Raw genomic sequence first — 110,244 nt, 5'->3', positions numbered from 1 at the left:
ATCCTTTGCGCCCTGCTCCGAGCGGCGGCGACAAGGGGACGGAGAGGTGGCCGAGTGGTCGAAGGCGCACGCCTGGAAAGTGTGTATACGGGAGACCGTATCGCGGGTTCGAATCCCGCTCTCTCCGCCATCGCAACCCATTGTTTTTGCTGACGAATTTTCCGCCCAAACCCCGGCCGTACCCAGCCGTGTACCCAAGGCGGAACCCATGTACCTGTCCCGGCGCCCATCCGGTTGGCGCTTCCAGCTTCGCGTTCCCACGATCCACATTGAATCCTTCGGCCGCTCGCCCTTCCGGGTTTCCCTCGGACGCCTGACGGCAACGGAAGCGAAACGACGCGCTGTTACCCTCGCTGCCCATTGTCATGCCCGACTCGGGGAACCGCACTTGGACCGCGCCACACTTCAACACAGTCTTGCCGCTCTCGCCGCGGAACTGGACACGCTGGATCGCCAAGGACGCTGGCTTGGCCTGAAGGCGGCGTCGGCGCGGTCGGCCGCGAGCGAGGATGAAGGATACAGCGACCCCGACTCCCGCGCATCGACGGCGGCGCACCGATCCGCCGCCATCGACCTCGACCGCCGCCGGGAAACGCTGGCGTCGATCCGCACGCGGCTTGGTGCGGTCGGAACCGCCTTGGCGCAGGACGATGCCGCGTGGAAGGCGGAGCGACGGACCTATGACGCGATAATGGGTCAGGCGTTGACGGTCGGGCGACAGTTCGAGGAGGCAGCACCCGCCGCTGTTCCCGAGGCCCCGCCAGCCGTGCCGAACGTTCCGGCGCCGGAACCCCTTCCTTTCCTGAGCGCATGCGTAGACGACTATCTCGCCGACCTGTTGAAGGACGGCAAGCGTGCCGACTACGCGAACGGCTTGGCGGCGAAGTGCCGCGAGTTCGCGGCGCTCGTTGGGGACCGTCCTATCACAGAATACGTGCCGCGCGACCTCAAGACATTCGCGAAGCACCTCGCCGATCTGCCGACCAACTGGACGAAACTCCGCGAGTTCCGGGACTCGACGTCACCCGAGATCGTCGCGAAGGTCGCCGCGCTGCGCGAGGCCGGGAAGCCTGTCCCGACTTGCCAGTCTGAAACGACGATCGCAACCTACGTCGCGGCCGTCACGGGCGCGTTCCGGTGGATCGCCGTAGAACACAACATCCGCACGCCCTTCGCGGACCTTCGCGTGAGCGCTCCCGGCCATGCACCCAAGGCCATCGTTCGCGAGCCGTTCAGCGTCGAGGCGTTGAACCACTGGTTCGCCTGCGCGGCGAAGGAGGCACGGCCGGACGACTACTGGCTCCCGTTGCTTGGAACCCTCACCGGCGCCCGCATCGGCGAACTCGCCTACCTTCAGGGCGGCGACATCGTGGAGATGCGTCCGGGCCTGTGGGTGGCGGACCTCACGCGCTACCTGACCGTCAACGGCAAGCGTGTGGAACGTCAAGTGAAGAACGAGGGATCGCGACGCTACTTCGCGCTCCATCAGGAACTGATCGACGTCGGGTTCATCGCCTACGCGAAGGGCCTTCGCCCATCGGAATGGGTCTTCCCGCATCTGCACCACGAAGTGCAGGACCCCGCCGACGCGGCGTCGAAACGGCACGGCAGGCACCTTCGCGCCTACGGCCTTCATTCCCGGCTTTCGGCCGTCTTCCATTCGTCTCGTCACACAGCCAAAGACATCCTGCGCATCGCGAAGGTGGATTCCCGGACCTCGAGTCTTCAGACTGGCCACGCCTTCAAGAGCGTGGAGGAAACCTACGGCTCGAAGCGACTGCGCGTCGACGAGGTGGAGGTGTTGGCTGCCCTGACGTTGCCCGAGGGGTTGGACCTTGCCCCTTACCGGAAGTCCCGCGGTCCGGTTCAGCGTCGGGTCCTGAAACGTCGGGTGGTTCCGGCCTGATCCTTTTCGCGGGCGGGGAGCGGTGGCGCAGCCGCCGCGAGCCGAACGAATCGTGGTCGCCCCGAGGGGCGGCGAGAACCCCTCCTTGGGGAGGGGTGGAGCCGGACATTATGTCCGGGTGGGGCTGAGACGGCTTATCCAGAAAGGATCTGCTTAAGGCAGAAGCGCAACCAAAAACGATCGAAGGAGCCTTCGAAGTCCTTACGCAGACGTATCCTTGCAGGCCTGACATTCAGCCGTTACGAGAACAGGCGCATCTCCCTGCTGAGCGAATATCGATATGGCGACCCTCATCGACTTTAGTACCGTTTCACACAAAGTCGAAGAATGGCTCAATCCCGACCTGGGAATTGCATCACCCAGCAAAGCATTCATGCCACTAATGGTAGCGTCAATCTTAGACGTAACCGAAGAGGAGGCGTACGACGCGATTACTGATGGAGGACAAGATCGAGGCGTAGATGCGTTGTTCGTCGACGAAAGAGACGGGAAGAACATCATACATATCTTCCAGTTCAAGTACGCGGGTGATTTTCAGAAATCCAAGTCGAACTTTCCTTCTTCCGAGATCGACAAGGTATTATCGTTTTTGGCCGACTTACTCGATCACGATGAAGACATGCGGAATAACTGCAACCCAGTGCTATGGGAAAAGGTAAAAGAAGCATGGCAGAGTCTCGATAAGAAAAATCCATCCGTTGAAATTCATTTCTGCTCGAATACGCTTACTATGGTTGGAGATGAAAAGCGCCGCCTAAGGAAGTCTTTAGAGAAGTACAACGGCGTGCGCGAGCGACACCACGGCTTAGACGAAATAATTGAACTCTTCATATCTCATCAAAAGCCAGTTATCGATCGCGATATACGTATAGTCGACAAGGACTACTACGAACGTACAGACGGCAATGTCCGCGCCCTAATCTGCACTCTCGACGCTTCAGAACTGGTGAAACTCATTGCTCGCCCCGATGACAAGGACGCAGTTTACACGCCGATATTTGACGAGAATGTAAGGATTTACCTCTCTAGCCGGAATACAATCAACAAAGAAATCATTTCGACTGCTCTTTCCGATGAGCGGCATCTGTTCTGGTATCTAAACAACGGCCTGACAATTACATGCTCTTCATTCTCATATGCGAAGGGAAGTCGTGGTCCTACGGTTTCGCTGAAGGGTATGCAGATAGTCAATGGCGGGCAAACATCGAATGCGTTGTTTGAAGCGTATCGAGAAGATCCTGACAAGGTTTCTGACGTTCTTTTGCTCGCGAGAATCATCGAGGCAAAGGAACAGTCTGTTGGGAACAAAGTTTCAGAGACAACCAATAGCCAAACACCCATCAAGAGCAGGGATTTGAGGGCGAACTCGATTGTTCAAAGAAAAATAGAGCAAGCGCTTTTGGCAAAAGGATATTTTTACGAGAGGAAAACAAAGCAGTTCTCCGAAAAGCCTAAAGAAAAGAGAATTGACGCGCAAAGTGCTGGGCAAGCCTATCTTGCGTATGCGCTCGATATGCCGGAAGTGGCAAAGAAAGATAGAGGCCGGGTGTTCGGGGATCTTTTCGACACCGTCTTTTCTGATGATCTTTTGCCGGAAAATCTTCTAGTTCCGCTCCGCGTCCTAGAGCGCATCAATGAAGTAAAAAAGGCCACGCAGAAGCGCCTTCGGGATGAAGAGGCAGTCCAGCAAGATGAATTGTTTATAATCGATGGAGCTTATCATGTGTTGTTCGCGGTACGAAGGATATGTGTGAGAGATGGAATAAATGAGTTCTCCGACAATGCTCTCAACAAGATTGATGAAGCTATAGACGTGGTGAGGAAATGCGTTGAGAGTAATCGGAATGACACATTTTCGTATAATAGGTTCTTCAAAGACACCGGAACAAGAACCAAGATAGAAGCGTCGATAACTGCTTGATAGACGCAAGCTTGGTTGCTTTTGCATCGATCTGAAGCGCAAAGAGATTTTTTGCATCAGAAACCTGATGCAAACGAGTAGCCGATTAAATTCAGAGGCCTTCGATGTCGTCACTTAAGTAGCTCTCGAAAGCCCCACCTCTTCGCGGTTGCTACGGCCGCATCTGTCATTTCGCTTGAACTTTGCATCGACCTGCGGGACGCTTGACCATTGGAGGGTTCGGAGGAGCGTGGTGCGAAAGCTCCCCCGTACCATTGCTGGGAGTCCTCGAATGGTGAACGGCTCTTTCGTCGCCGACAGGCGCGATAGGTGAACTCCGGGCTTGGGCATACGACCCAAGCCGCCTCACAGTCCTCCGCACCCTCCGACGCAAAATTTGTTGACGCTTCCCGCCTCGGGATGGCGGCCCGGCTCCGAGCCGTCCGCGAGGCTGTGGACGTGCGCGGCCCGCTTCCGGGTTCGGCCGCCGCGCCGCCTCTCGACCGCCGCTCGCGCGAGCCGGTCGACGGCACGGCCACGGCGACCGTTGCGGCCGTGTTCGGCACCCAGCCCGTTCCCGCCACCGCCACGACCGGCCCGGCCACGGCCCTACGTTCGGACGCCTCCGCCCGGCCCGGCGGGCCGGGCCTCGTCAGTAGAGGTGGACCGTTTCTCTCCGAGGTCTCCCAACCCGCGAGGGAGACGCCGGAAGCGCCCCGCGAGGTCGAGGACCGCCCCCACCTTCTCGCCACGACGCGCGGGCGCTACGACCTGCGCCACGGGATCGCGGGCGCCCTGCGTCCCGCCGATCGGCGCGGACCCGCCGTCTGCGGTTGCGGCACCGCGTCGGCGGACGTGGAGGACGTCCATATTCACCTGACGGACGAGGGCCGCGCCTACGTGTCGGGGGTCTACCGCTGCGACTCCGCCCTGCTCTGCCCGACCTGCGCGACGCGCCGGGCGATGGAGATTCAGGGCGGACTGGAAGAGGCCGTGCGGGCCTGCATCGGGAAAGGCGGCATGGTGTGGTTCGTCACGCCGACCGCCAAGCGCACCCGCAACCAGGCCCTCGCCGCCATGAAGGAAGGCGTGCAGGCCGCGTGGCGGGAGGCGCGCATGGGCGCCGGGTGGAAGGGTCCCGCCGCCCGCGCCGGACTCCTCGGCGTCTCCAACGTCCTCGAAGCTCCGTGGTCGCCGTCGACGGGCTGGGGCGTCCATCTCCATGCGCTGGTGTTCTTCGACCACCAGGACGAGGCGCGGGCCGAACGCGCGGTGCGCCTTCTTCTCGCGCGCTACCTTCGTCGCCTCCGGACACGGGGCCTCAAGGCCAGTTCCGGCGCCCAGCAGGCCGAGCGATGCCACGACGCCGAGAAGGCTGCGGCCTACTGCGGCAAGCTCGCCTCCGAACTCGCGCACGGTTGGGTGAAGGAAGGCCGCAAGGAAAAGTCCACGAGCGTCCACCCCTTCGCCCTCGCCGCGCGCGCGACGATGCGGGAGAACGACGGCGCGCCGCTCGTCGTTCCGGGCTTGGAGCGCGTGACCGCGAAGGAGTGCCTTGCCCTCTGGCGCGAATACGCGGCTTGCATGAAGGGCCTGCGGCTCGGCGTCGTGTCCCCCGGCCTGAAGGCGAAGCTCGGGATCGTGTCGGCGTCCGCCGACGACGAGGCGGGCGGCGTCGCGCAGACGCTGGAGGAGCAGCGTGTCGGTTCGCTTCCGTTTACGACATGGAACTCGCTCCTCCGCCGCGGGCTGGCCGGGACCTTCCTCGGGCGCGTCGAACTGGAGGTCGATCCTCTGGACGGCACAGGCTTCGAAGCGGTGGAGCTTTGGGCCTACGGAGCCACCGACGACGGGCGGGCCGCCGATCACGCCCTTTGGGCAGACGACGGCGCGCTCGACGCCCACGTCGCCGACATGATCGCGCAGCGCCCCACGCTGGAGGAATGGGTCGCGCTGGAGACGTCGGACCCGGATATCGGGCGTTCCGGTCGCCCGACGCCTGCCGTCCCCGCCGTCGCAACGGTCGGCGACGAGGACCGGGCCGCCGAAGCCGACGGGCGTCGCGAAGCCGCCGTGCTGCGCGCCGCCGACCACGCCAGTCGGATGGCGGGAGCGCTCGGAACCGCGCGCGCCGTCGCGCAGGCGGCCGCCACGTCCGGCCTGCCCGCCACCGAGATCGGCACCGCCATCGCCCGCCTTGCCGGCTCCCCGGTCCTCGCCGCGTTGGCTCCTCACGCCGCCCGGTTCGAGGTCGACTCCCTCGCTGCCTGACGTCCCGGCGAAAGAACGTCGAAGACCGGCTACTCGTCAGCTTCCGCGCTGTCTTCGGAGCCGTCCTCGTCAGGCGTCGGGAACACGTCATCGAACTCGGTCGGGGAGGACGCACCGCCAAGCGCCCAACGAAGGCGCGGGATCAGCGTCCCAGTCACCTCCTCGAACAACTTTCCCTTCGACCATGACGACGCCGCCCCGACATGTCCGAGCGAGTGATGGAGAAGCCGCCAAGGCTCGCTCGGCCAGTCGCGTCCCTGCATGTAAGGTACGCCGAGCCTGTCATCGGCCTTATTGGCGAAGCTGGCACCCGTCATTCGCGCGAGTTCGACATGAAGCCAGAGGGACCTGAGCCCGATGGCCTTGTCGACGTCCGGCTTCGTCCCCCGGAAGCCGGATGCGCCGGGCGGAACGAGATCGTCCAGCACGTCGAGAAGTTCGGTCGCACGCTCCGTCCATTCGCGCTGCCAGTGCGTCAAGCGCTCGGCGAGAAGCGCCTTGAAACCCTTGGGACCGCCGCGGTCGGCGGGCGAGACCCGCTCCACCTCGTCGGCAGGTTCGGCATGAAGGCGGACGATCCGTGTGACGTCGGCGCCGAGGACCTTCTCTCCCGCCTCGGCGCGGCCGAGCACTTCCTCGATGGCGGGTTCGGGCGCGGCGGCGAGCTTGTAGAGCGACGACGGCTTCAGGCCGAGGGCGACGATCTGCTCGCGCCGTTCGTTGAACCTCTCGTACACACCGATGTAATTGCTGGCAGTTCGCGTCGTGATCCCGGTCACCTCCTTGCGGAACCACTCCTCGTAGCGCTTGGGAAGCCGGGCCTTCGCATCCGCGAAAGCCTCGCCGAGTTCGAAGACCTCCTCGACCCCCTTGCGGGCGATGCTGCGCACCTGCTCGGCGTATCCTTGGAGCGCCTGCCTGTCGGCAAGGGACACGCTCCCGTAGTCGAAAGGCTTCGGCCTCGATCGGCGGGCCTTCCTGTTGCTGTCGTTCCTGAAAGGGTTGTCCTTCATCGATTGATCCTCGGGGTGAACCGAAGACGTCCCGGCGGTTTCCAACCGGGACGGCTTCGGGGCCGCGGAAGAACCACGGGCCACCTTAAGGACGGCCTGCCGAATTTCCTCGACTTGTCGGAATTGGTGATCTTCGACCGTCACGCCCCACGGCTCAGGTTGGACGCCACCCACCGTTGCCGTCGAGATCGTCCCCCGGGACGAGTTCCAGCCGGGGCTGGTCGGGGTCACGCCCCCCATCCCCGGCAAGCAGGGCCACGCCGCGGGCCTTCCATCGCGGCGCCAGTTGCACGAGCTTGACCAGCCGTTCCTGTCCGAGGGTCCGATCCTGCGCGAGGACGGGACGAAGCCCCGACAAGCGATACGCAGAGACCTCCCTTTCCAGGCTCGGCCACAGGCCACGGTCGTCGATATCCCGAAGGTAGACCGCCAACGGAAGCGTCGCCGCGTCGAGGGTTCGCCAGTGCGACGCCGCCACCGGCCCGTGGCGGCCGCCGCGGTTGCGGATCACGAAGGCGAGCGAATGGGCGAGACGGGTCTCGTCGGGCGATAGCGCGGGAAGATAGCTCGGACGCCTCGGCGTCGACGAGCCGTCCATCCGCGGTACAACATGGGGACTGTCCGCAACCGAGATCACAGCGCTTTCCGTCGCCCCGTGCGTGCGGACGTTCGCAGGAAAGGTGCTCGCTTCGTCCCGAGACCATTGCCGTCGAACGAGCGCGGCGAGGACGATGAGCAGCGCGATTCCCCCCTGCGCCAGCCGCGCCGCGATCAAGCCGAGAAGCAAGATCGTCAATCCGCCGACGCCGTCGCCCCCACGCCTTCGACGACGCAGCCGACGAAGGCGAACCGCAACGCAGGAGCCAAGGTGGCGCCGCTTCCGTGCCGCCCGCTCGTCGGCCGTCCGGCTCCTTCCACAATCACGACGCATGGCCGTCCGCCTCCGTCACGTCGAAGCGAGTCCCCGCGAGCGCCGCCCTGTCGCGATCCCGACTCACGTATTGGCGGAGCCAGCGACGGAAGGCCGCAACCATCGGGTCCGCCTTCCCGCTTTCGGCCAGCGACCACATCGCGGCCCCCACCACGTACCTGCGTTCGGCCGCCAGCCGGCGGTTCTGCGTATCAACCGCCCTGCGCAGGCGGGCGACCTTCGCGCGCGCCTCCCGTTCCCGGAGGCGGGCAATCGCCAGTCTCTTCGAGTTGTCTTCGGCCATCATCGTTCCTCCCGTGTTGTGGCGTCCAGAACGATGATGGCCGGCGCTTTGCGCCAGCGCCAACGCCGGCGATGATCGACGACACGGACGGGCGGCAGCGGAACAGAGGCTCGCCTATACGTTGCTCCGCAACGTGGCTCGTCAGGTGTGCGGCGGACGGTCCCGATCCGCCGGCGAGGAGGCGACGTGGCGGACTTCTTTCGCGTTCAGCTTGGCATTGTGGCGCGGTCGGCCGGACATTCGGCCGCGAAGCGCTCGGCCTACCAGTCCTGCGGCCGGATCGTCGATCACCTCGGGCAGGTGTTTGACTTCGGCCGTAAGGCGCAGGAGCACGCATTGCCGACGCTGGTGCTGGCGCCCGACGACGCGCCGACGTGGTGCGCAGATCCCGACGAACTCTGGCGACGCGCCGCGGCGGCCGAGAAGCGGGTCGACGCGCAGGAGGCACGGATCGTGGACTTCTCGCTGCCCCGCCAGGTTCCCCGGCACCTGTGGGAAGCAGCCGCCCGCTTCGTCTACGAGCCGTTCCGCGAGCGGGGGATGGTGGTGCAGGTGGACATTCACGACACCCCCGCGAGCGATGGCGGGCGGAACGTCAACATCCACGGCCTCGCGACCCTGCGTCGCCTCAGCGGCGATGGCTTCGCCCGGAAGAAGGAGCGCGCCTGGAACGAGGAGTTCCGGGAGCGCGACGGCCGCGCCGTCCGTGAACTGGTCGCCGAGCGCCTGACGGACTTCTGCCGCCGGCACGACCTGACCTATGCCGCCGACGCGCGGCCGAACCGCGACCGCGGACTTTCGGCCCCAGAGCCCACACTGCCGCGGTGGAATTGGAGCTTCGCTCGACGGACGGGAACGCCGACCGCCGCCGTGGCGGGCCTTCATCAGCATCGTCGCCGACGCCTCGCATGGGCCGATGCGGTGCGCGAACTCGCGCAGGCCGTCAGCGCGTCGAAGGCGCTGCTCCTTGCCGAACCGACCTTCGCGCCAGCGGGCGGAGACGGGACGAGCCTCGCCATCCTCGCAAGTATCAGGGTGGCAGCACGCCGAACCATCGATGACCCATCGTCGCCGGACGACGCGAACGGGCAACCCGTTCCGGCGCCCGCCTATCGTCCACACCGCCACCGGCGCGAATGAACTCGGCCAATCGGAAAAATTTTCCGATTGGCGCTCGTCGCCCGAATGTCACGACTTGATGGTTGCCCTCGCTATGAACGGCTGTTGCGAGGGCCTGTATTGTTGACAAGAGCCGTCCGACACCGTACCTGAATCCGCACCCACAAGCATACCCCCACGGTGTGAAAATCCGATGGCGGATCAATGGGTTGCCGGAAGCGACAGGAAGCCATCCCGCTCTCTCCGCCATTATTCTTACTTAACAATCTGATTTCACTGAATTTTTAGCTCCAGACTTTAAGCTTTACCCACTTCTTTCCTCACTTGATCGGTGCGCTGTATGCGTTTGTCCGTTATCGTCTCCTGACGTTCGGACCGTTCTCCGCCAATCTTGCGTGCCCTCCCCCCTCGGGTAGCGTGAAGCCATGTCGGATCACCCGCCTCCCCTTCGCGTCGTCTCGAGCAACCTTGACCAAAGCGCTCCGCTGGACGTGTCGCCGACTGAAACTGCCTCAAGCACCTCCATTCGAAATCAACTTCGAGTAGCTGCAAGTTTAATAAACTTCATCTGCCGTTAATTAAGCTCATGAAAGAGCCGCGAAAATCGCAAGAAGCTCACTGGGCTCGCCTTCGTTTTAAGACCTTTCCGCCTAGCTGCGGGCTCCCGGTCAATCGGAGCCACCATGCTCAACCGCCGCCATTTCCTAACCATTGCAGGCGCAACGGCTACCTTCTGTGCGCTGAAGCCGCCTTTGGCTTTTGCCGCTGATCCCATCCTGACCCTGCATGGATCTCAGACAGGCGGGGACGTCGCAAGCAGCCTCGCTGAGATGGATGCTTTCCCTCAGACATCTTTCGCAACGACGACCCCTTGGCATCAAGGCGTCGTGAAATTTTCGGGTGTGAGCCTGAAGGACTATCTCGCGGCGCTCAAAGTCGACCCGAAACAGATCCGCCTCGTCGCGCTCAACGACTATTCGGTTGATGCTGAGGTCGCCGGTCTTTTGGAGGGCGACGCCCTACTCGCCACCCGACAGAACGATCAGCCGATGCCCGTCAGCGATAAGGGACCGGTCTTCCTGGTGTTTCCTTTCGACAGCCGCGCCGAGCTCCAACACCAGACCTATTACAGCCGCTCTGTGTGGCAGCTGACCGAGATCGACATCCTCGCATGATGACGCGCACGAGCAGCGAGCTTCCCAGGGGATCGAAAATCGTCCGCGTCGGGCTGATCGGACTGACGAGCATTCTCGCGGTCCTGGCGGTTGCCTGCTCGCTGCTCGCGTCACGCTATCAACAGGAGATGATCCAGGCGTCACGCTACAATCAGGCGTTCGATTTTTCGCAGGCGGTCGTTGAGATCCTTCGCTTGCAGACGTCGATCGCCGACAGCTCCACGATCGGCGACGCGAAGCAGGTCGACCTGCGCAGCAACATCCTGCGCAATCGCATCGGGGTTATCGGCACGAATGCCTTCCTCGACGAACGCGATCGTGTCGAGCTGATCGCGAAGCTGCATGCCGTTCTGGATCGGATCGCGCCTCTCCTCGCGCGGCTACCTGATCCCGATGCCATCGCGAGCTCCATAGGCCAGCTCGAACCGTTCATCACGCCACTGTCGCGCATCGCCTCGCGCGCCCATGCGGAGAGCGGCGATAAGGTCATGCAGAACCAGAACGACCTGGGGCGCGTCCTTGATGGCATCCGCATTGCCACGATCGCCCTTCTCGTCGTCGGAGCGACCCTCGTCGTCGCCATGTTGCGCCAGAATAAGCTGCTCGACAGGATCGTCCGCACCGATCCGCTGACGGGTCTCGCCAACCGACTTGCTTTCAATTCCGCCCTTCGATCATCCCATGCCGAGCATCGTGCCGTCGTTCTCGTCGATGTCGATTATTTCAAGTCGATCAACGACACGCTGGGGCATGATGCCGGTGATCGATTGCTCTACACCCTGGCGCGACGCCTGCGCGACACGGCGCGGGAGGCGACGGCCGTAGCGCGGATCGGCGGCGACGAATTTGCCGTTCTGTTCCATGGCCCCCGGGCGGCAACGCAGAGCGTGGCCTTCGCGGAAGGCGTTCTCGCCAATATGCGCGAGGCGATCGTCATCGACGGGAGCGAGATCGTCATCAGCGTGACGCAGGGCGTCTGCATCGACGGAAGCGACGATTACCAATCTTCACTCAAGGACGCCGACATCGCGCTCTATGCCGCGAAAGTCGCGGGGCGCGGTCGTTATTGCGTGTTCGAACCTGCGATGAAACAGGACTTTCTCCGCCGTCAGAAGCTGTTAGAAGACATGCAGCGGGCGGCAATGAAGGACGAACTCTTCCTCGTATACCAGCCCATCGTCGATCTGAACGACAGCCAGCCGCGCGGCTTCGAGGCGCTGCTGCGCTGGCAGCACCGGGAACTCGGCCTTATCTCGCCGGGAGAGTTCATTCCGATCGCCGAGGATAGCGGCCTGATCCAGGACCTCGGTCGCTGGGTCATCAAAGAAGCCTGCCGCGAGGCGGCTCGCTGGCCGAACGCGATGTTCGTCGCGGTCAACGTGTCGGCTCGTCAGCTCACGGATGCGGGGCTGGTCGATCACATCGCTCGGTGCCTTGCGGAAAACGATATTGCCAGAGGGCGACTGGAGATCGAGATCACCGAGAGCTCGCTGATCGAGAACGACGAGGCGGTTCCTGATATCCTGCGCCGGTTACAGGCTCTCGGTTGCCGGATCTCCCTGGACGACTTCGGCACCGGCTATGCCTCCCTCAGCTATCTGCGGCGCTTCCGCTTCGACAAGCTGAAGATCGATCAGTCTTTCGTTCGGGGAAACCCATCGGATGGCGAAAGCACGGCCATCGTCTCGATGATCTGCGGCCTTGCCGATCGGCTTGGGCTGACCATCGTCGCGGAAGGCATCGAGACGAAGGAACAGCACGAGCTCGTCCGGAATGCGGGAAGCCACCTTGGCCAAGGCTTCCTGTTCAGCCGGCCCCTGAGTTCGTCAGCCGTCTTGGATCTGCTGGATGCACATACGACGCCGCCGATACAAGAGGCGGCCTGATCCCAGACGCTACCATCTGCACCGTGAAGCAGGCCGTCCCTACCCGAACCCACCACGCCGTTTCGCCTCGCCGATTGCCTCTGATGCAGATCCGCACCCCACTCGTCCCAAGACCGACTATCCTCATGCAGACGGCCTAGGCATCACAGTGGGCAGGCAGGACGCCGGCTCGGTTCGATGCCACTCGCAGCCTTCAGGCTCCCGGGTTGGCGGGGCTGGCATTCGCCTTAACTAACGCAGCGGAACACCACTCGACGCAGCATTGATCCGACCGTTATGCATTGTCCGCCGAGTGACAACAGGTCACTTGCTGATCAGTGAGTGCATAGGTTTTCAAATGAAGCGGGTTCTACTGGCTGTCGCGATAGCTATGTCTTTGTCGGCATGCGTCACTGGCGGGGGCACTCCGGCCAATGGTGGCGCGGCTTTGTCGGCATCTCAGGCCGCATTCATCGGCGACTGGAGCGGCAATCTCCCAGGCGGCAAGCCGGTTCGTATCGTCGTGGGGGAGGACGGCGGCGTGAGCTACTACTACCAGAACCAAGTGCAGAAGCTCAGCAACGTGAAGCTGACAAGCTCGCGTCTCTCGATGACGGTCGGGACCAACGGCAGCACCGCCAGCATGACGCAGGACGGGACCTATACGTTCATATGGGGGCCGACCGGGGAGACTACGCGCGCTACGCTTCGTAAGAGCTGATTGCGCGGCAATCTGAATTCTCTTGGTGGCGGCGATTTCACAATCGGCGCCACCTTCATGGCGCCCCTCCGAGACATCTGCGTTACAAAAATCGCCGCCTGTCGCTGATGACGGAATAAAGGCGCGAGACATCCAGTTCAGCCATGGAGCGGTTCTCGGAGCAGAGTTCGTCATGGGTGGTCGACGGATGCGAGGCAAACAGGGAGTGGGACGGCAGGAAATATTCATGCTGTTCATGGCCATCATGGAGACGGCCGAGAGAGATCCGAAGGCGTTGCCGCCGCTCGACATCTGCCAGCTTCTGAAAGCTCAAGCCTCTGTGGCTGCTACTTCCAACTCGAAGCGACGGTCGTTCGAAGAGGACGCGGCCGAGAAACCGGCTGCCCCTCCACGGCGTGCGAAAAGTGGCGGCTGAGGAGGTTAGCCGCCACCTCACGGCGCCGCCTCCGCTTGTTCGGCATCGTCGTTGGTGCCGATCGCCATCGTCCGCGTCCAGCCGAGTGAAGGCTCGTCGTCGCCATCAGCTCCAGCATCAGGGTCTCCGTCGAGGCTATCGAGGAGGCTCACCGGCCGCTCGATCTTTTTGATCAGCGTGCGGACGGCGGCGCCGTGCTGAGCCTGGAAAGCCGGACACAGAGCCATGTTCGGGAAGCGCAGGACAATGCTTATCCTCGCCCTCCTGCCTGCCACTGCATGGTGTGATGCGCGAGCCTGCGATCAAAAGCCAAGGCAGCGATCTGATGGAAGGGCTGACGGTCGGAAGGCGCAAGCGGCCCGAGTTCGCTCAGCACCTCGGCGATGGCTTCGACGGCCTCGACCTCAAAGCGCTCGCGCACGTCAGGCGCCGATACATCTCGCTCGGGCGAAGTTTCGCCCAGGCAAGCAGGCTGTCATTCGCCCGCGGCCATTCAGCATTCAGAACGCGGTATCTGCGCATCGCGGTTTCAGCGCTGGCAGCCGATATTTGCGGCGGAAGGAGCGCAGGAAGTAAGCGCCACGATCCTCACCCGGACGCCATTTCGCTTGTCGCATCCATTGGCTCAGTGCATATTTGTGTGCATATGATCGCGTATGGATCGCCGCGAAGCCTTGGCTCGACTTCAGGCGGATGGTTGGTTCGAGGTGAGCCGTGTCGGCAGTCACCTGCAAGTGAAGCACCCGGTCGCGTCACTCTTCCACATTCGAAGCGCGACGTTCCGATCAGGACGCCCCGCAGCATCGAGAAGCAATCCGGCGTCAAACTGAGATAGTCCGATGGCCAGCTATATCGCACTGATCCACAAGGATGCCGTCAGCGATTACGGAGTGTCGTTTCCAGATTTGCCGGGATGCGTGACGGCCGGAAGGGATTTGGACGAGGCGCGCGCCATGGCGGCCGAAGCATTGGCGCTGCATTTGGCGGGAATGGCTGCAGATGGCGAGGCCATCCCCGAGCCGTCATCGCTGGAAGCTGTCATGGCCGATGCGGAAAACCGGGACGGTGTTGCCATCCTCGTGGAAGCGCCGGCAAAGGCGCGCAAGATCGTACGGGTCAACATCACGCTGCCGGAGGACGAGCTTGAGCGGATCGATGCCTACGCTGAACAGGCCGGTATGACGCGATCCGGCTTCCTTGCGCTATCTGCAAAGCGAGCGATGCAAGACGCGGCGTGAAGTCCGCTCACTTAGATCGGACGACATAGCCGCTTTGTAGCCAGGCGGCACAATGGATGGCGCGATGCCTGCCCAGCCAGTCCTACGAGCGTGCCCCGATCCGAGGCCTGACGCTGTCGATCGCCTTGCGGATGATCCGCTTCTTCGCCCGGGCATCGACGCCGGGATGAACGGAGCCCTGCAATATCGCCTCTCCGACAGCCGCTTTCTCATCCGCCGTGAGATCTCGGCCGCGCATCGCCGCCGCTCGCTTCTCCCAACTGCTCGTCGTGTCGTCTTGGGCCATCAACTGCCTCCCGTGGAGATATCCGCGTGCAGGAACCTACGCTCCTGAGCGGGTAGGCAAGGGGCGCAGACATAGGCATTACGTCGGCGGCTATGAGCGAGGCGGCCGGCCGCAACGAAGGGCAACCGGGAACTCGCCTGGTGTCATACATTACGGTCAGATGAACAATTATCCACCGATAGCTCATGGTTGGCAGTCGCTCCAGCCCGCTTGGGCAAGAATGGCCTATCCCCGATAGCCATCAGAAAACTTAGTGTTCGCCAATCGGCAGACGGCAACACAATTCTGTAGGAACGACGGCACTTCGCGCTGCTTCCTGTGGCCAACGGAGAAGCTTCCCATGAAATCCCAAATCTTGGGCGCTGTCGTCATTACGGCAGCGATGATGTCGGTCGGCGCAGCTCAGATGGCATCGGTCACGGACAACGAGTTCATCCAGAAGGCGTCTGCTGGAAACACATTCGAGATCGAAGAGGGAAAACTGGCGCTGGAGCGCGCTTCCGATGCGAATGTGAAGAAATTCGCGCATCAGATGATTGCCGATCACGAAGACGCTCTGAAGAAGCTGCAGCAGGCCACCGCCAACTCGAAGACCAAGGCCGAGACGAAGCTGGACGAGGCGCATCAAGCGAAGCTCGACAACTTGAAGACATTCCAGGGCGCGGACTTCGACAAGGTCTACAAGGCCGATCAGATCGCGTCGCATAACGAGACCGTCAGCCTTCTGTCCGACTACGATCAGAACGGCCATGACGACGCGCTTGGCGACTGGGTCGACGCCGTTCTCCCGAAGGTCAAGCAGCACAAGGCCATGATCGAGGCGATGTAGGCGTGCCGCCTTTCCCGCCCTTCGATCGAGCAGCCCCATTCAAGGACATCGTCATGACGCGTGCATTCCTCCGTCTCTCCGTCGCCTCCCTATTGCTCGTCTCCGGCTCTGCCCTGGCTCAGGAAACCCAGCAGAACAACGCGAAGGAGACCGTTACCGATAAGGTGCAGAACGCCGTTCGCTCTGTGACCGGCAATCCATTGGCGGAGGCCGACGCCGACATGAAGCATGTTGTCGACGCGCAAGTCGCCATGGACCCGAAACCTCTGCCCGACCTTCAGGCGGCGGAGGCTCGTCAGCAACCGACAGCCGCCGATGGCGCGATGCAGGTCTTGCGCGAGCAGGGTAAGAGCACGCTACCCGATCCGGCCGTCATGTCGAAGAACATCCTCGTGGACGGAGCCAAGGAAAAGATTGTCGCCACCGTCTTCAAGCCGGCCAAAGCATCCGGCAACCTCCCGGTCATCGTCTATTTCCACGGTGGTGGGTTCGTCATCGCGAACAATGCGACCTATGCCGCCAGTAGCGAGATGCTGGCGAAGGAAGTGAATGCCGTCGTCGTCTCCGTCGAGTACAGCAAGGCGCCGGAGCATAAGTTTCCGGCAGCGCACGATGATGCCGTGGCGGCGTATAAGTGGGTCGCGCAGCATGCGAACGAGATCGGCGGCGATCCTCAGAAGATCGCGCTTGTTGGCGAGAGCGCTGGCGGCAACCTCGCAACCAATGTCGCGATCGCAGCCCGCGACCAGAACCTGACGAAGCCGGTCTATCAGGTCATCGTCTATCCGATGGCTGGCACCGATCTCGACACGCAATCCTATAAGATGGCGGACAGCGCCAAGGTCGCACCGCTCAACAAGCCGATGATGGCCTGGTTCTATCAGAACCTGACCAACTCGCCGGCCGATATGCAGGACCCGCGCCTCGACATCGTCGGCAAGGCCGATCTCAAGGGATTGTCTCCGACAACGGTGATCACAGCTCAGATCGATCCTCTGCAGTCAGAGGGTTTGGCACTGACCGACAAGTTGAAACAGGCTGGCGTTCAGGTTGATGCACAAAACTATGATGGCGTTACCCACGAGTTCTTCGGCATGGGCAAGGTTGTCGCAAAAGCGAAGCAGGCCGAAGACGTTGCGATCAAGAACCTGAAGGCGGCGTTCGGGACGAACTAAGCTACATTCCTTTCGAGAACTAATGGCTGCATCCTGGATCAGCTTGGGGTGCAGCCCCGATCAACAGTCGAGAATGCCGAAAATGCGTCCTGGTGCCATGCTCATTCCCATCGCGAAATAGCTTCAATCCATTCGCAGCTGCACCGTCTCCCCTTCCTCACTCATCGCCAAATAAGTCGCCCATGTCTCCATGAGCTGCCGGCGCTTCTCCAGCGCATCGCCGCGCCGATATGCACGCTCGACGGCATCGCCCACGTGATGGGCGAGCGCCTGTTCGGCTACTTCACGCGGAAAACTCGTCTCCTCTCCTGCCCAATCTCGGAACGCTGAGCGGAAGCCGTGAACCGTCACGTTCTGCTTCATCCGCCGAAGCAGCATGTCCATCGCCATAACCGACCGCGGCTTCTCTGCTGCTTTGCCGGAAGCGGCCTTATCACGGTGCATGCTTGGAAAGACGAGGTTGCCAGTCCGCACCTCATGCAGCTCGCGCAGGATCTCAACAGCCCGGTTGCATAGCGGAACGCGATGTTCCTTCGCAGCCTTCATGCGCGTCGATCGTAGGGCATCGCCGCGTGATGGCCGCGCGCAAGCTTCTGGCGAGCCGGCAGGACGTTCTTGAGATGGCCGCGCCAGAGCGCCGGGTTCTATGCCCGTGCGCCAGCCTTTGGCCTTGGCGAAGTCGAGGACATTTTCGATGCGGCCGCGCAGGCGCGACGCCGTTTCCGCCTTCTTGGCCCAGATTGGATTGAGCACCTTCAGCACATCGTTCGCATCAATCGACGAGACGCGCTTTTCGCGGATCGGATTTGCATAACCTCCAGCGTCTTCTTCCACTGCGCCCGGTGCTTCTCGTTCCGCCAGGATGATGACATGGAGGCCACCGCCGTCCGAATGCCGTCCGGTCTTGAGGGGATTGGACTTGATGCCGGTGTCGGTGAGCTTACCGGTTCCGCGCGCCATCCATCCCCACTTTCTCCCCAGTTTGAAGTGGGGATGATAGCGCATCATGGCGGACGATCAGACACGAACAGAGAAAGAACTCGCCCGCGCCACCGGCCTTCCAGAGACGCCCAGAAATGGGGAAGGGCGTCAGTTGGGCGGACGCTCTCTCCGCCATTGCCCAGGCCTGACTCCATCGTTTTGCTGATTCTTCGGGTTTCGAGCCCAAGGCCTTCTTTGCGACGCCCCATCTATCTTCGCCCTCCGGCAGCCGCCGACGCCTTACGGTTCCTCCACCGATCCCGAACGGCACTTCAGCGCGGGTCGCGGTCTTCTTCCAAGGCAGCAGAAAAGGCGAAGGCCGAGCGGCGTTCATCATCCGTGGCGAGGCCAGGGAACGCCCGAGGCAGCCTGTCGTTCTTTGTAGCCGCCGACGAGCGGCGAAGAGAGAGACGCTTCCATGTTGTGGACGATTGCCATCATCCTGTTCGTGCTTTGGATACTCGGCGGGTTCGTGTTCCACGTCGCCGGCGGGCTGATCCACCTCCTCCTCGTGATCGCGGTGATCGTCGTGATCTTCCAGATCATCTCGGGCCGGCGCCGGATCTGACCGCCGCCCGATCGCGGTCTCTTCTTTCGAGAGCCAGTAATCTCTCCGGATTCTTGTCGCGCCGCAGCTGCACGCTCGGAGAGCGTTCCGAATCTCCTGCCGCAGCTAGAGGGGACTGGTGCCTCACGAGCAGATTTCGCTGGCGCTGACCGACGTCCTCGCCAGCGAACAGGAAGCCTATGCCCGGCGGACGGGCAGGCCCCTACTCCTCGACGGGACGATGGCGCACATCGTCGTCACGGGGGACTGGTGCATTGCAAGCCGGCCGGGCGCGGGCTCGAACTCGGCCCGCGCTTCCGTCCGGTGGAAGACACGCTTCGCGACAAAGTGGCGTGGTTCCGCGCCAATGGGATCATTCCAGGATAGGGACGGAACGGCGCGGCCGCGTCCGGTCGTCCGTCGCCGCCTCGCGAGGCCCTGCCGGGTCGTCGCCGGGCCGGACGGCGTTCCGGCGGCGGGCGGATCGGTCTTTCGCCGCTTCCGCGCGGCAGCGGTCGGAACAATAGGCGACCTCGTCCCAGGTCTTCGCCCAGGCCTTGCGCCAGACCATGGGCCGGCCGCATTGGCGGCAGGGCTTCTCGGGCAGATCCGACTTGCGGCGCATCTTCATGGCGCGGAGCTATCGCCCCGTGGCGCGGCGGCAAGGCGTCCGGCGGAAGGCGCAAGCGCCGTTCCACCACGCGAAGGCGGGCGGGTGCTCCCGCCGCCCGCCGGCCCTGGCCGAGGATCCGCGCGGGGATGCGCCGTTCAGACGCAGGAGCCTATGGGAACGCAGTGATAGGTCTGGTTGTCCGAGGCATCGGTTTCCATCCAGCTGTCATAGAGGATTTCGTCATGGCAGTGCTGGCCGGCATAGGTGAAGCCGGGCGCCCGCGCCGCCGGCCGTTCGCCGCCCTCCGCCCGCCGCGAGCCGCCTGCCCGCCGCAACAGCGGCAGATGGTCGGCCCGCACCCGGATGAAGGCTTCCGAGATGAGCGTCGCGCCATCCTCCAGATGGAAATCCTGGAGCGGCTCGCCGCTTCGATTGCTCCGCCCCGTCGCCTCGCGGCTGCGGATGGCATCCTGCGGCACCCAGACGATCGGCCCGTCCGGCGTCTCGCAGCGGCAGGGTTCCGTCACGCAGACGCACCAGTTCGGCAAAAGCGGAACATAGCGCTTCGACCGCAGCGGATGGTCCTCCGTCATATCGAGTTCCGTCGCCGTGACGATCCTGGTGCCGACGGCTTCGGACTGCCGCATCGCCGCCTCGCGATAGCTTGTCATGCTCTGGCTCCTCCTTGGATTAAGAGAAAAAGCGGATGGCATCGACCGCGCGCGAAGAGGATCGGCGAGAGATTCGAAAGAGGCTGGCGTGTCGCTTCGTCGCTGCGGAAGAACGGCATGCTAACGCAAGGTCAACCGGCCTGACAACATGCGGAACCGGCAGTCCCGGTCATGGCTCCGGAACGATGCGGCCTCGAACGCTCCCGCCGCGCCTCCGGGAGAGGCCGTCCACGACTTCGTCGCCCGATCCGTGGAGCGACGACGCAAAAGGCCCGCCGATCGGTCGGCGGGCCTTTTCAGGTTTCGATGCGGCCGGATGCGCCGCAACGAGGCGTGGAACGGTCAGCGGCAGACGCGCGTGGTGCGGACCACCCGCTCGCCGTCGACGAAGCGGATTACCTTCCGCGTCATGCAGCCGCGATCGCGGCGGTCGTCCAGATAGCGCCGCTCGGTCACGCGGTCGGGACGGCGATGCCGCCAGTCGCGATCGTACCGGTCGTCGTGCCAGCGGCGCTCGACATGACGCGGGCCGTCATAGCGGTCGTTGGAAATGATGAGGGTTTCGGCCTGGGCGGCGGGCGCGCCGGCCAGGACGGGAGCGGCCAGCAGCGCGGCCAAGGCGATGATCATCTTACGCATGGTGCCTCACTCGGACTTGATTTGCCCGTGAACACCCGAACCCGGCCGCGAGTTCCAATTCATCCTGTCGGCGCAAGACGTTAATCGGTTCGGCATGCGACAGCCGCCGGGCCCGTATCCGTGCCGGGCGCTCTCGTGCAAGGCCCAGGGGCGGTCGCTTCGTCGCAGCTGTCGCGCCGTCCTTTGCCGCTATAGTCGCGGCATTCAGGACCGCCGCAGCGAGGAAGCCGATGTTTCTCGAACGGGAATGGGAGCCGCCGGGAGGGCCGCCGGACCGCAAGCCGACGATCTCGGCGCGCGAGGAGCGCATGCTCCTGCGCCTCGTCGTCCTCGGTGTCATCCTGTCGCTGATCGCGCCGATCGGCGGCGCGTCGCTGGTCCAAGCGATCGTCGCGCTGTTCTGAGCCGGAAGGCGCCGAACGCCCGCGAATGCGGCGGACAGGATGAGGGAGTCCGACAGGCGGAAAGGCGCCGTGGCCGGACGGATCGGCGGCATCGATCGAACATGTCGATCGGCAGGGTTCGTCCTTTCCCGGACGCTCAGGGCCTCCTGCCCAGCGCGGGAAGACGAACCAACGGTTGCATGAAGAATGCTGCCGCTTTATACTGGCACTCAACCGTGAAGGGAGTGCAGCCGTGAACAACCGGATGAGCAACGCGATCCGCCTTGTCTCGTCTCCTGCCACGGTTCCTCATGTCCGCCTTTGTCACGCTCGATTCCGTTTCCGCCCGGACGCCTGACCGCCATCCGCTCTTCCACGGCCTAACCGTCTCGCTCGGAGCCGAACGCGTCGGCCTCGTCGGCCGCAACGGCGCCGGCAAGTCGACGCTCCTCCGCATCGTCGCCGGCCTTGCGGAGCCCTCGTCCGGCACGGTTCGCCGAGCCGGATCGGTCGGCGTTTTCCAGCAGGACATGCCGAGTGACTGGAGCGTGGTCGAAGCGCTCGGCGTCGCGAGCCGGATGGATGCGCTCGGCCGCATTCTCGCCGGACGCGGCACTGCGGACGATCTCGACGCTGCGGACTGGACCCTGGAGGCCCGTCTCGGCGCCGCCCTCGCGCAGGCGGGCCTGTCCGACCTGCCGCTGGACCGCCCCCTCGGGACCCTGTCGGGCGGCGAGCGGACGCGCATCGGCATCGCTCGCCTCCTCATCGAGGCCCCGGACATCGGGCTTCTGGACGAGCCGACGAACAATCTCGACGCCTCCGGCCGCGCCGCGATCCGAAGCCTGGTGCGGGTTTGGCGCGGGGGCCTTCTCGTCGCCAGCCATGACCGCGAGCTTCTGGACGACATGGACCGCATCCTCGAACTGACGACGATCGGAGCGCGCAGCTTCGGCGGCGGCTGGTCGGCCTTCGCCGCCAGTCGCGACGAGGACCGGCTCCGTGCCAGAGCCGAGCTCGAACGCGCCGATGCGGGCGTCCGCGCCGCGCGCCAGGCCGCACAGGCGCAGCGCGAGGCCAAGGAGCGACGTGACAAGGCGGGCCGCGCCTTCGCGGCCAGGGGGTCCGAGCCGAAGCTCCTTCTGAACGCGCGAGCCGAGCGCGCGGAGAATACCGGCGGGCGAACACAGGCGATCGGCGACCGGCGGATGGGCGCCGCCCTATCGGAGGCGGATGAGGCTCGGTCCCGGGTGGAGATCTTGACGCCGCTGACGATCACGCTGCCGTCGAGCGGCCTGCCCTCGAACGCCAGGGTTCTCGCCATGGAGGGCGTCGTGGCCGAGCTCGGAGGCCGGCGCCTGGGTCCGTGGACGCTGCATATCGACGGGCCGGAACGCATCGCGCTGAAGGGAGCGAACGGCGCCGGCAAGACGACGCTCCTGCGCCTTGCCACCGGCCTCTCGGCGCCCGTCGCCGGCACGGTGCGCCGCGCGGAAGGGCGCATCGCCATGCTCGACCAGCATGTCGCCTTGCTGGATCCCGAAGGCACCGTTCTCCATAACATCCGTCGCCTGAACCCGGACGCGGGCGACGAGGAAGCCTACGGCATCTGCGCCCGGTTCGCCTTCCGCAACCGGGATGCGACGCGGATCGTCGGCACCCTGTCCGGCGGGGAGCGTCTGCGCGCAGGCCTTGCCGCGACCCTTTCAGGCCCCATACCACCCTGGCTCGTCATTCTGGACGAGCCGACCAACCATCTCGACATCGAGTCCGTCGAACTCCTGGAGGAATCCTTACGAAGCTTCGACGGCGCGCTTCTCGTCGTGAGCCACGATTCCTCCTTCCTGGAACGGGTGAAGTTCGACCGGGAATTCGAAGTCTGATCCTGTTGGACAGAGGGCCGGCTCTTGCCCAGTTCCAACCCCTGAAAGCGGACGGGCAGGAAACGCCTTGCTTCGCCATCGCCGGACGCCGCCGGCTGGCGCTCAACATCGCCGACCGACACTCCCGCTTCGAGAAGACGACGCCGCGTCTTCGGGAAAAGCGACCCGCGCGGCATCCTGAAGGCCGCGACGACGTTTCGGCTGTCTTCGAAGAAGGAGACGACGATGTCGAATATCGGATCGATTCGCGAGCATATGGAAGTCATCGGCGCCGACGGCGCCCATGTCGGGACCGTCGACCGGGTGGAGGGCGACCGCATCAAGCTGACGAAGAAGGACAGCGGCGAAGGCGCGCATCAGGGGCACCATCATTACATCGCCACCGCGCTCGTCGCCGAGATCGAGGGCGACAGGGTGCGCCTCTCGGCCAATGGCGACGTCGCCGTGACCTTCGAGGAGGAGGCCGACCGCAAGCCGGTCTGAGATCCGCCGGCGGGGCGGGCGGCGACGCCTATCGGCGCCCCGCTCGTCCGCCCCCTCGCCCCCGCCCCGCGCGGAAATCTCACCGCATTGTCATGCCCTCGCTGCGCCGCGAGGCGTTATGTGCGGGGCAGCATCAACGACCACGAGACGTCATGAGCCACTCATCGACGGGATTGCGCGTCGGCTTCGCGCTGTCCACCCTCGCGCTTCTCGGCGCCTGCGCCAGCACGGGACCGGCCTCCCGCGTCGCTTCGGCCAAGACCGCGCTGCTCGGCTTCAGCGAGCAGGACGTGCGCATGTGCGCCGGCTTCCCGCAGGAACAATTGACCGAAAACGGCGTCACCACCTGGAGCTACCGGGCGACGAATTCGGAAAGCGGGCTCAGCCTGTCCGCGCCGCTCTGGATCGCCAACACCAATCTGAAGGTCGGCGGCGGCGGCTATTGCCGGGCGCAGTTCCAGTTCGAGGGCGGCCATCTCACCGGGCTCGCCTATGCCGGCGACAGCGATAGCGCTCAAGGGCGCGACGCCCTTTGCGCGCCGATCGTCAACGGCTGCCTCGCCTATGCCCGGGACCGCGCCCGGCCTTGACGGCGCGGTGCCAGGCCGACTCGGCGGCCGTCTAACAATACCGGGCGGAACGGATGTCCGCCCCGGCCTTTCGTTTCTCACGGGATGCGAAGGACGGCGGGAATGACCAGCAGCCATTGGGATCGGCCGGAGAGGATCGCGGCCCTCGCGCAAGGGCTCGGCTGGTTCAGCCTGGCCCTCGGCGCCCTCGAGATCCTGGCGCCGGAAAGGCTCGACCGGGCGCTCGGCATCGGCCATCACGAGACGGCGACGCGCGCCTACGGGTTGCGCGAGGTGGCGGCCGGGCTCGGCATTCTCCTGTCGCGCGATCCGACGCCCTGGATCTGGAGCCGCGTCGCCGGCGACGCGCTCGATCTCGCCAGCCTCGCGCCGGCGCTCCGACCGGCCAATCCGCAGCGGCCCTATGCGATCGGCGCCTTCGCCAATGTCGCCGCCATCGCGGCGCTCGACCTCGTCTGCGCCCTCGCCCTGTCGCGGCGCCGCTGAGGGAGGGAACGGGTCCATGGTCCAGCAGATCCCCCTTCCCGCCGAGGCCAGCGCGATCGACCCGGTGCTCGACGCCGCCCGCGCCGACCATACCCACGAGATCGCGCCCGATCTCGCCTATCGGCGGCTCGGCCTCGTCAATGTCGTCTTCGTCGGGCGGCCGGGCGCCGGCGACCGGAACTGGGTCCTCATCGATGCCGGCCTGCCGGGAACGAAGGGCCTGATCCAGGATGCGGCGCGGGAGCGCTTCGGCGCCGAGGCGCGGCCGTCGGCGATCGTCCTGACCCATGGCCATTTCGACCATGTCGGCGTCTTGGAGGATCTGGCGGCGGAATGGGACGCGCCGGTCTACGCGCATCCGCTCGAACATCCCTATCTCGACGGCCGCGCCGCCTATCCGCCGGGCGATCCGAGCGTCGGCGGCGGGCTGATGGCGGCGATGGCGCGCTTCTTTCCGCGTGGGCCGGTGAATGTCGGCGCGCGCCTGCGCGCCCTCGCCGAGGACGGGCCCCTTCCCGTCCTGCCGGGCTGGCGCTGGCTGCACACGCCCGGCCACAGCGTCGGTCACGTCTCCTTCTGGCGCGAATCCGACCGCTCGCTCATCGTCGGCGACGCCTTCGTCACGACCGCTCAGGAAGCAGCCTATGCGGTGGCCGTCCAGCGGCCGGAAATGCACGGGCCGCCGATGTACTACACGGTGGAATGGGACAAGGCGAAACGCTCCGTCGAGGCGCTGGCGGCGCTCGAGCCGGAGCGCGTCGTCACCGGCCACGGCCAGGCGATGGCGGGCCCGGCGATGCGCGACGCCCTCCATCGGCTGGCGCGCGAATTCGACACCGTCGCCGTGCCGCGAACCGGCCGCTATCGCGACGCGCCGGCGCGGGCGGAGGACCGCTCCGCCTATCGGGCGCCCTGAACGCCATGACCGATCCCCATCATCGAGAGAGAGCGATGTCGTCTTCGGCTTCCAAACGGGTCGTCATCACCGGCGCCTCGTCGGGCATCGGCGCGGCGACGGCCGAGGCCTTCGCCCGGCGCGGGGCGCGGCTGGTGCTCGCCGCGCGCAACGGCACGGCCCTCGACGAGGTCGCCGGGCGCTGCCGGGGGCTCGGCGCCGAGGTGCTGACCGTGCCGACCGACGTCACCGATGCCGAGGCGGTGCAGCACCTCGCCGACCGCGCGGCCGAATGGCTCGGCGCGATCGATCTCTGGTTCAGCAATGTCGGCGTCGGCGTCGTCGGCAAGTTCCACGAGGTGCCGCTGCGGGCGCACCGCCAGGTTGTCGAGGCCAATCTCCTCGGCCATCTCCACGACGCCTACGCCGTCCTGCCGATCTTCCTGCGCCAGAAGCGCGGCATCTTCGTCAATATGATCTCGATCGGCGGCTTCGTGGCGACGCCCTGGGCCGCCGCCTATGCCGCCAGCAAGTTCGGCCTGCGCGGCCTGTCGCAGGCGCTGCGCGGCGAACTCTCGGCCTATCCGGACATCCATGTCTGCGACATCTATCCGACCTTCGTGGACACACCGGCGATCCGCCATGCCGGCAACTATGCGGGCGGCGAGACCTCCGTGCCGCCGGGCGTCCTCGATCCGCGCACCGTGGCGCGCGCCGTCGTCCGTCTCGCCGACGCGCCGAGGCCCTCGACCGGCATCGGCGCGCCGACGCTCCTCATGAAGCTCGGGCAGGTCGTCGCCCCCGATCTCGGGGCGAGCGCGATGAACGGCTTCCTCGGCCGCTATTTCGGCCGGGCGACGCCGGCGCCCGCGACGGACGGCAACCTGTTCGCGCCGCCGGCCACGGATGGCCGGATCGACGGCGGCTTCCGGCGCCCCGGCGAGCGCCGGACCTTCGGCGCCTTGGCCGTCCTCGGCGGTCTGGCCGGCGTCGCCTTGCTGGCGGCGCGACTGGCACGGCGCCCCGGCGCGCGCGACCACCGATAGACCCCGCCCCGCCGCTGGTAGCCGGCTCGCCTGCCGTAGCGGCAGGCCTTCGACCGGCCGAGAAAGGTGGCGGAGTATGATCCTAGAAGCTGGCGCCTCATCTCCCGCCGCGTTTTTCGGTCATCCCGGGACAACACAGGGCCTTGGCTCTGCTTCGCCATGGGTTTATCAAGAACAGTCGAACGCGACGCATCGCTCCGACCCGATCGATGAGGCCAGGATCCAATGCGGTTCGCGCTCCGGTTGGGAATATACGCCTAATCTCCCGCCGAAATTGTATCGCCCTGACGACGCGGCCGCTTCGGAATGATTCAGACCGGACGGCGGGAGACCTGACCGAAGCATGCCGTCCCGACTGCCCGCTTCACCCGACCAGCCGGAGACCGAGACCGGTCCCTCGCGCCGGCTTCTCACGGGAATTCTCTCCTCGGTCCGCGACTATGTCTATGCCTTCGATCACGACCACCGCTTCGTCTACGTGAACAAGGCGATGACGGACTTCTTCGGCCTCGCCGAAACCGCGATGCTCGGCCGGACCTTTCTCGAGCTCGGCTATCCGCCGGACCTCGCCGCGCGGCTCGACCGGCATATCGACCATATCTTCGCGACCGGCGAGAAGGTCGAGGACGAGATGGTCTTCCGCGACCGGGCGGGCCTCGACGGGCGCTACGATTTCGTCTGGACACCGATCGAGGACCGCGAGGGCGCGATCGAATACGTGGTCGGCGTCTCGCGCGAGGTGACGGAGCGGCGCGGCCTGGAGGAGCGGCTGCGCGAGAGCGAGGCCCGGCTCGCCGCGCTCGTCGAAAGCCTGCCGGTCGGTGTCGGCGTCGTCGATCTCGAAGGCCGGCTCCTCGTCGCCAATGCCGAGATGCGGCGCTTCATGCCGACCGGCCTCATCCCCTCGCGCGATCCGGAACGGCGCTGGCGCTGGCGCGGCCTCGATCCGGCCGGGCAGCCCATCGATCTCGAGCAGTTTCCGGGCATGCGGGCCCAGCGCGGCGAACGGGCCGTGCCCGGCGTCGAGATGATCTATATCGACGATCAGGGCCGCGAGGTCTGGACCAGCGTCGCGGCGGTGCCGATCACCGACACGGCCGGCCAGCTCACCGGCCAGGCCGTGGTGATCGGCGACATCGACCGCCTGAAGCGCAGCGAGGAGCGGCTGCACAGCGCCGTCGAGGTCGGACATGTCGGGCTCTGGGACTGGGATCTCGTCGCGGACACGGTCTATTGGTCGGAGGAGCATTTCCGCCTGCTCGGCTATCCGGCCGGCGAGGTGGAATCCAGCTACGCGACCTGGATGGCCCATATCCATCCCGAGGATCGCGCGGCGGTCGAGACGGCCATCGAGGCCGCGCGCCGGGACCGGCAGGAATATGTGCACGAATACCGGATCATCGCTTCGGACGGCACGCTGCACTGGTGCCTCGGGCGCGGCCGCTTCTTCTACGACACCAATGGCCGGGCGATCCGCATGCTCGGCGCCATCGTCGACGTCACCGAGAAGCGGGAACTCCTCGAACGCCAGACCGTGCTCGTCGCCGAACTCCAGCACCGCACCCGCAACCTTCTCGCCCTGGTCGGCGCCATCGCGCGCCAGACCCATGCCGTCACCGGGCCGAGCGAGCGGTTCCACGAGGCCCTCGCCGACCGGCTGAAGGCGCTGTCGCGCGTCCAGGGCCTTCTGTCGCGCGTCGGCGACGAGCGCATCACCATCCGCCATGTGGTCGAGCGGGAACTGGAAGCCCTCGGCGCCATCGCCGACCCGCGCGTCGAGTTCGGCGGGCCGAACGTGGTGCTGCGCCGCTCCGCCGTGCAGACCATCGCGCTCGCCCTGCACGAGCTCGGCACCAATGCCGTCAAATATGGCGGGCTCGGCTGCGCCACCGGCCATCTCGCCATCCGCTGGCACCTGCGCCGCGAGGGCGGGGAGCGGCGGCTGGTGGTGGAATGGCGCGAGCGCGGCCTCGCCGAGATGCCGGTGCCCCGCACGGCGCGCGAGGGCCACGGCTTCGGCCGCCAGCTCATCGAAAAGGCGCTGCCCTATCAGCTGAAGGCGCGCACGCATTACGAACTCGGCGAAACCGGGGTCCATTGCGTCATCGACCTGCCATTGCCGAAGGAAGGGGCGGTGCCGACGGGCGGCTGACGCGCCCGACCTTTCCCAACGGTTCCAATATCTTAGCCGCAAAACCACTCCGGATTCCCAGGCCGGCCGGCGCGCTCTTGCCGAAGGGGGCGAAGTCGCCATCTCGGCGCTTCGAGGGAAGAGGACGGCGGATATGGCGGAGAATGGCCCCGCGCCGGGCAAGACGGCGCTCATCATCATCGACATGCTCAGCAGGCTCGGCTTCGACGAGGGCGAGGCGATGCGGCCGGCGGCCGAGGCGGCGGCCCGGCGGATCGCCGCCTTGCGCCAGCGCGCCGACGCCGCGGGCGTGCCGACCGTCTATGTCAACGACAATAACGGCCATTGGCATTCGGAGCGCTCGCAACTCGTCGCCGCCTGCCTGGAGCCGGAGAGCCGCGGCGCCGGGATGGCGCGCCTCCTCGAGCCGCGCAACCACGACTATTTCGTCATCAAGCCGAAATTCTCCGGCTTCTACGCCACCAACCTGCCGGTCGTCCTGCCGCAGATGGGCGTCAACCGGCTGATCCTGACCGGCATCGCGGCCGATATCTGCGTTCTCTTCACGGCGGCGGACGCGCATATGCGCGACTACGGCCTCTGGGTGCCGGGCGATGCGGTGGCGAGCCATGACGAGCAGCGCAAGGACTGGGCGCTGGAGATCATGGCGCACAGCATGGATGCCGACACGCGCCCGACCGACGAGCTGACGCTCGCCGACTGGATCGCGCAAGGCGAGGAGGTCGGACGGTCTTCCGCCGAATGGGTCGTGTCCGGGCGCTGAGACGGAGCGCGATCAGGCAGGCGCCTCGGCCGCGCGGAGCGCCCGGCCGATGATGTCGGGAATGGCCGGATCGCCCATCTGCGCGACGTTGAAGCGCATCATGTCGGCCGCCGTCTGCGTGACGCTGAAGACATTGCCGGGGGCGAGCACCAGCTTTTCCCGCATCGCCTGCCGCGCCACGGCGGCGCCGTCGCGCCCGTCCGGCAGGCGGCACCAAAGATAGAAGCCGCCGCGCGGCTCCGTCACGGCGCGGATGCCGAGCCCGCCGAGCAGCGCCGCGACGTCGCGTCGGCGCCGGGCAAGACGCCCGCGCAGCGCGTCCAGATGCTTGCGATAGCTGCCGTCGCTCAGCGTGCCGAGGACGATGCCGGCTGCCAGCGGACTCGGGCCGCCGAAATTCGTCGCGACCTGCAGGTCGATCAGCCCTTCGATCCAGTCGGGCCGCGCCGCGATATAGCCGCAGCGGATCGAGGCGGACAGCGTCTTCGAGAAGCTGCCGATCCGGACGACGCGGGACAGGCCGTCGAGCACCGCGAGCCTCGGCGAGGGTTCCGGTTCGAAATCGGCGAAGATGTCGTCCTCGACGATCTTCACGTCATGGGCGGCGGCCGCCGTCAGCACGCGATGGGCGACCCTCGCCGAGAGCGAGGCGCCGGTCGGATTGTGCAGCGCCGAATTGGTGACATAGAGGCGCGGGCGATGGGCGGCGAGCGCCTCGGCGAAGCGGGCGACATCCGGCCCTTCCGCCGTGTAGGGCACGCCGACGACCTGGACGCGGTGGGCGCGCAAGAGGGCCTGGAAGTTGAAGTAGCAGGGATCGTCGATCACCACGGTGTCGCCCGGCCGCAGGAGGAAGCGGCAGACGAGATCGATCGCCTGCGTGCCGGAAGCGGCGAGAAGGATCTGGTCGGGGCTCGCCTCCAGCCCTTCCGCCGCGAACTGGCGGGCGAGAAGGCGGCGGAGAGCCGGCGCGCCCCGCGTCGCGCCGTAATCGGCGAGCAGCGCGTCGTCCGTCCGCAGCAGCGCCCGCGTCGCCCGGCGGATCGCGGCGCCGGGCATCCAGTCGGCCGGCAGCCAGCCGCAGCCCGGCCGCAGCATGTCGGGCGTGGCGTCGAGCGACTGGCGCGACACCCAGAAGGGATCGACCGCCCGCTCGACCGGCGGCTGGGCCGCCGCCAGCGCCAAAGGCAGGGCTCCGGCGACATAGAAGCCGGACCCCGGCCGGGCGCGGATCAGCCCCTCCGCCGCCAGGCGATCATAGGCTTCCACCACCGTCGAGGGCGAAACGCCCATGGCGGCGGCGAAGGCGCGGATCGAGGGCAGCCTCTCGCCCGGAGCCAGCGCGCGGGACGCGATCCGGCGCCGGATCGCGTCCATGACCGCCCCGGTGCGCGAGGCCGGGCGGTTTTCATCCTCGCCTTCCATCAAGCGTATGGCTCCCCTGGCCCATACAGTTCGGGCCGATCGTATGGCACCGTTTCTGTCGCGACCAGGGCGAAACGCGCTATCGCCGGGACGCGACGCGCGAGGAGGAACGATCATGGACCGGACGACGGCAGGCTGGGGCAGCGGATTGCTCGGCGTCGTCATCTTCAGCGGCTCGCTGCCGGCGACGCGCGTCGCGGTCGGCGCCTTCTCGCCGCTGTTCCTCACCTCGGCGCGGGCGGTGATCGCGGCCCTTCTCGGCGCGGGTCTCCTTCTCGCTCTCCGGCAGCAGCGCCCGGCGCGCGGCGACCTTCCCTCGCTCGCCATCGTGGCACTCGGCGTCGTGCTCGGCTTTCCGCTCCTGACGGCGCTCGCGCTGCGCCACGTCACCTCGGCTCATTCGATCGTCTTCATCGGTCTTCTGCCGCTCGCGACCGCGATCTTCGGCGTGCTGCGCGGCGGCGAGCGGCCGAAGCCCGCATTCTGGCTGTTCTCGGGCTTCGGCAGCCTGTCGGTCGCCGCCTTCGCGCTCGGCAATGGCGGCGCCGTCTCAGCGGTCGGCGACCTCCTGATGGTGGCGGCCGTCCTGCTCTGCGGCCTCGGCTATGCCGAAGGCGCCGCCCTGTCGCGCCGGCTCGGCGGCTGGCAGGTGATCTCCTGGGCGCTCGTCCTCGCCCTCCCCGTCATGGCGATCCTCGCCCTCGCGACGCGGCCGGCGAGCCTTGCCGGGATCGACGCGCCGGCCCTGGCCGGGCTCGCCTATGTCTCGGTCTTCTCGATGCTGATCGGGTTCGTCTTCTGGTATCGCGGCCTGGCGCTCGGCGGCATCGCCGGCGTCGGCCAGCTCCAGCTGCTTCAGCCCTTCTTCGGCCTGGCGCTCGCCGGCCTCCTTCTCGGCGAGCCCGTCGCCTGGACGATGATCGTCGCGACCGGCCTCGTCGTCGCCTGCGTCGCCGGCGCGAGACGCTTCGCCCGCTGACGGCGCGTCGCGCGTTGAATCGATGCAGATCGACCCTTCGATTAAGCATCGAATTTTAACGCTTAACCTCTTCGAGAGGAACGCCGCTCGCGACGTAGCGTTAATGCATCGATGCAGAGTAGATTCATCTCGTCAGCTTAAGAGGGGGATGACGATATGCTTCTGCTCTGCTCCGTCTGCGATGAGATCTCCGTGGCCGAGACCGATCCGGCTGGCCTCGGCATCAAGTTCCGCTGCGAGACTTGCGGCGAATTCAGCATCTCCGACATCAGCGCGCTCGCCATCCACCGCTTCAAGCCGGAAATGCGCCGCAACTTCCTGCGCATCGCCAGCCATCGCGCCGGCCCGGACGGCGTGCCGCATATTTCCCATATCGACTAAGCAAAGACGCCCGGAGGGTTTCCGGCGGATCGCTCCGGGATACCGGAGACGGATCGGCCGGCTCGCCACGCGGACCTTGATACGGGCTCCGGCCCGTTCACCCCATGCCCGGCGTCATTCGCCCGGCGGTAAGGCGGCGGGCACCGCCGCGACCGGCGGCGGAGCCTTCGAGGCCCGATGCGCGGGCGCGGCGCTCGCGACGACGGCCTCGCCGCGCGCCTCGGTCGCCACGTCGTCGAGGCGCACGAAGGCGAAGCCGGCGCGTTTCAGGGCGAGAAGCCCGGCCGCGATCCCCTCGCCCGAGGCCCGGTGCGGCTGGTTGATATGGGCGATCACGACATCGCCGTCGTGCGCCGCCGCGAGGCGCTTCTCCACGGTCGCCGCCGGGAGGGAGGCGCCCTTGTCGGCGTTCAGCGAATAGCCGGCGATGCGATAGCCCCGCTTCTCGATCGCCGCCACGGCGTCGCGGCTGTAGCGCGCCGTCGCGCCGCGAAACCAGTGCGGCTCCCGGCCCGTGGTGGCGCGAATGGCGGCCGCGCCGCCCTCGACCTCGGCCATGACGGCCGGCAGCGTGCCGGCGGTCGGCAGGCCGTAGACGTCCGGCGCATCCGTCACGGCCGGAATATGGCGCGCGCCATGATTCTCGATCTGGAACAGATCGGGATGGGCTTCGAGAATGGCCAGCGCCTCGGCATTGCGGGCGAGCCAGCGGCCGGTGACGAAGATCGTCGCCGGCATCCGCTCGGCCACCAGCGTGTCGAGAATGCGCCGGTCGGTGGCGCCGGAACAGGCGTCGAAGGTGAGCGCGACGACGCGCTCGCCTTCATGCGGACCGAGGCGAAGCCCCGGCTCCACATCCCCGGCGCGGGCCGCCGTGCCGGCGAGCACGAGGATGGCCGCCGCGATGGCGGCCCGGAAGGCGCTTGGCTGCAAGGCAGGCATCCCCTGTTGTTCCGTCCCGTCTCGCGGCGCGAGCCTCGGCGACGCCGGCATCAAGGGCGAAACGGGCATCCAAGCCTCACCCCTTACCCAGCGGCATGGCTCCAAGGCGCTCCATACGGCGAAATTGCGGCGGAGCTTACTTCGTATAGGTGATGATGTCGCTGGTGCGCGGCCGGGTGTATCGACTCTTTTGCAGCGCATAGGTGCCGAAGAGGCGCGAGAACACCGTTGTCAGCGTATAGGTCGTCTTGACCGTGACGATTTGGACACCGCTGGTCCGAAGCTTGGCGGGAATCGTCACCGGCACGTCCGCGCCGCCGGCAAGTGCCGCGCCGGCGCTGGCGGCCGACCAGGCGACCTTGCCGCCATTGGCCGGCACGTCCGAGATGGCGACGAGGACCTTCAGGTCGCCGACCGGATAGGGCGCGAGCATGGCCTTGGCGCCGCTGAAGATCGCATCGAGATCGTCGCCGGAAAGGTTGCTTTCCTGCGCGACGAGATCGGCGACGACGGCGGTGATCTCGTCCACCTTGGTCGCGGCGCCGAGGCCCTGCTGCAACTCGGCCGCGCCGGCGAAGAGAAGCAGCAGGAACGGGGCGATGAGCGCGAACTCGACCGCCGCGATGCCCTGGCGGTCGGCGAGGAAGCGGCGCTCGGCACGAAGGCTCATTGGAACGGCTCGTTGCGGAAGAGGGCGGTCGCCCCGAGAAGCGTGCGCCCGTCCGCCAGCTTGTTGCCGCCGATATTGAGGAAGGTCGCGAATTTGGGCAGCGGCAGGAAGGCCTGGACGATCACATAGTCCTGCGCGCCGCCGGCGATGAAGGTCTTATTGGTGTCGAGCGTGCCGGCGGAGGTCACCGGATTGTATGAATCCACCGCGTCGAGGCCCGAGATCGTCCGCACGTTCAGATAGAGATTGCCGGAGCAGTCGAGCATGTCGAGCAGGCCCGCGCAGATCTTGGCCTTGACCGTGTCATAGGTCAGGCCGCCGGACTGCGCCTGGCCGGTGCGGATCTGCCGGCCGACGATATTGACGCTCGCGTCGAGGGTGGTGCCGGCGAAATGGATGACGGCGATCTCCAGCATCGCGAAGACGAAGAGCATGAAGGGCAGGACGACGAAGGCGAATTCCACCGCGCCGGCCCCGCCGGAATCGCGCCAGAAGCGCCGGAGAAGCGGCTCGTCGCGCCTCATTGCGTCAGCCTCACCTGCGACATGTAGCGTTGCAGCAGCGAGACGAGGCCGGCCTTGATCGCGTCGCCGGAATCGGCGCTGATGAACAGACTGGTGGAGGAGGCGCAGTCCTGCAGCGCGTTCGGCAGATAGTCGGCGCGGCTGATGGAGGGTTTGGTGCCCGAGCGGTAGACGCCGCCGAAGAGCGAGGTCCAGGAGCTGCTCGCCATGGTCTTGCCGAGCGTGTTGGTATAGCGCGTGTCGTTGATCGGCAGATATCGGGTGTAGAGCACGCCGACCGCCGCCCCGTCCTTGCTGATGGTCTTGCACCAAGCGGGGTTCAGCGGCACGACCAGATTGGTGGTCGAGGGAAAGTTGATGTCCGAGCGCACGCCGTCGGTGAGCAGGAGGACGAGCTTGCGCGAATTGTCGAGGCTCGATCCGTCGCCCGCCTTGCCGACGAAGCTCGCCATCTTCGGCAGGGACTGGTCGAAATAGGAGAAGTTCTCCGCCGTCGCCTCCGTCAGCGCAGCGGCGGCCGTCGCCGTGTTCGTCGTCGGCTTCACCGCCTCGACCGCCGTCGCGCCGATGCGGTAGATGCCGACGCGGGTGTATTTCCCCTGCGGGTCCGACTGCTTGATCGAATCGAGCACCGATCGCGCGGCGTCGAGCGCGACGTCGGTGCGCAGCTGGATGCCGTTCCCCCGGGCATATTCGTAATTGTTCTTGTAGCCGCCCTTGGCCTTCAGCTTGTCGGCATTGTCGCCCACCGTATGGCAGGCAAAGGCGCAGCCGATGGCGTTGGTCATCTGCGTCTGCCCGGCGCTGGTGGCGGCCAGCATCATCGAGGCGGAATTGTCGAGCACGATATAGACGTCGAGATAGCTGCTCCTCGGCCCCGTCACCGAACTGGTGGCGGCGATCGGCATGGTCTTCACCGAAGCGAGCTGCATCAGGCTGGTCGGGACGCTGCCGCGCACGGTCGCCTTGATCGTGTCGTTGGTGAGGTCGATGCCGATATCGTCGATCGTATAGGCGGACTGGTCGGTCTGCGCGGCGAACCAGTCGGTCACAATCTTCTGGAGGGCCGGCTTGTCGGAGGTCGAGATGTCGCGCACGGCGGCGAGCACCGCCGCGTCGAGATCGGCCTGCATGCGCTGCTGCGCCTTATAGCTGCGCGCGAAGTCGAGCCCCATGCCCGTGGTGACCAGGAGCGCGGTTGTGACGAGGACGAAGGGCACGGCCACCGAGCCTCGGACGTCGCGGCAGAATCGGCGCAGGCGAGAAGACGGCATCGGCGCTCCGGGACCCATGCGAAGCGCCTGTCCCGCTCGCGTGGGCCGACCGCTTCCATGGTCGACTCACTAAGCGGGGCGAGTAAACATTCTCCTGTTTGAAAGCTGAAAACCCGCCAGCTCCAACATCCCTTCCGTTATACAGCCAGCTTATCATGCAACCTACGTTGCAAAATGATACGATCGGAATTCAATACGGTGACAAGAGGTCGCAATACTTCAGGTTGACCCCCGCTAAATTCGGTCGCGCGACCAGAATTCGCCGCAGGCGGCGGGCATGGCGGGCGCCGCTCTCCAGCGGCACCCATTCCCCAAGGATGTCAGGCGGCGTTCAGCCGCCGTTCGGTCGCCACGCCATGCATCACGCCGCGGATCTCGCCGAGGCCGCGCAGCCGGCCGATCAGCGAATAGCCGGGATTGATCCGCTCCTTCACGAGATCGTCGGCCATGAGATGGCCGTGGTCCGGCCGTAGCGGGATCTGCCAGTCGGCCCGCCCTTCCGCCTGCCGTCGCGCCTGCTCGTCGAGCAGCGCGATGATCACCGCCGGCAGATCGCTGGAGCCGCCGAGATGGTCGGCCTCGTGGAAGGAGCCGTCCGGCTCGCGCGTCACGTTGCGCAGATGGGCGAAATGGATGCGGGGCCCGAACTCGCGCACCATGGCCGGCAGGTCGTTCTCTTCCCGCGTCCCGTAGGAGCCGGTGCAGAAGGTGAGGCCGTTGGCCGGGCTGTCGGCGGCGGCGAGCAGGCGCCGGGCGTCCGCGGCGGTCGAGACGATGCGCGGCAGGCCGAAGAGCGGAAAGGCCGGATCGTCGGGATGGATGCAGAGGCGCAGGCCGAGTTCCTCCGCCACCGGCACGATCTCGCGCAGGAAATACGCCAGATGGCCGTGGAGATCGTCCGGCGTCATGCCCTCGTAGTCGGCGAGGGCGCGCAGCAGCAGCGCCCGGTCGTATTGCCGCTCGCTCGCCGGCAGGCCGGCGATGAGATTGCGCTCGATGCGCGCCGCCCGCTCCTCCGACATCTCGGCCATCCGCGCCTCGGCCGCCGCGATCTTCTCGGGCGCGTAGTCGCCCTCGGCGCCCGGACGCTTCAGGATGAAGAGGTCGTAGGCGGCGAAATCCACCGCGTCGAAGCGCAGCGCCAAGGCGCCGTTCGGCATCGGATGCTTCAATTCGGTGCGCGTCCAGTCGAGGACGGGCATGAAGTTGTAGCAGATCGTCTCGACCCCGACCTTGGCGACGGCGCGCAGCGAGTCCTTGTACCAGCCGATATAGCGGTCGCGCTCCGGGCTGGCGATCTTGATGGAATTGTGGACCGGGATGCTCTCGACGACGGCCCATTCGAGGCCCCCCGCCTCGATCAGTCCCTTGTGCCGGCGCAGATCCTCCTCCGGCCAGGGCGAGCCGTCATAGACGGAATGGAGCGCGGTGACGATGCCGGTGGCGCCGGCCTGCGCGATATGGGCGAGCGGCACCGGGTCGTTCGGCCCGTACCAGCGGAAGCATTCCTTCATCATCGACACCATCGCGGCTCCTCCCCCTCATGGCCAATTGTCGGACCAGAAACGATCTCTGCCGAAATCCGCCACGCGATTCAAGCGTGATTGCCGGCGACCTCTCCCGTTCCGAGAGGCTTTCCGCGCTCGAAACGCCGTGCCAATGTCGCGCGATGGATGTCCTGGTCCAACCATGGGCGAGCAGGAGCGGGCATGGTCACCAGCGAGGCAGGTCGAACGGAGGCGGAGGCGGGGGCGGCGGTCGCCCATGGTTCGGCGGTCGACCGGCTGGTCGCCGAGATCCGCGAACTCGTCGCCCGCCGTGCGCTCGGCATCGGCGACGCGCTGCCGCGCGAGCGCGAGCTCGGCGAGATGTTCGGCGCCTCGCGCAACACGGTGCGCGAGGCCTTGACGGTGCTGCGCGCCTACGGGCTCATCGAGACGCGGCCGAAGGTCGGCGCCGTCGTGGCGGACGGCCATGGCGAGGCGCTGCGCCGCCTCTTCTCCTTCCATAGCGGCCTGTCGCCGGACAGTTTCCGGGATGTCCAGGGCTTCCGGCGCATCGTGGAGACCGGCATCGGCGACATGCTGGTGCTGTCGGCCGGGCCGGCGGATTGCGACCGGCTCGACGCGGTGAACGATCGCATCCTCACGGCCGCGACGGTGGCCGAGCGGGCGGCGGCCGACTACGCCTTTCACGAGGCCCTGGTGGATCTGGCGGGCAACCGCACGATGCTCGCCACCTACCGCCTGCTGCGCCCAGTGATCGAGGAGATCATGCGGCTCGGCAAGGCGGCCCGTCCGGTCCAGGCGAACACGCACGAGGCGCATGGGCGGATCGTCGCCGCCCTGCGGGCACGCGACCGCATCGCCTTCGCCTATCGGATGAGCCGCCATCTCGAATATGGGTTGCAATTCCTCCTGAACGACGAGGAGGGTCGCCGGCCTGGGCCCGCCCTCCGGCCGGAAGCGCCATGAAAGCATCGGCCGGACATCGCTTCGCTTCGCTGGACGTCACGCCCCGATCCGCGCAACTATAGAACCATGCATCGAAGCATTTCCTATTATTCCTATCCCGCGAGGCCGATGAAGGGCTAATCATCGCTCGGCTATAGTTGCCAGACGAAAATAATCGACCGGAACGTTCGGTCCGCCGCTGCGATTTCAACCTCGTCTGAAGGAGGGAGACGAACATGGCAAGCGGCAACTCCAATCCCGGCAACTTCGCCAACGACCGCGAGAAGGCCTCGGAAGCCGGACGCAAGGGCGGCCACGCTTCCGGCGGCAATTTCGCCAACGACCCGGAGCGGGCGGCGGAAGCCGGCCACAAGGGCGGGCAGGCCTCGGGCGGCAATTTCGCCAATGACCGCGAGCGGGCGGCGGAAGCCGGACGCAAGGGCGGTCAGGCCTCCGGCGGCAATTTCGCCAACGATCGCGAAAAGGCCTCGGAAGCCGGACGCAAGGGTGGCGAGCAGTCTCACGGCCATCGCTGACGGCACGACCGGGACGGACGGCGCGGGAACCGCGTCGCCCGCCCCGCCCCTTTATCGGAATGGTCCCTCCCCAGACGCCCTTGCCCCGCTCCCTCCCGTCGCTTTCCGCCTTCGATTCCGCCGCCTTCGCCGCAAGCGTCGCCCTGCCGACGCTGGCCCAAGGCATCATCCTGCGCCGGCCGGCCATGGTGGCGGCGGCCGAGCGCTTCGGGCTCGACGCGGGCGCGGTGCGACAGATGCAGCGCCTGCGCCGCCGTTACGGCGAAAACCCGCTTCTCATCCGCAATCCGATCCGCCCGCAGGTCCTCCTCCTGTCGCCACGGGACGTCCGCCGCGTCCTGGCGGAAACCCCGGCGCCCTTCTCGCCCGCCAGCTGCGAGAAACGCGCCGCGCTGTCGCATTTCGAGCCGCATGTCTCGCTGGTCACGCAGGGCGAGGAACGCCGGCTCGGCCGGGCGCTCAGCGACAGCACGCTCGAAAGCGGCTGCCCGGTCCATAGTCTGCGCCCGGCCTTCCACACGGCCGTCGAGGTCGAGATCGGCCGCCTGCTCCATCAGGCCCGCGCGCTCGGCGCCCTCGCCTGGCCCCTGTTCTTCGGCGCCTGGATGCGGATCGTACGGCGCACGGTTCTCGGCGCTTCGGCCGTCGCCGATACCGAACTGACGGACCTGCTCGATCGCTTGCGCGCCCGCGCCAACTGGGCCTTCGCCGCGCCCAGCGACCGGCGGCGGCGCGACGCCTTCCACCGCCGTCTGGAGGCCTATCTGCGCCGGGCCGAGCCGCACAGTCTGGCCGCGCTCGCCGCGCGCTTTCCCGAGGCGGCGCTCGCCCATCCCTCGCATCAGATGGCGCAATGGCTCTTCGCCTTCGATCCGGCCGGCATGACGGCGTTCCGGGCGCTGGCGCTTCTCGCCGCCCATCCGGCGGCGCTGGAGCGGGGGCGGGCCGAAGCCATGCGCCCCGGCGATCTCGCCTTCCTGCGGGCCGCGATTCTGGAGACGGTCCGGCTCTATCCGACGACGCCGGCGATCCTGCGCCAGACGAGCGCGGCGACCGAATGGCCGAACGGCGAATTGCCGGCGGGCGCCGGCCTTCTGATCTTCACGCCCTTCTTCCAGCGCGACGACGAGCGCCTCGCCGATGCCCATCGCTTCGTGCCGGAGCGATGGCTGGGACTGGAGCCCGATCAGGCGATCCCGCTGGTGCCCTTCAGCGCCGGCCCCGCCGCCTGCCCGGCGCGCCATCTCGTGCCGCTCGTCGCGGCCGAGGCCGTCGCCGCCATCCTGCGGCGCGGCCCGATCGAACTCCAGGGCGGCCGGCTCGATCACCGCCGCGCCCTGCCCGGCACGCTGGATCACTTCACGCTCGTCTTCGACCTGCCGCTCTGAAGGCGGGTCCTGCTTCCGGCCAGCGAAGGGCAGGATGCCCGAGCCGCCTGGAATGAACGATCGGCGTTGCCGACGCGCCACAGGCGGCACATCGTGGCGAAACCACGGAAACATGAGGCTTTTCCGAAGGCTAAAACATGACTACAAAAATCATGTTAGACTCTCGCCCTGTGAAAATCCGCCGATGTCCGCCCAGTTCCGCCGCCTCGCATCCTCGTCCGCCCTGCCGGTCGCTCTTTTCCTCGGCCTTGGACTGGCGCCGAAAACGGCCTTCGCCCAGCAGGCGATCGAGCTCGACACGGTGACGATCGACGCCGCCGCCGGCGAGGCCGGCACCGCGAACGGCCAGGGCGACGGAACGGGCGCCGGCGAGGCGAACGAGCAGCAGGGCTTCGTCGCGAGGCGCAGCGCCGGCGCGACCAAGACCAACACGCCGCTGATCGAGACGCCGCAGGCGGTCTCGGTGGTGACCAGCGACCAGATCGAGGAACAGGACGCGCGCACCCTCCGCGCGGCGACGCGCTACACGGCCGGCGTCACCCCGGAAATCACCGGCGGCTCCGACACGCGCTGCGGCGGCTTCAACATTCGCGGCTTCGATTCCACCGCGAACTCGACCTTCATCGACGGGCTGCGCCTGCCGTCCACCTCGGTCATCAACTTCCTCTGCCTCGATCCCTATGGCGCGGAGCGGGTGGAGATCCTCAAAGGTCCCTCCTCCGTGCTCTACGGCCAGAACGGGCCGGGCGGCCTCATCAACTACGTGCAGAAGAAGCCGACCGACGCGCCGCTGCGCGAGGTCGAGGTGAGCGGCGGCAGCTTCGGCATGATCGAGGGCCGCTTCGATCTGGCCGGGCCATTCCGCAAGGACAGTCCCTGGAGCTTCCGCCTGACGGGCACGGCGCGCACCGGGGAGAATCAGGTCGACCATGTCGACGACGACCGCCTGTTCATCGCGCCGGCGCTCCGCTGGGAGCCGGATGCCGACACCTCGCTGACCGTGCTCGGCAATTATCAGCGCGACCGCGCCGGCTGGGGCCTCCAGTTCATGCCGGCCTCCGGCACGGTCTACGACAATAACGGCCGCAGGATTCCGCGCAGCCGCTTCCTGGGCGAGCCGGATTTCGACTATTACGACACCGACATGGGCTCGGCCGGCTGGGAATTCTCCACCCGCCTCACCGACGTCTTCACGCTCCGCCAGAACGCCCGCTATGCCGGCGTGCGGCATGACGAGGCGAGCGTCTATGGCGGCGGCTATCTCGACGAGGCGGCCGGCATCCTCGGCCGCAGCGGCGGCACCGGCATCGCCGATCTCGACACCTTCTCCGTCGACAACCAGGTGCAGGCGGAATTCGCGACCGGCATCCTGCAGCACACGCTCCTCGGCGGCGTCGACTATCGCTATACCGGCTATACCGACCGGATCGACATCTACAGCGCCTCGCCGCTGAACGTCTTCGATCCGGTCTACGGCAATCCGGTCGACTTCCTCTACAGCTATACCGACCGGCGGGTGGACCAGAACCAGACCGGCTTCTACCTGCAGGACCAGATCAAGATCGACAAGCTGTCGATCCTCCTCAGCGGCCGCGAGGACTTCGCCTCGACCGAGGCGAGGGAGCGCCTGACCGGCGGCGAGGCCTCGAAGGACTACGACGCCTTCACCGGCCGCGTCGGCCTCATCTACAATTTCGACAGCGGCTTCGCCCCCTATCTCACCTATTCGGAATCCTTCCTGCCGCCGCTCGACACGAGCGCGACGGGCGAGCTCTTCGCGCCGGAGACCGGGCGCCTCTACGAGGGCGGCATCAAGTACCAGCCGCCGGGCTGGAACGCCTCCGTCACGGCCTCCGTCTTCGAGATCGTGCGCAACAACGCCATCCGCTACGACGCGGTGGGCGGCACCTTCCAGCCGCGCCAGACCGGCCAGATCACCTCGCGCGGCTTCGAGCTGGAGGGCGCCGCGAGCCTGACCGACAGTCTCGACCTGCGCCTCGCCTATACCTATCTCGACGCCGAGATCACCCGGGACCCCGATGGCGGCTTCGAGGGCACGGTGCCGACGACCATTCCGCGCAACTCTGTCTCGGCCTGGGCGAATTACACGATCCACAACGAGACGATCTTCGACGGCCTCGGGGCGGGCCTCGGCCTGCGCTATGTCGGCGAGAGCTATGGCGACGACGCCAACAGCTTCAAGGTGCCCGGCGCCACCGTGGTCGACGCCGCGCTGAGCTACAAGAAGGACAATTGGGAGCTTTCGGTGAACGCCTCCAATCTCTTCGACAAGGATTACGTCGCGTCCTGCGGCAACAAGGATTTCTACTGCTTCTACGGCGAGGGCCGACGCATCACCGGCAAGGCCGCGATCCGCTGGTAGGCGACGGCGGAGAGTGGGACGGGCGCGCTTTCCAGGCCCGTCTCCCGCAATGCGGCAATTTGCCCATCCCCTTGAAATCGGCCGCCGATCCGCTCCGTATATCCGCGATCGCCATGACCGGGGATGAGCGAGGCCGCATGTTTCTCCAGGATGATGAATTGATCCGCAGCCGGGCGCACCAGCTCTGGCTGCACGAGGGACAGCCGGAAGGCCGCGCCCTGGAGCATTGGCTGACGGCCCAGCGCGAGCATGCGGCGAACGAAGTCGCCGCGCCCTGGTACGACCGGGCCTTCGCTGGCCCGGAGATCGACTGGATGCGCCGCGTGCTCTGGAAGCCGCAGCCCTTCGTCGCGACGCACTGACGAGAGCCGGAGGGCCACGGCGCCGGCCGCGGCCCCTGGCGGGACTCAGAAGGTCGCCGTGTCGGGATCGGGGCCGATCCGCCCGTCGGCCCGGTCGAGGCCTTCGATCGCCTTCAGATCCGCCGCATCGAGCGTGAAGTCGAAGACGCCGAAATTCTCGACGATCCGGCTCGGCGTCACCGATTTCGGGATGACGATCAGCCCCTTGTCGAGATGCCAGCGGATGATCACCTGCGCCGGCGTCTTGCCGTGCCGGGCGGCGATCGCGCCGATCGCCGGGTCTTCCAGGAGCTGGCCCTGGCCGAGCGGGCTCCAGGACTGGGTCTTGATGCCGCGCGCGTCATGCGCCTCGCGCAGCGCCTTCTGCTGGAAGCGCGGATGCAGCTCGATCTGGTTAAGCACGGGCGTCACGCCGGTCTCGCCGATCAGCCGGTCGAGATGCTCGGCGGTGAAGTTGGAGACGCCGATCGAGCGGGCGCGACCTTCCTCGTGCAGGCGGAGAAACGCCTTCCAGGTGTCGAGATAGGCGCCGCGCGCCGGCGACGGCCAGTGGATCAGATAGAGATCGACATAATCGGTGCCGAGCCGGGCGAGACTCTCGTCGAAGGCCTTCAGCGTCGAATCGAAGCCCTGGCGCTCGTTCCACAGCTTGGTGGTGAGGAACACCTCTTCGCGCGGCACGCCGCCGGCCTTCAGGCCTTTGCCGACGCCTTCCTCGTTCTCGTAGATCGCGGCCGTGTCGATATGGCGGTAGCCGGCGCGCAACGCCTCGCCGACCGCCGTGACCGCCACGTCGTCGGGCGTGCGCCAGACGCCGAGGCCGACCTGCGGGATGGCGCGGCCGTCGTTGAAGGTGACTTTCGGTTGTTCGCTCATCGCGGCACTCCTTGAAGGAAGAATGATCGAGGGGCCGGGGCCTCAGCCATCCGGCCGGGGATCCGGCGCCTACCAGCGCTGGTGGACATAGGGCGCGATGCGCTCGCGATAGAGCGCGCGCGCCGCGTCCATGACGTCGGGGGAGAGAGGGGCGAGCGCGCTCGCCGCCGCGTTCGCCTCGGCCTGGGCGCGGTTCTTGGCGCCGGGAATGACGACGGAGACCGCCTCCTCCATCAGGATCCAGCGCAGCGCGAACTGCGCCATGGTCGCCCCGCCGGGCACGAGCGGGCGAAGCTCCTCCACCGCCGCGAGGCCGACTTCGTAAGGCACGCCGGCGAAGGTCTCGCCGACATCGAAGGCCTCGCCATGCCGGTTGAACTGGCGGTGGTCGTCGGCCGAGAAGGCGGTCGCCGCGTTCATCCTGCCGGTCAGGAGACCGCTCGCCAGCGGCACGCGCACGATCACCGCGACGCCGCGGCGCTTCGCCTCCGGAAAGAACAGTTCGGCCGGGCGATGACGGAACAGATTGTGGATGATCTGGACGGAGACGACATTCGGAAAGGCGATGGCCTTCAGCGCCTCCTCCACCTTCTCCACCGAGACGCCGTAATGGCGGATCTTGCCGGCGGCGACGAAGCCGTCCAGCGCTTCGAAGACCTCCGGCCGGTAATAGACCTCGGTCGGCGGGCAATGGAGCTGCACGAGATCGAGCGTCTCGACGCCGAGATTGCCGAGGCTGCGATCGATGAAGGCTTCGAGATTGGCCTTGGTATAGCCGCCGGCCACATGCGGATCGAGGCGGCGGCCGGCCTTGGTGGCGACGATCACCCGCTCGCCGCCCCGCTCCTTCAGGACCTCGCGGATGATGCGCTCGGACCGGCCATCGCCATAGACGTCGGCCGTGTCGATGAAGGTCATGCCGGCATCGAGGGCGGCGTGGAGGCTGGCGCGCGCGTCGGCCTCCTCGACATTGCCCCAGGAGCCGCCGATGGCCCAGGCGCCGAAGCCGATCTCCGAAACGGTCCAGTCGGTGCGGCCGAAGCGCCGCGTGGCGATGGGCATGGGAAGACTCCGTGACGGGCGGGCTCGCGGCGCGTCGGCGCGGGCGCGAGCCGGGGAAAAGGGGTGGGCTCGCCGGAACCTAGACGTTGCGGCGGCGATGGGGAGGGGCCATAAGCTGAGTTGGCTTCAATGACCCGTTGAGCCGCGTGCAACATGCCCTCCTTCGTCCGCTCCGATCTCCCCGATCTCGCCGCCTTCGCGGTGATCGTCCGGCGCCGCAGCTTCAAGGCGGCGGCCATCGAGCTCAGGATCACCACCTCCGCCCTCAGCCATGCGATCCGGCGGCTGGAGGAGCGGCTCGGCCTGCGGCTTCTCAACCGCACCAGCCGCAGCGTCGCGCCGACCCCGGCGGGCCTCAAGCTCGCCGAGGAGCTCGCCGCCGGCTTCGAGCGGATCGACGCCGCGCTCGCCGGCCTCGACGGCGAGCAGGGCCAGGGTCTCGGCGAATTGCGCCTCAACATTCCGCGCGACGCGAGCCGGCTGCTGATCGGCCCGGTCCTCGCGCCCTTTCGCGCCAGGCTGCCCGAGCTGAGGCTGACGATCGTGGTCGAGAACCGCCCGGTCGATCTCGTGGCGGAAGGCTTCGACGCCGGCATCCGCTACGGCGACACCGTGCCGGAGGACATGATCGCGGTGGCGCTGACGCCGCCGCTCGAATGGGTGGTGGTCGGCGCGCCCTCCTATCTGGCGGCGCGCGGCCGGCCGGAACAGCCGGAGGACCTGATGGGCCATAGCTGCCTGCGCCTTCTTCTCGGCGACAATTCCGCCTTTCGCTGGGAGCTCGGCAACGGCGCGGCGATGCGCCGGCTCGACGCGCCGGGCACCTGTACGATCAACGACACGGAGACGACGGTCGAGGCCGCCGTCGCCGGCCTCGGCCTCGCCTATGTGCTGCGCTGGCGGGTGGAGCGGGAACTGGCGGAAGGACGTCTGGAGCTCGTGCTGCCGGACTGGTCCTCCACGGGCGCCGGCTTTCACATGTACTATCCGAGCCGGCGGCAGAACCATCCGGCGCTCCGCCAGCTCGTCGATCTCATCCGCGTCCGGCAGGGTCTGCCGGCGCTCTCCGCCTGACCGGCCCCCGCTCCCCCTATTCCGCCGGGACCGGCTGCGGGCTCCGCGCCTTCGCGAGGCGCCAGCGCAGCGCATCGATCAGCACGAAGGCGGCGAGACTGGCGCCGAGCGCCGGCAGGCACCAGCCGAGCGCGGCACCGGCAATGAGGGTGCCGAGACGCGCGGCGGGGCGCAGCCGCAGCCAGCTCTCGGCCAGCGTTCGCGGCGGCGCGCCGGGCGCCGGCCGGCCGCGCGACCAGATGCGATAGCCGTAGAGAATCGCGACGATCAGGCCGAGGCTGGCGAGCGCCAGCACGATCTGGTTCGGCAGGCCGAAGAGCAGGCCCATATGCGCCGCGATGCCCCATTGCACCAGCTTGGCGACCAGCGGGAAGTCGGCGAAATCGGCCCGGCTCGTCACCGCGAGCGTGTCGGGATTGAGCGCGATCGTATCGACTTGGCTCGGCCAGGCGCGGTCGACTTCGCGCACCATCCAGGCCTGGCCCGCTTTCGGCGGGCGGATCTCGATCAACGGCGAGTCGATGCCGGCCTGTCGCGCCGCCGCGAGAACGGCGTCGAGGCGCCCGGCCGGATCGGCGCCCGCAGGCCCGTCCATCGCCATGCCGGCATGATCGTGTCCGCCCGGCGCGGCCTCGCCGGTGCCGAGCGTCAGGCGCACCGTCGGCGTCGTCCAGCCGAGCGTGTCGCGCAGGCCGTCGATCCCGGCGCCGGCCCAGCGCGACCAGGTGAGGCCCGTCGCCGAGAGGAAGACGAGGACGAGCGCCAGCGTCACGCCGATCACCCCATGCCGGTGCCGCAGCCGCAACCCGGCATGGCCCCGGCTGCGCCGCGCCAGCCGGCCCGTCCGGCGCCAGGCCCAGAGCAGCGTGCCGCCGAGCGTCGCCACCCAGAGCCAGGAGGCGGCGAGCTCGCTATAGGCGCGGCCGAACTCGCCGAGGAGCAGGCTGCGATGCAGATTGTCGAGGAGGGTGCGGAAGGGCAGGATGCCGCTCGTGCCATAGGTCACGAGCACGCCCCGAAGGACGAGCGTCGCCGGATCGACGAAGACGGCGCGCGTTTCGGACGGGCCGAGGGCGGGATCGGCGAAGAGCACCCGCGTCGTGCGCCCCGGCCCCGGCGCAGGCCGGACGGCGACGAGGCGCAGATCGGCAGCAACGGCGGCGCGGGCCGCCCGCGCCTGTTCGGCGAGCGGGCGCGCCGGACCTTGGGCCTCGGTCGTCAGTTCGGCGCGATAGAGCCGGTCCTCGATCTGCGGCGTCAGGACATAGAGCGTGCCGGTGAGCGCCGCGACGAGAAGGAACGGCCCGACGAAGAGGCCGATATGAAGATGCAGGCGGGCGACGAAGGTCTGGAAGGCCGCGCCGCCCGGATCGGGCGGAACAGGCTGCTGATCGACGGATCGCGGGCGCGCGGCCACGCCGATCCGTCCGGTGGACGGTTCGAACATCGGGAAGTCTCCGAAAATGAGCGCTGAGAACAGGAAGCGTCAGACGGAGAGGAGCGGCGGTCCGGTCGGGAAACGGGGCGCGCCGGACGGGCGCGGCGCGCGGCCGGCCTCGGCATCGCGCGAGAAGCGGAGATCGACCCCGCCGCCGGGCGCATAGGCGGCGCCGAGATCGAGGGCCGGCGGCAGGGCCGGCGCGAGGGGGCCGGAGCCGCAGAACACACCGCAGGGGCAATGATGCGCCGGATCGCCGCCCGGCCGGACCGGATCGGGCGCGACGCGTTCCGCGCCGTCGCCATGGCAGATGATCGCCATCGCATCGGAGGACGGCAGGAGCGTCGCGGCATCGGCGAAGGCGCCGAACGCCGCCTGGAGGAGAATGAAGACGGCCGTGAGCAGGGCGACGAGCCCGCCCGACCAGCGATCCTCCAGAATCAGCCGCATCTCCCCCATCCGTCCCGGATGCCAGAAAGCATCGTGCCTGTCATCGCCGGTTTAAGAGGCCCTGACAGAACCTCACGGGGTCGGCGGGCGGGTCTCTTCGCCCATCCTCGGCCCGGAGATTTTGTCAGGGTCTCTCGGCGGATCGGGCGGGAATAAGGTCGCGGATGCGGTGTTGTCGTTTCCGAAGCCCGTCCGGGCCGTCCGGAGAGATCCCATGCGAAAATTCCTGCCGATCCTCGCCGCCGCGCTGGCGTTGGCCGGCCTTCCGGCCCTCGCGGCCAGCCATGCCGGGGCCGAGCCCCGGTCCTGGCGGATCGATCCCGCCTCGCGCATCGCCTTCACCGTCGATCAGGTGGGCGGCGGCGGCATCAGCGGCGCCTTTCCCGCCTTCGACGGCCGCTTCGAGATCGACCCGGACGATCTCGCCCGGTCCTCCGTCGCGATCACATTGCATCCGGCCAGCGTCACCACCGGCCAGGGGCGGGTCGACGCCTTCCTGCGCTCCAGCGCCGTCTTCGACGCCGCCGACTATCCCGACATCACCTTCCGCTCGACGCGCGTCGTCCCCGATGGACCGAAAGGCGCCAGGATCGAGGGCGTGCTCACCGCGCGCGGCAAGGCGCGGAACGAGACCTTCCACGCCTCGCTCGTCGAGCGGAGCGACGCGGCGGTCTCCTTCCGTGTGACCGGCGACATCTACCGCTCGCCCTATGGCATGGGGGTCGGCACGCCGATCTATTCCAATGTCGTCGCCTTCGACATGGTGCTGAAGGGCGCGCGCTGACCGATCCCGAAAAATCCATGAGGGACGGGATGAAACCGCGCCGGCGGGTGTTGGCGCAGGCGAGGCGGCCGACCGGCGCGCCGAGAGGAAACGAAGGAGACCGAAGATGAAGATGCGCGTCCTGATCCTGGCCGGCCTGGCCGGCGCTCTCGCGGCCCCGCTGGCGCTGGCCGAGGACTATGCCGGCGGCGCCGTGACCACGACGAAGACCAAGGCCGGCGAGATCCTCGCCGATGCCAAGGGCATGACCCTCTACACGTTCGACAAGGACAAGAAGGGCCAGTCGGCCTGCTACGACGATTGCGCGGCGAAATGGCCGCCGCTTCTCGCCACGGGCAAGGCGGCGGCGAAGGACGGCTTCACCTTGGTCGAGCGCAAGGGCGGCGAGAAGCAATGGGCCTATAAGGGCATGCCGCTCTATCTTTGGCAGAACGACAAGAAGCCGGGCGACACGACCGGCGACGGCGTCGGCGGCGTCTGGCACGTCGCGACGGAATAGCACCGCCATGGGCGACGTCCTGGACGAGATCGCGGATTGCGTGCCGGCGCTGCGGCGCTATGCGCGCGCCCTCACCCACGATCGCGAGAGCGCCGACGATCTCGTTCAGGACTGCCTGGAACGGGCGATCCGCAAGAAGGGCCTGTGGCGGCCGATCGGCCCGCTCCGGCCCTGGCTGTTCCGCATCCTCCTGAACCTCCACCGCAACGGGCTGCGCCAGAAGCGCCGGGCGCCGCCGGCGGTCGCGCTGGACGAGATCGGCACCGAGCCGGCCGTCGCCGCCGGCCAGCCCGGCCGCGTCGCGCTGGCCGAGATGGCGCGGGCGATGGAGCGCCTGCCCCCCGACCAGCGCGAGGCCTTGCTGCTCGTCGCCGTCGAGGGCCTCGCCTATGCGGAGGCGGCGGCGGTGCTGGGCATCCCGATCGGCACGCTGATGTCGCGGATCGGCCGCGCCCGCGCGCTGCTGCGGCAATGGACCGAGGATAGCGGCCCGAAATTGAGAGCGGTGAAATGACGAAGGACGATCGACCGGTCTCCGAAGAGGATCTCCATGCCTATGCCGACGGGGTGCTCGACGCCGCGCGGCATGCCGAGGTCGAGGCGCATCTCGCCGCCCGGCCCGAGGAGGCGGCGCGCGTCGAGACCTGGCGCCGGCAGAACGAGACGCTGCGTGCCCTCTACGGTCCGGCCGCGAGCGAGCCCGTGCCGGCGCGCCTCCATCCGCGCCGCCTAGCCGCCGCGCGGCCCGTGCCGGCCCTGCCCTGGCGGCGCCTTGCCGCCGTTCTGGTCCTTCTCGCGCTCGGCGCCGGTGCCGGCTGGTTCGGACGCGGCGAGTTCGAGGCGGGCGCCCCCGCCGGTTCGCTGGTCGCCGAGGCGGTGGCGGCGCATCGGCTCTATGCGGGCGAGGTCGTCCACCCCGTCGAAGTGCGCGCCGAGGACAGCGCGCATCTGAAGGCCTGGCTGTCGAAGCGGCTGAGCCGTCCCCTCGCCCTGCCGGATCTGACGGGCCAGGGCCTCGCCTTCGTCGGCGGAAGGCTCCTGCCGGCGGGAGACGGCCCGGCGGCGCAGCTGATGTACGAGGACGAGGGCGGACGGCGCCTCACGCTCTATATCGTGCCGGCCCCGGAGGCGGAGGAGACGGCCTTGCGTCTCGCGAGCGCCGACGGGCTCGAAGCCGTCTTCTGGCGCGACGAGACCCTGCGCTGCGCGCTGGTCGGCGAGCTGCCGCGCGACAGTCTGCGCCGGATCGCGACCGACGCCTACAAGCAGCTGGGCTAGGACCGATGCGCTGGCGCAACGACCGGGCGGGCTATGGCGGGGTGGCGATCCTCCTCCATTGGGCGATCGCGCTCGTCTTTCTCGGCGAATGGCCGCTCGGGATGCTGACGCAGCGCAGCGCCGAGGACCCGGCGCTGCAATTCGAACTCTACCAATGGCACAAGTCGGTGGGCTTCCTGATCCTCGCGCTCGCCCTGCCCCGCCTCGTCTGGTCGCTGGCGAGCCGGCGTCCCGCTCCGGCCGGCGGGCTCGGCCCGGCCGAAATCCTCGCCTCGCGCGCCGTCCATCAGGCGCTTCTCGCCCTTTCCGTCGCCGTGCCGCTGGCGGGCTGGGCGATCGCCTCAAGCTCGCCGCTGCGCATTCCGAGCTATGTCTTCGATCTCGTCGTCGTGCCGCCGCTGCCGCTCGGCGTCTCGGATGCGGCGGAGGCCTTCTGGTCGGAGCTCCATGCGATCCTCGCCTATGCGGCGGGCGCGCTCGTCCTGCTGCATGCCTCGGCGGCCCTGGCCCATCAGTTCGTCCGCCGCGACGCGGTGCTGCGGCGGATGCTGCCCCGGCGCTGAGAGGCCGGCTGGAAAGACGAAGGGCCGCGCTTCGGCGGCCCTTGGCTTCTTCATGGAAGAGACGGGATCAGAACTCGTCCCAGGTCTCCGCCGCCGCCCGGGGCGCCGCGCCGCCGCGTCCCGTGGTCCGCATCTGCGTCACCGGGGCGGCCCGCGCCGCCGGCCGCGCCGCGCGCCCGCCGCCCGCCGCGACGCGCCCGGTCTGGAAGCGCTGCATCAGCTGGGCGAGCTGGTCCGTCTCGGCCTGGAGGGTCCTCGCGGCGGCGGTCGTCTCCTCCACCATCGCGGCGTTCTGCTGCGTCACCTTGTCCATCTGGTCCGCCGCCGTCGAGACTTCGCGCAGCGACGTCGCCTGTTCGCGGGCCGAGCGGGCGATCTCGGTGACGACGCGGGCCATGTCGCCGACGCAGGCGACGATCTCGTCCAGGCTGCGGCCGGAAGCGGTGACGAGTTCGACGCCGTTGGCGACCTGGGCGGAGGAGGCCGAGATGAGGTTCTTGATCTCCTTCGCCGCTTCCGCCGAGCGCTGGGCCAGCGCCCGCACTTCCTGGGCGACGACGGCGAAGCCGCGTCCCGCCTCGCCGGCCCGCGCCGCTTCGACGCCCGCGTTCAGGGCGAGGAGGTTCGTCTGGAAGGCGATCTCGTCGATCACGCCGATGATCTTGCCGATCTCGGTCGAGGAATGTTCGATCTGGCCCATGGCGGCGACCGCCTCGGAGACGATCGCGCCGCCGCGCTCGGCATTCTTCTGGGCGGTGCCGGCCGTTTCCTGCGCCCGGCCCGCATCCGTGGCGGTGACGTTCACCGCGCGCATCAGTTCCGACAGCGCCGCGACGGTCTCCTCCAGCGAGGCCGCCTGCTGCTCGGTGCGCTGCGACAGGTCCGAGGACGCGACATTGATCTCGGCGAGGCCCGTCTGGATGGTCTTCGACGTGTCCTGCACCCGCTCCACCACCTCCTGGAGGCTTTCCGCCGCGCGGTTGAAATTGGTGCGGATCGAATCGATCTCGGGCGGGAAGGCTATGGTGATGCGGCGGTCGAGACGGCCGTCGGCGATGTCGCTGAGCGAGTTGCCGACTTCCGCGACCGCGTGGACGCGCGGCGTGACGTCGGTCATGAACTTCACGACCTTCACCACCTTGCCCTTGGCGTCGAGGATCGGGTTGTAGGAGCCCTGGGCCCAGACCTCGCGCCCGCCCTTGGCGATGCGGCGATATTCGCTGACCTGATGCTGGCCGGACCGCAGGCGATCCCAGAAATCGGCATAGTCGCGGCTGGAGCGCGCCGCCTCGTCGACGAACATGCTGTGATGCTTGCCGACGATCTCGGAAAGCTCGTAGCCCATGGTCTTCAGGAAGTTGGGATTGGCCGAGAGGATCTGGCCCTCGGGCGTGAATTCGATGATCGCCTGCGAGCGGCCGATGGCGGCGATCTGCGCCGCGAAGTCGATATTCTGGAGCCGCTCCTTCGCATCCGCCCATTCGACCACGAAGCCGACCACGGTGCTGCCGCTGCGCAGGGGGGCGACGAGGAGATCGAAGACCCGCTGGCCGACGCGGATGGTCGCGCTGTGCGGCTTCTGGAGCGAGGCGAGCAGCTGGCGCTGATGGCTCGGGTTCTTGTGGAAGATGTCGATATTGCTGCCGATCAGCTTGTCGACGCTGAACTGCGGCAGCTCCCGCTTCAGATCCGCCTCCGCCTCCTTGAGCAGGTCGCGCAGCGAGCCGTTCATGTAGAGGATGCGCAGCTTGGCATCGGCCAGCATGACATTGGCGCGCAGGGCCTCGAGGGCCAGTTCCTTCTGGGCGGCTTCGCTTTTCTTCAGCAGATCAAAGGCCATGGCCGGACCGTTCAAAAGGGTTGTCGATTCAACACGGCCGCTCGGCTCAGCAAGGCCGATTCGCCCTCGCCGGTCGGCAGGCCGTTCAAATGTGATTAGACGCCTTAATACTGAACGAGAGCTTTATGGGGCGAAAAAAATTCGCGGAAACCGCGCGCGCTCGGCAATAGGCATCAGGCTTTTTGTTCCAAGAAGATGCAACATTCCATGCGAGCGACAGCGATGCGACCGACAATTGTAGCATTTGGCAATCAAGTTTGCTGAATATCACATTTCGACCCATGCCTCACGTTTCGGAAGACCTGAGGGTCTCGCGAAACATCCTTGCGACATCCACGGCATTCTCCGCTCCCATCTTGGTCATCAGCTTGGCGCGATGAACTTCCACGGTGCGGGGACTGACATTGAGCTCGCGCCCGATGATCTTGTTGGCCTTGCCGGCCGCGACCATTTCCAGCACTTCGCGCTCGCGCGGCGTGAGGGAGGCGATGCGGGCCTTCAGATCGCTGAGCCGGTGGCGCGCTCCGGCCGCTTGCCGGTCCTTGGCGAGGGCCTGGCGCACCAGGGTCAGGATCACGACGTCGTCGAAGGGCTTCTCGATGAAGTCGAAGGCGCCTTCCTTCATCGCCCGCACCGCCATCGGCACGTCGGCATGGCCGCTCATCACGATGACGGGCAGGTCGAGACCGGAGAGGCGCAGGCGGCGCAGGAGTTCGATGCCGTCGAGGCCCGGCATGCGGACGTCGCTGAGGACGCAGCCCGCGATGCCCGCGCCGGCGGCGGCGAGAAAGTCCTTTGCGCCGGCATGGGCGCGCATCGCGATGTCGTGGACCTGGAACAGGAGGGCCATCGACTGTCGCACGTCCGCGTCGTCGTCGATGACGTGGACCAGCGCTTCAGGCGGCATGCGTCCGGCCCTCCGCCGGCGGGCACGGCACGGTGAAGCGGAAGGTGGTGCCGCCCGCCTCGTTCGCCTCCGCCGCGATCCGCCCGCCATGGCCCTCGACGATGCCGCGGCAGATCGAGAGGCCGACGCCCATTCCGTTCGGCTTGGTGGTGTGGAAGGGCTGGAAGAGCTTGGCCGCGATCTCGGGCGGCAGGCCCGGCCCGGTATCCTCGACCAGGATCTCGACATGGGTGCCGCCGGCCGCCGGCCGCGCGACGATGCGCAATTCGCGGTGCGGCCGGCCCTGCATCGCCTCGATGGCGTTGCGCATCAGGTTCACAACCACCTGCTGGATCTGCACCCGGTCGGCGATGACGACGCGGACGGCGGGATCGATCTCGATCCGCAGCGCGATGTCGGCGTCGCGCGTGCCGACGAGCGCCAGCGCCGAGGCCTCGTCGAGAAGCTTCGGCAGGGCCTCCCGCTGTCGCCGCCCCTCGCTGCGGCCGGCGAAGGCGCGCAGCGCCCGGATGATCTCGCCGGCGCGCTTGGCCTGGCCGGCCGCGTCCGCGATCGCCCGGGCGAGCAGGTCCTCGGGCTCGGCGCCGCGCCCGTCCGGCGCGCGCTCGACCAGCCGGCGGCAGGCGCCGAGATAGTTGGAGATGGCCGTCAGCGGCTGGTTGAGCTCGTGCGCCAGCGCCGAGGCCATCTCGCCGAGCGCGGTGAAGCGCGACATGTGCAGGAGCTCGGCCTGCATCTCCTCGACGCGCTTCTCGGCCTGCCGCTTTTCGGTGAGATCGCGAATGAAGCTGGCGAAGACGCGCTCGGTGCCGGTGCGGATCTCGCCGATGCTGAGCGACATCGGAAAGGTGGTGCCGTCCTTGCGCCGGCCCCGGATCACGCGCTCGGCCTCGCCGCCTTTCCCGCCCTCGCTTTCCGGCCGATGGCGGCCGAGCGCGGCGGCATGGACCGCGCGGTGGCGTTCCGGCAGAAGGAGACGGACATTGGCGCCGATCACCTCCTCGGCCCGATAGCCGAAGCAGCGCTCGGCCGCCTGGCTGAAGGACCGGACGGTGCCTTCCGCGTCGGTGACGATCATCGCGTCCGGCACCGTCTCGATGATCGAGCGCAGATATTCCTCGCCGATCTTGCGCTCGTGAATGTCCTCCGTCGTGCCGTACCAGCGCAGGATCGCGCCATCGGCGCCGAAGCGCGGATAGGCCCGGCTGAGGAACCAGCGATAGTCGCCGGAGCGCATGCGCGCCCGCATTTCCAGCCAGAGCGGTCGGCCCTCGGCGAGCGAGCGCCGCCAGGCCTCGCGCGCGCGGGGCCGGTCCTCGGGATGGAGGGCGTCCAGCCAGGATGTGCCGGTATGGGCGAGGCCGGTCAGGTCGCGCCAGCGGATCGAGACCTGATCGACCGTCCCGTCGCCCTGCGTCGTCCAGGCGATCTGCGGGCTGAGCTCCACCGCGTGGCGATAGTTGTCCTCGCTCTCGCGCAGCCGTTCCTCGGCGAGACGCTGGCGCCGCTGGGCGAGGACGGTCGCCGTCGTCTCGGTGCAGACGCAGAACAGCCCGCCGACCGCGCCGGCCGCATCGCGGATCGGCGACAGCGAGAAGGCGAAATGCGCCTCCTTCAGCCCCTCGCCGCGATCGAGGTCCAGACGGATGTCGTCGCGATAGGCCGGATGGCCCGCGAAGACGCGCTCGACGAGCGCGGCCAGAGGGTCGCGCGCTTCGCGCCAGACATCGAGGAACGGCCGGCCGAGGGCCGCCGGATGCTTGGCGCCGAGCAGCGCGACATAGGCGTCGTTGTAGACGAGCCGGTGCTCGGCTCCCCAGAGCAGGAACATCGGCTGCCGCGATTCGAGCATCAGCGCCACGAGGGCCGCGACCCCGGCCGGCCAGTCCTCCCGCCGGCCGAGCCCCAGATCCGTCCAGTCATGCGCGCGGATCGCCGCCGCCATGGGGCTCGCGCCGATCGCCGCGAGCGGATCGCCTTCCCCGCGCGCCGACGGCCCGCCGCCTGTCTCCGATCGTCCGGTCATGCCATGGCGCCCCTCCTGCCCCCCGGCGATGGAAGATGCCAGCCGTGTCCGGGAGGGGAAAGTTACGGTCGGGACAGGATTCCGCAATTCCGTAAGCCGGCTATCGATTCGTCCCGGCGCGACCGACAGACTTCATTGCATCCTATCAGATAGGAGACTACCTAGTTCCCATGCTTCCTCCGGCCGCCCTTCGCTTCGCCGTCACCGCCAATCTCGAACGGATCGGCCGGCAATGGCGCCGTCTCGCCCGCGAGACCGTCGAAAGCCACGGCATTTCCCAGGCCTGCGGGCTGCCGCTGATCTCGATCGGCCGGCTCGGCGAGGGCCTGCGCCAGGGGGCGCTGGCCGAGGAGGTCGGCATGGAGGGTCCCTCGCTCGTGCGCCTCCTCGACCAGCTGGCGGCGGCCGGCCTCGTCGAGCGGCGCGACGATCCGAGCGACCGCCGGGCGAAGACGCTCTGGCTGACCGACAAGGGCCGCGCGATCACCGGACGGATCGAGGCCGATCTCGCGGCGCTGCGGGCAAAGGTGTTTGCCGACGTCCCTTCGGCCGATCTCGAGGCGGTGCTGCGCGTTTTCGCCACGATCGAGCGCGCCGGCGCGCTCGCCACCGACAGCGAGGCGAATGCCGCATGACCGCGCTCTTCCCCACCTGGCGGGAATGGCTCTTTTCCGCCAAGAGCTTCGTGGCGGCGATGCTGGCGCTCTACATCGCGCTCGCCGCCGGCCTGCCCCGTCCCTATTGGGCGATGGCGGCTGTCTATGTCGTCGCCAATCCCCTGTCGGGCGCGACGCGCTCCAAGGCGCTCTACCGGGCGCTCGGCACCTTCATCGGCGCCGCCGGCGCCGTTCTTCTCGTGCCGCTCCTCGTCAATGCGCCGGAACTGCTCAGCCTCGCCGTCGCGCTCTGGACGGGCCTCTTCCTCTTCGTCTCCATGCTCGACCGGACGCCGCGCTCCTATGTCTTCATGCTGGCCGGCTATTCGCTGCCGCTGATCGCGCTGCCGACCGTCGGCAGTCCCGAAACCGTCTTCGACGTCGCCGTGGCGCGCTCCCTGGAGATCACGCTCGGCATCGCCTGCGCGAGCCTCGTCCATTCGCTCGTCTTTCCGACCGCGGTCGGCCCGACGCTCGGCGCCCAGGTCGCGCGCTGGAAGAACGACGCGGCGGCCTGGATCGCCGACATCCTGAAGCGCGAGGACGCGGGCGCCGTCGGGCGCGAAAGGCTGCGGCTCGCCGCCGACATCCGCTCGCTCGACATGCTGATCAGCCAGCTCGCCTATGACACGGCGGCCAGCGACGCGGTGCGCGGCGCGCGCGAATTGCGGGCGCGGCTCGGCATGGTGCTGCCGATCCTCTCCTCCCTCGGCGACCGGGCGGGCGCGATGCGCGCGGCGGGGGCCGAGCCGGAGGCCTATCCGGCCGTCAAGGCGGCGCTCCTCACCTGGATCGCCGATCCCGCCGGAACCGAGGCGGAGGCCGAGGCGCTGCGCCGCCGCATCGCGGCGATGGAACCGGGCGGTGCCGCCGCGACCGGCTGGCCGGGCCTGATCCTGTCGAGCACGCTCGCCCGGATGCGCGATCTCCTCGATCTCTGGCAGGACATCCGCGTCCTCGAAGCGCGAATCAGTGCCGGCAAGCATGCCAGGGGCCGGCTGCGCGGACTGCGCCTGCGCGACGTCTTCCGCCCCGTCCACCATTACGATTTCGGCCTGATGGCCTTCTCGGCCGGTTCGGTGGTCCTCGCGACGCTCGCCGCCTCGCTGCTCTGGATCGGCACCGGCTGGGTCGAGGGGTCCGGCTGCGTGATCATGACGGCGGTCGGCGCGTCCTTCTTCGCCACTTCCGACGATCCCGCCCCGCAGATCCGCTCCTTCACCGTCTGGATGACGATCGCGGCCGCGATCTCCGGCGTCTATCTCTTCGCGATCCTGCCGGTCGTCCACGGCTTCGAGATGCTGGTCGCGGCCTTTCTCGTGCCCTTCCTCGTCGTCGGCACGCTGGTCGGCCGGCCGCAATTCATGCTGGTCGCGCTGCTTCTGGCGGTGAACATCGCCTCGCTCGTCGGCATCCAGGAAAGCTACAGCGCGGATTTCGGCAGCTTCGTCAACGGCAACCTCGCCTCGATCGCCGGCGGGTTCTTCGGCCTCGCCTGGACCATGGCGACGCGGCCTTTCGGCGCGGCGCTCGCCGCCAAGCGCCTCGTGCGGGCCGGCTGGCGCGACCTCGCCGCCATCGCCGGCGGCGGCACCAGCCGGCGGGCCGACGAGCGCTTCGCCGGCCGGATGCTCGACCGCGCCGGCCAGCTGGCGCCGCGTCTGGCGCTGACCGCCGATCCCGACACCATGTCGTCCGACAGTCTCGGCGAGCTGCGCCTCGGGCTCAACCTCGTCCAGCTGAAGCGCGTCGCGCCGCGCCTGCCGCGCGAGGTCGCGGCGGCGGTCGACAGCCTGCTCGGCGGGATCGCGACGCTCTTCGCGCGCCGCGCCGAGACGGGCCGGGCGCTGCCGCCGGACGCGGCGATCCGCGCCGCGATCGACCGCCTGCTCGACCGGCTCGCCGCCGCGCCCGCCGATGCCGCCCGGCAGGACGCGCTCCATGCCCTGGTCGGCCTCCGGCGCGCCCTCTTTCCCGCCGCCCCCGCCCCGGCGCTGCGCGAAAGGCAGGAGGACGAGCCGCAGGCGCCCTTCGCGGTGGCGGCGGAGTGACGGAATGATCGGCGATCTCGACCTCTTCGGCGTCTTCGTGCCGCGCCTCCTCGTGCTCGGCCTCGTCGCCCTCGTCCTCAACCTTCTCCTGAAGCGGCTTCTCGCCCGGCTCGGCGCCTATCGCCTCGTCTGGCACCCCGCCCTCTTCGACCTCGCGCTCTTCCTGGTCCTCGTCGGCGGCCTCAACATCGCATTCGATCGGTATTTCGCATGAGAAAGCTCCTCGGCTCCCTCGGCCGCATCGTCGTCACGCTCGCCGCCGTCGCGGTGGCGGGGGTCTTCGCCCTCGATCTCTGGGACTATTACATGCTGGCGCCCTGGACCCGCGACGGGCATGTGCGCGCCGACATCGTCGGCATCACGCCCGACGTCTCGGGCCTCGTCAGCGAGGTCCTCGTCCGCGACAACCAGGTCGTCCACAAGGGCGACGTCCTCCTGCGGGTCGATCCGCAGCGCTTCCAGCTGGCGCTGCGGCAGGCGGAGGCTTCCGTCGCCGCACAGGCCGCGACGCTGGACCAGGCCCAGCGCGACAGCGAGCGCTATCGCCAGCTCAGCCGCGACGTCGCCTCCGAGCAGCGGGTCGAGCAGGCCGTCTCGGCCGAGAACGTCGCCGCCGCCAACTACCAGCAGTCGCTCGTCAATCGCGACGTCGCGGCCCTCAATCTCGCGCGTTCCGAGATCCATGCCGCCGCGAACGGCATCGTCACCAATCTCTCGCTCAATCCCGGCGACTACGTTTCGGCCGGCAAGGCGGTGATGGCGCTGGTCGACACGGATTCGCTGCGCGTCGAGGGCTATTTCGAGGAAACCAAGCTCGACCGCATCGCGGTCGGCGATCCGGTCGACATCCGCCTGATGGGCCGGCACGCGGCGCTGACGGGCCGGGTCGAAAGCGTCGCCGGCGGCGTCGAGGATCGAGAGCGCAGCAACGGCACCAGCCTTCTCGCCAATGTCACGCCGACCTTCAGCTGGGTGCGGCTCGCCCAGCGCATCCCGGTGCGCGTCGCCCTCGACAGGGTGCCGGAGGACCGGGGACTGATCGTCGGCCAGACGGCGACCGTCGCGGTGCGCGGCGACGCGGCCGCGAGCCGGACCCTGCCGGGCCGGGCGCTGCTCGACCGGCTCGCCGCGCTCTTCGGCCTCGGCACGGCGCAGGCGGCCGGCTGACGCCCCCGTCCCACGCATCCGATGCTTGACTTTCCGCGCGCCGGCGATTTTGTTGCGAAATACAACAAACAGGGCGCCAGCCGGCAGGGGGGGGGGAGGACAAGGATGAGGCAGCGGTCGAAGAGGGAATGCGGGCATGGCTGAGCCGTCGCGACTGGCGCCGGACGCGCTCGGCCCGACCGTCGTCATCGGCGAGATCCTCGTCGAGATCATGGCGCTGACGCGCGGCAACGGCTTCCTGGAGCCGATCGAGCTCGTCGGCCCCTATGCCAGCGGCGCGCCGGCGATCTTCATCGATCAATGCGCGCGGCTCGGCGGCGCGGCCGGCATCGTCGCCTCGGTCGGCGACGACGATTTCGGCCGGCTGAATGTCGAGCGCCTGCGGGCCGACGGCGCCGACGTTTCCGCCATCTCGGTCAGCCCGGACTTTCCGACCGGCAGCGCCTTCGTGCGCTATCGCGAGGACGGCTCGCGCGACTTCGTCTTCAATATCGGCAAGTCGGCAGCGGCGCTGATCGGTCTCACCGACGCGGCGAAGGCGCTGTTCGAGCGGGCCGGCCATCTGCATGTCATGGGCACGGCCTTCGCCATTCCCGGCGCCTGGGAGATGATCGAGCACGCGCTCGGCGTGATCAAGGGGCGCGGCGGCAGCGTGTCCTTCGATCCGAACCTGCGCAAGGAACTGCTTGGCCAGGGCCAGACGCAGGCGCGCTTCCAGCGCCTGCTCGATCTCGCCGACCTGCTCCTGCCCTCCGGCGACGAGCTGTTCGTCGCGGCGGGCGTCGAGGGCGAGGAAGCGGCCGTCGCGGCGCTTTTCCGGCGCGGCATCGGCGAGATCGCGCTGAAGCGCGGCGAGAAGGGATCGAGCTTCTTCGGCGGCGACGGAACACGCATCGACCGGCTGGCCTTCGCGGTGACGGAGGTCGATCCGACGGGGGCCGGCGACTGTTTCGGCGGCGCCTATGTCGCCTGCCGGCGGCTTGGCATGGCGCCGGCGGAAGCGCTCGACTATGCGAATGCGGCGGGCGCGCGCAACGTCTCGGTGCGGGGGCCGATGGAGGGCGCCGGCACGCGGGCCGAGCTCGACGCCTTCATCGCCGCGACGCCGCGCCTGCCTTGAGCGCCCGCGACGCCTTGCGGCTTCAACCGCCGGGCGTCGCGCCGAGCTGCTCGGCCGAGAGGACATAGACATGGTCGTCGCGATAGGGGCGCGTCAGCAGCGTTCCCGTCGCGGCCGCCGCCACGCTGTCGTCATAGGACACGACGATGCCGCCCGGATGAGCCTTGGCCCAGGCCGGCGCCGCGTCGTCGTCGATCGTGTCGAGCGGACGGGTCAGCCGCCCCAGGAATCCGAACTCGGCGGCGTAATTGCCCGCGAAGGCCATCGGCCGGTCCCGCTCGCGGGCGAGGAGATCGGCCACCGGCTGGAGCTCCAGGAGCGGATAGGCGGTGAAGGCCGCCACGACCTGCGCCGCCATCAGGACGCCGCCGGTGGCATAGGCGCGCCAGACGAGGCTGCGCGGCGGCAGGGCGGCCAGCATCCAGGCGAAGAGGATCGTCAGCGGCGCGACGATCGGCAGGATGTAATGCGGCTGCTTGCCGGAGATCAGGCTGAAGACGACGAGGATGCCGAGCGGCCAGAGCAGCAGCAGCCGGAGGACGCGCCCTTCCCCGTCGCCCTCTGCCGCCCCGGCGACGCGCCGGCGGAGGGTGGCGAGCGCCCGCCAGAATTGCGGCAGGAACAGCCAGGGCAGGCCGATGATCGGCAGGAGCATGAGGTAGAAATAGACCGGCCGCGGATGCGAGGCCGCCATCCGGCCCGAGATGCGGCCGGCCGACTGGTCCCAGATCAGCTCCTTGGCGAAGCGCCCGTCGCTCGCCGTCAGCGCCGGCACCAGCCAGAGGGCGACGACCGCGAGGGCGACGAGGAGCGCGAGGCCCGCCCCGCGCCAGAGCCGGGCGGTAGAGAGCGTCTCGCGCTCGCCGCGCCAGAGCGGGTAGAGAAGGAGCGGCCAGACGGCATGGATCAGCGTCGCCGGCCCCTTGGCGAGGATGCCGAACCCGAGGCCGAGCCCGACGAGAAGCACGCCTTTGCGCGTCTCGCCGCGCGCCAGCGTCAGAAAGCCGAGCACCGCGACGAGGACGCAGGCGGTGAGCAGGAGGTCGAAGAGGATCAGCCCCGCATAGATCAGGAAGACGGCGTTGCCGACCATCAGCCAGGGCAGGCGCGCCTGGATGTCGGGACGCTCCGGCAGGAGGGCGCGGGCGAGCCGCCCCGTCAGCCAGACGACGAGCGAGGCGACGGCGAAGACCACCACGCTCGCGCCGAAGCGACCGACGCCGAAGACCAGCCAGGACAGGTCGATCAGCCAGAAGAGCAGCGGCGGCTTGTCGTCATAGGCCGCGAAGTTCATCGTCGGCACGAACCAGTTGCCGTTCTGCCACATCTCCCAGGCGACGGAGAAATAGCGCGTCTCGTCCGGCGAGAGCACCGGACGGAGCGCGGGCGACAGGAGGCAGAGGACCGCCAGGATCGAATAAGGCGCGAGGGCCCGCAGGCCCGGATTCATGCCTGAGCTTCGGCCGCGACCAGCTTCGGACGGCGGAAGGTGAGGTTCCGGCCGTAGACGAGAATGCCGAAGGCCTGCCCCATCATGATGACGATGTCGCGCTGGTGCACGGCATAGGCGAAGAGCAGGAGGCTGCCGACGATGCTGAAATACCAGAAGGAGCGCGGCACGACGCTCTCGCCCCGGCGCTCCGAGGCGATCCACTGCACGAGGATGCGGCCGAAGAACAGGCCCTGGCCGATAAAGCCGATAATGAGCCAGACCGTGCTTTCGGTCATCAGGTTCGTCTCCTCAGACTCGGCCGGCCAGACCCGCCGACAAGGGCTTTCCCGGCCGACGCCGGCAGCGGTGCCGCCGCCTCGGCGCCCGGCCCGCATCCGTCGAATGCATCCGGCATGGAACAGACGGAAAGGATCATGGCATCCCTCATGCGCCGCGCCCGGTCGGGCGTCGACCGGCGGGACCCATCGCCCTGTCCCCGATTTTCTTCGGCAAGTCCTATAAAGTTTTGCAATGCAAAGGTCCACCGACCGGCCGTTTCCCGCGTCCAGTCTAGCCTTCAAGAATGTTTTCAAGCTGTTGAGCGAACTCGGCCGGCGCGCGGGCCGGCAAGGCCCGGACCGTTCCCATTCGCGGCGGAACCGGCGATAAGCACCGCCGCGCCAGCTGCCCGGCAGGCGGACAGGCAAAGGAGCGGGCCGATGGCGGTGGCATTCTCACGCGGCGAGACGGTTCGGCCCCTGCCGGCCGCGATCCGGCGCTTCCATTGGCTGACGGTGCTTCTCCTCGCGGCGATGTTCGCGCTCGCCTGGAGCTTCGACTGGCTCGGGGCCAGCGATCTCGGCGCCGCGCTCGTCGACTGGCACCGCTCGATCGGCATCGCCCTCTTCGCGCTGGTGCTCCTGCGCCTTCTCTGGCGCGCCACCCACCGCATCGATCCGGTGCCGGGCGGCGCGCCGCGCTGGGAGCGGGCGCTCGCCGCCCTCGTCCAGGGCGGGCTCTATCTCGGCCTTCTCGTCATGCCCGTCCTCGGCTGGACCGCTTCGGCTCTGTCCGGCGACACGATCCGCCTGTTCGGCTTCGCCCTGCCGGACGTCCTGCCGATGGACGAGGATCTCAGCGACCGGCTCTTCGCCCTGCACGGGACGCTGGCCTGGCTGCTCCTCGGTCTCGTCGCGCTGCATGTCGCGGGCGCGCTGCGCCATCATTTCGTGAAGCGCGACGGGCTGCTGAACCGCATGCGGATCGGCTGAGGGCTGGTCAGCGCGCCACCTTCTCCTCGATCCTGTCCCAGAGCAGCGCGGCGATATCGGCGCCGCCGAAGCGCTTCACCTCGCGGATGCCGGTCGGCGAGGTGACGTTGATCTCGGTCATGTAGTCGCCGATCACGTCGATGCCGACGAAGAGGAGGCCGCGCCTGCGCAGTTCCGGGCCGATGCGCTCGCAGATCTCGCGCTCGCGCGCCGTCAGTTCGGTCGCCTCCGCCCGTCCGCCGACATGCATGTTGGAGCGCGCGTCGGTCTCGGCCGGCACGCGGTTGATCGCCCCGGCGAACTCGCCGTCGACGAGGATGATGCGCTTGTCGCCCTTGCGCACGTCCGTCAGATAGCGCTGCACGATGAAGGGCTCGCGGAAGAGGATGCCGAAGGTCTCCAGGAAGGAGGACAGGTTGCGGTCGTCGGGTCTCAGGTGGAAGACGCCGGCCCCGCCATTGCCGTAGAGCGGCTTCAGCACGATCTCGCCGAACTCGGCGCGGAAGGCGGCGACCTCGACCGGGTCCTTGGTGATCAGCGTTTCCGGCATGAGGTCGGAAAATTCGGTGACGAAGATCTTCTCCGGCGCGTTGCGCACCGAGGCCGGGTCGTTGACCACCAGCGTCTGCGGATGGATCCGGTCGAGGATATGGGTCGAGGTGATATAGGCCATGTCGAAGGGCGGGTCCTGCCGCAGCAGCACCACGTCCATGGCGGCGAGATCGATCTTCTCCTGCTCGGCGAGGACGAAATGCTTGCCCTGCTCCTCGGCGAGCTGCATTACCTCGGCGCGGGCCGTCGCGCGGCCGTCGCGCAGGCTCAGGCGGTCGGGCGTGTAGTGGAACAGGCGATGGCCGCGCCGCTGCGCCTCCAGGCAGAGCGCGAAGGTGGAATCGCCCTTGATGGTGATCGAGGACACGTGGTCCATCTGGACCGCAACGTCGAGGGGCATGGCTTCGCTCCGTCCGCTTCTCCCGCCCGAGGTAGCGGGCCGCTCGCGGCATGGCAATCGGCAAGCGTCACCGCGCCCGCCAGGCATCCTTCACATGCACCGGCCAGCGGCGGGGCAGGATGGCGACGATGTCGAAGCGCAGCGACAGGCGATGGGCGTCGCGCTGGCGCGCCAGCCAGAGATCGGCGGCATGGGCGATGCGCCGCTGCGCCTCCGGCCCGACGGCCTCCATCGCCTCGGCCAGCGTCGGGCGCGCCTTCACCTCGACGATCGCGACGAGATCGCCGCGCCGGGCGACGAGGTCGATCTCGCCGAGCCGGGTGCGGTGGCGCCGCGCCAGGATGCGGTAGCCCTTCAGCCGCAGCGCCCAGGCGGCCAGCGTCTCGCCGCGATGGCCGAGGGCGAAGCCCGCGCGGCGCCGGGCGCGGGCGGTGTCGTCGCTCACGCGCCCGCCTTCATGGCGAGCGCCCGCTGATAGAGGTCGCGGCGGGAAAGGCCCGTCAGACGCGCCGCCTCGCGCGCCGCCTCGGCCGGCTTCATCTCGGCGAGGAGGCCGGCGAGGATCGCATCGGCATCGGCGGCGCCGGCCGCGCCCTCCGCCTCCGGCGGGCCGATCGCGACGACGATCTCGCCGCGCACCCGTTCCATCGCCTCGAATCCCGCCGCGAGTTCCGGCAGCGTGCCGCGATAGACGGTCTCGAAGGCCTTGGTGAGCTCGCGGCAGACGGCGGCGGGGCGCGTATCGCCCAGAACCGCCGCCATGTCGGCGAGGCTGTCGCGGATGCGATGCGGCGCCTCGAAGAAGAGAAGCGTCGCCGGCACGCGCGCCAGTTCCTCCAGGCGCTGGCGGCGGGCGCCCTCCTTCTGCGGCAGGAAGCCGGCGAAGAGAAAGGCGTCGGACGGCAGGCCCGAGGCGAGAAGCGCCGAAAGCACCGCCGAGGCGCCGGGAATCGGATGGACCGCGACGCCGCGCGCGATCGCCTCGCCGACGAGCCGGAAGCCCGGATCGGAGACGAGCGGCGTGCCGGCATCGGAGACGAGCGCGACGCTCCGGCCGGCTTCCAGGGCCGCCAGCAGCTCCGGCCCGGCCTCGGCCGCGTTGTGCTCGTGATAGGGCGTCAGGCGCCGGCGGATGCCGTAGCGCTGGAGGAGAACCTGCGTCACCCGCGTGTCCTCGCAGGCGAGGATGTCCGCGCCGGCGAGAAGATCGAGGGCGCGCAGCGTGATGTCGCCGAGATTGCCGATCGGCGTCGCGACGAGATAGAGGCCCGGCTCCGGCCGGGGCGCGGCGAAGCCCTGGTCGCGGATCGCGAAGCGCCGCTCCGCCGCCCCTTCCTCCACCGCCATCAGCAGAGATCGGCGACGACGGCGTCGAGCACCATCATCCCGGCCGGGGTGGCGCGGATGCGGTCCGGCCCGAGCCGCTCGATCATGCCGTGCTGGGCGAGGTCGGCCTCGCTCGCCCGGTCGATGTCGCGCCCGGCGAGCCGCCGCCAGCGCGTGAGGTCGATGCCCTCGGAAAGCCGCAGCCCCATCAGCAGCAATTCGTCCGCCTCCTCCGCCGGGGTGAGGAGATCGTCGGTGACGATGCCCGTCTCCCAGTCCTCCACCATCCGCAGCCAGGTTTCGGGATGGCGCTCGGTGGCGATGGCATGGCGCCCGCCCGGCCCCTTCAGCCGCCCATGGGCGCCGGGGCCGACGCCGGCATAGAGGCCGTAGCGCCAATAGGTGAGGTTGTGGCGCGATTCCGCGCCGGGCGCCGCGTGATTGGAAATCTCGTAGGCCGGCAGCCCGCGCCGGCGGGTGATCGATTGCGTCGCCTCGTAGAGATCGGCGGACAATTCGCCGTCCGGCACCTTCAGCTTGCCCGCCGCGCGCAGCGCATGGAAGGGCGTGCCTTCCTCGATGGTCAGCTGGTAGAGCGAGAGATGGTCGGCCGCGAGATCGATCGCCTGGTTCAGCTCCGCCTCCCAGGCGGCGAGGCTCTGCCCGGGCCGGGCATAGATGAGATCGAAGGAAAGGCGCGGGAAGATCTCGCGCGCGAGGCCGATCGCCCGCAGCGCCTCCGCGATGCCGTGCAGCCGGCCGAGACGCTTCAGATCCGCCTCGTTCAACGCCTGGACGCCGAGCGAGACGCGGTTGACGCCCGCCGCGCGATAGCCGAGAAAGCGCTCCGCCTCGACGCTCGACGGATTGGCCTCCAGCGTCACCTCGGCATCGGGCGCGACGGTCCAGTTCGCCGCGATCGCCTCCAGGATGGCGCCGACCGTTTCCGGCCGCATCAGGGAGGGCGTGCCGCCGCCGAAGAAGACCGAGGTGACGGTCTCGCCGCGCGAACGCGCCGCCATCGCCGTCAGTTCGCGGGCGAAGGCGGCGGCGTAGCGCGCCTGGTCCACCGGCTGGTGGCGGACATGGCTGTTGAAGTCGCAATAGGGGCACTTCGCCGCGCAGAAGGGCCAGTGGACATAGACGCCGAAGCCCGGCTCGCGCGAGGTCGGCGACGACGGGGCGGCATGGCTCGCCCCGGCGGCCTGGAGGAGCCGGCCCCCGCTCATCCGGTGCCCGGCTCCCCGAGCATCGCCTCGGCGAAGAGCTTGAAGGCGCGGGCGCGGTGCGACAGGGCCGTCGCGTCGCCCGGCTTCCAGCCGTGCTTCTCGTCGGAGGAGAGTTCGCCGAAGGTCTTGTCCATGCCCTCCGGCTGGAAGAAGGGATCGTAGCCGAAGCCGAGCGTGCCGCGCGGCGGCCAGACGATGGTGCCGAGGATCTCGCCCCGGAACTCGCGCGTCGTGCCGTCCGGCCAGGCGAGGGACAGGACCGAGACGAAGCTCGCGCTGCGCCGGTCCGGCGTGGTCGCGCCGGCCGCCTGGAGCTTCTCCTCGACATTGCGCATCGCCTGCGCGAAATCCTTCGACGCGCCGGCCCAGCGGGCCGAATAGATGCCGGGATCGCCGCCCAGCGCCTCGACGCAGAGGCCGGAATCGTCGGAGAGGGCGACGAGGCCCGAGGCCTTCGCCGCCGCCAGCGACTTCAGCCGCGCGTTTTCCTCGAAGCTCGTGCCGGTCTCCTCCGGCTCGTCGAGCCCCTTCTCGGCGGCCGAGACGACGGCAAGGCCGAAGGGCGCGAGAAGCTCGCGGAATTCCCGCACCTTGCCCTCGTTGTGGCTGGCGACGAGAAGCGGGCCCGCCGCCGGATCGAGCCGGCTCACGCCGCCGCCCCGGCGATCGCCGCCTTCTGCCGGGCGACGAGATCGGCGATGCCGGACTTGGCGAGGCCCATCAGGGCCGAGAATTCCGCTTCCGAGAAGGGCGCGCCTTCCGCCGTGCCCTGGATCTCGACAATGCCGCCGGCGCCGGTCAGGACGAAATTGGCGTCCGTCTCGGCGGCCGAATCCTCCAGATAGTCGAGATCGAGCACCGGCTCGCCCTTGTAGATGCCGCAGGAGACTGCCGCGACATGGTCGCGGATCACCTTCTCGCGGCTCACCATGCCGCGTGCCTCCATCCAGGCGAGGCAGTCGTGGAGGGCGACGAAGCCGCCGGTGATCGAGGCCGTGCGCGTGCCGCCATCGGCCTGGATCACGTCGCAGTCGACGGTGATCTGCCGCTCGCCGAGGGCGCCGAGATCGACGACGGCGCGCAAGGACCGGCCGATGAGCCGCTGGATCTCCAGCGTGCGGCCGGACTGCTTGCCGCTCGCCGCCTCGCGGCGCATGCGCTCGCCGGTGGCGCGCGGCAGCATGCCGTATTCCGCCGTCACCCAGCCTTTGCCCGTGTTCTTCAGGAAGGGCGGGACGCGCTCCTCGATGCTGGCGAGGCAGAGGACATGGGTGTCGCCGAACTTGACGAGGCAGGAGCCTTCCGCGTGTCGGGACACGCCGCGCTCCAGCGTCACCGGGCGAAGCGCGTCGAAGGCTCGTTTGGAAGGCCGCATGATGAAGTCCGTTCGTGATCGTCCGCCGCTTCTATCCCCGCCTCCGCGCCCGCGCAACGCAGGTGACGCGCGCGGCCTCCCGACACTATATTGGAGGGGTCGCAGCCATCGATGCCGAATCCATGAACGAGTTCCGTCTCCCCGCCGACAGGCTGTCCGGCCCGCTCGACGAGCGGGCGCGGGAAATCTTCCGTCTCATCGTCGAGTCCTATCTCGATATCGGCGAGCCGGTGGGCTCGCGCTCGCTGTCGCGCCTTCTCACCACCTCGCTGTCGCCCGCCTCGATCCGCAACGTGATGAGCGACCTGGAACAGCTGGGCCTCATCTACGCGCCCCATGTCAGCGCCGGGCGCCTGCCGACCCAGCTCGGCCTGCGCTTCTTCGTCGACGCCTTCCTGGAGGTCGGCGACCTGCCGCAGGACGAGCGGCGGACGATCGAGGACAAGGTGCGCAAGACCGGCGACGAGCGCTCGATGCAGACCCTCCTCACCGAGGCGAGCCAGCTCCTGTCCGGCCTGTCGCGCGGCGCGGGGCTGGTGCTCGCCGCCAAGACCGACCTGCGCCTGAAGCATGTCGAGTTCATCCGCCTGGAGGCGACCAAGGCGCTGGCCGTGCTCGTTGGCGAGAACGGCGATGTCGAGAACCGCATCGTCGACCTGCCGGCGGGCATCACCGCCTCGCAGCTGGTCGAGGCGGCGAATTTCCTCAATGCCCATATCGTCGGGCGCACGCTCGCCGAGGCGCGCGAGCGGATGGAGGCGATGCGGGCCGAGACGGCGGCGGCGCTGGACTCGCTGTCGCGCCGTCTCGTCGACGAGGGCCTCGCCCTCTGGTCCGGGGCGGACGCCAACCAGCCCTCGCGCCTCATCGTGCGCGGCCGGGCCAATCTCCTCGACAACGTGACGGCCGCCGAGGACCTGGAGCGGCTGCGCCTCCTCTTCGACGACCTGGAGACCAAGAGCGGCCTGATCGAGCTTCTCGACCTCGCCGAGACGGGCAACGGCGTCCGGATCTTCATCGGCTCGGAGAACAAGCTCTTCTCCCTTTCGGGCTCCTCGCTGGTGATCGCTCCCTATAACGACGCGGAGGGCAAGGTGATCGGCGCCGTCGGCGTCATCGGCCCGACGCGGCTGAACTACCGGCGGATCGTGCCGATGGTCGACTACACCGCGCGGCTCGTCTCCCGGCTGCTCGGCCGGCCGGCCGGCGGGGGCCGGCCTTGATTTTACGGGACCGCCCATCGATATCGGCGGCGAGGATTCGCCCGGCGGAGAGACAGCCGGGCCTTTCGACGAAGGGGCAGAGATGACGAGCGAAACCGGCCAGCGGACCGAGACCGAGACGCCGGAGGATGCGACCGGAACTCCGGCCGCCGAGGCGGCGCCGAAGAGCGGCTTCTCCGACGACGCGGCGGCGGCCTTCATCAGGGACGCCGCCGAGGCGCGCATCGCCGAGCTCGAGGCGGAGATCGCCGAGCACAAGGACCGGGCGCTGCGCGTCGCGGCCGAGATGGAGAATCTGCGCCGGCGCACCGAGCGCGAGATCAAGGACGCACGCACCTACGCGGTGACGAATTTCGCGCGCGAGATGCTGAACGTGATGGACAATCTCGGCCGCGCCATCGCGGCCGTCCCGGCGGAGGAGCGCGCCGCCGGCGCGAACGGCCTCACCCATCTCATCGAGGGCGTCGAGATCACCGAGCGCGGCCTGCTTTCGGCGTTGGAACGCTTCGGCGTGAAGAAGCTGGAGCCGACCGGCCAGCGCTTCGACCCGAACTTCCATCAGGCGATGTTCGAGGTGCCGAACCCGGACGTGCCGAACAACACGGTCGTGCAGGTGGTGCAGGACGGCTATGCCATCGGCGACCGCGTGCTGCGCCCGGCCATGGTGGGCGTCGCCAAGGGCGGCCCGAAACCCGCCCCGGAACCCGCCCCCCGCGCCGGCGAGACGAGCGAGCCCGGCACGGCGAACTGACACCCGTCGCGCCCATCCTCGCGACAGGCTAGGATGGGCGCGTCGTCCTTCGTCCGACACGGAGATTCGAAGATGGGTGTGAATGTCGTCATCGACGACGCCTTGCTCGCGGAAGCCGTCGAAATGGCAGGGCTCGACTCGGACAGTGCCACGGTCGAGCAGGCGCTGCGGCTGCTGATCGAGAACAATCGCCGACGTCGCGCCATCGAGAGTCTCCGGGGCCTGGGCTGGGAAGGCGATCTCGATGCCATGCGCGAGGGACGCGACGATCACAGCGGTCGATGATCCTCGTCGACAGTTCCGTCTGGATCGATCTCCTGCGCGATCGGCAAACCCCGGCGACGCGCTTTCTGGAGGATCGCTCCTCCAATAAGATGGACCTGATCGTCAGCGATCTCGTTCTACTCGAAGTGTTGCGCGGCGCCCGCGACGATGCTCACGCCGCCCGACTCGAGCGTGAACTGCGCCGCTTCCCGGTTGTCGAGACGATGTCCGAAAGGGTCGCCGTCGAAGCGGCGCGGATCTATCGCGCCCTGCGCGCCGAAGGCGTCACGATCCGCAAGACGGTGGATCTCGCGATCGCCACCTTCTGCATCCTCAACGGCCACGCGCTGCTGCAAAGCGACCGGGATTTTCCCCCGATCGCTGCGCGTTTTCCTCTCCAACTCGTCTGACGATCAGAACTTCGGCGCCGCGCGTCCGGCGGCGCGGCAGGCGGAGACCAGCGTGTTCGCCATCAGCATGGCGATGGTCATCGGCCCGACCCCGCCCGGCACCGGGGTGATCGCCGCCGCCCGCTCCGCCGCTTCCGCATAGGCGACGTCGCCGACGAGCCGCGTTCTGCCTTCGCCCTTCTCGGGAGCCTCGACGCGGTTGATGCCGACATCGATCACCACCGCGCCGGGCTTCACCCAGTCGCCCCGGATCATTTCCGGCCGCCCGACCGCCGCGACGAGGATATCCGCCATGCGGCAGAGCGCCGGCAGGTCGGCGGTGCGCGAATGGGCGATCGTCACCGTGGCATTGGCCGCGAGGAGAAGCTGCGCCATCGGCTTGCCGACGATGTTGGAACGGCCGACCACCACGGCATGGCGGCCGGATAGGTCCTCACCCAGCGCGTCGCGGATGAGGATCATCGCGCCGGCCGGCGTGCAGGGCACGAAGGCAGTCGCGACGTCGCCGATGCCGACGAGGCCGACATTCGTCAGATGGAAGCCGTCGACATCCTTCTCCGGAGCGATCGCGCGGATCACCTTGTTGGCGTCGATCTGGCGCGGCAGCGGCAATTGCACGAGGATGCCATGGATCGTCGGATCGCCGTTCAGCCGCTCGACGAGATCCAGAAGCTCGGCTTCCGGCGTTTCGGCGCCCAGCACGTGCTTCACCGACTTGAAGCCGCATTCCTCCGCCATGCGCGCCTTGGAGGCGACATAGACCTGGCTCGCCGGGTCCTCGCCGACGATCACCACGGCGAGGCCCGGCCGCCGGCCGGTCGCGGCTTCGAGCGCCCCCGCCTCCGCCTTCACCCGCTCGACGAGCCCCGCCGCCCGCGCCTTGCCATCGATCCGCTTCGCTTCGCTCATTCGCCCGCCTTTCGTCGTCAGCCGGCTTATAAGCCTTCGCCCGCGCCAAGCGAAGCGTCATGCTGCGGCGCGGCAATGTTGCGTTCGAATACTGTCCGGCCTTGCCTGCGACGGGTCCGGTGGCGATGGAAAACCGATCTTCCGAAAGCAACGCCCTCCGAACCCGGCCTGAGCCTTCAACAACAAACCGTGAAGATGCTGACCGCCCCTTGCCTTCCGCAGCGGCGCGACCATTTCGCGCCGTCTCTCGCAACGTCTTGTTCCGGTTGCGGATCAAGCTTTGCAACCAAAAGTCGGGCGAGAAAAAATTAAACTTGCCAGGCTACGAATGGGCCATCGACTGATTTGATGGCTGACAATCGATGCTCGGAAACGTCAAGATAGGACTCAAGATCACCGCGGTCGCCCTCGGCATCAGCCTGATGGGCCTCGGCGCCTCCGTTTATGCCGGCCGGTCGATCATCGCGATCGACGCCGCCTATTCCGACCTGATCGAGAATCCCGACAAGGCCTCGGTCTCGCTGTCGCGGGTGAACCGGGCGATCAATGCCATGGGTTACGGCGCCTATAAGGCGATCGCCTATGACGACGCGGTCGCAGAGAAGGCGGTCGAGCAGATCAAGGCCGCGATCGCGAGTGCGCACGACAATCTCGCCGATGTGAAGAAGCGGATGCCGGAGCGGTCGGCCATCTGGGACGATTTCGACGCCCAGTTGACGCAGATCGCCGATCAGGTCGTCGTGGCCGGCGAGAAGGGCGCGAAGAGCGACAATGACGCGGCGCGCACCATCATGGCGAAGCTCGATCCGCAGATCGAGGCGCTATCCGCCAAGATTTCGTCGGCCAACAACGACCAGATCCAGTTCGTCACCCAGCAGTCGGACGCGCTGACCGGGCAGTCGAACGGCACCAGCATGACCGTCCTGCTCATCGCCGTCATGGCGGCCGTCGCCGGCATCGCCGGCTCCCTTCTCGTCTCGACGAAGGGCATCACCGGGCCGCTGACCCGCCTCGGCCAGAGGATGGCCGATCTCGCGGCCGGACGCGTCGATACGGTGATCGAAGGCCAGGAGCGCCGCGACGAGGTCGGCACGATGGCCAAGTCCGTGCAGGTCTTCAAGGACGCCATGATCGAGCAGCGGCGCCTGGAAGCGGAGGCCCAGGCCTCGCGCGAGGCGCAGGCCGCCAATCGCGACCGGCAGGCGGCCATCGACAATGCCAAGGCCGAGGATCTGAAGGCCTTCGTCCATGCGGTGGAAGCGGGCTTCGACGCGCTGGCCTCCGGCGACCTGACCGTCCGGATGAACCAAAGCGTGGCGCCGGAATTCGAGCCGATCCGTCAGCAGTTCAACACCTCCGTCGCGGCGCTGGAAGAGGCGATCGGCTCGGTCGTCGGCTCGGTCGGCACGATCCGCGTCGGCCTCGGCCAGATCAATGTCGCCTCCTCCGACCTCGCCCAGCGCACCGAGCAGCAGGCGGCGTCGCTGGAGGAGACCGTCGCGGCGCTCTCGGAAGTGATGCGCGGCGTCAACGGCACGGCGGAAGCCGCCGTCGCGGCGCAGAGCACCGCCTCGACCGCCCAGACCAGCGCCGAAAAGGGCGGGGCGATCGTCGGACGGGCGGTCGAGGCGATGAGCGGCATCGAGCGCTCCTCGGCCGAGATCGGCAAGATCATCGGCGTGATCGACGAGATCGCCTTCCAGACGAACCTTCTGGCCCTGAACGCGGGCGTGGAAGCCGCCAGGGCCGGCGAGGCGGGACGCGGCTTCGCGGTGGTGGCGCAGGAAGTGCGGGGTCTGGCGCAGCGCTCGGCGGAAGCGGCGAAGGAGATCAAGAACCTCATCTCGGCCTCCTCCGCCCAGGTCACCGACGGCGTCGAGCTCGTCACCGCCTCGGGCCGCAGCCTGGAGGAGATCGTGTCGACGGTCGGCGACATGGCGCGGATCGTCGGCGAGATCGCCCGCTCGGCCCGCGAACAGGCGACGTCGCTGCGCGAAGTCTCGACGGCGGCGGACCAGATGGACAAGGTGACGCAGCAGAACGCGGCGATGGTGGAAGAGACGACGGCGGCGGCGCAGTCGCTGTCGGCGGAAACGCAGGAGCTCGCCCATCTGACGGAGCGCTTCCGCACCAAGGCCGGCGCACCGGCACCCGCCGCCGCGAACCGCACCCCGAGCCGCCGCCCGTCGTCCCCCGCTCCGTCCCGCCCCGTCGCCCAGCTGCGCACGACCGGCCATGGCGGCGCGGCGCCGAAGCCGGCGGCGAGCGCCGACGACTGGGAAGAGTTCTGACCGGGATTTCCCCCTTCTCGCCAATGATCCTCCGGCCGGCGCCCTTGCTGGACGGGGGATGCCCGCCACCTCGCGCCGGAGCGCCGCTCCGGCGCGCAGCATGGAAGGAACCCGCATGTTGATCCAGATCCAGCCACTCGTCGCACTGGTGGCCGGCATCCTGATCCTCCTGATGCCGCGCCTTCTGAATTACATCGTCGCGCTCTATCTCATCGTCGTCGGGCTGGTCGGCCTGTTCGGTCCGCAGCTCGGCGCCTGAGGCGGCGCGGCCCGCCCCGATCCGTCGCGGCGCGCGACGCAGGAGCGGCGAGGTCGGACGCATGGGCAAGACGAAGGTCGCGATTCTCGGCGGCGGCTCCGGGGGCCTGGAACTCGCCTGCGGGCTTGCCCGGCACGAGGATCTGGCGGTCACGCTGATCGACCGGGTCGGCGCCCATCTCTGGAAACCGCGTCTCCACGAATTCGCCGCCGGCACGGTGGACACCAATCTCACCGAGATCAGCTTCTACGTCCTCGCCAGCCTGCGCGGCTTCCATTTCGAGCAGGGCGAGGTCATGGCCATCGACCGCGCCCGGCGGCATGTCGTGCTGAAGCGCTTCGAGGATGCGCGCAGCGAGGCGGTGGCGCCGGAACGCTTCGTCGCCTATGACCGCTGCGTCGTGGCGCTCGGCGGGGTGACGGCCGATTTCGGCACGCCGGGCGTCCGGGAGCACGCCTATCGCCTGGACGGGCGCGCCGATGCCGATGCCTTCCGCACCACCTTCGTCGCCCTGATGATCGGGGCGCGCGAGACGCGCCGGCCGGCGCGGATCGTCATCGTCGGTTCGGGCGCGACCGGCACCGAACTCGCCGCGAACCTGCGCCAGGCCGAACAGGCCTTCTTCGAGGAAGGGCGCGGCGAGCGCGACCGGCTTCTGTCGATCACGATCCTCGAGGCCGCGCCCGAGATCATGCCTGGCTCGGACGACAAGCTGCGCCGCAGTGTCCTCGAACGCCTCCAGGCGCTCGACATCGACGTGGTGACGAATGCGAAGGTCGCGGCGGTGGAGGACGGCGGGGTGCGGACCGGCTCCGGCGCGATCTATCCGGCCGAGGCGACCATGTGGGCGGCCGGGCTCGTCGGCCTGCCGGTCCTGAAGGAGCTCGCCGATTTCGAGATCGACGGGAAGGGCCGCATCGTCGTCGATCCCTGGCTGCGCACGACGGTCGACCCGCTCGTCCACGCCCTCGGCGATGCCGCGAGCCTGACGCCGGACGGCGCCGAACGCCCGCTGCCGCCGACCGCCCAGGTCGCCAGCCAACAGGCCGCCTATCTCGCCCGCAGCCTGCCCCGCGCGATCGCCGGCGGCGACGCCGCCCCCTTCCGCTACCGCAACAAGGGCCAGCTCATCTCCTTCGGCCAGGCGGGCGCGGTCGGCATTCTCGGCGGCACCCGCAAGGACGACTTCCTGATCCACGGCCAGTTCGCCAAGGCCGCCTATTCCGCCCTGGCGCGCGACCACCAATGGACGGTGCTCGGCCCGGTTCGGGGCTCGATGGCGATCCTCGCCGATATTATGATGCCGGCCAAAGGTCCCGCCCTGAAGCTGCACGGATAATGCTCGCCACCGCCGTCACCCGCGCCCTCGCCGATCTCCTCTCGCCGCCCTTCCGGGCCGCGCTCTGGAAGGTGCTCGGCCTCACCGCCCTCTTCCTCGTGGCGCTCTGGTTCGCGGTGGAGGCGCTGTTCGGCGCCTTCGTCCTGCCGCTCGCGGGCGACCACCTGCCGCAGCTGCCGGACTGGGCGACCGGGGCCGGCACGCTGGCCGGCTGGGCGGCGGGCCTCGTCCTCGCGGTGGCGCTCTTTTTCCTGATCGGTCCCGTCAGCGCGATCACCGCCGGCTTCTTTCTCGACGACGTCGCGGCCGTGGTTGAGCGGACGCGCTACCCGGAGGCGCCGCAGGGCCGCGAGATGCCGCTCCTGCCGGCGCTCTGGCTGTCGCTGAAGTTCTTCGGCATCGTCATCCTCGGCAACCTCCTCGCCTTCGCGCTGCTTCTGGTGCCGGGCCTCCATTTCGTCGCCTTCTTCCTGGTCAACGGCTATCTGCTGGGGCGCGAATATTTCGAATTCGCGGCCCTGCGCTACCGGCCGGAGGAAGAGGCGAAGGCGCTGCGCCGTCGCCATGCCGGGCTGGTCTTCCTCGGCGGCGCGGCGATCGCCGCCTTCCTCGCCGTGCCGCTCCTCAACCTCCTCACCCCCCTCTTCGCCGCTGCGCTGATGGTGAACCTGCACCGCCTGGTGACGGCGAGAAGCGAAGCCGATGCGAAGGTCCCTCGCCACCGCTCGCCATCGACGTCCCGGACATAGGCCTCCGGCTCGCCGCTAGTCTTCCTCTTCCTCCTCCGGGCTCGTCCGGCGTGGCGTCATCTCCGTCACGAACTGCTCGAATCCCTGCTTCAGCCGATCGAGGGTGATCGCTCCCGTCTCGCCGTTCTCCTCCGCCTGTGTCGGGGCTTCCAGCGAGGCGCGTTCGAGTTCGCTCCGCTTCGCCGTTTCCATCCGCTTCGCCTGCCACGCCCGCGTGAATTCCTCGTGCGAGGCCGGCGGCTCGCAGCTTTCGGTGTCGAGCGAGGCGAGGCTCGGCGGTTCAATCGCCTCATCCGTCATGAAGGCGATCAGGAAATCGGCGATCAGGCGGGCATCGGCATGATCGCGCTTCGTGATCAGGTTCTCGCGAAACAGAACCTCCTTCCGCGATACGCTGCGCTCGGTATCGATGGAGAAGACCGGGTAAGGGCGCTCCTGGAGGACGCCCTTCAAGATCTGGCGATCGTGATAGAAGAACTTGAGGGGATATTTGCGCTCGACGGAACACGCCTTCGCCAGGAGCCAGGCGGTTTCCACGGTCAGGACGCAGCGGTCCGACGACGCGAACTTCGTGATCCGGAAGCCGCCGTCGATGCCGGGGCCGAGGAAATCGAAGCGCGACGGGATTTCGTCCGCCGCCGCCTCCAGCTCCTCGGTCTCGATGTCCTCGGGGAGGGCCTCGCCATATTCGACGATATCGCCGGCGCGATCGTCCGCGATCCTCACCGTCAGATTGGGGAACGGGAAGGCGGCGATCCAGGCCCCGCCCTTCACGTCGAGGTGCTTGCCGTCGCTATCGAGCTGGTTGCCATATTCGTCGAGCGCGTTGACGAAGGCGAGAACGCACCGTGCGAGATGTTCCAGGCTTTCGAGCCGGCAGCAGAAGACGAGTTCGTCGCCGATCCGCTTCCAGAGGAGAGGAGCCGGAGGATCGCGCCGATCGGCATCCTTCTCGACCTTGCCGCTTCGCAGGAACTCGCGCCGGAGATGTTCGGGGAAGAGGAAGTAGAACTTCTTCAGTTCCCGGACCCAGAGCGGCTGCGTCGCGCCAGGAGGAACCACCGCGCCCCGCCCGCCCTTGAAGGCGGTCGAGCCGACGAGATCCACCGACATGAACAGCCGGAGACGATAGTCCGGACAGTCCATTAATGCGGCCGCAGGCTCTTCAGTCTGATCTCGGCGGCGCGCTTGCTCACCCCGTAGATGATCGCCGCCTGCCCCAGGCCGAACCGGTCGACGGCCTTCAGGAATCCCTCCTCGGGCATCAGAAACGCCGCGGCGAACCAGTTCGCCTCCCACTCGGCCCTTTGCTGCACGCGATCGTTCTCATCGACCCAGCGCGTGGCGACCATCTTCTCCGTTGGATATTTGTCGTGCACCAGCGGGAAATGCAGCAGGCGATGGCCGAGTTCGTGCGCGAGCGTGAAGCGGTCGCGCTTTTCGGATGTCAGGCTCGTCATGAAGATGACGAAACGCCCGTCGGGCTTGACCAGGATGGATTCGGGAATGCCGTTAATCCGGGCGACATGGTCGTGATGGCGGATCTTCCCGTTCAACGCCGCCACGACAGGCTCCATCGGGTCGCCGGGCTCGAACGCCAGCCCATTCGCCACATGCTCGGCGAATTCGGCGACCTGAGCCTTCGACATGCGGCTCGGAATGGGCGGGCGTGGGGACATCGTCTCGGATGACGGCCTGAACTTCTCGACACGACATGTAGCGAATCTCGCGCCCAGCACAATATATCGACACCGGGGCGCGAGGATTTGTCGTCCGATCCTGCGGACTCACCCGCCCTTCCTCCCTCCTCAATCCGAAGCCACGGCCTCCGCCGTGCCTTCCGCGCCGGCGCCGCCGGTCTGCGGCCTGCCTTGCAGGCCGGGGCCGCGCACCGGCAGGGGCACCAGGGGCGCCGGGACGTCGCACCATTTCTCCGGTGCCTTGCAGAGATCGGCGATGACGCAGGCCGGGCAGTCGGGCTTGCGCGCCTTGCAGACATAGCGGCCGTGCAGCAGGAGGAGGTGATGCGCGTCGCGCCGATAGGCTGGCGGGATGATGGGCAGGAAGTTGCGCTCCACCTCCTCCGGCGTGCGGCCGGGGGCGAGGCCCAGCCTGTTGCCGATGCGGAAGATATGGGTGTCGACGCCGAAGGTCTCCTCGCCGAAGGCGGTGTTGAGGACGACGCGCGCCGTCTTCGGCCCGACGCCCGGCAGCGCTTCCAGCGCCGCCCGGTCACGCGGCACCGCGCCGCCATGCCTCTCCAGGAGCATCCGCGACAGACGCACGAGATTGCGCGCCTTGGTCGGCGCGAAGGGCACGTTGCGGATGATCTCGGCGAGCCGGGCCTCGTCCATCGCCGCCATCGCCTCCGGCGTGGCGGCGAGCGGAAACAGGAGGCGCGTCGCCCGGTTGACGCCGACATCGGTCGCCTGGGCCGACATCACGACGGCGCAGAGAAGGGTGAACGGGTCGCGATGCTCGAGTTCCGAGGTCGGCTCCGGCCGCTGCACATGGAGCCGGCGGAAGATCTCCTCGATCTCGGCCGGAGCATAGGGGATCGGCGGCGGCGCCTTCGGCGCGGCGCCGGGTGCGACCTTCGGCTTCGGGGCGGCTTTCTTGGCGGGGATGCGTTTTTCTGCCATGCTTTCCTATATCGAGGGACCATGTCCGCTGGCGAGGCCGAAGGATGAGTGACGCTCCCGCCGATCCCGAGGCGCCGATCTTCCGGGCGATGCTCGTGCCGCATCGCTCGCTCGGCCGGCGCGGCTTCAACATCCTGATGCTCGGCCTCGGCTCCGTCAGCCTCGCCTCCGGCCTCGGCTTCGTGCTGAACGGCGCCTGGCCGGTCTTCGGCTTCTTCGGTCTCGACGTCTTCCTGGTCTGGCTCGCCTTCCGGGCGAGCTATCGGGCGGCGAAGGCACGCGAGGAGGTGCGCATCTCCCGGCTCGATCTCGAGATCCGCCAGGTCTCGCCGGCCGGCGCCGTGCGCGAGACGCATTACAACCCGTTCTGGGCGCGGTTCAGCGTGTCCCGCCACGAGGAGATCGGCATCACCGACATGATCGTCTCCGGCGAGGGCCGGGCGACGAGGCTCGGCACCTTCCTCAATCCCGGCGACCGGGAAAGCTTCGCCAGCGAGTTCCACCGCGCCCTCCTGACGGCCAAGGGGCGCTGAGCCCCGTCCTGGCCGCGCCCCCTGCCGTGCCGAAAATCGGGTGGCGGCGGCGCGGCGGGCGTGGTCTCCTGGCCGCAACTCAGGAGGTTGCCATGTTTCACGCATCCGACATCACCGAGGCCGCGCCGAGCGCCGCCAAGCTCCTCGCCACCTGCGAGCCGCTGCCGCGCCCGACCTCGTCCGACTACGAGACGGTGCGCCGCGCCGTGGAATTCATCTCCACCGACTTCCGCAGCCAGCCGAGCCTCGCCGCCATCGCCGAGGCGGTGAACCTTTCGCCGGCCGAGCTGGAAGCGCTCTTCCGCCGCTGGGCCGGGCTGACGCCGAAGGCCTTTCTCCAGGCGGTGACGATCGACAAGGCGCGCGAGCTGCTCGCCTCCGGCGCCTCGCTGCTCGACGCCGCCTTCGATGTCGGCCTGTCCGGCCCCTCGCGGCTGCACGATCTCTTCGTGCGGCACGAGGCGATGTCGCCGGGCTTCTACAAGGCCAAGGGCGAGGGCATCGATCTCGCCTATGGCTTCACGGACTCGCCCTTCGGCCGAGCGCTGGTCATCGCCACCGATCGGGGTCTCGCCGGCGTCGGCTTTTCCGAGGGCGGCGCGGCGGGGGACGCGGCGGCGCTCGACGACATGCGCCGGCGCTGGCCGCGCGCCCGCTTCCGCGAGGATCAGACGGCGATCGAGCCCTTTGCGCAGCGCGCCTTCGATCCGGCGGAATGGATGCGCGACCGGCCGCTGCGCGTCGTCCTGATCGGCACGGATTTCGAGATCCGCGTCTGGGAAACGCTCCTGTCGATCCCGGTCGGCAGCGCCACCACCTATTCGCGCGTGGCCGAGACGATCGGCGCGCCGAAGGCGGCGCGGGCGGTGGGGGCGGCGGTCGGACGCAACCCGGTTTCCTTCGTCGTGCCCTGCCACCGGGTCGTCGGCAAGAGCGGGGCGCTGACCGGCTATCATTGGGGCCTGTCGCGCAAGCGCGCCATGCTCGGCTGGGAAGCCGGCGTCCTGGCGCGTGGCTGAGGCGGGCCGCGTCGCCGCAGGCGCGGAACCCCGGCCGGGCCTTCCCCCTTCCCGCGCCAGGAAGCAACCGGAGCGGGACATGGGCAAGGACAAGCGCGGCGAACGGCTCCTGCCCGAGCCGGAGGTGGAAGAGGCGTTCCGGCGGCTGAAGGCGCATATGCCGGGCCGCACCGCCTTCGCCAAGGGGCCGAAGGACCAGCCGGACCCGTTCCGCTCGGTCGTCTCCTGCCTGCTCTCGGCCCAGAGCCTCGACCGCAACACGGCGCTGGCGACCGACAATCTCTTCGCCCTCGCCCGGACGGCCGACGAGATCCTGGCGCTGCCCGACGCCGAGCTCGCCGCCGCGATCCGCCCTTGCGGGCTCTACAACACGAAGACGCGCAATCTGAAGAAGCTCTGCCGGGCGCTGGTGGACGAGCATGACCGCGTCGTGCCGCAGACGCGCGAGGCGCTGATGGCGCTCCCCGGCATCGGGCGCAAATGCGCCGACATCGTCATGAGCTTCGCCTTCGACCAGGACGTGATCGCGGTGGACACGCATGTGAACCGCGTCGCCAACCGCATCGGCCTCACCGATGCGCCGACGGCGGAAAAGACCGCCGCCGACCTCGTCAACCGCGCCCCGGCCTGGGCGCAGCGCGACGGCCATTTCTGGCTGATCCAGTTCGGCAAGGCCGTGTGCAGGTCGCAGCGCCCGCGCTGCGAGACCTGCTTCCTAAACGACCTCTGTCTCTACTTCACCGCCGGCAAGCCGCTGGCGGGAACGGCGGCGCTGGCCTGAGGCCGCGCCGCCGCCGCGCGGCTCAGCTCGACAGGACGGTCTTCTCGGCCACGGTCGAATCGCCGTTGAGGCGGTAGACGATCGGCACGCCCGTGCCGAGTTCCTGGGCGACGATCTCGTCCGGCGACAGGCCGTCCAGCGCCATGATCAGGGCGCGCAGCGAATTGCCGTGCGCCGCGACGATCACGTTGTCGCCCGACAGCACCTTCGGCAGGATATGGTGGATGTAATAGGGCCAGACGCGGGCGCCGGTATCGCGCAGCGACTCGCCGCCGGGCGGCGCGATGTCGTAGGAGCGGCGCCAGACATGCACCTGCTCCTCGCCCCACTTGGCGCGGGCATCGTCCTTGTTGAGGCCGGTCAGATCGCCATAGTCGCGCTCGTTCAGCGCGATGTTGCGGATCACCGGCACATGCGTCTGGTCGAGCTCGTTCATGATGATCGACAGCGTGCGCTGGGCGCGGAACAGCTCGCTGGTGAAGGCCGTGCCGAAATGCAGGCCGTATTTCTTCAGACGCTTGCCGGCGAGATGGGCTTCCTCCTCGCCCTTCTCCGTCAGGTCCGGGTCCTTCCAGCCGGTGAAGAGGTTCTTGAGGTTCCATTCGCTCTGTCCGTGGCGGACGAGGACGAGGGTGCGGGTCATGCACATGTCTCCCGAAGTCGAGGAAGGCCGGCCTCGCGCCGACCGCCTTCCCAAGCTTCTGACCTAAACGAAAAAGCTTGGAAAGATGTAAGGAAGTGGTGGAAAAGACGGAAGGCTCGTCGCCTCAGAGGCCGAGCACGTCGCGCATGGAATAGAGGCCCGGCGCCTTGCCGCCGGCCCAGAGCGCGGCGGTGAGCGCGCCGCGCGCGAAGACCGAGCGATCCTCGGCGCGATGGCCGAGCTCGATCCGCTCGCCCTCGCCCGCCAGCATCACCTGATGATCGCCGACCACCGAGCCGCCGCGCAGCGTGGCGAAGCCGATCGCTCCTTCGGGGCGCGGTCCGGTATGCCCGTCGCGCACCCGCACCGAGGCAGCCTCCAGTTCGACCTCCCGCCCCGCCGCCGCGGCGCGGCCGAGAAGCAGCGCCGTGCCGGAGGGCGCGTCGACCTTATGCCGGTGATGCATCTCGACGATCTCGATGTCGAAGGCGCCGGGGGGCAAGGCCCGCGCCGCCGTCTCGACCAGCGTCGCCAGCAGATTGACGCCGAGGCTCATATTGCCGGACTTGACGATCCGCGCGCCCGCCGCCGCCTTGCCGATCGCCGCTTCGTCCGCCGCCGAGAAGCCCGTCGTGCCGATGACATGGACGAGGCCGCGCGCCGCGGCGAGTTCGGCGAGGCGCCGGCTGGTGGCGGGGGTGGAGAAGTCGATGACGCCATCCGCCCCGGCGAGCGCCGTCTCGGCATCCGCCGTCAGAAGCGCGCCGAGCGGGCCGGTGCCAGCCAGCATGCCGGCATCCTGGCCGAGCGCCGGCGAGCCCTCGCGCGCCAGCGCGGCATGGAGAGCGAGGTCGGGATGTTCCGCGATCAGGCGGACAAGGGTCCGGCCCATGCGGCCATTGGCGCCGACGACGGTGAGACGCATGGGGAACCTCACTTCACGACTTCGGCGGCGAGCGCCATGGCGGCGGCGCCGGTCGGCCGGCTCTGGAGACTGTGGAAGCGCGAATAGACGCTCTCGGCCCGTCCGATCAGATCGGCATGCGTGCCCTGCTCGACGATCTCGCCGCCATCGACGACGAGGATCTGGTCGGCATTGACGATGGTCGAGAGACGATGGGCGACGACGATGACGGTGCGGTCCTTCATCGCCTCGTCCAGCGCCTGCTGCACCAGCACTTCCGAGCGCGTGTCGAGGGCCGACGTCGCCTCGTCGAGGAGAAGGATCGGCGCGTTGCGCACCAGCGCGCGGGCGATCGACAGGCGCTGGCGCTGGCCGCCGGACAGCGTCATGCCGTTCTCGCCGAGCGGCGTGTCGAAGCCCTGCGGCTGCTGCTCGATGAATTCCAGCGCCTGCGCCATGCGGGCCGCCGCCTCGACCTCGGCGTCGCTCGCCTCCGGCCGGCCGAAGCGGATATTGTCGCGGATCGTGCCCTCGAACATGTAGGGCTGCTGCGAGACATAGGCGATGTGGCGGCGCAGCGACGCCTTGGTCACGCTGCGGATGTCCTGGCCGTCGACCAGGATGCGGCCGCCATGGACGTCGTAGAAGCGCTGGATGAGGGCGATCACCGTCGACTTGCCGCCGCCGGAGGCGCCGATCAGCGCCGTCGTCCGGCCGGCGGGGGCGACGAAGCTCAGCCCCTTCAGCACCGGCTCGCCGGGATGATAGCCGAACTCTACCGCGTCGAAGGCGATCTCGCCGCGCAGGACGGCAAGTTCCGCGGCGCCCGGCGGATCGGCCTGGCGCGGCGTCAGGTCGAGCACCTCGTAGATCATCTGCGCGTTGACGAGCGCCCGCTCCAGCTGCACCTGCAGCTTGGCGAGGCGGCGCGCCGGATCATAGGCGAGAAGCAGCGCGGTGATGAAGGCGAACATGCCGCCCGGCGAATAGCCGTAGGCGATGGCGCGATAGCCGGAATAGCCGATCACGGCGCCGATCGCGAGGCCGGCGACGGTCTCCGTCACCGGGCCGGAGCGCTCGGTGATGCGGGCGATGCGGTTGGAGCGCTGCTCGGCGGCGACGATCAGCCCCTCGATGCGCTGGCGCAGCACCTCCTCCATGGTGAAGGCCTTCACCACGGTGATGCCCTGGGCCACTTCCTGCATGGAGGCGAGGACGCGGGCATTGAGATCGATCGCCTGCCGCGTCGCGGCGCGCAGCTTGCGCGACAGGCTGGAGATCATCCAGCCGACCGGCGGCCCGGCGAGAAGCGCGATCGCCGACAGGACCGGGTCCTGCCAGATCATCACGCCGACCAGGAAGACGAGCGACAGGAGGTCGCGCGCCAGCGAGGTGACGGTGAGGTTCAGCGTGTCGCGGATGCCCGAGACGTTCTGGTTGATGCGCGCCGCGAGATGGGCCGAGCGGTTCTCGGTGTAGAAATCGACGGAGAGCTCGGTGAGATGGTGGAACAGCCGGCGCTGGTAGCGGGCGACGATGTTGTTGCCGATCCGCGACAGGATGACGCCCTGCCAGTAGCTCGCCATGCCGCGCAGGAAGAAGGCGAGGAAGATGGCGACCGGCAGGGAATAGAGGACGGCGCGGTTCTGGGCGACGAAGATCTGGTCGATCACGTCGCGCATGATCCAGGCGAGAAAGGCGGTCGTCGCCGAGATCACCACGAGGCAGGCGATGGCGAGGCCGTACTGGCCGAGATATTCCCGGCCGTTCTCGGAAAAGACGCGCTTCAGGAGCCGGACGACCAGCCCCCGCTCCTCGCGGCTCGCCAGAAGGCTCGGGCGCTTCTTCTTCACCATGCGCGTCGCGCCGCCGCCCGTCGCCGCAACGGCTTCAGGCCACCCAGCGGCGGCCGGCCGTCTCGATGCCGAAGAAGCGCGGCGTGCGGGCGAAGGTGGCGAGGCCCGCCAGGGCCGCCAGCGGCTCGGTGATGAGGAAGACCGCCATGTCGGCGAGGAGGTGGCGATGCGGCGCCTTGTCCTCGAAGGCGGCGCGGAATTCTCTCTCGTCGAAGATCGGCAGGAGGTGCTGGATGATGCCGCCGCCGATATAGACGCCGCCGCGCGCCATGAAGATCAGCGCCAGATCGCCGGCGATGCGGCCGAGATAGGTGCAGAACAGCGCGCAGGTCTCCGCCGCGCGCGGGTCCTTGCCCGACAGCGCGGCCTCGGTGATCGCCGCCGCCTCGGCATGGACCGGCTCGGCGCCGTCGGCGGCCGACAGGGCGCGGTAGAGATTGACCATGCCGCGGCCGGACAGGATCTGCTCGCCCGAGATGCGGCCCTCGATCGCCTCGAGATGCGGCCAAAGGGCGCGGTCGCGCTCGGTGCGCGGCCCGAGATCGACATGGCCGCCCTCGCCCGCCACCGGAATCCACATCTTGCGGGCGCGCACGAGGCCGGCGACGCCGAGACCGGTGCCCGGTCCCACGACGACGCGGCTCGCGCCCTCGTGCGGAATGCCGCCGCCGACCTTGCGGCGGCCGGAATCGGGCAGGGCCGAGACGGCGAGCGCCTGCGCCTCGAAATCGTTGAGGACGATGATCTCGCCGAGATCGAGATTCTTCATCATCTCGCGCGGACGCACCACCCAGGGGCAGTTGGTCAGCTCGATCGCCTCGCCGTCGATCGGCCCGGCGACGGCCAGCACCGCCGCCTTCGGCTGGAGCGAGGTCTTGTCGAGGACGGCCGCCTGGATCGCCTCGTCGATCGTCGGATAGTCGGCGGTGCGCACGATCGGAAAGCTCTTCGGCTCGGCGAAGGCATCGACGAGAATCGCGAACCGGGCATTGGTGCCGCCGATGTCCCCGATCAGGATCGGGAACTTGAAGGCCTGGTCGCTCGCGGAAGTGGTCGCCATGAACCCGGCCTCGCAATCGGTGGAAAGATCGCGAGCCGTATAAGCGGCGCCTCGCCGAAAGCAAAGGGGCTGGCGCCGATTCCGCTCGTCACATCCTATTCAAGCGGCCGGGCGCCCGGCATCGGAATGCCGGCTTTCGGGCGCGGACCGCCGGAGGCGGCGGGCTCCGGCGCGATGGCCGCCGCCGCCGGAACCCCGGCCGGGGCGCGGATCGCGACCGGGGCGACGGGCGCCTCCGGCGCGCTGCCGGCGGCGGGCGCGGCGAGAACGGAGCGGCAGGCCGAGGGCAGCGCCGCCAGCGTCATCGGCGGCTTCGGCTTCGGCGGCTTGGCGCCGGGCTTCGGCGGCGGGGGCGGCCGCAGCGCGACGTTGAACCAGTAGTCGAGATCCTTGCCGCAGCCGTCGCCGGAGGCCGTCTCGGCCTGGCCGTCGCAATTGGGCGAGCCCGGCTGGCAGAACAGGCGGATGTGGAAATGCTGGTCGTGGCCATAGAAGGGCCGGACCTTGGAGAGCCAGGAACGGTCGCCCGTCACCGTCTCGCAGAGCTTCCGCTTGATGCCGGGATTTACGAAGATGCGCTGCACCTTCGGGTCCTCGGCCGCCTCGCGCAGGACCTTCACATGCACCGGCGACCAGCGGCTGTCGTCGACGGTGAAGGTGCCCTTCCTCAGCATGGACGGGCCCTGGAAGGGCTCGCGCTCGGCCGGCGTCAGGCGGCGCTTCGGCATGGGCGTGAACCAGATGTCGGCATCGAGCCCGATCTGGTGCGAGGCGTGGCCGGAGGCCATCGGCCCGCCGCGCGGCTGCGAGATGTCGCCGACGAGAAGACCCGGCCAGCCGTCGGCCGCCGCCTTCTTGGAAAAGCGTTCGAGGAAGTCGATCATCACCGGATGACCCCAGCGCCGGTTGCGGCCGGGATTGACGATCTGCCAGTTCGGCCCTTCGAGGGGCAGGCCGATGCCGCCCGACAGGCAGCCCTTGGCATAGAAGCCGATGGATTGGGTCGCGGTGTCGGACGGGCGCTGGACGGCGCCGAAGATCTGCTTGGCGGGGGTTTCCTGCGCCAGGGCGCCGGAAGAGCCGAGCCCGAGAAGCGCGGCGAAACCCGCCGCGCCGACGAGAATTCTGGAAAGGAAGGCTGTCATGAAGGCGATCCGCCGATGGGATGGCCTTCCCTTTCCCGACGCTGAGGGCGGTTTCAAGGCCGCCCCGAGCTTGAGCCTTCTGCCTCGCGCGAAGCTGATCGCCCCGCCCGAAGCGGCGAGATCAGGTGCGCAGCACGCCGCCCACCGCCTTGGCGACGGCGGCGACGATGCGGCTCGTGATCGTCTCGAGCTCGGCCTCGCCGAAGGTCGCCTCGCCGGGCCGGAGCGTCGCTTCCAGCGCGATCGACTTCTTGCCGGCGCCGATCGCCTCGCCGCGGAAGACGTCGAAGATCCGCACCTCGGACACGACCTTGCGATCCGCGCCCTCGACGGCGCGCAGGAGCTTCAGCGCCTCGACGCCCTCGTCGACGACGAAGGCGAAGTCGCGCCGCACCGGCTGGAAGGGCGAAAGCGCCAGCACCGGCTTGGTGCGCGTCGCCTTGCGCTTCGGCTCGGGGATCTCGCCGAGGAAGACCTCGAAGCCGCAGAACGGGCCGGAGGCATCGAGGGTCTTCAGCACCTTCGGATGGAATTCGCCGAATTCGGCGAGCACCACCTTCGGCCCGAGCTTGATGCGGCCGGAGCGGCCGGGATGGTACCAGGGGCTCGCCGCCGGCTCGACGATGACGGTGGCGACCGGCGCGCCGGCGGCCTCCAGCGCTGCGAGGGCGTCGGCCTTGGCGTCGAAGACCGAGACCGGCGCCGCATTGCCGGACCAGAAGCGGCCCGCGCCGGACAGTCCGGCGCTGGCGCGGCGGATGCCGCCGGCGACGCGGCGCTGCCCGTCCGGCTCGTCGCTGAGATAGATCGAGGACACTTCGAAGAGCGCCACCTCGCCGAGCCCGCGCGCCGCGTTGCGCGTCGCCGCCTCGATGAGGCCCGGCAGGAGCGAGGGCCGCATGTCGGAGAGATCGGCCGAGATCGGGTTCATCAGCCGCAGCCGCTCCGAGCCGCCGCCGAAGGCCTCCGCCGCCCTTCTGGAGATGAAGGAATAGCTCACCGCCTCGGCCATGCCGCGCGCCGCGAGCGCCCGGCGCGCCGCGCGCTCGCGGATCTGGAGCGCGGTGAGGACGCGGGCGCCGACGCCCTCCTTCGGCGGCAGCGGCTTCGGCTGGATATTGTCGACGCCGACGAGGCGCATCACCTCCTCGACGAGATCCGCCTTGCCCTCGATGTCCGGCCGCCAGGAGGGCGCGGTGACGCGCGCCTCGTATTCCCCGATGTCGAGCGTGAAGCCGAGGCGCTGGAGATAGTCGATCTGCTGGCTGGCATCGACGGAAAGGCCGGTCAGCCGCTCCACCTCGGTGAAGGGGAAGTCGATCGCCGGCGCCGCATGCGCCCGCTCGCCGACCACGACCGCCTCGCTCGGCGTGCCGCCGCACAGGTCGAGGATCATCCGCGTCGCGAGATCGAGGCCGGGCCGCATGAAGAGCGGATCGACGCCGCGCTCGAAGCGGTAGCGCGCATCCGAGCGGATGCCGAGCGCCCGCCCCGTCCGGGCGATGGCGAGCGGCTCCCAGAGCGCCGATTCGACGAGGACCTCCGTCGTCGTCTCGTCGCAGCCGGAATGTTCGCCGCCCATGATGCCGGCGATGGATTCGACGCCCTTGTCGTCGGCGATGACGCAGGTGCCTTCCGGCAGCGCGTAGGTCTTGCCGTCGAGCGCCAGGATCTCCTCGCCCGGCGCCGCGCCGCGCACCACGAGCGCGCCCTCGACCTTTTTCGCGTCGAAGACATGCAGCGGCCGGCCGCGATCGAAGGTCAGGTAATTGGTGATGTCGACCAGCGCGTTGATCGGCCGGAGGCCGATCGCCTTCAGCCGCTTCTGCATCCAGGCCGGCGAGGGCCCGTTGGTGACGCCGGAGACGCGGCGCAGCGCGAAGCCCCGACAGGTCTCGCTCGTCACCACGGGGGCGGCCGGGCCGGCGCCCTCGCCCGCGACCGGCGCGACCGGCACGTCCTTCAGGGTGCCGAGGCCGGAGGCCGCGAGATCGCGCGCGATGCCGTGGATGCTCGTCGCGTCCGGCCGGTTCGGCGTCAGGTTGATCTCGATCACCGGATCGCCGAGCCCGGCATAGTCGGCGAAGGACGTGCCGACCGGCGCGTCCTCGGGCAGGTCGATGATGCCGTTATGCTCGCTGGAGAGTTCCAGCTCGCGCTCCGAGCACATCATGCCGTTCGACTCGACGCCCCGGATCTTGCCGATGCCGAGCGTGACGTCGAGGCCGGGCACATAGGCGCCGGGCAGGCCCAGCACGCCGACGAGGCCGGCGCGGGCATTCGGCGCGCCGCAGACGACCTGCAGCGGCTTGCCGCCATTCACGTCCGGCCCGGCATCGACGGTGAGGACCTGGAGCTTGTCGGCATCGGGATGGCGCGTCGCGGTGAGGACGCGGGCGATGCGGAAGGGCCGCATGGCCGCGCCGTCGTCGAGCGCCTCGACTTCGAGGCCGATCGCGGTGAGCCGCGCGGCGATCTCCTCCAGCGAGGCGTCGGTGTCGAGATGGTCCTTCAGCCAGGACAGGGTGAACTTCATGGGGCAAGACCTTCGGCCGCGAAGTCCCGGCGGCGAGGCGCCCTCGGAAATTCGCCAGATCGCAAACGCGTTTCGCGAACGCTCCTAGCCGCCGCGCCCGACGAAGGGAAGGGCGCTCAGCGCAGACGCTCGGAGGTCTCGCCGCCGCCCGCCATTTCCGTCGCCGCCTGCCGGACGGCGGAATTGGCGAGCACGAAGCGATAGGTGAGAAGCGCGACGAGCGAGAAGCCCGTGTAGAGCAGGAGAACGGTCGTCGTCGCCAGCGGCACGTCGTAGGAGAAGAGGACGATCACCGAGGGCAGGAGGATGCCGACGAAGAAGGAGGCGAGCGCCGCCGGCGTCTGCGGCAGATAGTGGTAGAAGACCGCGAAGATCGCGACCGTGACGATGGCGAGGGCGAAGCGCCCGAGCGACACGGTGAGCGCGATGAAGTCGCCATCCGCGAAGAGCCAGTGCAGGAGGTTCACCACGAGGAGGCCGATCACGGCCCCGCAGAGGACGGCGATGGCTTCCATGAGGACGAGGCGGGCGGACATGCGACCTCCGGTGGATGATGCCTGCCTCTAAGCAGGGCGGCGCGGCGCAAGATCAAGGCCGCGCGGACGGGCGTCCCGCTCCGGCGATGCCGGCGCCATCACGGATTTGCGATTGTGCGCCGCGGCCCGGCAAGCTCCTGTTTACCCTGCCTCAAGACTTCTTTAGTCAAATTGCGCCGAACGCGCCGGCGCCCGCCGCCGGACCGTCAGCCTTTCTCCGCGCGTTCCGACGCGCGAGCCGAGATCAGGGGAACTTGTGATGAAGACGATTCTCGCCGCCGCGGCCGCCGTCCTGATCGCGTCCGTCGCCGGCGCCGCCGCCCAGACGCCGACCCGCCTCAACCAGTTCGACAAGTGGGGCACCTATTCCTACACCGCCTCCGGCGCGAAGGTCTGCTACATCCTGTCGACCCCGGTCACGATGGAGCCGGCGAGCGTCGACCATGGCGACATCTTCTTCCTGATCTCGCAGAAGCCCGGCCAGAACGTCACCTACGAGCCGCAGGCCGTGATGGGCTATCCGATGAAGGACGGCTCGAAGGTCACCGTCGATGTCGACGGCAAGAAATATTCGCTGTTCACGCGCGGCGAGTCCGCCTGGATGGAGAATGCCGCCGAGGAGCCGCAATTCATCAAGGCCCTCCAGAGCGGCAAGTCGCTGAAGGTCGACGCCCAGTCGAAGCGCGGCACGGCCACGCACTACACCTACTCGCTCTCGGGCGTCAGCGCCGCGCTGAAATCGATCAAGACCTGCAAGTAAGGCGCTCTTCGCGGCCCCGCCGAATCGGCGTCCTCTTGCGAAAACCGGGAAAAAGCGTCATCTGAACGGCGATCCAGCAGACCGTGACGATGACGCGGCGGCCTTTTGCCGCCCGACGAGGCCGATTTCGCATGTCCCTTTCGATCGATCTCAGCTCCGCCCCGGCGCGGGGCGCCCTTCGTCCGGCGCCCGCCGAGGAGAAGCCGCATCTCGTCGGCCTCGGCCGCGAGGCGCTCGGCGACGCGCTGCGCGCCGTCGGCGTGCCGGACCGGCAGGTCCGCATGCGCGTGCAGCAGATCTGGCACTGGCTTTATGTGCGCGGCGTCGCCGACGCTTCCCTCATGCGCAACGTGTCGAAGGACCTGCGCGAGATCATCGCCACGCGCTTCGACATCTCGCGGCCCGAGATCGTCGAGGAGCAGATTTCCGTCGACGGCACGCGCAAATGGCTGCTGCGCTTCCCGGCGCGCGGCGCCGGCCGGCCGGTCGAGGTCGAGACCGTCTATATTCCGGAGGAAGGGCGCGGCACGCTCTGCGTCTCCTCCCAGGTCGGCTGCACCCTCACCTGCACCTTCTGCCATACCGGCACGCAGCGCATGGTGCGCAACCTGACGGCCGGCGAGATCGTCGGCCAGGTCCTCGTGGCGCGCGAGCGGCTCGGCGACTTCCCGGCCCTCGACACGCCGGACGGGGCGATCGTCCCCTCCGAAGGCCGCCTCGTCTCCAATGTCGTGATGATGGGCATGGGCGAGCCGCTCTACAACTACGACAACGTGAAGGAAGCGCTCGCCATCGTCTCGGACGGCGACGGGCTCGCCTTGTCGAAGCGGCGCATCACGCTCTCCACCTCCGGCGTCGTGCCGATGATCCGGCCGACCGGCGAGGAGATGGGCGTCGGCCTCGCGATCTCGCTCCATGCGGTGCGCGACGAGCTGCGCGAGATCCTCGTGCCGATCAACCGCAAATATCCGCTGAAGGAGCTGATGGAGGCCTGCCGCACCTATCCGGGCCTGTCGAACGCCCGGCGCATCACCTTCGAATATGTGATGCTGAAGGGCGTCAACGACTCGCTGGAGGAAGCGCGCGAGCTGGTGCGGCTGCTGAAGGGCATCCCGGCCAAGATCAATCTCATCCCGTTCAATCCCTGGCCGGGCTCCGACTACGAATGTTCGGACTGGGACCAGATCGAGCGTTTCGCCGCCGTGGTGAACGAGGCAGGCTATGCCTCGCCGATCCGCACGCCGCGCGGCCGCGACATCTTCGCCGCCTGCGGCCAGCTGAAGTCGGAATCGGAGCGGATGAAGAAGACGGAGCGCCTCGCGGCCGGCTGAGGCCGCGCGAGGCGATTGGCGTCCGAAGGCCGCGATGCTATCCTCGGTGGCATCGCCTGCCCGCTTCGGCTTCGATCATGGTCCACGCTTCGCAAAGCCGCCCTGCCTCGCCCATTCGCTGGGCGCTGCGCTTCCTCGGCTTCTCGGCCGCATTGATGGGCGCGACCGGCATTTTCCTGCATCTGTTCGAGGATGACCCGGCGTCTCTCATCCTGATGAAACTGGCGGCCATCCCGCTATTGCTCCTGGCCGGCGAAACCATCAACGAACGAATGCCCCTGCCCGAAGGCCGATCTTTCGGCTGGGAGATCGTTGCCCATCAAAGCCTCTTCGGTCTCGTCAACGCCGCCTGGCTGCTGATTCTGATGTGGCAACCCGATCAGCAGCCCGCCAGGATGATCCTGTCGTTTCTCCTGACCTGGGGCATGTGGCCGCTGCTGATGGGCGTCATACGCATCCTGCCGAATCCGGCCGGCCGGAAAGACGCTGAATCGCGGCAAGACCGATCGGAACCGACGCGGCACCCTTGACCTTCCAGTCGCTGGAAGGCCCATCTCGGCCCGGTTGCCTGTCCGATTCCCGGAGACGAGACATGAAGACCGCCGCCCTTGCCTGCGCCCTCCTGCTTGCGGGCCTGTCCGTCGCCGGTGCCGAGGAGGCCGGGGGCGCCATGGACCATGCGAAGATGGGGCATGGCGCGATGGCGGCCGGGCCGGAGACGCCCGCCGCCAAGGCCTATATGGACGCCATGATGTCGATGCGCGAGCATATGGACATGGAGCTTACCGGCGATGCCGATCTCGACTTCCTGAAGGGCATGATCCCGCATCACCAGGGCGCGATCGACATGGCGAAGGTCGAGCTGCAATATGGCAAGGACCCGAAGGTGCGGGCCCTGGCCGAGGCGATCATCAAGGCGCAGGAGGCCGAGATCGCCGAGATGCGGCGCTGGATCGAGGAGCGGAAATAGGCCGTCCCGAGCCCGGCGGCCGCCCTGGCTGTCGTTCCGGGAGGCTTCGGCGCGGGGCGGCGATGCTTGCCTGTTCCCGTCGCGCGAGCCGCCCAGGACGGGATGAGCGGGCGCCGGGGCGAACGGATGGGGCAGGTTCCCGACAGGCCGTGAGAAGCGCGGCGAAATACTCTATCTTCTCTCGGCGATGCTGACCGTTCTCCGCCTGCTCTTCGTCATTCCCCTCGGCTTCGTCGCCGCCTGTCTCGCGGCGGCCGGCGTGCTGATCGGCCCGTTTCTCGGGCCGCTGCCCGCCTGGAGCGACGATCCGCTCTATCTCATCGAGCTCGGCACGGCCTTCGCCATCCAGGCGATGCAGGTCGGCTCCGTCGCCTTCCTGCCCTGGCTCGGCTTCGTCGCGGTCACCGAACTCCTTGGCCTCAGCTCGCTGATCCTGCATGTCCTGGCGGGGCTCGGCGGCGCCTTCGCGGTCCTGCGCCTCGCCTATGACTCCGCGCCGCCGAGCGAGGGCGTGCGCAATGCGGTTCTCGTCGCCGGTCTCGCCTTCGCCCTTCTCTACTGGCTGCTCGCCGGCCACGGCGCCGGCGGCTGGCGCGCCGCCTTTCAGCGGGACGAGGCGAGAAGGATCGAGACGGCGAAGCCCGAGAAGACCGAGGCGAAGACATAATCGATCGTCCGCATCACCTTCGGGCGGCGCTTCAGCGTCGCCGCGATGCGCTCGGCCGCGAAGATGATGCCGAGGCAGATCGGCACGCCGATGACGATGAAATAGACGCCGAAGAAGAAGAGCTTCGCCGAGGCATGCGGATCGCCGGCCGAGACGAAGCTCGGCAGGAAGGTGACGAAGAACAGGATGATCTTCGGGTTGAGGAGATTGATGCCGAGGCCGAGCAGCCAGTTGGAGGCGAAGGAGCGCCGCGCGCCGCCGGCCGCCGTCTGCGGGTTGAAGGACGAGCCGTGGCGGATCGCCTGCACGGCGAGCCAGGCGAGATAGAGCGCGCCGCCGATCTTGAGGAGCGCGAAGGCGGTCGGCGAGGCGGCGAGCAGCGCCGACAGGCCAAAGGCGGCGAGCGTCGTATGGATGAGGACGCCGAACAGCGCGCCGGTCATCGCCGCGATGCCGGCTCGTCGCCCCTCGGCCAGCGTACGGCCGACGAAGAGCGTCATGTCCGGTCCCGGCGTGATGGCGAGGATCACGGCCGCCAGCGTGAAGGCGAGGAGCGGCCCGGTCTCGGGAATGAAGTCCATGGAAGGTCCCCGGTCGATCTTCGATCTTCTACAGCCGCCTAAGGGACCGCGCCAGCCGCCGGAGCAGCAGAATGTCAGGCGGCTATCATCCGGCGGTCACGGGACCGTCGCATGCCCGTCATGCGGGCATGGCATCGCTTCGCGGGCCAGCAGGAACCCGCCGCAATGCCGCTCATCTGGTCGGCCCCCTCGTTTCCCCGTCGCGCGCCGAGGCGGCTCGTTCTTTGCCGTGCCGCCCGTCTCGGCCCCGTCCTGCCGGAGGCCTTGCTGCCGCGCCTGGCCTGTTTCTGGCTCGCGGCGAGCATCGCCTATGCCCTTCTCGCCCTTGCCTTTCCAGGGCTCGACATCGCCCTGTCGGCGCTCTTCGGCGGCGGACCGCAGGGCTTTCGCCTCGCCGACCAGCCGCTGCTCACCGCCTTGCGCGATTTCAACCGCCTGCAGCCCGCCCTTCTCCTGCCGCTCGCCGCCGGCCTTCTTCTCGCCAATGCCTGCGGGCGGCGCGCCGCCTGGCTGCCGCGCCCGCATCGCCTCGTCTTCGCGCTTCTCACCTACGGCCTCGGCGCCGGCCTGCTCGTCCATGCGCTGAAGGGAAGCTTCGGCCGGGCGCGGCCGGTTCAGGTCTACGAGTTCGGCGGCGAGCATGTCTTCACGCCCGCCTTCGAAGTGGCGCGGGCCTGTTCGCGCAACTGTTCCTTTCCTTCCGGCGAGGCGGCCTCGGCGCTGGCCCTCCTCGCCTTCGTGCCGGCGCTGCCTGCGCGCTGGCGCCCCGGCGCCGCCCTCGCCGGCGGGCTCTACGCCCTCACCTGTTCGCTCAACCGCGTCGCGGGCGGCGGCCATTTCCTGTCCGACGTGACGGCGGCCTGGCTGCTGATGGCGCTGGTGATGGCCCTCGTCTGGACGGCGGTCGCCCACCACGCGGCGGCGATCGACGCGGCGCTGAGCGGCGGCCGGCCCGCGCGGCTTCAGCTCCTCCAGGCGACGAGAACGGCCCCCGCCGCGATGAGCGCGACGCCGAGCCAGTTCGGCCCCGACAGCTTCTCGCCGAGAAACAGCGTGCCGAAGAGGGCGACCAGCACGACGGAGAGCTTGTCGATCGGCGCCACCTGAGCCGCCTGACCGAGCTTCAGGGCGCGGAAATAGGCGATCCAGGACGCGCCGGTGGCGCAGCCGGACAGTGCGAGGAAGAGCCAGCTTCGGCCCGAGATCGTGGCGAGGCCCTGCCAGCCGCGCGTCGCCGTCAGGATCAGGGCGAGGCAGGCGAGAATGACGAGCGTGCGCACGAAGGTGGCGAAGTCCGAGCCGACATTCTCGACGCCGATCTTGGCGAAGATCGCCGTCAGCGCCGCGAAGCCGGCGGAGAGCACCGCCCAGAACTGCCAGGTCCCCGCCATCGCATGCCCCTTCCGGCCCCTCGGCGCGGCGTGATACAGCCGGCCAATTTCACGGAACCTGAAGGACCAGGAAGCATGCCGGCACCCCGCGACGTCAAGAAGGTCGTTCTCGCCTATTCGGGCGGTCTCGACACGTCCATCATCCTGAAATGGCTGCAGACGGAGCTCGGCGCCGAGGTCGTGACCTTCACCGCCGATCTCGGACAGGGCGAGGAACTGGAGCCGGCGCGCCGGAAGGCCGAGATGCTCGGCATCAAGGAGATCTTCATCGAGGACGTGCGCGAGGAATTCGTGCGCGACTTCGTCTTCCCGATGTTCCGGGCGAATGCCGTCTACGAGGGCGTCTATCTCCTCGGCACCTCGATCGCCCGGCCGCTGATCTCCAAGCATCTCATCGAGATCGCCAAGAAGACCGGCGCCGACGCCATCGCCCATGGCGCGACGGGCAAGGGCAACGACCAGGTCCGCTTCGAGCTTTCGGCCTATGCGCTGAACCCGGACATCAAGATCATCGCGCCCTGGCGCGACTGGAGCTTCAAGAGCCGCACCGACCTTCTCGACTTCGCCGAGAAGAACCAGATCCCGGTCGCCAAGGACAAGCAGGGCGAGGCGCCCTTCTCCGTCGACGCCAATCTCCTGCACTCCTCCTCCGAGGGCAAGGTGCTGGAGGATCCGAGCCAGCCGGCGCCGGAATATGTCCATATGCGCACCCTCTCGCCGGAGGACGCGCCCGATCGGGCGACCACCATCACCATCGGCTTCGAGCGCGGCGACGCCGTGTCGATCGACGGCACGCGCCTGTCGCCCGCCACGCTCCTCGCCAAGCTCAACGATTACGGCCGCGACAACGGCATCGGCCGGCTCGACCTCGTGGAGAACCGCTTCGTCGGCATGAAGTCGCGCGGCGTCTACGAGACGCCCGGCGGCACGATCCTCCTCGCCGCGCATCGCGCGATGGAATCGATCACGCTCGACCGCGGCGCGGCGCATCTGAAGGACGAGCTGATGCCGCGCTATGCCGAGCTCATCTACTACGGCTTCTGGTTCTCGCCGGAGCGCGAGATGCTCCAGGCGCTCATCGACCGGAGCCAGGAGCATGTCGAGGGCGAGGTGACGCTGAAACTCTACAAGGGCAATGTCATGGTCACCGGCCGCTCCTCGCCGAAGTCGCTCTATTCCGACAAGCTCGTGACCTTCGAGGACGACCAGGGCGCCTACGACCAGAAGGACGCCGCCGGCTTCATCAAGCTGAACGCCCTGCGCCTGCGCACCTTGGCCAAGCGCAACGGGCTGTAAGAGCGCCTCGGGAGGGCCGTAACGAAAAAATTCGGAACGGCCCTTCCGTGCAAGAAAAAATGGCGTTGTAAAAGGAAAAATGCTCGGAGACCGCTTTGAACGCTTTTTGAAGCTTCCGAACTGGGTACAGATCGCACCTATGAGTTCACTCTCGACACGTACGATGCCAACAGCAGGTCGAGTGGCGGGGTATGGTCGCTTGATCGAGCAGTTGGGCCTGAACGTCCCGCAGCCCTACGAGGCTCACGCGGTCGCGGACAAGCAGGTTCATGTGAAGCGGGACGGATGGATCATTCATCCCTCGCCCCGCTGGCCCGGCGAGGGCATCGTCGACCATCTGATTTTCGCGCTAAAATATGAAGGCGTAAATCTCCTCGTCCTCAAGCGGGCTTTTCAAAAGACGGGTGAGACGCTGCTTGCCCAGGCCTTAACTGTAAAACCTGGCAGCAGCTATCTGCGCCGCCTCGCCTTCCTTTACGAATTTCTTTTGAACGAGAAGCTACCGATTCCCGATAGCGCGACCGGCAATTATGTTCCCGTTCTCGATGAAAGACTGCAATACGGTGCCGGAAACTCGGACCACATGCGGGATCTCATTCGATCGAAGCGTTTCCGTATCATCGCCAATCTTCCTGGAACGACCCGCTTTTGCCCGCTCGTGGCCCGGACGCAGAGACTGGACGCTTTCCTTGCCTCGAACCTGCCCGAGAAGGCGCGAGAACTCGTCTCGGCTGCGCCGCAGGACATTCTGGCGCGGGCCGCCGCCTATCTGCTGCTCGCGGATTCCAAGGCATCCTTTGAGATCGAGAAGGAGAGACCATCCAAAGCCCGCTTGGCTCGATGGGGCGCGGCGATCGGACGAGCGGGACGCTTCGATCTCAGCATCGAGAACCTGATCGAACTGCAGCGGGAAGTCATCGGCGACGCGCGTTTCATCCATATCGGCCTGCGAACAGAAGGAGGCTTCGTCGGCGATCGCGGCTCCTTCAACGAACCTCTTCCGGAGCATGTCAGTGCAAAGGCAGAAGACCTGATCGATCTTCTGCAAGGATTGATCGACTATGAGGGTTGGAGCGACTTTGCCGAGTATGACGGTGTCCTGGCGGCTGCGGCGCTGGCCTTTGGCTTCGTCTATATCCATCCATTCGAGGACGGAAACGGTCGCATCCACCGTTTTTTGATCCACCATGTACTGGCGCATCGCCGTTATACGCCTAACGGCCTCATCTTTCCCATTTCGAATGCGATCCTGCATGATCTCTTGACCTATCGGACGACTCTGGAGACGTGGTCGAAGCCGCTTCTTTCGGTGATCGACTGGCATCCAACCGAACGGGGCAATGTGGAAGTCCGTAACGACACGGCGGATTTCTACAGGTTCTTCGACGCGACGCCCCATGCCGAATTCCTGTTTCAATGCTTGGCCCGCACGATCGAAGATGACTTACCGCGGGAGTTGCGCTTTCTGGAAATGCGCGATCGCTTCCACCGTCAGGCGACGCAGGTGGTCGATATGCCCGAGCGGACGATCGATCTCCTCTTGAGCTTTCTGAGACAGGGCAATGGACGGCTGAGCCGACGCGCGATCGAAAAGGAATTCGCGGCGCTGACCACCGATGAGATCGGGCAGTTCGAAGACCTTTATGCCGAATTGACGACATCCGGCTGATCCGCTCTCCGGCCGGATCTTGCATCGTCATCGAAGGGTGACGGCGGGTTCAACGGGGCGTCATGGAACGGTTCTAATCCGCCTTCATCATTTCCGAAGGGTACGGATCTCCATGACGATCGTGATCAAGGGCGGCCTCACGCGCCGCGGTTTTCTCGGTAGCACTGCCGCCGGCGCCCTGGCGCTCGGTTTCGGCGGGCTCGCTTTGCCCGGCTATTCCCGCGCCGCCTCGCGCCCGCAGCAGCCGAGCGGCGTCCAGTCCGGCGACATCGCGGCCGATCGCGGCGTGATGTGGGCACGGGCCGACCGGCCGTCGCGCGCCGTCATCGAATGGTCCACCACCGAGAGCTTCAAGGACGCGCATCGCCTGCCGGCGCTCGACGCCCTGCCCGAAACCGATTTCGCCGTGAAGATCCTCGCCGAGGGCTTGCCCGCCGACCAGGACATCTTCTGGCGCGCCACCTTTACCGATCTTTCCGACGTCAATGCCGTGTCCGAGCCGCTGACCGGTCATTTCCGCACCGCGCCGACCGAGAAGCGCGACGTCTCCTTCGTCTGGAGCGGCGACACCGCCGGCCAGGGCTGGGGAATCGACGAGGCGCGCGGCGGCATGAAGATCTATTCGACCATGCTGAAGCACCGGCCGGACTTCTTCATCCATTCCGGCGACACGATCTATGCCGACGGCGTGATCAAGGAGGAGGTCGATCTTCCCGACGGCACCAAGTGGAAGAACGTCGTGACGCCGGCGAAGTCCAAGGTCGCCGAGACGCTGGAAGAATATCGCGGCCAGTATCTCTACAACCTGATGGACGCGAACATGCGCGCCTTCAACGCGGCCGTGCCGATGCTCGTCCAGTGGGACGACCACGAGGTGACGAACAACTGGTCGGATTCGAAGGTGCTGGGCGAGGCCTACAAGGAGAAGTCGATCCACGCCCTCTCGGCCAATGCCGCCCGCGCCTTCCACGAGATGATGCCGATCGCGACGAGCCTCCAGGAGCCGCAGCGCGTCTATCGCAAGGTCGCCTACGGCCCGCTGCTCGACGTGTTCTTCCTCGACATGCGCACCTATCGCGGCCCGAACGGCGCCAATCTCGAGGCGGAGGAAGGGCCGGTCAGCGCCTTTCTCGGCCCGGTGCAGCTCGCCTGGCTGAAGCGCGAACTGAAGGCCTCGAAGGCCACCTGGAAGGTGATCGCCGCCGACATGCCGCTGTCGCTCGTCGTCTGGGACGACTTCAAGAACAAAAAGGGCTTCGAGGCCGTCGCCAATAGCGAGAACGGCAAGCCGCTCGGCCGCGAACTGGAATTCGCCGCGCTCCTGAAGTTCATGAAGGACGAGAAGATCGCCAACACGGTCTGGCTCACGGCCGACGTCCATTACACGGCCGCCCATTACTACAATCCCGAAAAGGCCGCCTTCCAGGACTTCGAGCCCTTCTGGGAATTCGTCTCCGGTCCGCTCCATTCCGGCACCTTCGGCCCGAACGATCTCGACATGACCTTCGGCCCGGAAGTGCGCTACGCCAAGGCGCCCTCGGCCGAACAGGGGCAGAACCTTTCGCCGGCCGCCGGCATGCAGTTCTTCGGCCATGTGGCGATCGACGCCGCGAGCGAGGTGATGACCGTCACCCTGCGCGACACGGCGGATGTCGCCCTCTGGTCGACGGATCTCCAGCCGAAGAAGGCCTGACGCGCCCTTGCCCCGCCCGCGCCCCGGCACCGGGGCGCGGATGGTGGACGGTCCGTTCTCTGGACAAGGCTTGGCATCGCTCCCACCTCAAGGGCCGACGGGCCCTTGAAAGGGCCTTTGAAAGGCGCGGCGATGCTTCCCTATTCGGTTCTCGATCTTTCCAATGTCGGCGAGGGCTCGACGGCGGCCGAAGCGCTCGCCAACTCGGCCGATCTCGCCCGGCATGCGGAAGGGCTCGGCTATCAGCGCTTCTGGCTGGCCGAGCATCACAACATGACCGGCATCGCCTCGGCCGCGACGGCCCTGGTGATCGGCCATGTCGCGGCGGCGACCAGGACGATCCGCGTCGGCGCCGGCGGCATCATGCTGCCGAACCATGCGCCGCTCGTCATCGCCGAGCAGTTCGGCACGCTGGCGACGCTGTTTCCCGGCCGCATCGATCTCGGCCTCGGCCGCGCCCCCGGCACCGACATGCTGACGGCGCGGGCGCTGCGCCGCAATCTGGAAGGCGGCGACAGCTTCCCGCATGACGTGGTGGAGCTCATCAATTATTTCGAGGACGCGCCGGCCGGCACCCGCGTCCAGGCCTTTCCGGGCACGGGCACGAAGGTGCCGGTCTTCATTCTCGGCTCCTCGCTCTACGGCGCCCAGCTCGCCGCCCATCTCGGCCTGCCCTATGCCTTCGCCTCGCATTTCGCCCCGGCCATGCTGTCCCAGGCGATCGAGGTCTATCGCGAGACCTTCCGGCCCTCCGCCTTCCTGGCGGCGCCCTATTTCCTGCTCGCCGTGAACGTCTTCGCCGGGGAAAGCGACGAGGAAGGCCGCTATCTGCGCTCCTCCATGGCGCAAGGCTTCGTGAACCTTCGAACCGGGCGGCCCGGCCCCTTGCCCCGGCCGGTGGCGAATCTGGAGGCGATCTGCGACCCGATGGCGCTGGCCGGCGCGAACGAGGCCCTGTCCTGCGCGGCCGTCGGCGCGCCGGACACGGTGCGGCGCGAGCTTCAGGCCCTGGTCGACCGCCACCGGCCCGACGAGGTGATCGTCGTCGGCGCCATTCACGATCATCAAAAGCGGCTGCGCTCCTACACGATCGCGGCGGAGGCCTTGCGCTCCCTCGCCGTTTCGCGGCAAGCCGCCGAATAGGATCGGCGCCAGCGCCCCTCCGCCCCGCGACACGAAGAAAGGCGACGGATATGCGGTTTCCGCCTCTCGGCCCCTATGACATCCCGGCCTTCGACGGCCTCGACCGGGCGGGCTTCGGCCCGGCGCTGGACGCCGCCATGGCGGAGCACCGCGCGGAGATCGACGCGATCGCCGCCGATCCCGCCCCGCCAAGCTTCGCCAACACGATCGCCGCGATGGAGCGGGCCGGCACGGCGCTCGACCACGCGGCATCCGCCTTCTACGCGCTGGCCGGCGCCGATACCGACGACACGATCCAGGCGATCGAGCGCGAGATGGCGCCGAAGATGTCGCGGCATTTCTCGGCGATCGTCCTGAACGAGGCGCTGTTCCGCCGGATCGACGCGGTGTTCCAGGGCTCGGAGGATCTTTCGCCGGAAGACCGGCGGCTCCTGGAGCGGCGCCATCTCGGCTTCGTGCGCGGCGGCGCGCGGCTGGAAGGGGCGGATCGCGAGCGGCTGGCGGCGCTGAACGCCCGCCTGTCCGAACTCGGCACCGCCTTCTCGCAGAACGTCCTCGCCGACGAGAAGTCCTACGTCCTGCCGCTCGGCGCGGACGATCTCGCCGGCCTGCCGGATTTCGTGAAGGCCGGGATGGCGGAAGCCGCGCGCGAGCGCGGCATCGCCGGCTACGCGCTCACCCTGTCGCGCTCGATCATCGTGCCCTTCCTCACCTTCTCCGATCGCCGCGACCTGCGCGAGACGGGCTTCAAGGCCTGGATCGCGCGCGGCGAGACGGCCGGCCCGACCGACAACCGGGAGATCATCCGCGAGACGCTGGCGCTGCGCGCCGAGAAGGCGAAGCTCCTCGGCTACGAATCCTATGCCGCCTACAAGCTCGACGACGCGATGGCGAAGACGCCCGGCGCGGTGCGCGCCCTTCTCCGGGAGGTCTGGGACAAGGCGGTGACGCGGGCCGGCAGCGATGCGACGGCGCTTTCCGGCCTCATCGCCGGCAGCGGCGGCAACGGGGTGCTGGAGCCCTGGGACTGGCGCTACTATGCCGAGAAGCGGCGCCGCGCCGAATTTTCGATCGACGAGGCGGCGCTGAAATCCTATTTCCAGCTCGACCGGATGATCGAGGCGGCCTTCGACGTCGCCGGCCGGCTGTTCGGCCTGTCCTTCGAGCGGCTGGCGGAGGCGAAGGCTTGGCGGCCGGAGGTGCGCATCTGGCGCGTGCGCGACCGGAACGGCCGCGAGATCGGCCTGTTCCTCGGCGACTATTTCGCCCGGTCCTCCAAGCGCTCCGGCGCCTGGATGAGCTCGCTGCGAGACCAGCACAAGCTCGATGGCGGCCAGACGCCGATCATCTACAACGTGATGAACTTCGCCAAGCCGCCGGAGGGCGAGCCCGCGCTTCTCTCGATGGACGATGCCCGCACGCTCTTCCACGAATTCGGCCACGCCCTGCACGGGCTTCTGTCGGACGTCACCTGGCCCTCGCTGTCCGGCACCTCCGTGTCGCGCGACTTCGTGGAACTGCCCTCGCAGCTCTTCGAGCACTGGCTGACCGTGCCCTCGGTGCTGGAGCGCCATGCGCTCCATGCCGAGACGGGCGAGCCGCTGCCGGTGGATCTCGCCGCCCGGCTGGAGCGGGCGCGCAGCTTCGACGCCGGCTTCGACACGGTGGAATACACGGCCTCGGCCCTGGTCGACCTCGCGCTGCATGAGAGCGCCGAGGCTCCCGGCGACCCCGCCGCGCGCGAGGCGGAAGTGCTGGCCGAGCTGAAGCTGCCGCCCGAAATCGTCATGCGCCACCGCTCGCCGCATTTCGCCCATATCTTCGCGGGCGAAGGCTATTCGGCCGGCTACTATTCCTACATGTGGTCGGAAGTGCTCGACGCCGACGCCTTCGAGGCCTTCACCGAAACGGGCGACCCCTTCGACGCGGCGACGGCGGCGCTCCTCCTCGCCAATGTCTATGCGGCGGGCGGCACGAAGGACCCGGCCGAGCTCTATAAGGCCTTCCGGGGCCGCATGCCGAGCCCGGAGGCGATGATCCGCAAGCGCGGCCTCGCGGCCTGACGCGATCCTCCACCGGCGGCGATCCAGCACTCGCCGCCGGCTGGACCTTCGTTCCCGTTTCGTTTACGTCTGTTCGCCGATCATTCCCCGGCTGGATGCGAACGGAGCGGGCGCCATGCAGGTCATTCTTCCCATCCTGTCGGCGGTGGCGCTCCTGGTCGGGCTCGCCGCTCTCGTCATGACGGTGCTCGTCCACCGGCGCCTTGCCCGCCTGTTCGAGGCGGTGCCAGACGGGGACGCGCTTCTCGCCGGCCAGGACGCGCTGCGCAGCGGGCTCGTCGCCCTCGGCGAGGCCTATCTGCGCGGCGAGCGGGCGCAGCGCGAGGAAGCGCGGGCGACGCGCCAGGAAAGCACCGACCAGGGCCGGGCGCTGCGCGAGGAAGTGGCGCATAACATCGACCGGCTGGCGGATAGCCTGTCGCGCCGGCTCGGCGAATTGACGCTGTCGCAGCAGGCGCAGTTCGAGGCCTTTGCCGGGCAGCTGCGCCAGAGCGCCGCCGATTCCGCCCATCGCCTGAAGGAAAGCCAGGAGGATTTCGGCACGCGCCTCGCGGCGATCGACGAGGCGAACCGCCAGGCGGGCGAGGCGCTGCGGGCCGGCGTCGAGACGCAGCTTGCGACGCTGCGCCAGGAGAACCAAGCCAAGCTGGAGGAGATGCGCCGCACCGTCGACGAGAAGCTGCAGGGCACCCTGGAACAGCGGCTCGGCGAAAGCTTCAAGCTCGTCTCGGAGCGGCTGGAAGCGGTGCACAAGGGGCTCGGCGAGATGCAGGCGCTGGCGACCGGCGTCGGCGACCTGAAGCGCGTCCTCACCAATGTGAAGTCGCGCGGCACCTGGGGCGAGGTGCAGCTCGGCGCGCTGCTCGAACAGATGCTGGCGCCCGGCCAGTTCGTTCTCAACGCCGCGACCGGCGGCAAGGGATCGGAGCGGGTCGAATATGCGATCCGCCTGCCCGGCCACGAGGAAGGGCGGGAAGTGCTCCTGCCGCTCGACGCCAAGTTCCCGATTGAGGATTACGAGCGGCTCCAGGCGGCGTCCGACGGCGGCGATGCCGGGGCGGTGGAGGCGGCGGCGCGGGCGCTGGAGGCGCGGGTGCGGGCCTCGGCCCGCGAGATCTCCGAGAAATACGTCAATCCGCCGGTGACGACCGATTTCGCCATTCTCTTCCTGCCGACGGAAGGGCTCTATGCCGAGATCATTCGCCGGCCGGGTCTCTGCGACGCGCTCCAGCGCGACTATCGCATCACCGTCGCCGGCCCGACGACGCTGACCGCCATCCTTTCCTCGCTGCAGATGGGCTTCAAGACGCTCGCGATCCAGAAGCGTTCCGGCGAGGTCTGGCAGGTGCTGGGCGGGGTGAAGGCCGAGTTCGGCAAGTTCGGGCCCGTCCTGGAGAAGGTGAAGAAGAAGCTCCAGGAGGCGAGCGACCAGATCGACCGGGTGGAGGTGAGAAAGCGCGCCATCGACCGCAAGCTGCGCGGCGTCGAGGCGCTGGAGATCGGCGCGACCGTGCCGGCTAGCCTCGCCGTGCCGCTTCTCGACGAGCCGGAAGAGGTCGAGGACGGGCCGGAGCCCTTCGTCGAGGCGGCGCAGTAGGACGGAGGCACCGGCGCCCCCGCATGGGTGCCCTGCCCCTCGCGCATCGCAAAGCGGGTGCGCGAGACTTTCGCGATTGCGAAAATTCGTGTAGGGACGGCCCGAATTCGCGGCGGAATGCGGTCTGAAGGCCCATGCGATCCGCCGGATACTCTCTCCGACCGGTGGATTCTTCATGAAGCTTCGCAACATCGCGATCATCGCGCACGTCGACCATGGCAAGACGACCCTTGTCGACAAGCTGCTCGCGCAGTCCGGCTCCTTCCGGGAGAACCAGCGCACCGAAGAACGCGCGATGGACTCCAACGATCTCGAGAAGGAGCGCGGCATCACCATCCTCGCCAAGGCGACCTCGGTCGTCTGGAAGGACACGCGCATCAACATCGTCGACACTCCCGGCCACGCCGATTTCGGCGGCGAGGTCGAGCGCATCCTGAACATGGTGGACGGCGCGGTGATCCTCGTCGACGCGTCCGAAGGCCCGATGCCGCAGACCAAGTTCGTGCTCGGCAAGGCGCTGAAGGTCGGCCTGAAGCCGATCGTCGCGATCAACAAGATCGACCGCCCGGACGAGCGCCACGAGGAAGTGCTGGACGAGATCTTCGACCTCTTCGTCGCGCTCGACGCCAACGAGGAGCAGCTCGACTTCCCGGTGCTCTACGGCTCGGGTCGCGGCGGCTGGATGGCGGAAGCGCCGGAAGGCCCGCAGGACCAGGGTCTCGCCCCGCTCTTCGACCTCATCCTGAAGCATGTTCCGGAGCCGGACACCGCCGGCAAGGACGAGCCCTTCAAGATGATCGGCACCATCCTCGAGGCCAATCCCTTCCTCGGCCGTCTCATCACCGGCCGCATCCAGTCCGGCTCGCTGAAGCCGAACCAGTCGGTGAAGGTGCTGGCGCAGGACGGCTCGCAGCTCGAATCCGGCCGCATCTCCAAGATCCTCGCCTTCCGGGGCCTGGAGCGCCAGCCGGTCGACTACGCGGAAGCGGGCGACATCGTCGCCATCGCCGGCCTGTCGAAGGGCACGGTCGCCGACACGTTCTGCGATCCCGCCGTCACCGAGGCGCTCGCCGCGCAGCCGATCGATCCGCCGACCGTCACGATGAGCTTCCTCGTCAACGATTCGCCGCTCGCCGGCACCGAGGGCGACAAGGTCACGAGCCGCGTCATCCGCGACCGTCTCCTGAAGGAGGCCGAGGGCAATGTCGCGCTGAAGATCGAGGAGTCGGAGGACAAGGACTCGTTCTACGTCTCCGGCCGCGGCGAATTGCAGCTCGCCGTCCTCATCGAGACCATGCGCCGCGAAGGCTTCGAGATCGGCGTCTCGCGTCCGCGCGTCGTGATGCAGAAGGACGAAGCCACCGGCGAGACGCTGGAGCCGATCGAAGAGGTCGTGATCGACGTCGACGAGGAGCATTCGGGCGTCGTCGTGCAGAAGATGAGCGAGCGCAAGGCTGAGATGAAGGAGCTGCGTCCCTCGGGCGGCGGCCGCCAGCGTCTCGTCTTCCTCGCCCCGACGCGCGGCCTCATCGGCTACCAGTCGGAGCTCCTGACGGACACGCGCGGCACCGCCGTGATGAACCGCCTGTTCCATTCCTACCAGCCTTACAAGGGCGCGCTGGCCGGCCGCATCAACGGCGTCCTCATCTCCAACGCCGCCGGCGAGGCCGTGGCCTATGCGCTCTTCAACCTGGAGGATCGCGGCCCGATGGTCATCGATCCGGGCGTGAAGGTCTATGAGGGCATGATCATCGGCATCCACAGCCGCGACAACGACCTCGAAGTGAACGTCCTGAAGGGCAAGCAGCTCACCAATATCCGCGCCGCCGGCAAGGACGAGGCGGTGAAGCTGACGACGCCGATCCGCATGACGCTCGACCGCGCCCTGTCCTGGATCCAGGACGACGAGCTGGTCGAGGTGACGCCGAAGTCGATCCGCCTGCGCAAGCTCTACCTCGACCCGCATGAGCGCAAGCGCTTCGAGAAGGCCCGCAGCGCCGCCTGAGGCGCGCAACAGCGGCATTCAGTCGGAGGCGGGGCCGCGAGGTCCCGCCTTTTTCATGTCCGCCCCTTGGCCCGCCCCTCCACCGGCCCGACATCTCGCCGAACACGATCGATCGGAGAGCGAGCATCATGGGTCTTCTGTCCGGGCTTCTCGGCCTTGCCAGCGATGTGGACGCCGAAGGCGTCCGCCGGGATCTCGAACCGGCACTGGTGCCGGACGAGAGCGTCGAGGTCGCCTTCGCCATCCTGCGCGATCTGGTGGTCTTCACCGACCGCCGGCTGATCTTCGTCGACAAGCAGGGAATGACGGGCAAGAAGCGCGCCTTCCATTCGATCCCCTATCGCTCGATCACCATGTTCACGGTGGAAACGGCCGGCAGCTTCGACACGGATGGCGAGCTGACGATCTTCGTGTCCGGCCAGCCGCAGCCGTTCAAGCGCGAGATCGCGCGCGGCGCCAATCTCGTCGGCATCCAGAAGGCGCTCGCGGCCGGCATCCTTGGCCGCAAGTGACGAAAAAGGGCGGGGCACCGGAGCGCCCCGCCCTTTCCATGTCTTCCGATGGCCGGATCAGGCCGCCTTGCGGGCGTCCGAGCGGCTCTTCAGGAGGCTCGCCACCGTCGTGATCACGAGGATGCCGACGATCACCATCAGCGACTGGTCGATCTCGATATGCATCCAGGAGGGCACCGCGATCGGCTGGCCGCCATTGAGGAAGGGCAGCGTGTTGGCCTCCACCGCATGGACGATGAGCTTCACGCCGATGAAGGCGAGGATCAGCGACAGGCCGATGCCGAGATAGACGAGCCGGTCGAGCAGGCCGCCGATCAGGAAGTAGAGCTGCAACAGGCCGAGCAGCGCGAAGGCATTGGCGGTGAAGACGATATAGGGGGCGTCGGTGAGGCCGTAGATCGCGGGGATCGAATCCAGCGCGAAGAGCAGGTCCGTCATGCCGAGCGCCAGGATGACGATGAACATCGGCGTGAAGAAGCGCTTGCCGTTCTCGATGATGGTCAGCGCATTGCCCCGGAAGTCGTCGGTGGTCGGCAGATGGCGCTGGAACCATTTCACCAGACCGTTCGGCTCATAGGCCTCGTCGGTCGACTTGCCGTGCTTCAGGCTCTCGACGATCAGCTTCCAGGCGGTCCAGAGCAGGAAGAGGCCGAAGAGATAGAACACCCAGGAGAAGCGCTCGATCGCCGCCGCGCCGAGCGCGATGAAGATGCCACGCATGACCAGCGCGATGACGATGCCGATGAGCAGCGCCTTCTGCTGATAGGCGCGCGGCACCATGAAGCTCTTCATGATGATGACGAAGACGAAGAGATTGTCGACCGAGAGCGACTTCTCGGTGATGAAGCCGGCGAAATATTCGACGCCGTGGTCGCGATCCCAGAAATGCAAGACGCCGACGCCGAAGAGCATCGCCAGCGTCATGTAGAACGTGGACCAGAGCGCCGATTCCTTGAAGCTCGGCTCGTGCGGCTTCCTCACATGGGTGAGGAAGTCGAAGACGAAGAGCGCGGCGATGCCGCCGATCGTGGCGAGCCAGACCCAGAGCGGCACCACATCGGGCGAGATGCCCGTCAGCGCGGTCTCCGCCGCCGCCGTCGATACGGGTTGTTCCAAGACTCCCTCCTTCGCGCCGGATCGTCCCGATCCGCAATTCCATCAAGGTCCCCACACCGGCACCGGCCGGCAAGGGGCTGCCGTCGCCCGAGGAACCGATCCCTCGGGCGACGGCAGCCCCTCAGAAGGAGGCGATGGCGAAGGCGCGAGGTCGCGCGCTGGCGGCAAGGACAGACCAGCCAGCGCCCGCCAGACGGCGCGAAGGCAGGACACGAGCCGAGGAGCCGGCAACGGAGAGGAGAGGGAAGGCCGCGATCACGTCGGGTCTCCGATGTCGGCACGCGCTCGTCACGCGATCCGACATCACGGAAGGGCCGACACCTTCCGCCAGAGGGGCCCGGATCAGGGGTTCACTGGCGAAATGGTGTTGCACCACGAAAACTTCAAGCGGCCTCTCCTGAGAATTCGCAGACCGATCGCAGGTTTGCGTCTCGTGAACTACAGTTCACATATGTTCGAGCTTCGCCAGACCGCGAGCTTTCGGAAATGGCTGATCGGTCTTCGCGACCGGCAAGCCTACCGTCGCATCGTGCGACTCGAACGCGGCCAGTTCGGAGACGCCAAGTTTTTCGACGGCCTCGGTGAACTGCGGATCGACCATGGCCCGGGCTATCGGGTCTATTTCATGCGACGCGGCAAGATGCTGGTGATCCTTCTGTGCGGCGGCGACAAATCAAGTCAGGGCCGTGACATCGAGGCGGCCCGCCGGCTCGCGTCCCAATGGGAATCCGATCATGGCGATTGAAACCATCCCCTTCGATGCCGCCGAATTTCTCGATTCATCCGAGGCACAGGCGGAGTTTCTCGACGAAGCCTTTCGAGAAGGCGATCCCGCGGCCATCGCCCATGCCCTCGGCATCGTGGCGCGGGCGCGCGGAATGACCCTCGTCGCGAAAGAGGCCGGCGTCACCCGCGAAGCTCTCTACAAGGCTCTGAGCCCGGCGGGCGATCCGAAGCTTTCGACGCTTCTGGGGGTCGTCAAGGCCTTGGGACTGACGCTGCACACATCGTCCCTCGCCCACGAAGCGAAGGCTGGATGAGACGCGCGCGGGACGGCGCCGTCCCGCGCGACGATCCGTTCTTCCGTCTCAGGCGGCGCTGCGCAGCGGGTCGAGGGCGGCGCGGCGCGTCGCGCCGATCATGAGGGCGGCGCGGGCCGCCTCCCGGCCCTTCTCCACGAAATGCTCGCGGAAGATGCCGATATGATGCGGCGTTTCCTGGAAGTGATGCGGCGTCAGCGAGACCGAGAGCACCGGCACGCCGGTGTCGAGCCCGGCGCGCATCAGGCCGTCGACCACCGCCTGGGCGACGAAGTCGTGCCGGTAGATGCCGCCGTCGACGACGAGCGCCGCCGCCGCCACCGCCGCGTAGCGGCCGGTCGCGGCGAGATCGCGCGCCATCAGCGGCAGTTCGAAGGCGCCGGGCACGTCGAAGACGTCGACCTCGGCGGCGGGAATGATCTCGGTGAAGCCGACGAGCGCGCGCTCGACGATCTCCTTGTGCCAATTGGCCTTCACGAATGCATAGCGGGCGGATGCCACGGCGATCCCCTTCATGGGTTGACGACATGTCCGCCAAGGCGATCGCATGCGCGACCGGTCGCCGGTAGAGGCGCCCGTCACCCATGTTCTCTTCCATCCGGACTCTG

The 110,244-nt window shown here is 68.0% G+C and carries 112 protein-coding genes, 1 tRNA gene, 2 pseudogenes and 1 riboswitch (1 of these 116 running past the window's edge); of the genes and pseudogenes, 69 read left to right on the top strand and 46 right to left on the bottom strand.

Annotated elements, in window-relative coordinates:
* Window positions 1-40 precede the first annotated feature (40 nt).
* From IEY14_RS15295 to IEY14_RS15280, 4 genes are all read left to right on the top strand, one after another.
* Window positions 41-130, top strand: a tRNA-Ser gene (locus IEY14_RS15295).
* Window positions 131-388: 258 nt separating this feature from the next.
* Complete coding sequence (locus IEY14_RS15290) at window positions 389-1,906, top strand: site-specific integrase (RefSeq protein WP_188909948.1); 1,518 nt, start codon at window positions 389-391, stop codon at window positions 1,904-1,906.
* 280 nt (window positions 1,907-2,186) lie between these two features.
* On the top strand, window positions 2,187-3,827 hold the full coding sequence (locus IEY14_RS15285; RefSeq protein ID WP_188909947.1) for an AIPR family protein: 1,641 nt from the start codon (window positions 2,187-2,189) through the stop codon (window positions 3,825-3,827).
* Between the two features lie 438 nt (window positions 3,828-4,265).
* Window positions 4,266-6,077: a hypothetical protein gene (locus tag IEY14_RS15280; RefSeq protein ID WP_188909946.1), complete on the top strand. Its 1,812-nt coding sequence runs from the start codon at window positions 4,266-4,268 to the stop codon at window positions 6,075-6,077.
* Between the two features lie 29 nt (window positions 6,078-6,106).
* On the opposite strand, the gene IEY14_RS15275 is transcribed toward IEY14_RS15280, so the two are convergent.
* From IEY14_RS15275 to IEY14_RS15265, 3 genes are all read right to left on the bottom strand, one after another.
* Complete coding sequence (locus tag IEY14_RS15275; protein ID WP_188909943.1) at window positions 6,107-7,321, bottom strand: hypothetical protein; 1,215 nt, start codon at window positions 7,319-7,321, stop codon at window positions 6,107-6,109.
* Window positions 7,245-7,877 carry a hypothetical protein gene (locus tag IEY14_RS15270; protein ID WP_210318434.1) on the bottom strand — a complete coding sequence of 211 codons (633 nt, stop codon included), beginning with the start codon at window positions 7,875-7,877 and terminating at the stop codon, window positions 7,245-7,247. Before IEY14_RS15270 ends, IEY14_RS15275 begins: the two co-directional genes overlap by 77 nt.
* Window positions 7,878-8,010: 133 nt before the next feature.
* Complete coding sequence (locus IEY14_RS15265; RefSeq protein ID WP_210318432.1) at window positions 8,011-8,304, bottom strand: hypothetical protein; 294 nt, start codon at window positions 8,302-8,304, stop codon at window positions 8,011-8,013.
* 186 nt (window positions 8,305-8,490) lie between these two features.
* On the opposite strand from IEY14_RS15265, the gene IEY14_RS15260 reads away from it, so the two are divergent.
* The 5 genes from IEY14_RS15260 to IEY14_RS15240 all read left to right on the top strand — a co-directional run bounded on the left by IEY14_RS15260 (window position 8,491) and on the right by IEY14_RS15240 (window position 13,599).
* On the top strand, window positions 8,491-9,444 hold the full coding sequence (locus tag IEY14_RS15260; protein WP_188909937.1) for a MobA/MobL family protein: 954 nt from the start codon (window positions 8,491-8,493) through the stop codon (window positions 9,442-9,444).
* Between the two features lie 662 nt (window positions 9,445-10,106).
* On the top strand, window positions 10,107-10,598 hold the full coding sequence (locus IEY14_RS15255; RefSeq protein ID WP_188909935.1) for a putative pterin-binding protein: 492 nt from the start codon (window positions 10,107-10,109) through the stop codon (window positions 10,596-10,598).
* A complete protein-coding gene (locus IEY14_RS15250; protein ID WP_188909933.1) occupies window positions 10,595-12,484 on the top strand; it encodes a putative bifunctional diguanylate cyclase/phosphodiesterase in 1,890 nt (629 codons plus the stop codon). Before IEY14_RS15255 ends, IEY14_RS15250 begins: the two co-directional genes overlap by 4 nt.
* 307 nt (window positions 12,485-12,791) lie before the next feature.
* The gene (locus IEY14_RS15245) at window positions 12,792-13,184 is read left to right on the top strand and encodes a hypothetical protein (protein WP_188909931.1); all 393 of its coding nucleotides are present in this window, start codon (window positions 12,792-12,794) and stop codon (window positions 13,182-13,184) included.
* Window positions 13,185-13,410: 226 nt separating this feature from the next.
* The gene (locus IEY14_RS15240; RefSeq protein ID WP_188909929.1) at window positions 13,411-13,599 is read left to right on the top strand and encodes a hypothetical protein; all 189 of its coding nucleotides are present in this window, start codon (window positions 13,411-13,413) and stop codon (window positions 13,597-13,599) included.
* Window positions 13,600-13,616: 17 nt separating this feature from the next.
* On the opposite strand, the gene IEY14_RS15235 is transcribed toward IEY14_RS15240, so the two are convergent.
* Both IEY14_RS15235 and IEY14_RS15230 read right to left on the bottom strand, forming a co-directional pair.
* On the bottom strand, window positions 13,617-13,826 hold the full coding sequence (locus IEY14_RS15235; protein WP_188909927.1) for a hypothetical protein: 210 nt from the start codon (window positions 13,824-13,826) through the stop codon (window positions 13,617-13,619).
* A gap of 23 nt (window positions 13,827-13,849) precedes the next feature.
* Window positions 13,850-14,020, bottom strand: a complete 171-nt coding sequence (locus tag IEY14_RS15230) for a hypothetical protein (protein WP_188909925.1) — start codon at window positions 14,018-14,020, stop codon at window positions 13,850-13,852.
* 418 nt (window positions 14,021-14,438) lie between these two features.
* Here IEY14_RS15230 and IEY14_RS15225 point away from each other — a divergent pair, with 418 nt between their 5' ends.
* Window positions 14,439-14,837, top strand: coding sequence for a type II toxin-antitoxin system HicB family antitoxin (locus IEY14_RS15225; protein ID WP_188909923.1), 399 nt, complete (start codon window positions 14,439-14,441; stop codon window positions 14,835-14,837).
* A gap of 82 nt (window positions 14,838-14,919) precedes the next feature.
* Here IEY14_RS15225 and IEY14_RS15220 read toward each other — a convergent pair whose 3' ends face one another.
* Entirely contained in the window at window positions 14,920-15,123 is a 204-nt protein-coding gene (locus IEY14_RS15220; protein WP_188909922.1) for a hypothetical protein, read from the bottom strand.
* A gap of 340 nt (window positions 15,124-15,463) precedes the next feature.
* Between IEY14_RS15220 and IEY14_RS15215 the strand changes: the two genes are divergently transcribed.
* Both IEY14_RS15215 and IEY14_RS15210 read left to right on the top strand, forming a co-directional pair.
* The gene (locus IEY14_RS15215) at window positions 15,464-15,952 is read left to right on the top strand and encodes a DUF4142 domain-containing protein (RefSeq protein ID WP_188909920.1); all 489 of its coding nucleotides are present in this window, start codon (window positions 15,464-15,466) and stop codon (window positions 15,950-15,952) included.
* Window positions 15,953-16,005: 53 nt separating this feature from the next.
* Window positions 16,006-17,127: an alpha/beta hydrolase gene (locus IEY14_RS15210; protein WP_188909919.1), complete on the top strand. Its 1,122-nt coding sequence runs from the start codon at window positions 16,006-16,008 to the stop codon at window positions 17,125-17,127.
* Between the two features lie 123 nt (window positions 17,128-17,250).
* Here IEY14_RS15210 and IEY14_RS15205 read toward each other — a convergent pair.
* Window positions 17,251-18,008 (bottom strand): annotated as a pseudogene (locus IEY14_RS15205) (tyrosine-type recombinase/integrase); the annotation flags it as partial.
* A gap of 518 nt (window positions 18,009-18,526) precedes the next feature.
* Here IEY14_RS15205 and IEY14_RS15200 point away from each other — a divergent pair.
* On the top strand, window positions 18,527-18,676 hold the full coding sequence (locus IEY14_RS15200; RefSeq protein ID WP_188909914.1) for a lmo0937 family membrane protein: 150 nt from the start codon (window positions 18,527-18,529) through the stop codon (window positions 18,674-18,676).
* A 352-nt stretch (window positions 18,677-19,028) separates the two neighbouring features.
* Here the strand turns inward: IEY14_RS15200 and IEY14_RS26315 are convergent, their stop codons facing one another.
* The 3 genes from IEY14_RS26315 to IEY14_RS15185 form a co-directional block, all read right to left on the bottom strand.
* Window positions 19,029-19,280 (bottom strand): DUF2256 domain-containing protein, encoded by a 252-nt coding sequence (locus tag IEY14_RS26315; protein ID WP_188910127.1) that lies wholly within the window; start codon window positions 19,278-19,280, stop codon window positions 19,029-19,031.
* Between the two features lie 143 nt (window positions 19,281-19,423).
* Window positions 19,424-19,939 (bottom strand): hypothetical protein, encoded by a 516-nt coding sequence (locus tag IEY14_RS15190; protein WP_188909912.1) that lies wholly within the window; start codon window positions 19,937-19,939, stop codon window positions 19,424-19,426.
* 342 nt (window positions 19,940-20,281) lie between these two features.
* On the bottom strand, window positions 20,282-20,578 hold the full coding sequence (locus IEY14_RS15185) for a hypothetical protein (protein ID WP_188909910.1): 297 nt from the start codon (window positions 20,576-20,578) through the stop codon (window positions 20,282-20,284).
* A 230-nt stretch (window positions 20,579-20,808) separates the two neighbouring features.
* Between IEY14_RS15185 and IEY14_RS15180 the strand changes: the two genes are divergently transcribed.
* The 9 genes from IEY14_RS15180 (at window position 20,809) to IEY14_RS15140 (ending at window position 29,259) form a co-directional block, all read left to right on the top strand.
* On the top strand, window positions 20,809-20,982 hold the full coding sequence (locus tag IEY14_RS15180; RefSeq protein ID WP_188909908.1) for a hypothetical protein: 174 nt from the start codon (window positions 20,809-20,811) through the stop codon (window positions 20,980-20,982).
* 290 nt (window positions 20,983-21,272) lie between these two features.
* The gene (locus IEY14_RS15175; RefSeq protein ID WP_188909906.1) at window positions 21,273-22,844 is read left to right on the top strand and encodes an ABC-F family ATP-binding cassette domain-containing protein; all 1,572 of its coding nucleotides are present in this window, start codon (window positions 21,273-21,275) and stop codon (window positions 22,842-22,844) included.
* A 225-nt stretch (window positions 22,845-23,069) separates the two neighbouring features.
* Window positions 23,070-23,327: a DUF2171 domain-containing protein gene (locus IEY14_RS15170; protein WP_188909904.1), complete on the top strand. Its 258-nt coding sequence runs from the start codon at window positions 23,070-23,072 to the stop codon at window positions 23,325-23,327.
* Between the two features lie 152 nt (window positions 23,328-23,479).
* Complete coding sequence (locus tag IEY14_RS15165; RefSeq protein WP_188909902.1) at window positions 23,480-23,917, top strand: hypothetical protein; 438 nt, start codon at window positions 23,480-23,482, stop codon at window positions 23,915-23,917.
* A 102-nt stretch (window positions 23,918-24,019) separates the two neighbouring features.
* On the top strand, window positions 24,020-24,403 hold the full coding sequence (locus IEY14_RS15160) for a hypothetical protein (RefSeq protein ID WP_188909900.1): 384 nt from the start codon (window positions 24,020-24,022) through the stop codon (window positions 24,401-24,403).
* A 16-nt stretch (window positions 24,404-24,419) separates the two neighbouring features.
* Entirely contained in the window at window positions 24,420-25,319 is a 900-nt protein-coding gene (locus IEY14_RS15155; RefSeq protein WP_188909898.1) for an MBL fold metallo-hydrolase, read from the top strand.
* 35 nt (window positions 25,320-25,354) lie between these two features.
* Window positions 25,355-26,344 carry an SDR family oxidoreductase gene (locus tag IEY14_RS15150; protein ID WP_188909896.1) on the top strand — a complete coding sequence of 330 codons (990 nt, stop codon included), beginning with the start codon at window positions 25,355-25,357 and terminating at the stop codon, window positions 26,342-26,344.
* A 343-nt stretch (window positions 26,345-26,687) separates the two neighbouring features.
* Window positions 26,688-28,496: a PAS domain S-box protein gene (locus IEY14_RS15145; protein WP_188909895.1), complete on the top strand. Its 1,809-nt coding sequence runs from the start codon at window positions 26,688-26,690 to the stop codon at window positions 28,494-28,496.
* Between the two features lie 133 nt (window positions 28,497-28,629).
* Window positions 28,630-29,259 (top strand): cysteine hydrolase family protein, encoded by a 630-nt coding sequence (locus IEY14_RS15140; RefSeq protein ID WP_188909894.1) that lies wholly within the window; start codon window positions 28,630-28,632, stop codon window positions 29,257-29,259.
* Between the two features lie 12 nt (window positions 29,260-29,271).
* Here the strand turns inward: IEY14_RS15140 and IEY14_RS15135 are convergent, their stop codons facing one another.
* Complete coding sequence (locus IEY14_RS15135) at window positions 29,272-30,684, bottom strand: aminotransferase-like domain-containing protein (RefSeq protein ID WP_244639489.1); 1,413 nt, start codon at window positions 30,682-30,684, stop codon at window positions 29,272-29,274.
* 115 nt (window positions 30,685-30,799) lie between these two features.
* On the opposite strand from IEY14_RS15135, the gene IEY14_RS15130 reads away from it, so the two are divergent.
* Both IEY14_RS15130 and IEY14_RS15125 read left to right on the top strand, forming a co-directional pair.
* On the top strand, window positions 30,800-31,663 hold the full coding sequence (locus IEY14_RS15130; RefSeq protein ID WP_188909893.1) for a DMT family transporter: 864 nt from the start codon (window positions 30,800-30,802) through the stop codon (window positions 31,661-31,663).
* A 156-nt stretch (window positions 31,664-31,819) separates the two neighbouring features.
* A complete protein-coding gene (locus IEY14_RS15125) occupies window positions 31,820-32,044 on the top strand; it encodes a hypothetical protein (protein WP_188909892.1) in 225 nt (74 codons plus the stop codon).
* A gap of 114 nt (window positions 32,045-32,158) precedes the next feature.
* On the opposite strand, the gene IEY14_RS15120 is transcribed toward IEY14_RS15125, so the two are convergent.
* The 5 genes from IEY14_RS15120 to uxuA all read right to left on the bottom strand — a co-directional run bounded on the left by IEY14_RS15120 (window position 32,159) and on the right by uxuA (window position 36,968).
* On the bottom strand, window positions 32,159-32,986 hold the full coding sequence (locus IEY14_RS15120) for a polysaccharide deacetylase family protein (RefSeq protein ID WP_188909891.1): 828 nt from the start codon (window positions 32,984-32,986) through the stop codon (window positions 32,159-32,161).
* A 136-nt stretch (window positions 32,987-33,122) separates the two neighbouring features.
* Window positions 33,123-33,656: a TadE/TadG family type IV pilus assembly protein gene (locus tag IEY14_RS15115; protein ID WP_188909890.1), complete on the bottom strand. Its 534-nt coding sequence runs from the start codon at window positions 33,654-33,656 to the stop codon at window positions 33,123-33,125.
* Window positions 33,653-34,180, bottom strand: coding sequence for a TadE/TadG family type IV pilus assembly protein (locus tag IEY14_RS15110; protein WP_188909888.1), 528 nt, complete (start codon window positions 34,178-34,180; stop codon window positions 33,653-33,655). The genes IEY14_RS15115 and IEY14_RS15110 overlap by 4 nt, the downstream gene beginning before the upstream one ends.
* Complete coding sequence (locus IEY14_RS15105) at window positions 34,177-35,454, bottom strand: TadE/TadG family type IV pilus assembly protein (protein WP_188909886.1); 1,278 nt, start codon at window positions 35,452-35,454, stop codon at window positions 34,177-34,179. The genes IEY14_RS15110 and IEY14_RS15105 overlap by 4 nt, the downstream gene beginning before the upstream one ends.
* Window positions 35,455-35,774: 320 nt before the next feature.
* Window positions 35,775-36,968, bottom strand: coding sequence for a mannonate dehydratase (gene uxuA, locus IEY14_RS15100; protein WP_188910125.1), 1,194 nt, complete (start codon window positions 36,966-36,968; stop codon window positions 35,775-35,777).
* Window positions 36,969-37,163: 195 nt separating this feature from the next.
* Here uxuA and IEY14_RS15095 point away from each other — a divergent pair, with 195 nt between their 5' ends.
* From IEY14_RS15095 to IEY14_RS15075, 5 genes are all read left to right on the top strand, one after another.
* Window positions 37,164-37,928, top strand: a complete 765-nt coding sequence (locus IEY14_RS15095) for a FadR/GntR family transcriptional regulator (RefSeq protein WP_188909884.1) — start codon at window positions 37,164-37,166, stop codon at window positions 37,926-37,928.
* A gap of 215 nt (window positions 37,929-38,143) precedes the next feature.
* A complete protein-coding gene (locus tag IEY14_RS26310; protein WP_188909882.1) occupies window positions 38,144-38,443 on the top strand; it encodes a con-10 family general stress protein in 300 nt (99 codons plus the stop codon).
* A gap of 80 nt (window positions 38,444-38,523) precedes the next feature.
* Complete coding sequence (locus IEY14_RS26175) at window positions 38,524-39,831, top strand: cytochrome P450 (protein ID WP_188909880.1); 1,308 nt, start codon at window positions 38,524-38,526, stop codon at window positions 39,829-39,831.
* Between the two features lie 184 nt (window positions 39,832-40,015).
* Window positions 40,016-42,214 (top strand): TonB-dependent siderophore receptor, encoded by a 2,199-nt coding sequence (locus tag IEY14_RS15080; RefSeq protein ID WP_188909872.1) that lies wholly within the window; start codon window positions 40,016-40,018, stop codon window positions 42,212-42,214.
* 137 nt (window positions 42,215-42,351) lie between these two features.
* Window positions 42,352-42,576 (top strand): DUF2934 domain-containing protein, encoded by a 225-nt coding sequence (locus IEY14_RS15075; RefSeq protein ID WP_188909870.1) that lies wholly within the window; start codon window positions 42,352-42,354, stop codon window positions 42,574-42,576.
* A gap of 45 nt (window positions 42,577-42,621) precedes the next feature.
* Here IEY14_RS15075 and IEY14_RS15070 read toward each other — a convergent pair whose 3' ends face one another.
* The gene (locus IEY14_RS15070; protein WP_188909868.1) at window positions 42,622-43,452 is read right to left on the bottom strand and encodes an aldo/keto reductase; all 831 of its coding nucleotides are present in this window, start codon (window positions 43,450-43,452) and stop codon (window positions 42,622-42,624) included.
* A gap of 69 nt (window positions 43,453-43,521) precedes the next feature.
* Window positions 43,522-44,514: an aldo/keto reductase gene (locus tag IEY14_RS15065; protein ID WP_188909866.1), complete on the bottom strand. Its 993-nt coding sequence runs from the start codon at window positions 44,512-44,514 to the stop codon at window positions 43,522-43,524.
* A 153-nt stretch (window positions 44,515-44,667) separates the two neighbouring features.
* Between IEY14_RS15065 and IEY14_RS15060 the strand changes: the two genes are divergently transcribed.
* The gene (locus IEY14_RS15060) at window positions 44,668-45,588 is read left to right on the top strand and encodes a LysR substrate-binding domain-containing protein (RefSeq protein WP_188909864.1); all 921 of its coding nucleotides are present in this window, start codon (window positions 44,668-44,670) and stop codon (window positions 45,586-45,588) included.
* A gap of 16 nt (window positions 45,589-45,604) precedes the next feature.
* Here the strand turns inward: IEY14_RS15060 and IEY14_RS15055 are convergent, their stop codons facing one another.
* On the bottom strand, window positions 45,605-47,035 hold the full coding sequence (locus IEY14_RS15055; RefSeq protein WP_188909862.1) for a PepSY-associated TM helix domain-containing protein: 1,431 nt from the start codon (window positions 47,033-47,035) through the stop codon (window positions 45,605-45,607).
* Between the two features lie 39 nt (window positions 47,036-47,074).
* On the bottom strand, window positions 47,075-47,476 hold the full coding sequence (locus IEY14_RS15050; RefSeq protein ID WP_188909860.1) for a hypothetical protein: 402 nt from the start codon (window positions 47,474-47,476) through the stop codon (window positions 47,075-47,077).
* 214 nt (window positions 47,477-47,690) lie between these two features.
* Between IEY14_RS15050 and IEY14_RS15045 the strand changes: the two genes are divergently transcribed.
* From IEY14_RS15045 to IEY14_RS15025, 5 genes are all read left to right on the top strand, one after another.
* Complete coding sequence (locus IEY14_RS15045) at window positions 47,691-48,260, top strand: YceI family protein (RefSeq protein WP_188909858.1); 570 nt, start codon at window positions 47,691-47,693, stop codon at window positions 48,258-48,260.
* 106 nt (window positions 48,261-48,366) lie between these two features.
* Window positions 48,367-48,759 carry a COG4315 family predicted lipoprotein gene (locus IEY14_RS15040; RefSeq protein WP_188909856.1) on the top strand — a complete coding sequence of 131 codons (393 nt, stop codon included), beginning with the start codon at window positions 48,367-48,369 and terminating at the stop codon, window positions 48,757-48,759.
* A gap of 7 nt (window positions 48,760-48,766) precedes the next feature.
* Window positions 48,767-49,273, top strand: a complete 507-nt coding sequence (locus tag IEY14_RS15035; RefSeq protein WP_188909854.1) for a sigma-70 family RNA polymerase sigma factor — start codon at window positions 48,767-48,769, stop codon at window positions 49,271-49,273.
* Complete coding sequence (locus IEY14_RS15030; protein ID WP_188909852.1) at window positions 49,270-50,037, top strand: anti-sigma factor family protein; 768 nt, start codon at window positions 49,270-49,272, stop codon at window positions 50,035-50,037. The genes IEY14_RS15035 and IEY14_RS15030 overlap by 4 nt, the downstream gene beginning before the upstream one ends.
* Window positions 50,038-50,042: 5 nt before the next feature.
* A complete protein-coding gene (locus IEY14_RS15025) occupies window positions 50,043-50,600 on the top strand; it encodes a cytochrome b (protein ID WP_188909837.1) in 558 nt (185 codons plus the stop codon).
* A 67-nt stretch (window positions 50,601-50,667) separates the two neighbouring features.
* Here the strand turns inward: IEY14_RS15025 and IEY14_RS15020 are convergent, their stop codons facing one another.
* The 3 genes from IEY14_RS15020 to IEY14_RS15010 all read right to left on the bottom strand — a co-directional run bounded on the left by IEY14_RS15020 (window position 50,668) and on the right by IEY14_RS15010 (window position 55,373).
* Window positions 50,668-52,440, bottom strand: coding sequence for a methyl-accepting chemotaxis protein (locus IEY14_RS15020; protein WP_188909835.1), 1,773 nt, complete (start codon window positions 52,438-52,440; stop codon window positions 50,668-50,670).
* Window positions 52,441-52,726: 286 nt separating this feature from the next.
* Window positions 52,727-53,347 (bottom strand): response regulator transcription factor, encoded by a 621-nt coding sequence (locus IEY14_RS15015; protein ID WP_188909833.1) that lies wholly within the window; start codon window positions 53,345-53,347, stop codon window positions 52,727-52,729.
* Window positions 53,337-55,373 carry a PAS domain-containing sensor histidine kinase gene (locus tag IEY14_RS15010; RefSeq protein WP_188909831.1) on the bottom strand — a complete coding sequence of 679 codons (2,037 nt, stop codon included), beginning with the start codon at window positions 55,371-55,373 and terminating at the stop codon, window positions 53,337-53,339. The genes IEY14_RS15015 and IEY14_RS15010 overlap by 11 nt, the downstream gene beginning before the upstream one ends.
* 170 nt (window positions 55,374-55,543) lie before the next feature.
* Between IEY14_RS15010 and IEY14_RS15005 the strand changes: the two genes are divergently transcribed.
* From IEY14_RS15005 to IEY14_RS14985, 5 genes are all read left to right on the top strand, one after another.
* Complete coding sequence (locus IEY14_RS15005) at window positions 55,544-56,008, top strand: MarR family winged helix-turn-helix transcriptional regulator (RefSeq protein ID WP_188909829.1); 465 nt, start codon at window positions 55,544-55,546, stop codon at window positions 56,006-56,008.
* Window positions 56,005-58,080, top strand: coding sequence for an FUSC family protein (locus tag IEY14_RS15000; protein ID WP_188909827.1), 2,076 nt, complete (start codon window positions 56,005-56,007; stop codon window positions 58,078-58,080). The genes IEY14_RS15005 and IEY14_RS15000 overlap by 4 nt, the downstream gene beginning before the upstream one ends.
* Before the next feature lie 4 nt (window positions 58,081-58,084).
* Window positions 58,085-58,294: a DUF1656 domain-containing protein gene (locus IEY14_RS14995; protein ID WP_188909826.1), complete on the top strand. Its 210-nt coding sequence runs from the start codon at window positions 58,085-58,087 to the stop codon at window positions 58,292-58,294.
* Window positions 58,291-59,247, top strand: coding sequence for an efflux RND transporter periplasmic adaptor subunit (locus IEY14_RS14990; RefSeq protein ID WP_188909824.1), 957 nt, complete (start codon window positions 58,291-58,293; stop codon window positions 59,245-59,247). Before IEY14_RS14995 ends, IEY14_RS14990 begins: the two co-directional genes overlap by 4 nt.
* 136 nt (window positions 59,248-59,383) lie before the next feature.
* Window positions 59,384-60,367 carry a tagatose kinase gene (locus IEY14_RS14985; RefSeq protein ID WP_188909822.1) on the top strand — a complete coding sequence of 328 codons (984 nt, stop codon included), beginning with the start codon at window positions 59,384-59,386 and terminating at the stop codon, window positions 60,365-60,367.
* 22 nt (window positions 60,368-60,389) lie between these two features.
* Here IEY14_RS14985 and IEY14_RS14980 read toward each other — a convergent pair whose 3' ends face one another.
* Window positions 60,390-61,817 carry an ArnT family glycosyltransferase gene (locus tag IEY14_RS14980; protein ID WP_188909820.1) on the bottom strand — a complete coding sequence of 476 codons (1,428 nt, stop codon included), beginning with the start codon at window positions 61,815-61,817 and terminating at the stop codon, window positions 60,390-60,392.
* Window positions 61,814-62,095: a lipid-A-disaccharide synthase N-terminal domain-containing protein gene (locus IEY14_RS14975; RefSeq protein ID WP_188909818.1), complete on the bottom strand. Its 282-nt coding sequence runs from the start codon at window positions 62,093-62,095 to the stop codon at window positions 61,814-61,816. Before IEY14_RS14975 ends, IEY14_RS14980 begins: the two co-directional genes overlap by 4 nt.
* 423 nt (window positions 62,096-62,518) lie before the next feature.
* On the opposite strand from IEY14_RS14975, the gene IEY14_RS14970 reads away from it, so the two are divergent.
* Window positions 62,519-63,070, top strand: a complete 552-nt coding sequence (locus IEY14_RS14970) for a cytochrome b (protein WP_188909816.1) — start codon at window positions 62,519-62,521, stop codon at window positions 63,068-63,070.
* A gap of 7 nt (window positions 63,071-63,077) precedes the next feature.
* Here IEY14_RS14970 and gshB read toward each other — a convergent pair whose 3' ends face one another.
* The 6 genes from gshB to rph all read right to left on the bottom strand — a co-directional run bounded on the left by gshB (window position 63,078) and on the right by rph (window position 67,952).
* Window positions 63,078-64,022 carry a glutathione synthase gene (gene gshB, locus IEY14_RS14965; protein WP_188909814.1) on the bottom strand — a complete coding sequence of 315 codons (945 nt, stop codon included), beginning with the start codon at window positions 64,020-64,022 and terminating at the stop codon, window positions 63,078-63,080.
* 67 nt (window positions 64,023-64,089) lie between these two features.
* Window positions 64,090-64,467, bottom strand: coding sequence for a YraN family protein (locus IEY14_RS14960; protein ID WP_188909812.1), 378 nt, complete (start codon window positions 64,465-64,467; stop codon window positions 64,090-64,092).
* Window positions 64,464-65,369 carry a 16S rRNA (cytidine(1402)-2'-O)-methyltransferase gene (gene rsmI / locus IEY14_RS14955; RefSeq protein WP_188909811.1) on the bottom strand — a complete coding sequence of 302 codons (906 nt, stop codon included), beginning with the start codon at window positions 65,367-65,369 and terminating at the stop codon, window positions 64,464-64,466. The genes IEY14_RS14960 and rsmI overlap by 4 nt, the downstream gene beginning before the upstream one ends.
* Window positions 65,369-66,577, bottom strand: coding sequence for a radical SAM family heme chaperone HemW (gene hemW, locus IEY14_RS14950; RefSeq protein WP_188909809.1), 1,209 nt, complete (start codon window positions 66,575-66,577; stop codon window positions 65,369-65,371). Before hemW ends, rsmI begins: the two co-directional genes overlap by 1 nt.
* Window positions 66,574-67,227 (bottom strand): RdgB/HAM1 family non-canonical purine NTP pyrophosphatase, encoded by a 654-nt coding sequence (gene rdgB / locus IEY14_RS14945; RefSeq protein ID WP_188909807.1) that lies wholly within the window; start codon window positions 67,225-67,227, stop codon window positions 66,574-66,576. The genes hemW and rdgB overlap by 4 nt, the downstream gene beginning before the upstream one ends.
* On the bottom strand, window positions 67,224-67,952 hold the full coding sequence (gene rph, locus IEY14_RS14940; protein ID WP_188909805.1) for a ribonuclease PH: 729 nt from the start codon (window positions 67,950-67,952) through the stop codon (window positions 67,224-67,226). Before rph ends, rdgB begins: the two co-directional genes overlap by 4 nt.
* A 122-nt stretch (window positions 67,953-68,074) precedes the next feature.
* On the opposite strand from rph, the gene hrcA reads away from it, so the two are divergent.
* The 4 genes from hrcA to vapC all read left to right on the top strand — a co-directional run bounded on the left by hrcA (window position 68,075) and on the right by vapC (window position 70,600).
* Entirely contained in the window at window positions 68,075-69,175 is a 1,101-nt protein-coding gene (gene hrcA / locus IEY14_RS14935; RefSeq protein WP_188909803.1) for a heat-inducible transcriptional repressor HrcA, read from the top strand.
* Window positions 69,176-69,257: 82 nt separating this feature from the next.
* A complete protein-coding gene (gene grpE / locus IEY14_RS14930) occupies window positions 69,258-69,926 on the top strand; it encodes a nucleotide exchange factor GrpE (protein ID WP_188909801.1) in 669 nt (222 codons plus the stop codon).
* Between the two features lie 72 nt (window positions 69,927-69,998).
* Window positions 69,999-70,211: a type II toxin-antitoxin system VapB family antitoxin gene (locus tag IEY14_RS14925; protein WP_188909800.1), complete on the top strand. Its 213-nt coding sequence runs from the start codon at window positions 69,999-70,001 to the stop codon at window positions 70,209-70,211.
* Entirely contained in the window at window positions 70,208-70,600 is a 393-nt protein-coding gene (gene vapC / locus IEY14_RS14920; RefSeq protein WP_188909797.1) for a type II toxin-antitoxin system VapC family toxin, read from the top strand. The genes IEY14_RS14925 and vapC overlap by 4 nt, the downstream gene beginning before the upstream one ends.
* A 3-nt stretch (window positions 70,601-70,603) precedes the next feature.
* Here the strand turns inward: vapC and folD are convergent, their stop codons facing one another.
* Entirely contained in the window at window positions 70,604-71,509 is a 906-nt protein-coding gene (gene folD / locus IEY14_RS14915) for a bifunctional methylenetetrahydrofolate dehydrogenase/methenyltetrahydrofolate cyclohydrolase FolD (RefSeq protein WP_188909795.1), read from the bottom strand.
* Between the two features lie 59 nt (window positions 71,510-71,568).
* Between folD and IEY14_RS14910 the strand changes: the two genes are divergently transcribed.
* The 5 genes from IEY14_RS14910 (at window position 71,569) to IEY14_RS14890 (ending at window position 76,147) form a co-directional block, all read left to right on the top strand.
* Window positions 71,569-71,853: a hypothetical protein gene (locus tag IEY14_RS14910; RefSeq protein WP_188909793.1), complete on the top strand. Its 285-nt coding sequence runs from the start codon at window positions 71,569-71,571 to the stop codon at window positions 71,851-71,853.
* Window positions 71,854-71,871: 18 nt separating this feature from the next.
* Window positions 71,872-73,800 (top strand): methyl-accepting chemotaxis protein, encoded by a 1,929-nt coding sequence (locus tag IEY14_RS14905; RefSeq protein WP_210318430.1) that lies wholly within the window; start codon window positions 71,872-71,874, stop codon window positions 73,798-73,800.
* Window positions 73,801-73,915: 115 nt separating this feature from the next.
* Complete coding sequence (locus tag IEY14_RS14900; RefSeq protein ID WP_188909792.1) at window positions 73,916-74,059, top strand: DUF3096 domain-containing protein; 144 nt, start codon at window positions 73,916-73,918, stop codon at window positions 74,057-74,059.
* 61 nt (window positions 74,060-74,120) lie between these two features.
* Window positions 74,121-75,398 (top strand): NAD(P)/FAD-dependent oxidoreductase, encoded by a 1,278-nt coding sequence (locus IEY14_RS14895; RefSeq protein WP_188909790.1) that lies wholly within the window; start codon window positions 74,121-74,123, stop codon window positions 75,396-75,398.
* Window positions 75,398-76,147 carry a sulfate transporter family protein gene (locus IEY14_RS14890; protein ID WP_188909788.1) on the top strand — a complete coding sequence of 250 codons (750 nt, stop codon included), beginning with the start codon at window positions 75,398-75,400 and terminating at the stop codon, window positions 76,145-76,147. The genes IEY14_RS14895 and IEY14_RS14890 overlap by 1 nt, the downstream gene beginning before the upstream one ends.
* Before the next feature lie 15 nt (window positions 76,148-76,162).
* Here IEY14_RS14890 and IEY14_RS14885 read toward each other — a convergent pair whose 3' ends face one another.
* From IEY14_RS14885 to nth, 3 genes are all read right to left on the bottom strand, one after another.
* The gene (locus IEY14_RS14885; RefSeq protein WP_188909786.1) at window positions 76,163-77,293 is read right to left on the bottom strand and encodes a hypothetical protein; all 1,131 of its coding nucleotides are present in this window, start codon (window positions 77,291-77,293) and stop codon (window positions 76,163-76,165) included.
* On the bottom strand, window positions 77,293-77,796 hold the full coding sequence (locus IEY14_RS14880; RefSeq protein ID WP_188909784.1) for an ImmA/IrrE family metallo-endopeptidase: 504 nt from the start codon (window positions 77,794-77,796) through the stop codon (window positions 77,293-77,295). The genes IEY14_RS14885 and IEY14_RS14880 overlap by 1 nt, the downstream gene beginning before the upstream one ends.
* A gap of 159 nt (window positions 77,797-77,955) precedes the next feature.
* On the bottom strand, window positions 77,956-78,789 hold the full coding sequence (nth, locus tag IEY14_RS14875; protein WP_188909782.1) for an endonuclease III: 834 nt from the start codon (window positions 78,787-78,789) through the stop codon (window positions 77,956-77,958).
* A gap of 44 nt (window positions 78,790-78,833) precedes the next feature.
* Between nth and IEY14_RS14870 the strand changes: the two genes are divergently transcribed.
* The 3 genes from IEY14_RS14870 (at window position 78,834) to IEY14_RS14860 (ending at window position 81,122) form a co-directional block, all read left to right on the top strand.
* Window positions 78,834-79,322 carry a DUF2244 domain-containing protein gene (locus IEY14_RS14870; protein WP_188909780.1) on the top strand — a complete coding sequence of 163 codons (489 nt, stop codon included), beginning with the start codon at window positions 78,834-78,836 and terminating at the stop codon, window positions 79,320-79,322.
* 92 nt (window positions 79,323-79,414) lie between these two features.
* Window positions 79,415-80,341: a methylated-DNA--[protein]-cysteine S-methyltransferase gene (locus tag IEY14_RS14865; protein ID WP_188909778.1), complete on the top strand. Its 927-nt coding sequence runs from the start codon at window positions 79,415-79,417 to the stop codon at window positions 80,339-80,341.
* A 79-nt stretch (window positions 80,342-80,420) separates the two neighbouring features.
* Complete coding sequence (locus tag IEY14_RS14860; RefSeq protein ID WP_188909776.1) at window positions 80,421-81,122, top strand: endonuclease III domain-containing protein; 702 nt, start codon at window positions 80,421-80,423, stop codon at window positions 81,120-81,122.
* Between the two features lie 22 nt (window positions 81,123-81,144).
* Here the strand turns inward: IEY14_RS14860 and IEY14_RS14855 are convergent, their stop codons facing one another.
* From IEY14_RS14855 to IEY14_RS14825, 7 genes are all read right to left on the bottom strand, one after another.
* A complete protein-coding gene (locus IEY14_RS14855; protein WP_188909775.1) occupies window positions 81,145-81,765 on the bottom strand; it encodes a 2,3-bisphosphoglycerate-dependent phosphoglycerate mutase in 621 nt (206 codons plus the stop codon).
* Between the two features lie 124 nt (window positions 81,766-81,889).
* The gene (gene dapB / locus IEY14_RS14850; RefSeq protein WP_188909774.1) at window positions 81,890-82,690 is read right to left on the bottom strand and encodes a 4-hydroxy-tetrahydrodipicolinate reductase; all 801 of its coding nucleotides are present in this window, start codon (window positions 82,688-82,690) and stop codon (window positions 81,890-81,892) included.
* 8 nt (window positions 82,691-82,698) lie between these two features.
* Window positions 82,699-84,525 carry an ABC transporter ATP-binding protein gene (locus tag IEY14_RS14845; RefSeq protein WP_188909773.1) on the bottom strand — a complete coding sequence of 609 codons (1,827 nt, stop codon included), beginning with the start codon at window positions 84,523-84,525 and terminating at the stop codon, window positions 82,699-82,701.
* Window positions 84,526-84,559: 34 nt separating this feature from the next.
* Window positions 84,560-85,585 (bottom strand): glucokinase, encoded by a 1,026-nt coding sequence (locus IEY14_RS14840; protein WP_188909772.1) that lies wholly within the window; start codon window positions 85,583-85,585, stop codon window positions 84,560-84,562.
* Window positions 85,586-85,680: 95 nt separating this feature from the next.
* Window positions 85,681-86,730, bottom strand: a complete 1,050-nt coding sequence (gene mepA / locus IEY14_RS14835; RefSeq protein ID WP_188909770.1) for a penicillin-insensitive murein endopeptidase — start codon at window positions 86,728-86,730, stop codon at window positions 85,681-85,683.
* 121 nt (window positions 86,731-86,851) lie between these two features.
* The gene (gene pheT, locus IEY14_RS14830; protein WP_188909768.1) at window positions 86,852-89,266 is read right to left on the bottom strand and encodes a phenylalanine--tRNA ligase subunit beta; all 2,415 of its coding nucleotides are present in this window, start codon (window positions 89,264-89,266) and stop codon (window positions 86,852-86,854) included.
* A gap of 116 nt (window positions 89,267-89,382) precedes the next feature.
* On the bottom strand, window positions 89,383-89,802 hold the full coding sequence (locus IEY14_RS14825; RefSeq protein ID WP_188909766.1) for a hypothetical protein: 420 nt from the start codon (window positions 89,800-89,802) through the stop codon (window positions 89,383-89,385).
* Between the two features lie 259 nt (window positions 89,803-90,061).
* Here IEY14_RS14825 and IEY14_RS14820 point away from each other — a divergent pair, with 259 nt between their 5' ends.
* The 5 genes from IEY14_RS14820 (at window position 90,062) to IEY14_RS14800 (ending at window position 93,530) form a co-directional block, all read left to right on the top strand.
* Window positions 90,062-90,562, top strand: a complete 501-nt coding sequence (locus tag IEY14_RS14820; protein ID WP_188909764.1) for an invasion associated locus B family protein — start codon at window positions 90,062-90,064, stop codon at window positions 90,560-90,562.
* A gap of 131 nt (window positions 90,563-90,693) precedes the next feature.
* The gene (gene rlmN, locus IEY14_RS14815; protein ID WP_188909762.1) at window positions 90,694-91,893 is read left to right on the top strand and encodes a dual-specificity RNA methyltransferase RlmN; all 1,200 of its coding nucleotides are present in this window, start codon (window positions 90,694-90,696) and stop codon (window positions 91,891-91,893) included.
* A gap of 77 nt (window positions 91,894-91,970) precedes the next feature.
* Window positions 91,971-92,423 (top strand): hypothetical protein, encoded by a 453-nt coding sequence (locus tag IEY14_RS14810; protein WP_188909760.1) that lies wholly within the window; start codon window positions 91,971-91,973, stop codon window positions 92,421-92,423.
* Window positions 92,424-92,485: 62 nt separating this feature from the next.
* Window positions 92,486-92,863 carry a CopM family metallochaperone gene (gene copM, locus IEY14_RS14805; protein WP_188909758.1) on the top strand — a complete coding sequence of 126 codons (378 nt, stop codon included), beginning with the start codon at window positions 92,486-92,488 and terminating at the stop codon, window positions 92,861-92,863.
* 187 nt (window positions 92,864-93,050) lie between these two features.
* Window positions 93,051-93,530 (top strand): hypothetical protein, encoded by a 480-nt coding sequence (locus IEY14_RS14800; protein ID WP_188909757.1) that lies wholly within the window; start codon window positions 93,051-93,053, stop codon window positions 93,528-93,530.
* Here the strand turns inward: IEY14_RS14800 and IEY14_RS14795 are convergent.
* On the bottom strand, window positions 93,467-94,111 hold the full coding sequence (locus tag IEY14_RS14795) for a LysE family translocator (RefSeq protein ID WP_188909755.1): 645 nt from the start codon (window positions 94,109-94,111) through the stop codon (window positions 93,467-93,469). The genes IEY14_RS14800 and IEY14_RS14795 overlap by 64 nt on opposite strands.
* A 111-nt stretch (window positions 94,112-94,222) precedes the next feature.
* On the opposite strand from IEY14_RS14795, the pseudogene IEY14_RS25945 reads away from it, so the two are divergent.
* Window positions 94,223-95,005 (top strand): annotated as a pseudogene (locus IEY14_RS25945) (phosphatase PAP2 family protein); the annotation flags it as partial.
* A gap of 68 nt (window positions 95,006-95,073) precedes the next feature.
* Here the strand turns inward: IEY14_RS25945 and IEY14_RS14790 are convergent.
* Window positions 95,074-95,502 (bottom strand): EamA family transporter, encoded by a 429-nt coding sequence (locus IEY14_RS14790; protein WP_188909753.1) that lies wholly within the window; start codon window positions 95,500-95,502, stop codon window positions 95,074-95,076.
* A 75-nt stretch (window positions 95,503-95,577) separates the two neighbouring features.
* Here IEY14_RS14790 and IEY14_RS14785 point away from each other — a divergent pair, with 75 nt between their 5' ends.
* The 8 genes from IEY14_RS14785 (at window position 95,578) to IEY14_RS14750 (ending at window position 107,480) form a co-directional block, all read left to right on the top strand.
* A complete protein-coding gene (locus IEY14_RS14785) occupies window positions 95,578-96,798 on the top strand; it encodes an argininosuccinate synthase (protein ID WP_188909751.1) in 1,221 nt (406 codons plus the stop codon).
* A 199-nt stretch (window positions 96,799-96,997) separates the two neighbouring features.
* A complete protein-coding gene (locus IEY14_RS14780; RefSeq protein ID WP_188909749.1) occupies window positions 96,998-98,467 on the top strand; it encodes a Fic family protein in 1,470 nt (489 codons plus the stop codon).
* Between the two features lie 112 nt (window positions 98,468-98,579).
* Complete coding sequence (locus tag IEY14_RS14775; protein ID WP_188909747.1) at window positions 98,580-100,160, top strand: alkaline phosphatase D family protein; 1,581 nt, start codon at window positions 98,580-98,582, stop codon at window positions 100,158-100,160.
* 132 nt (window positions 100,161-100,292) lie between these two features.
* Window positions 100,293-101,303 (top strand): LLM class flavin-dependent oxidoreductase, encoded by a 1,011-nt coding sequence (locus IEY14_RS14770; RefSeq protein ID WP_188909745.1) that lies wholly within the window; start codon window positions 100,293-100,295, stop codon window positions 101,301-101,303.
* A 50-nt stretch (window positions 101,304-101,353) separates the two neighbouring features.
* Window positions 101,354-103,366, top strand: coding sequence for a M3 family metallopeptidase (locus IEY14_RS14765; protein WP_188909743.1), 2,013 nt, complete (start codon window positions 101,354-101,356; stop codon window positions 103,364-103,366).
* A gap of 115 nt (window positions 103,367-103,481) precedes the next feature.
* On the top strand, window positions 103,482-104,963 hold the full coding sequence (locus IEY14_RS14760; protein WP_210318426.1) for a DNA recombination protein RmuC: 1,482 nt from the start codon (window positions 103,482-103,484) through the stop codon (window positions 104,961-104,963).
* 175 nt (window positions 104,964-105,138) lie between these two features.
* On the top strand, window positions 105,139-106,968 hold the full coding sequence (gene typA / locus IEY14_RS14755) for a translational GTPase TypA (RefSeq protein ID WP_188909741.1): 1,830 nt from the start codon (window positions 105,139-105,141) through the stop codon (window positions 106,966-106,968).
* A 128-nt stretch (window positions 106,969-107,096) separates the two neighbouring features.
* Window positions 107,097-107,480, top strand: a complete 384-nt coding sequence (locus IEY14_RS14750) for a PH domain-containing protein (RefSeq protein ID WP_188909739.1) — start codon at window positions 107,097-107,099, stop codon at window positions 107,478-107,480.
* Window positions 107,481-107,537: 57 nt separating this feature from the next.
* Here the strand turns inward: IEY14_RS14750 and IEY14_RS14745 are convergent, their stop codons facing one another.
* Window positions 107,538-108,596: a TerC family protein gene (locus tag IEY14_RS14745; protein WP_244639488.1), complete on the bottom strand. Its 1,059-nt coding sequence runs from the start codon at window positions 108,594-108,596 to the stop codon at window positions 107,538-107,540.
* Between the two features lie 451 nt (window positions 108,597-109,047).
* Here IEY14_RS14745 and IEY14_RS14740 point away from each other — a divergent pair, with 451 nt between their 5' ends.
* A complete protein-coding gene (locus tag IEY14_RS14740) occupies window positions 109,048-109,341 on the top strand; it encodes a type II toxin-antitoxin system RelE/ParE family toxin (protein ID WP_188909737.1) in 294 nt (97 codons plus the stop codon).
* Window positions 109,331-109,636: an addiction module antidote protein gene (locus tag IEY14_RS14735; protein WP_188909735.1), complete on the top strand. Its 306-nt coding sequence runs from the start codon at window positions 109,331-109,333 to the stop codon at window positions 109,634-109,636. The genes IEY14_RS14740 and IEY14_RS14735 overlap by 11 nt, the downstream gene beginning before the upstream one ends.
* A gap of 48 nt (window positions 109,637-109,684) precedes the next feature.
* Here the strand turns inward: IEY14_RS14735 and IEY14_RS14730 are convergent, their stop codons facing one another.
* Entirely contained in the window at window positions 109,685-110,152 is a 468-nt protein-coding gene (locus tag IEY14_RS14730) for a 6,7-dimethyl-8-ribityllumazine synthase (RefSeq protein ID WP_373288979.1), read from the bottom strand.
* A gap of 66 nt (window positions 110,153-110,218) precedes the next feature.
* A riboswitch (FMN riboswitch) is annotated at window positions 110,219-110,244 on the bottom strand; it runs 124 nt beyond the window's last position.

Source organism: Aureimonas endophytica (assembly GCF_014642635.1).
GTDB classification, from domain to species: domain Bacteria; phylum Pseudomonadota; class Alphaproteobacteria; order Rhizobiales; family Rhizobiaceae; genus Plantimonas; species Plantimonas endophytica.
The sequence above is the reverse complement of the archived record's forward strand: the minus strand, read 5'-3'. Positions and strand labels throughout refer to the sequence as shown.

Coding starts and splice junctions, on each gene's coding strand:
- IEY14_RS15030 (WP_188909852.1), top strand. CDS start 49,270: ATGACGAAGGACGATCGACCGGTCTCCGAAGAGGATCTCCATGCCTAT.
- IEY14_RS15180 (WP_188909908.1), top strand. CDS start 20,809: ATGTTTCTCGAACGGGAATGGGAGCCGCCGGGAGGGCCGCCGGACCGC.
- IEY14_RS26310 (WP_188909882.1), top strand. CDS start 38,144: ATGGCAAGCGGCAACTCCAATCCCGGCAACTTCGCCAACGACCGCGAG.
- IEY14_RS14840 (WP_188909772.1), bottom strand. CDS start 85,585: ATGGCGACCACTTCCGCGAGCGACCAGGCCTTCAAGTTCCCGATCCTG.
- IEY14_RS15125 (WP_188909892.1), top strand. CDS start 31,820: ATGCTTCTGCTCTGCTCCGTCTGCGATGAGATCTCCGTGGCCGAGACC.
- folD (WP_188909795.1), bottom strand. CDS start 71,509: ATGAGCGAAGCGAAGCGGATCGATGGCAAGGCGCGGGCGGCGGGGCTC.
- IEY14_RS15255 (WP_188909935.1), top strand. CDS start 10,107: ATGCTCAACCGCCGCCATTTCCTAACCATTGCAGGCGCAACGGCTACC.
- IEY14_RS15235 (WP_188909927.1), bottom strand. CDS start 13,826: ATGGCTCTGTGTCCGGCTTTCCAGGCTCAGCACGGCGCCGCCGTCCGC.
- IEY14_RS15240 (WP_188909929.1), top strand. CDS start 13,411: ATGCTGTTCATGGCCATCATGGAGACGGCCGAGAGAGATCCGAAGGCG.
- IEY14_RS15080 (WP_188909872.1), top strand. CDS start 40,016: ATGTCCGCCCAGTTCCGCCGCCTCGCATCCTCGTCCGCCCTGCCGGTC.
- IEY14_RS14880 (WP_188909784.1), bottom strand. CDS start 77,796: ATGTCGAAGGCTCAGGTCGCCGAATTCGCCGAGCATGTGGCGAATGGG.
- IEY14_RS14970 (WP_188909816.1), top strand. CDS start 62,519: ATGGCGGTGGCATTCTCACGCGGCGAGACGGTTCGGCCCCTGCCGGCC.
- IEY14_RS14905 (WP_210318430.1), top strand. CDS start 71,872: ATGCTCGGAAACGTCAAGATAGGACTCAAGATCACCGCGGTCGCCCTC.
- IEY14_RS14895 (WP_188909790.1), top strand. CDS start 74,121: ATGGGCAAGACGAAGGTCGCGATTCTCGGCGGCGGCTCCGGGGGCCTG.
- IEY14_RS14765 (WP_188909743.1), top strand. CDS start 101,354: ATGCGGTTTCCGCCTCTCGGCCCCTATGACATCCCGGCCTTCGACGGC.
- IEY14_RS14825 (WP_188909766.1), bottom strand. CDS start 89,802: ATGTCCGCCCGCCTCGTCCTCATGGAAGCCATCGCCGTCCTCTGCGGG.
- pheT (WP_188909768.1), bottom strand. CDS start 89,266: ATGAAGTTCACCCTGTCCTGGCTGAAGGACCATCTCGACACCGACGCC.
- IEY14_RS15045 (WP_188909858.1), top strand. CDS start 47,691: ATGCGAAAATTCCTGCCGATCCTCGCCGCCGCGCTGGCGTTGGCCGGC.
- copM (WP_188909758.1), top strand. CDS start 92,486: ATGAAGACCGCCGCCCTTGCCTGCGCCCTCCTGCTTGCGGGCCTGTCC.
- IEY14_RS15035 (WP_188909854.1), top strand. CDS start 48,767: ATGGGCGACGTCCTGGACGAGATCGCGGATTGCGTGCCGGCGCTGCGG.
- IEY14_RS15190 (WP_188909912.1), bottom strand. CDS start 19,939: ATGACAAGCTATCGCGAGGCGGCGATGCGGCAGTCCGAAGCCGTCGGC.
- IEY14_RS15010 (WP_188909831.1), bottom strand. CDS start 55,373: ATGACCGGACGATCGGAGACAGGCGGCGGGCCGTCGGCGCGCGGGGAA.
- IEY14_RS15050 (WP_188909860.1), bottom strand. CDS start 47,476: ATGCGGCTGATTCTGGAGGATCGCTGGTCGGGCGGGCTCGTCGCCCTG.
- rlmN (WP_188909762.1), top strand. CDS start 90,694: ATGTCCCTTTCGATCGATCTCAGCTCCGCCCCGGCGCGGGGCGCCCTT.
- grpE (WP_188909801.1), top strand. CDS start 69,258: ATGACGAGCGAAACCGGCCAGCGGACCGAGACCGAGACGCCGGAGGAT.
- IEY14_RS14800 (WP_188909757.1), top strand. CDS start 93,051: ATGCTGACCGTTCTCCGCCTGCTCTTCGTCATTCCCCTCGGCTTCGTC.
- IEY14_RS15005 (WP_188909829.1), top strand. CDS start 55,544: ATGCTTCCTCCGGCCGCCCTTCGCTTCGCCGTCACCGCCAATCTCGAA.
- IEY14_RS14775 (WP_188909747.1), top strand. CDS start 98,580: ATGACGATCGTGATCAAGGGCGGCCTCACGCGCCGCGGTTTTCTCGGT.
- vapC (WP_188909797.1), top strand. CDS start 70,208: ATGATCCTCGTCGACAGTTCCGTCTGGATCGATCTCCTGCGCGATCGG.
- IEY14_RS14770 (WP_188909745.1), top strand. CDS start 100,293: ATGCTTCCCTATTCGGTTCTCGATCTTTCCAATGTCGGCGAGGGCTCG.
- IEY14_RS15040 (WP_188909856.1), top strand. CDS start 48,367: ATGAAGATGCGCGTCCTGATCCTGGCCGGCCTGGCCGGCGCTCTCGCG.
- IEY14_RS15170 (WP_188909904.1), top strand. CDS start 23,070: ATGTCGAATATCGGATCGATTCGCGAGCATATGGAAGTCATCGGCGCC.
- IEY14_RS15185 (WP_188909910.1), bottom strand. CDS start 20,578: ATGCGTAAGATGATCATCGCCTTGGCCGCGCTGCTGGCCGCTCCCGTC.
- IEY14_RS15200 (WP_188909914.1), top strand. CDS start 18,527: ATGTTGTGGACGATTGCCATCATCCTGTTCGTGCTTTGGATACTCGGC.
- nth (WP_188909782.1), bottom strand. CDS start 78,789: ATGGCAGAAAAACGCATCCCCGCCAAGAAAGCCGCCCCGAAGCCGAAG.
- rsmI (WP_188909811.1), bottom strand. CDS start 65,369: ATGGCGGTGGAGGAAGGGGCGGCGGAGCGGCGCTTCGCGATCCGCGAC.
- IEY14_RS14785 (WP_188909751.1), top strand. CDS start 95,578: ATGCCGGCACCCCGCGACGTCAAGAAGGTCGTTCTCGCCTATTCGGGC.
- IEY14_RS14980 (WP_188909820.1), bottom strand. CDS start 61,817: ATGAATCCGGGCCTGCGGGCCCTCGCGCCTTATTCGATCCTGGCGGTC.
- IEY14_RS15225 (WP_188909923.1), top strand. CDS start 14,439: ATGGCCAGCTATATCGCACTGATCCACAAGGATGCCGTCAGCGATTAC.
- hemW (WP_188909809.1), bottom strand. CDS start 66,577: ATGAGCGGGGGCCGGCTCCTCCAGGCCGCCGGGGCGAGCCATGCCGCC.
- IEY14_RS14790 (WP_188909753.1), bottom strand. CDS start 95,502: ATGGCGGGGACCTGGCAGTTCTGGGCGGTGCTCTCCGCCGGCTTCGCG.
- IEY14_RS14855 (WP_188909775.1), bottom strand. CDS start 81,765: ATGACCCGCACCCTCGTCCTCGTCCGCCACGGACAGAGCGAATGGAAC.
- IEY14_RS14900 (WP_188909792.1), top strand. CDS start 73,916: ATGTTGATCCAGATCCAGCCACTCGTCGCACTGGTGGCCGGCATCCTG.
- IEY14_RS14820 (WP_188909764.1), top strand. CDS start 90,062: ATGAAGACGATTCTCGCCGCCGCGGCCGCCGTCCTGATCGCGTCCGTC.
- IEY14_RS15135 (WP_244639489.1), bottom strand. CDS start 30,684: ATGGAAGGCGAGGATGAAAACCGCCCGGCCTCGCGCACCGGGGCGGTC.
- typA (WP_188909741.1), top strand. CDS start 105,139: ATGAAGCTTCGCAACATCGCGATCATCGCGCACGTCGACCATGGCAAG.
- IEY14_RS14885 (WP_188909786.1), bottom strand. CDS start 77,293: ATGGACTGTCCGGACTATCGTCTCCGGCTGTTCATGTCGGTGGATCTC.
- IEY14_RS15130 (WP_188909893.1), top strand. CDS start 30,800: ATGGACCGGACGACGGCAGGCTGGGGCAGCGGATTGCTCGGCGTCGTC.
- IEY14_RS15215 (WP_188909920.1), top strand. CDS start 15,464: ATGAAATCCCAAATCTTGGGCGCTGTCGTCATTACGGCAGCGATGATG.
- uxuA (WP_188910125.1), bottom strand. CDS start 36,968: ATGAAGGAATGCTTCCGCTGGTACGGGCCGAACGACCCGGTGCCGCTC.
- gshB (WP_188909814.1), bottom strand. CDS start 64,022: ATGCCCCTCGACGTTGCGGTCCAGATGGACCACGTGTCCTCGATCACC.
- IEY14_RS15060 (WP_188909864.1), top strand. CDS start 44,668: ATGCCCTCCTTCGTCCGCTCCGATCTCCCCGATCTCGCCGCCTTCGCG.
- IEY14_RS15000 (WP_188909827.1), top strand. CDS start 56,005: ATGACCGCGCTCTTCCCCACCTGGCGGGAATGGCTCTTTTCCGCCAAG.
- IEY14_RS15175 (WP_188909906.1), top strand. CDS start 21,273: ATGTCCGCCTTTGTCACGCTCGATTCCGTTTCCGCCCGGACGCCTGAC.
- IEY14_RS15145 (WP_188909895.1), top strand. CDS start 26,688: ATGCCGTCCCGACTGCCCGCTTCACCCGACCAGCCGGAGACCGAGACC.
- IEY14_RS14750 (WP_188909739.1), top strand. CDS start 107,097: ATGGGTCTTCTGTCCGGGCTTCTCGGCCTTGCCAGCGATGTGGACGCC.
- IEY14_RS14760 (WP_210318426.1), top strand. CDS start 103,482: ATGCAGGTCATTCTTCCCATCCTGTCGGCGGTGGCGCTCCTGGTCGGG.
- mepA (WP_188909770.1), bottom strand. CDS start 86,730: ATGACAGCCTTCCTTTCCAGAATTCTCGTCGGCGCGGCGGGTTTCGCC.
- IEY14_RS14845 (WP_188909773.1), bottom strand. CDS start 84,525: ATGGTGAAGAAGAAGCGCCCGAGCCTTCTGGCGAGCCGCGAGGAGCGG.
- hrcA (WP_188909803.1), top strand. CDS start 68,075: ATGAACGAGTTCCGTCTCCCCGCCGACAGGCTGTCCGGCCCGCTCGAC.
- IEY14_RS14740 (WP_188909737.1), top strand. CDS start 109,048: ATGTTCGAGCTTCGCCAGACCGCGAGCTTTCGGAAATGGCTGATCGGT.
- IEY14_RS15065 (WP_188909866.1), bottom strand. CDS start 44,514: ATGCCCATCGCCACGCGGCGCTTCGGCCGCACCGACTGGACCGTTTCG.
- IEY14_RS15160 (WP_188909900.1), top strand. CDS start 24,020: ATGACCAGCAGCCATTGGGATCGGCCGGAGAGGATCGCGGCCCTCGCG.
- IEY14_RS14890 (WP_188909788.1), top strand. CDS start 75,398: ATGCTCGCCACCGCCGTCACCCGCGCCCTCGCCGATCTCCTCTCGCCG.
- IEY14_RS15140 (WP_188909894.1), top strand. CDS start 28,630: ATGGCGGAGAATGGCCCCGCGCCGGGCAAGACGGCGCTCATCATCATC.
- IEY14_RS15025 (WP_188909837.1), top strand. CDS start 50,043: ATGCGCTGGCGCAACGACCGGGCGGGCTATGGCGGGGTGGCGATCCTC.
- IEY14_RS14910 (WP_188909793.1), top strand. CDS start 71,569: ATGCTGCGGCGCGGCAATGTTGCGTTCGAATACTGTCCGGCCTTGCCT.
- dapB (WP_188909774.1), bottom strand. CDS start 82,690: ATGCGTCTCACCGTCGTCGGCGCCAATGGCCGCATGGGCCGGACCCTT.
- IEY14_RS14990 (WP_188909824.1), top strand. CDS start 58,291: ATGAGAAAGCTCCTCGGCTCCCTCGGCCGCATCGTCGTCACGCTCGCC.
- rph (WP_188909805.1), bottom strand. CDS start 67,952: ATGCGGCCTTCCAAACGAGCCTTCGACGCGCTTCGCCCGGTGACGCTG.
- IEY14_RS15075 (WP_188909870.1), top strand. CDS start 42,352: ATGTTTCTCCAGGATGATGAATTGATCCGCAGCCGGGCGCACCAGCTC.
- IEY14_RS14925 (WP_188909800.1), top strand. CDS start 69,999: ATGGGTGTGAATGTCGTCATCGACGACGCCTTGCTCGCGGAAGCCGTC.
- IEY14_RS15220 (WP_188909922.1), bottom strand. CDS start 15,123: ATGGCCCAAGACGACACGACGAGCAGTTGGGAGAAGCGAGCGGCGGCG.
- IEY14_RS14810 (WP_188909760.1), top strand. CDS start 91,971: ATGGTCCACGCTTCGCAAAGCCGCCCTGCCTCGCCCATTCGCTGGGCG.
- IEY14_RS15150 (WP_188909896.1), top strand. CDS start 25,355: ATGTCGTCTTCGGCTTCCAAACGGGTCGTCATCACCGGCGCCTCGTCG.
- IEY14_RS14865 (WP_188909778.1), top strand. CDS start 79,415: ATGTTTCACGCATCCGACATCACCGAGGCCGCGCCGAGCGCCGCCAAG.
- IEY14_RS15250 (WP_188909933.1), top strand. CDS start 10,595: ATGATGACGCGCACGAGCAGCGAGCTTCCCAGGGGATCGAAAATCGTC.
- IEY14_RS15055 (WP_188909862.1), bottom strand. CDS start 47,035: ATGTTCGAACCGTCCACCGGACGGATCGGCGTGGCCGCGCGCCCGCGA.
- IEY14_RS14975 (WP_188909818.1), bottom strand. CDS start 62,095: ATGACCGAAAGCACGGTCTGGCTCATTATCGGCTTTATCGGCCAGGGC.
- IEY14_RS15120 (WP_188909891.1), bottom strand. CDS start 32,986: ATGCCTGCCTTGCAGCCAAGCGCCTTCCGGGCCGCCATCGCGGCGGCC.
- IEY14_RS14730 (WP_373288979.1), bottom strand. CDS start 110,152: ATGAAGGGGATCGCCGTGGCATCCGCCCGCTATGCATTCGTGAAGGCC.
- IEY14_RS15115 (WP_188909890.1), bottom strand. CDS start 33,656: ATGAGCCTTCGTGCCGAGCGCCGCTTCCTCGCCGACCGCCAGGGCATC.
- IEY14_RS15095 (WP_188909884.1), top strand. CDS start 37,164: ATGGTCACCAGCGAGGCAGGTCGAACGGAGGCGGAGGCGGGGGCGGCG.
- IEY14_RS14995 (WP_188909826.1), top strand. CDS start 58,085: ATGATCGGCGATCTCGACCTCTTCGGCGTCTTCGTGCCGCGCCTCCTC.
- IEY14_RS15285 (WP_188909947.1), top strand. CDS start 2,187: ATGGCGACCCTCATCGACTTTAGTACCGTTTCACACAAAGTCGAAGAA.
- IEY14_RS15165 (WP_188909902.1), top strand. CDS start 23,480: ATGAGCCACTCATCGACGGGATTGCGCGTCGGCTTCGCGCTGTCCACC.
- IEY14_RS14735 (WP_188909735.1), top strand. CDS start 109,331: ATGGCGATTGAAACCATCCCCTTCGATGCCGCCGAATTTCTCGATTCA.
- IEY14_RS14870 (WP_188909780.1), top strand. CDS start 78,834: ATGAGTGACGCTCCCGCCGATCCCGAGGCGCCGATCTTCCGGGCGATG.
- IEY14_RS15015 (WP_188909833.1), bottom strand. CDS start 53,347: ATGCCGCCTGAAGCGCTGGTCCACGTCATCGACGACGACGCGGACGTG.
- IEY14_RS15105 (WP_188909886.1), bottom strand. CDS start 35,454: ATGCCGTCTTCTCGCCTGCGCCGATTCTGCCGCGACGTCCGAGGCTCG.
- IEY14_RS15155 (WP_188909898.1), top strand. CDS start 24,420: ATGGTCCAGCAGATCCCCCTTCCCGCCGAGGCCAGCGCGATCGACCCG.
- IEY14_RS26315 (WP_188910127.1), bottom strand. CDS start 19,280: ATGCGCCGCAAGTCGGATCTGCCCGAGAAGCCCTGCCGCCAATGCGGC.
- IEY14_RS14795 (WP_188909755.1), bottom strand. CDS start 94,111: ATGGACTTCATTCCCGAGACCGGGCCGCTCCTCGCCTTCACGCTGGCG.
- IEY14_RS14985 (WP_188909822.1), top strand. CDS start 59,384: ATGGCTGAGCCGTCGCGACTGGCGCCGGACGCGCTCGGCCCGACCGTC.
- IEY14_RS15070 (WP_188909868.1), bottom strand. CDS start 43,452: ATGAGCGAACAACCGAAAGTCACCTTCAACGACGGCCGCGCCATCCCG.
- IEY14_RS15210 (WP_188909919.1), top strand. CDS start 16,006: ATGACGCGTGCATTCCTCCGTCTCTCCGTCGCCTCCCTATTGCTCGTC.
- IEY14_RS15020 (WP_188909835.1), bottom strand. CDS start 52,440: ATGGCCTTTGATCTGCTGAAGAAAAGCGAAGCCGCCCAGAAGGAACTG.
- IEY14_RS15110 (WP_188909888.1), bottom strand. CDS start 34,180: ATGAGGCGCGACGAGCCGCTTCTCCGGCGCTTCTGGCGCGATTCCGGC.
- IEY14_RS14860 (WP_188909776.1), top strand. CDS start 80,421: ATGGGCAAGGACAAGCGCGGCGAACGGCTCCTGCCCGAGCCGGAGGTG.
- IEY14_RS15265 (WP_210318432.1), bottom strand. CDS start 8,304: ATGGCCGAAGACAACTCGAAGAGACTGGCGATTGCCCGCCTCCGGGAA.